Origin of the sequence: Vibrio campbellii CAIM 519 = NBRC 15631 = ATCC 25920 (assembly GCF_002163755.1) — a bacterium.
In the GTDB taxonomy this organism is placed as follows: Bacteria; Pseudomonadota; Gammaproteobacteria; order Enterobacterales; family Vibrionaceae; genus Vibrio; species Vibrio campbellii.
In genome coordinates this window covers 1,903,156-2,018,498 of record NZ_CP015863.1, presented here as the reverse complement: position 1 = coordinate 2,018,498, position 115,343 = coordinate 1,903,156, and the positions used below count along the sequence as shown (strand labels likewise).

At 43.3% G+C, this 115,343-nt stretch carries 116 protein-coding genes, 1 other RNA gene and 8 pseudogenes (1 of these 125 running past the window's edge); 89 read left to right on the top strand and 36 right to left on the bottom strand.

Annotated elements, in window-relative coordinates:
• Positions 1-114 precede the first annotated feature (114 nt).
• From A8140_RS09730 to A8140_RS09605, 16 genes are all read left to right on the top strand, one after another.
• Positions 115-639 carry a hypothetical protein gene (locus tag A8140_RS09730; RefSeq protein ID WP_005537164.1) on the top strand — a complete coding sequence of 175 codons (525 nt, stop codon included), beginning with the start codon at positions 115-117 and terminating at the stop codon, positions 637-639.
• 139 nt (positions 640-778) lie between these two features.
• Entirely contained in the window at positions 779-1,180 is a 402-nt protein-coding gene (locus A8140_RS09720) for an HIT family protein (RefSeq protein ID WP_005537025.1), read from the top strand.
• 163 nt (positions 1,181-1,343) lie between these two features.
• Positions 1,344-1,721 carry a nuclear transport factor 2 family protein gene (locus A8140_RS09710; protein ID WP_005537159.1) on the top strand — a complete coding sequence of 126 codons (378 nt, stop codon included), beginning with the start codon at positions 1,344-1,346 and terminating at the stop codon, positions 1,719-1,721.
• Positions 1,722-1,871: 150 nt separating this feature from the next.
• Positions 1,872-2,222 carry a hypothetical protein gene (locus A8140_RS09700; RefSeq protein WP_005537156.1) on the top strand — a complete coding sequence of 117 codons (351 nt, stop codon included), beginning with the start codon at positions 1,872-1,874 and terminating at the stop codon, positions 2,220-2,222.
• Between the two features lie 655 nt (positions 2,223-2,877).
• Positions 2,878-3,075 carry a hypothetical protein gene (locus A8140_RS09690; RefSeq protein WP_005537014.1) on the top strand — a complete coding sequence of 66 codons (198 nt, stop codon included), beginning with the start codon at positions 2,878-2,880 and terminating at the stop codon, positions 3,073-3,075.
• Positions 3,076-3,246: 171 nt separating this feature from the next.
• A complete protein-coding gene (locus A8140_RS09680) occupies positions 3,247-3,732 on the top strand; it encodes a hypothetical protein (RefSeq protein WP_005537015.1) in 486 nt (161 codons plus the stop codon).
• A 146-nt stretch (positions 3,733-3,878) separates the two neighbouring features.
• Positions 3,879-4,373, top strand: coding sequence for a GNAT family N-acetyltransferase (locus tag A8140_RS09670; protein ID WP_005537019.1), 495 nt, complete (start codon positions 3,879-3,881; stop codon positions 4,371-4,373).
• A gap of 149 nt (positions 4,374-4,522) precedes the next feature.
• The gene (locus A8140_RS09665; RefSeq protein ID WP_005537021.1) at positions 4,523-5,011 is read left to right on the top strand and encodes an HAD-IIIA family hydrolase; all 489 of its coding nucleotides are present in this window, start codon (positions 4,523-4,525) and stop codon (positions 5,009-5,011) included.
• A 139-nt stretch (positions 5,012-5,150) separates the two neighbouring features.
• Positions 5,151-5,552: an HIT family protein gene (locus tag A8140_RS09655; protein ID WP_005537025.1), complete on the top strand. Its 402-nt coding sequence runs from the start codon at positions 5,151-5,153 to the stop codon at positions 5,550-5,552.
• Positions 5,553-5,722: 170 nt separating this feature from the next.
• On the top strand, positions 5,723-6,511 hold the full coding sequence (locus A8140_RS09645; protein WP_087490653.1) for a phosphotransferase: 789 nt from the start codon (positions 5,723-5,725) through the stop codon (positions 6,509-6,511).
• Between the two features lie 136 nt (positions 6,512-6,647).
• Positions 6,648-6,881: a hypothetical protein gene (locus tag A8140_RS09640; protein WP_005377029.1), complete on the top strand. Its 234-nt coding sequence runs from the start codon at positions 6,648-6,650 to the stop codon at positions 6,879-6,881.
• A gap of 186 nt (positions 6,882-7,067) precedes the next feature.
• Entirely contained in the window at positions 7,068-7,565 is a 498-nt protein-coding gene (locus tag A8140_RS09635; protein WP_050566986.1) for a GNAT family N-acetyltransferase, read from the top strand.
• Positions 7,566-7,699: 134 nt separating this feature from the next.
• Entirely contained in the window at positions 7,700-8,173 is a 474-nt protein-coding gene (locus A8140_RS09630; RefSeq protein ID WP_038863942.1) for a GrpB family protein, read from the top strand.
• A gap of 152 nt (positions 8,174-8,325) precedes the next feature.
• A complete protein-coding gene (locus A8140_RS09625; protein ID WP_005537364.1) occupies positions 8,326-8,970 on the top strand; it encodes a glutathione S-transferase family protein in 645 nt (214 codons plus the stop codon).
• Between the two features lie 146 nt (positions 8,971-9,116).
• A complete protein-coding gene (locus A8140_RS09615; RefSeq protein ID WP_038864150.1) occupies positions 9,117-9,662 on the top strand; it encodes a GNAT family N-acetyltransferase in 546 nt (181 codons plus the stop codon).
• A gap of 136 nt (positions 9,663-9,798) precedes the next feature.
• On the top strand, positions 9,799-10,374 hold the full coding sequence (locus A8140_RS09605; RefSeq protein WP_005536223.1) for an NADPH-dependent FMN reductase: 576 nt from the start codon (positions 9,799-9,801) through the stop codon (positions 10,372-10,374).
• A 931-nt stretch (positions 10,375-11,305) separates the two neighbouring features.
• Here A8140_RS09605 and A8140_RS26105 read toward each other — a convergent pair.
• Together A8140_RS26105 and A8140_RS09595 are read right to left on the bottom strand one after the other, a co-directional pair.
• Positions 11,306-11,494, bottom strand: a complete 189-nt coding sequence (locus A8140_RS26105; RefSeq protein ID WP_472579705.1) for a hypothetical protein — start codon at positions 11,492-11,494, stop codon at positions 11,306-11,308.
• Positions 11,495-11,659: 165 nt separating this feature from the next.
• Positions 11,660-13,039: an MATE family efflux transporter gene (locus A8140_RS09595; RefSeq protein ID WP_005536218.1), complete on the bottom strand. Its 1,380-nt coding sequence runs from the start codon at positions 13,037-13,039 to the stop codon at positions 11,660-11,662.
• Positions 13,040-13,650: 611 nt separating this feature from the next.
• Here A8140_RS09595 and A8140_RS09585 point away from each other — a divergent pair.
• From A8140_RS09585 to A8140_RS09405, 23 genes are all read left to right on the top strand, one after another.
• Entirely contained in the window at positions 13,651-14,124 is a 474-nt protein-coding gene (locus tag A8140_RS09585; RefSeq protein WP_005536217.1) for a GrpB family protein, read from the top strand.
• A 134-nt stretch (positions 14,125-14,258) separates the two neighbouring features.
• Positions 14,259-14,858 (top strand): glutathione S-transferase family protein, encoded by a 600-nt coding sequence (locus A8140_RS09580; RefSeq protein WP_005536216.1) that lies wholly within the window; start codon positions 14,259-14,261, stop codon positions 14,856-14,858.
• A 135-nt stretch (positions 14,859-14,993) separates the two neighbouring features.
• Positions 14,994-15,425, top strand: coding sequence for a hypothetical protein (locus tag A8140_RS09575; RefSeq protein WP_005536215.1), 432 nt, complete (start codon positions 14,994-14,996; stop codon positions 15,423-15,425).
• A 147-nt stretch (positions 15,426-15,572) separates the two neighbouring features.
• Complete coding sequence (locus tag A8140_RS09570; RefSeq protein ID WP_005536213.1) at positions 15,573-16,091, top strand: GNAT family N-acetyltransferase; 519 nt, start codon at positions 15,573-15,575, stop codon at positions 16,089-16,091.
• Positions 16,092-16,234: 143 nt separating this feature from the next.
• The gene (locus A8140_RS09560) at positions 16,235-16,528 is read left to right on the top strand and encodes a hypothetical protein (protein WP_005536208.1); all 294 of its coding nucleotides are present in this window, start codon (positions 16,235-16,237) and stop codon (positions 16,526-16,528) included.
• 12 nt (positions 16,529-16,540) lie between these two features.
• On the top strand, positions 16,541-17,254 hold the full coding sequence (locus A8140_RS09555; protein WP_005536206.1) for a hypothetical protein: 714 nt from the start codon (positions 16,541-16,543) through the stop codon (positions 17,252-17,254).
• A 135-nt stretch (positions 17,255-17,389) separates the two neighbouring features.
• Complete coding sequence (locus tag A8140_RS09545) at positions 17,390-17,884, top strand: GNAT family N-acetyltransferase (protein ID WP_005536202.1); 495 nt, start codon at positions 17,390-17,392, stop codon at positions 17,882-17,884.
• A 132-nt stretch (positions 17,885-18,016) separates the two neighbouring features.
• Positions 18,017-18,763: a hypothetical protein gene (locus A8140_RS09535; RefSeq protein ID WP_005536198.1), complete on the top strand. Its 747-nt coding sequence runs from the start codon at positions 18,017-18,019 to the stop codon at positions 18,761-18,763.
• A gap of 767 nt (positions 18,764-19,530) precedes the next feature.
• Positions 19,531-19,812, top strand: coding sequence for a hypothetical protein (locus A8140_RS09515; protein WP_005536194.1), 282 nt, complete (start codon positions 19,531-19,533; stop codon positions 19,810-19,812).
• 165 nt (positions 19,813-19,977) lie between these two features.
• On the top strand, positions 19,978-20,448 hold the full coding sequence (locus tag A8140_RS09510) for a GNAT family N-acetyltransferase (protein WP_005536192.1): 471 nt from the start codon (positions 19,978-19,980) through the stop codon (positions 20,446-20,448).
• Positions 20,449-20,613: 165 nt separating this feature from the next.
• Entirely contained in the window at positions 20,614-21,402 is a 789-nt protein-coding gene (locus A8140_RS09500; RefSeq protein ID WP_087490652.1) for a phosphotransferase, read from the top strand.
• A gap of 104 nt (positions 21,403-21,506) precedes the next feature.
• Positions 21,507-21,938, top strand: a complete 432-nt coding sequence (locus A8140_RS09495; RefSeq protein WP_005537477.1) for a hypothetical protein — start codon at positions 21,507-21,509, stop codon at positions 21,936-21,938.
• A gap of 132 nt (positions 21,939-22,070) precedes the next feature.
• The gene (locus A8140_RS09485; protein WP_033000774.1) at positions 22,071-23,096 is read left to right on the top strand and encodes a S66 family peptidase; all 1,026 of its coding nucleotides are present in this window, start codon (positions 22,071-22,073) and stop codon (positions 23,094-23,096) included.
• Between the two features lie 176 nt (positions 23,097-23,272).
• The gene (locus A8140_RS09480) at positions 23,273-23,551 is read left to right on the top strand and encodes a hypothetical protein (RefSeq protein WP_005536995.1); all 279 of its coding nucleotides are present in this window, start codon (positions 23,273-23,275) and stop codon (positions 23,549-23,551) included.
• Positions 23,552-23,716: 165 nt separating this feature from the next.
• Positions 23,717-23,917 carry a hypothetical protein gene (locus A8140_RS09470; protein ID WP_005536997.1) on the top strand — a complete coding sequence of 67 codons (201 nt, stop codon included), beginning with the start codon at positions 23,717-23,719 and terminating at the stop codon, positions 23,915-23,917.
• On the top strand, positions 23,910-24,110 hold the full coding sequence (locus A8140_RS25135; RefSeq protein ID WP_005537000.1) for a hypothetical protein: 201 nt from the start codon (positions 23,910-23,912) through the stop codon (positions 24,108-24,110). Before A8140_RS09470 ends, A8140_RS25135 begins: the two co-directional genes overlap by 8 nt.
• A 179-nt stretch (positions 24,111-24,289) precedes the next feature.
• The gene (gene def / locus A8140_RS09460; protein ID WP_005537004.1) at positions 24,290-24,793 is read left to right on the top strand and encodes a peptide deformylase; all 504 of its coding nucleotides are present in this window, start codon (positions 24,290-24,292) and stop codon (positions 24,791-24,793) included.
• A gap of 243 nt (positions 24,794-25,036) precedes the next feature.
• A complete protein-coding gene (locus A8140_RS09455; RefSeq protein ID WP_231692829.1) occupies positions 25,037-25,846 on the top strand; it encodes a hypothetical protein in 810 nt (269 codons plus the stop codon).
• Between the two features lie 171 nt (positions 25,847-26,017).
• The gene (locus A8140_RS09450; RefSeq protein WP_005537466.1) at positions 26,018-26,623 is read left to right on the top strand and encodes a Rossmann-fold NAD(P)-binding domain-containing protein; all 606 of its coding nucleotides are present in this window, start codon (positions 26,018-26,020) and stop codon (positions 26,621-26,623) included.
• A 158-nt stretch (positions 26,624-26,781) separates the two neighbouring features.
• A complete protein-coding gene (locus A8140_RS09445) occupies positions 26,782-27,363 on the top strand; it encodes a DJ-1/PfpI family protein (RefSeq protein ID WP_033000846.1) in 582 nt (193 codons plus the stop codon).
• A gap of 630 nt (positions 27,364-27,993) precedes the next feature.
• The gene (locus A8140_RS09425) at positions 27,994-28,632 is read left to right on the top strand and encodes a class I SAM-dependent methyltransferase (RefSeq protein WP_087490651.1); all 639 of its coding nucleotides are present in this window, start codon (positions 27,994-27,996) and stop codon (positions 28,630-28,632) included.
• Between the two features lie 163 nt (positions 28,633-28,795).
• A complete protein-coding gene (locus A8140_RS09415) occupies positions 28,796-29,248 on the top strand; it encodes a GNAT family N-acetyltransferase (protein ID WP_057619446.1) in 453 nt (150 codons plus the stop codon).
• Positions 29,249-29,794: 546 nt separating this feature from the next.
• A complete protein-coding gene (locus A8140_RS09405) occupies positions 29,795-30,142 on the top strand; it encodes a zinc ribbon domain-containing protein (protein ID WP_005537313.1) in 348 nt (115 codons plus the stop codon).
• 136 nt (positions 30,143-30,278) lie between these two features.
• Here A8140_RS09405 and A8140_RS09395 read toward each other — a convergent pair whose 3' ends face one another.
• The gene (locus A8140_RS09395; protein ID WP_005377002.1) at positions 30,279-30,569 is read right to left on the bottom strand and encodes a type II toxin-antitoxin system RelE family toxin; all 291 of its coding nucleotides are present in this window, start codon (positions 30,567-30,569) and stop codon (positions 30,279-30,281) included.
• Positions 30,559-30,807: a type II toxin-antitoxin system Phd/YefM family antitoxin gene (locus tag A8140_RS09390; protein WP_005377003.1), complete on the bottom strand. Its 249-nt coding sequence runs from the start codon at positions 30,805-30,807 to the stop codon at positions 30,559-30,561. Before A8140_RS09390 ends, A8140_RS09395 begins: the two co-directional genes overlap by 11 nt.
• A gap of 357 nt (positions 30,808-31,164) precedes the next feature.
• On the opposite strand from A8140_RS09390, the gene A8140_RS25570 reads away from it, so the two are divergent.
• The 4 genes from A8140_RS25570 (at position 31,165) to A8140_RS09355 (ending at position 32,553) form a co-directional block, all read left to right on the top strand.
• On the top strand, positions 31,165-31,434 hold the full coding sequence (locus A8140_RS25570; protein ID WP_005536285.1) for a GNAT family N-acetyltransferase: 270 nt from the start codon (positions 31,165-31,167) through the stop codon (positions 31,432-31,434).
• Between the two features lie 243 nt (positions 31,435-31,677).
• An RNA gene (locus A8140_RS09370) (hammerhead ribozyme type II) lies at positions 31,678-31,738 on the top strand.
• 240 nt (positions 31,739-31,978) lie between these two features.
• Positions 31,979-32,170, top strand: a complete 192-nt coding sequence (locus A8140_RS09360; RefSeq protein WP_005536283.1) for a hypothetical protein — start codon at positions 31,979-31,981, stop codon at positions 32,168-32,170.
• On the top strand, positions 32,167-32,553 hold the full coding sequence (locus tag A8140_RS09355; protein ID WP_005536282.1) for an NUDIX hydrolase: 387 nt from the start codon (positions 32,167-32,169) through the stop codon (positions 32,551-32,553). Before A8140_RS09360 ends, A8140_RS09355 begins: the two co-directional genes overlap by 4 nt.
• Positions 32,554-32,578: 25 nt before the next feature.
• Here the strand turns inward: A8140_RS09355 and A8140_RS09350 are convergent.
• Positions 32,579-33,536 (bottom strand): annotated as a pseudogene (locus tag A8140_RS09350) (IS30 family transposase).
• Positions 33,537-33,741: 205 nt separating this feature from the next.
• On the opposite strand from A8140_RS09350, the pseudogene A8140_RS09345 reads away from it, so the two are divergent.
• Positions 33,742-34,089: pseudogene (locus A8140_RS09345) on the top strand (VOC family protein); the annotation flags it as partial.
• A gap of 208 nt (positions 34,090-34,297) precedes the next feature.
• Here A8140_RS09345 and A8140_RS09340 read toward each other — a convergent pair.
• Entirely contained in the window at positions 34,298-34,981 is a 684-nt protein-coding gene (locus tag A8140_RS09340; protein ID WP_033000644.1) for an SDR family NAD(P)-dependent oxidoreductase, read from the bottom strand.
• Positions 34,982-35,066: 85 nt separating this feature from the next.
• The gene (locus A8140_RS09335; protein ID WP_005536274.1) at positions 35,067-35,297 is read right to left on the bottom strand and encodes a PAS factor family protein; all 231 of its coding nucleotides are present in this window, start codon (positions 35,295-35,297) and stop codon (positions 35,067-35,069) included.
• 394 nt (positions 35,298-35,691) lie between these two features.
• On the opposite strand from A8140_RS09335, the gene A8140_RS25565 reads away from it, so the two are divergent.
• The 4 genes from A8140_RS25565 to A8140_RS09310 all read left to right on the top strand — a co-directional run bounded on the left by A8140_RS25565 (position 35,692) and on the right by A8140_RS09310 (position 37,941).
• A complete protein-coding gene (locus tag A8140_RS25565) occupies positions 35,692-35,856 on the top strand; it encodes a DUF1287 domain-containing protein (RefSeq protein ID WP_227740713.1) in 165 nt (54 codons plus the stop codon).
• Positions 35,857-35,924: 68 nt separating this feature from the next.
• On the top strand, positions 35,925-36,587 hold the full coding sequence (locus tag A8140_RS09325) for a Type 1 glutamine amidotransferase-like domain-containing protein (RefSeq protein ID WP_005536271.1): 663 nt from the start codon (positions 35,925-35,927) through the stop codon (positions 36,585-36,587).
• Between the two features lie 166 nt (positions 36,588-36,753).
• Complete coding sequence (locus tag A8140_RS25560; protein WP_005536269.1) at positions 36,754-37,086, top strand: tetratricopeptide repeat protein; 333 nt, start codon at positions 36,754-36,756, stop codon at positions 37,084-37,086.
• A 558-nt stretch (positions 37,087-37,644) separates the two neighbouring features.
• Positions 37,645-37,941, top strand: a complete 297-nt coding sequence (locus tag A8140_RS09310) for a hypothetical protein (protein ID WP_005536266.1) — start codon at positions 37,645-37,647, stop codon at positions 37,939-37,941.
• 149 nt (positions 37,942-38,090) lie between these two features.
• Here the strand turns inward: A8140_RS09310 and A8140_RS09305 are convergent.
• Positions 38,091-38,551, bottom strand: a pseudogene (locus tag A8140_RS09305) (DUF417 family protein).
• Between the two features lie 130 nt (positions 38,552-38,681).
• On the opposite strand from A8140_RS09305, the gene A8140_RS09300 reads away from it, so the two are divergent.
• The 3 genes from A8140_RS09300 to A8140_RS09290 all read left to right on the top strand — a co-directional run bounded on the left by A8140_RS09300 (position 38,682) and on the right by A8140_RS09290 (position 40,382).
• Entirely contained in the window at positions 38,682-39,158 is a 477-nt protein-coding gene (locus A8140_RS09300; protein WP_005536262.1) for a GNAT family N-acetyltransferase, read from the top strand.
• Positions 39,155-39,634, top strand: a complete 480-nt coding sequence (locus A8140_RS09295) for a GNAT family N-acetyltransferase (protein WP_005536261.1) — start codon at positions 39,155-39,157, stop codon at positions 39,632-39,634. The genes A8140_RS09300 and A8140_RS09295 overlap by 4 nt, the downstream gene beginning before the upstream one ends.
• Positions 39,635-39,908: 274 nt before the next feature.
• Positions 39,909-40,382: a response regulator gene (locus tag A8140_RS09290; RefSeq protein ID WP_033000643.1), complete on the top strand. Its 474-nt coding sequence runs from the start codon at positions 39,909-39,911 to the stop codon at positions 40,380-40,382.
• 89 nt (positions 40,383-40,471) lie between these two features.
• Here A8140_RS09290 and A8140_RS09285 read toward each other — a convergent pair whose 3' ends face one another.
• On the bottom strand, positions 40,472-42,178 hold the full coding sequence (locus A8140_RS09285; protein ID WP_005536258.1) for a putative bifunctional diguanylate cyclase/phosphodiesterase: 1,707 nt from the start codon (positions 42,176-42,178) through the stop codon (positions 40,472-40,474).
• A gap of 460 nt (positions 42,179-42,638) precedes the next feature.
• On the opposite strand from A8140_RS09285, the gene A8140_RS09280 reads away from it, so the two are divergent.
• The 4 genes and pseudogenes from A8140_RS09280 (at position 42,639) to A8140_RS09270 (ending at position 46,167) form a co-directional block, all read left to right on the top strand.
• Positions 42,639-43,850, top strand: a complete 1,212-nt coding sequence (locus tag A8140_RS09280; protein ID WP_033000383.1) for an HD-GYP domain-containing protein — start codon at positions 42,639-42,641, stop codon at positions 43,848-43,850.
• Between the two features lie 339 nt (positions 43,851-44,189).
• Entirely contained in the window at positions 44,190-44,816 is a 627-nt protein-coding gene (locus tag A8140_RS09275; RefSeq protein WP_005533883.1) for a LysE family translocator, read from the top strand.
• Positions 44,817-45,004: 188 nt separating this feature from the next.
• Positions 45,005-45,264, top strand: a pseudogene (locus A8140_RS25380) (hypothetical protein).
• A gap of 21 nt (positions 45,265-45,285) precedes the next feature.
• A pseudogene (locus A8140_RS09270) lies at positions 45,286-46,167 on the top strand (YjjW family glycine radical enzyme activase).
• A gap of 16 nt (positions 46,168-46,183) precedes the next feature.
• Here the strand turns inward: A8140_RS09270 and A8140_RS09265 are convergent.
• On the bottom strand, positions 46,184-47,140 hold the full coding sequence (locus A8140_RS09265; RefSeq protein ID WP_005434030.1) for a LysR family transcriptional regulator: 957 nt from the start codon (positions 47,138-47,140) through the stop codon (positions 46,184-46,186).
• A gap of 330 nt (positions 47,141-47,470) precedes the next feature.
• Here A8140_RS09265 and A8140_RS09260 point away from each other — a divergent pair, with 330 nt between their 5' ends.
• Together A8140_RS09260 and A8140_RS09255 are read left to right on the top strand one after the other, a co-directional pair.
• Complete coding sequence (locus A8140_RS09260; RefSeq protein ID WP_005533877.1) at positions 47,471-48,238, top strand: TerC family protein; 768 nt, start codon at positions 47,471-47,473, stop codon at positions 48,236-48,238.
• Between the two features lie 168 nt (positions 48,239-48,406).
• Positions 48,407-49,009 carry a 2OG-Fe(II) oxygenase gene (locus A8140_RS09255; RefSeq protein WP_005442095.1) on the top strand — a complete coding sequence of 201 codons (603 nt, stop codon included), beginning with the start codon at positions 48,407-48,409 and terminating at the stop codon, positions 49,007-49,009.
• An 80-nt stretch (positions 49,010-49,089) separates the two neighbouring features.
• Here the strand turns inward: A8140_RS09255 and A8140_RS09250 are convergent, their stop codons facing one another.
• Complete coding sequence (locus A8140_RS09250; protein ID WP_005533876.1) at positions 49,090-50,361, bottom strand: HD-GYP domain-containing protein; 1,272 nt, start codon at positions 50,359-50,361, stop codon at positions 49,090-49,092.
• A 293-nt stretch (positions 50,362-50,654) separates the two neighbouring features.
• On the opposite strand from A8140_RS09250, the gene A8140_RS09245 reads away from it, so the two are divergent.
• The 5 genes from A8140_RS09245 (at position 50,655) to A8140_RS09225 (ending at position 55,738) form a co-directional block, all read left to right on the top strand.
• Positions 50,655-51,287, top strand: a complete 633-nt coding sequence (locus A8140_RS09245) for an SDR family NAD(P)-dependent oxidoreductase (RefSeq protein ID WP_033000381.1) — start codon at positions 50,655-50,657, stop codon at positions 51,285-51,287.
• 180 nt (positions 51,288-51,467) lie between these two features.
• On the top strand, positions 51,468-52,661 hold the full coding sequence (locus A8140_RS09240; RefSeq protein WP_005533869.1) for an iron-containing alcohol dehydrogenase: 1,194 nt from the start codon (positions 51,468-51,470) through the stop codon (positions 52,659-52,661).
• Positions 52,662-52,834: 173 nt separating this feature from the next.
• A complete protein-coding gene (locus A8140_RS09235) occupies positions 52,835-54,040 on the top strand; it encodes an aromatic amino acid transport family protein (protein WP_005533867.1) in 1,206 nt (401 codons plus the stop codon).
• A 258-nt stretch (positions 54,041-54,298) separates the two neighbouring features.
• A complete protein-coding gene (locus tag A8140_RS09230; RefSeq protein ID WP_005533864.1) occupies positions 54,299-55,423 on the top strand; it encodes an HD-GYP domain-containing protein in 1,125 nt (374 codons plus the stop codon).
• Between the two features lie 99 nt (positions 55,424-55,522).
• Positions 55,523-55,738, top strand: a complete 216-nt coding sequence (locus tag A8140_RS09225; protein WP_005442113.1) for a hypothetical protein — start codon at positions 55,523-55,525, stop codon at positions 55,736-55,738.
• 184 nt (positions 55,739-55,922) lie between these two features.
• On the opposite strand, the gene A8140_RS09220 is transcribed toward A8140_RS09225, so the two are convergent.
• The 5 genes from A8140_RS09220 to A8140_RS09200 form a co-directional block, all read right to left on the bottom strand.
• Entirely contained in the window at positions 55,923-56,471 is a 549-nt protein-coding gene (locus tag A8140_RS09220; RefSeq protein WP_038863197.1) for an MSHA operon transcriptional regulator, read from the bottom strand.
• Between the two features lie 265 nt (positions 56,472-56,736).
• Positions 56,737-58,515, bottom strand: coding sequence for an ABC transporter transmembrane domain-containing protein (locus tag A8140_RS09215; RefSeq protein ID WP_005533858.1), 1,779 nt, complete (start codon positions 58,513-58,515; stop codon positions 56,737-56,739).
• Between the two features lie 2 nt (positions 58,516-58,517).
• Entirely contained in the window at positions 58,518-60,257 is a 1,740-nt protein-coding gene (locus A8140_RS09210) for an ABC transporter transmembrane domain-containing protein (protein WP_005533857.1), read from the bottom strand.
• A gap of 271 nt (positions 60,258-60,528) precedes the next feature.
• A complete protein-coding gene (locus A8140_RS09205) occupies positions 60,529-61,020 on the bottom strand; it encodes a type II secretion system protein (RefSeq protein WP_005533855.1) in 492 nt (163 codons plus the stop codon).
• A 332-nt stretch (positions 61,021-61,352) separates the two neighbouring features.
• Positions 61,353-62,228, bottom strand: a complete 876-nt coding sequence (locus A8140_RS09200; RefSeq protein WP_005533854.1) for a LysR family transcriptional regulator — start codon at positions 62,226-62,228, stop codon at positions 61,353-61,355.
• A 103-nt stretch (positions 62,229-62,331) separates the two neighbouring features.
• Between A8140_RS09200 and A8140_RS09195 the strand changes: the two genes are divergently transcribed.
• The gene (locus A8140_RS09195; protein ID WP_005533852.1) at positions 62,332-62,619 is read left to right on the top strand and encodes a putative quinol monooxygenase; all 288 of its coding nucleotides are present in this window, start codon (positions 62,332-62,334) and stop codon (positions 62,617-62,619) included.
• Between the two features lie 11 nt (positions 62,620-62,630).
• Entirely contained in the window at positions 62,631-63,608 is a 978-nt protein-coding gene (locus A8140_RS09190; protein ID WP_005533851.1) for a Gfo/Idh/MocA family protein, read from the top strand.
• Between the two features lie 91 nt (positions 63,609-63,699).
• Here the strand turns inward: A8140_RS09190 and A8140_RS09185 are convergent, their stop codons facing one another.
• Positions 63,700-64,386, bottom strand: coding sequence for a DNA-3-methyladenine glycosylase I (locus tag A8140_RS09185; RefSeq protein WP_005533850.1), 687 nt, complete (start codon positions 64,384-64,386; stop codon positions 63,700-63,702).
• Positions 64,387-64,472: 86 nt separating this feature from the next.
• Here A8140_RS09185 and A8140_RS09180 point away from each other — a divergent pair, with 86 nt between their 5' ends.
• Positions 64,473-64,667: a hypothetical protein gene (locus A8140_RS09180; RefSeq protein WP_005533849.1), complete on the top strand. Its 195-nt coding sequence runs from the start codon at positions 64,473-64,475 to the stop codon at positions 64,665-64,667.
• An 85-nt stretch (positions 64,668-64,752) separates the two neighbouring features.
• Here the strand turns inward: A8140_RS09180 and A8140_RS09175 are convergent, their stop codons facing one another.
• Genes A8140_RS09175 through A8140_RS09165 form a run of 3 tightly spaced genes read right to left on the bottom strand, consistent with a single transcriptional unit; the run spans position 64,753 to position 70,215 of the window.
• The gene (locus A8140_RS09175) at positions 64,753-67,563 is read right to left on the bottom strand and encodes an Hsp70 family protein (protein WP_005533848.1); all 2,811 of its coding nucleotides are present in this window, start codon (positions 67,561-67,563) and stop codon (positions 64,753-64,755) included.
• Positions 67,564-67,618: 55 nt separating this feature from the next.
• Positions 67,619-69,583, bottom strand: coding sequence for an Hsp70 family protein (locus A8140_RS09170; RefSeq protein ID WP_005533846.1), 1,965 nt, complete (start codon positions 69,581-69,583; stop codon positions 67,619-67,621).
• Positions 69,583-70,215, bottom strand: coding sequence for a DUF2760 domain-containing protein (locus A8140_RS09165; protein WP_005533845.1), 633 nt, complete (start codon positions 70,213-70,215; stop codon positions 69,583-69,585). Before A8140_RS09165 ends, A8140_RS09170 begins: the two co-directional genes overlap by 1 nt.
• A gap of 286 nt (positions 70,216-70,501) precedes the next feature.
• Between A8140_RS09165 and A8140_RS09160 the strand changes: the two genes are divergently transcribed.
• The gene (locus A8140_RS09160) at positions 70,502-72,043 is read left to right on the top strand and encodes a sensor domain-containing diguanylate cyclase (protein ID WP_033000385.1); all 1,542 of its coding nucleotides are present in this window, start codon (positions 70,502-70,504) and stop codon (positions 72,041-72,043) included.
• An 82-nt stretch (positions 72,044-72,125) separates the two neighbouring features.
• On the top strand, positions 72,126-72,656 hold the full coding sequence (locus A8140_RS09155) for a 3'-5' exonuclease (RefSeq protein ID WP_005533843.1): 531 nt from the start codon (positions 72,126-72,128) through the stop codon (positions 72,654-72,656).
• Between the two features lie 201 nt (positions 72,657-72,857).
• Here A8140_RS09155 and A8140_RS09150 read toward each other — a convergent pair whose 3' ends face one another.
• From A8140_RS09150 to A8140_RS09140, 3 genes are all read right to left on the bottom strand, one after another.
• Positions 72,858-73,298, bottom strand: a complete 441-nt coding sequence (locus A8140_RS09150; protein WP_038863200.1) for a tellurite resistance TerB family protein — start codon at positions 73,296-73,298, stop codon at positions 72,858-72,860.
• Between the two features lie 143 nt (positions 73,299-73,441).
• Positions 73,442-75,382: an alkaline phosphatase D family protein gene (locus A8140_RS09145; protein ID WP_005535754.1), complete on the bottom strand. Its 1,941-nt coding sequence runs from the start codon at positions 75,380-75,382 to the stop codon at positions 73,442-73,444.
• A gap of 22 nt (positions 75,383-75,404) precedes the next feature.
• Positions 75,405-75,755, bottom strand: a complete 351-nt coding sequence (locus A8140_RS09140) for a VC1380 family protein (RefSeq protein WP_005535753.1) — start codon at positions 75,753-75,755, stop codon at positions 75,405-75,407.
• A 334-nt stretch (positions 75,756-76,089) separates the two neighbouring features.
• Between A8140_RS09140 and A8140_RS09135 the strand changes: the two genes are divergently transcribed.
• Positions 76,090-77,901, top strand: a complete 1,812-nt coding sequence (locus A8140_RS09135; protein WP_005535751.1) for a ricin-type beta-trefoil lectin domain protein — start codon at positions 76,090-76,092, stop codon at positions 77,899-77,901.
• A 54-nt stretch (positions 77,902-77,955) separates the two neighbouring features.
• Here the strand turns inward: A8140_RS09135 and A8140_RS09130 are convergent, their stop codons facing one another.
• Entirely contained in the window at positions 77,956-79,977 is a 2,022-nt protein-coding gene (locus A8140_RS09130) for a M4 family metallopeptidase (RefSeq protein ID WP_005535749.1), read from the bottom strand.
• A gap of 273 nt (positions 79,978-80,250) precedes the next feature.
• Between A8140_RS09130 and A8140_RS09125 the strand changes: the two genes are divergently transcribed.
• The 4 genes from A8140_RS09125 (at position 80,251) to A8140_RS09105 (ending at position 84,376) form a co-directional block, all read left to right on the top strand.
• The gene (locus A8140_RS09125) at positions 80,251-81,564 is read left to right on the top strand and encodes a MipA/OmpV family protein (RefSeq protein ID WP_005535746.1); all 1,314 of its coding nucleotides are present in this window, start codon (positions 80,251-80,253) and stop codon (positions 81,562-81,564) included.
• A 702-nt stretch (positions 81,565-82,266) separates the two neighbouring features.
• Positions 82,267-82,800 (top strand): cysteine hydrolase family protein, encoded by a 534-nt coding sequence (locus A8140_RS09120; protein WP_005535745.1) that lies wholly within the window; start codon positions 82,267-82,269, stop codon positions 82,798-82,800.
• A 246-nt stretch (positions 82,801-83,046) separates the two neighbouring features.
• A complete protein-coding gene (locus tag A8140_RS09115; RefSeq protein WP_005535744.1) occupies positions 83,047-83,805 on the top strand; it encodes an isocitrate lyase/PEP mutase family protein in 759 nt (252 codons plus the stop codon).
• Between the two features lie 148 nt (positions 83,806-83,953).
• The gene (locus tag A8140_RS09105; protein ID WP_005535743.1) at positions 83,954-84,376 is read left to right on the top strand and encodes a GNAT family N-acetyltransferase; all 423 of its coding nucleotides are present in this window, start codon (positions 83,954-83,956) and stop codon (positions 84,374-84,376) included.
• A gap of 25 nt (positions 84,377-84,401) precedes the next feature.
• Here the strand turns inward: A8140_RS09105 and A8140_RS09100 are convergent.
• Together A8140_RS09100 and A8140_RS09095 are read right to left on the bottom strand one after the other, a co-directional pair.
• Positions 84,402-85,173, bottom strand: a pseudogene (locus tag A8140_RS09100) (IS30 family transposase).
• Between the two features lie 472 nt (positions 85,174-85,645).
• The gene (locus A8140_RS09095; protein ID WP_005535742.1) at positions 85,646-87,184 is read right to left on the bottom strand and encodes an amidase; all 1,539 of its coding nucleotides are present in this window, start codon (positions 87,182-87,184) and stop codon (positions 85,646-85,648) included.
• 203 nt (positions 87,185-87,387) lie between these two features.
• On the opposite strand from A8140_RS09095, the gene A8140_RS09090 reads away from it, so the two are divergent.
• The 6 genes from A8140_RS09090 (at position 87,388) to A8140_RS09065 (ending at position 95,906) form a co-directional block, all read left to right on the top strand.
• Positions 87,388-88,128, top strand: coding sequence for a helix-turn-helix domain-containing protein (locus A8140_RS09090; RefSeq protein ID WP_227740733.1), 741 nt, complete (start codon positions 87,388-87,390; stop codon positions 88,126-88,128).
• Between the two features lie 115 nt (positions 88,129-88,243).
• Positions 88,244-89,437, top strand: coding sequence for an MFS transporter (locus tag A8140_RS09085; RefSeq protein ID WP_038863664.1), 1,194 nt, complete (start codon positions 88,244-88,246; stop codon positions 89,435-89,437).
• Between the two features lie 493 nt (positions 89,438-89,930).
• The gene (locus A8140_RS09080) at positions 89,931-90,320 is read left to right on the top strand and encodes a hypothetical protein (RefSeq protein ID WP_005537230.1); all 390 of its coding nucleotides are present in this window, start codon (positions 89,931-89,933) and stop codon (positions 90,318-90,320) included.
• Positions 90,321-90,444: 124 nt separating this feature from the next.
• A complete protein-coding gene (gene hrpA, locus A8140_RS09075) occupies positions 90,445-94,482 on the top strand; it encodes an ATP-dependent RNA helicase HrpA (RefSeq protein WP_080639315.1) in 4,038 nt (1,345 codons plus the stop codon).
• A 213-nt stretch (positions 94,483-94,695) separates the two neighbouring features.
• A complete protein-coding gene (locus tag A8140_RS09070; protein ID WP_005534997.1) occupies positions 94,696-95,175 on the top strand; it encodes an outer membrane beta-barrel protein in 480 nt (159 codons plus the stop codon).
• 215 nt (positions 95,176-95,390) lie between these two features.
• Positions 95,391-95,906 carry a porin family protein gene (locus A8140_RS09065; protein WP_005433757.1) on the top strand — a complete coding sequence of 172 codons (516 nt, stop codon included), beginning with the start codon at positions 95,391-95,393 and terminating at the stop codon, positions 95,904-95,906.
• Between the two features lie 74 nt (positions 95,907-95,980).
• On the opposite strand, the gene A8140_RS09060 is transcribed toward A8140_RS09065, so the two are convergent.
• The 4 genes from A8140_RS09060 to metA form a co-directional block, all read right to left on the bottom strand.
• The gene (locus A8140_RS09060) at positions 95,981-96,385 is read right to left on the bottom strand and encodes a hypothetical protein (RefSeq protein ID WP_005534996.1); all 405 of its coding nucleotides are present in this window, start codon (positions 96,383-96,385) and stop codon (positions 95,981-95,983) included.
• Positions 96,369-97,967: a S41 family peptidase gene (locus A8140_RS09055; RefSeq protein ID WP_005534995.1), complete on the bottom strand. Its 1,599-nt coding sequence runs from the start codon at positions 97,965-97,967 to the stop codon at positions 96,369-96,371. Before A8140_RS09055 ends, A8140_RS09060 begins: the two co-directional genes overlap by 17 nt.
• Positions 97,968-98,302: 335 nt before the next feature.
• Entirely contained in the window at positions 98,303-99,031 is a 729-nt protein-coding gene (pilW, locus tag A8140_RS09050; protein ID WP_033000519.1) for a type IV pilus biogenesis/stability protein PilW, read from the bottom strand.
• A 149-nt stretch (positions 99,032-99,180) separates the two neighbouring features.
• A complete protein-coding gene (gene metA / locus A8140_RS09045) occupies positions 99,181-100,122 on the bottom strand; it encodes a homoserine O-acetyltransferase MetA (protein WP_005534992.1) in 942 nt (313 codons plus the stop codon).
• Between the two features lie 1,165 nt (positions 100,123-101,287).
• On the opposite strand from metA, the gene A8140_RS09040 reads away from it, so the two are divergent.
• The 4 genes from A8140_RS09040 to A8140_RS09025 all read left to right on the top strand — a co-directional run bounded on the left by A8140_RS09040 (position 101,288) and on the right by A8140_RS09025 (position 103,521).
• A complete protein-coding gene (locus A8140_RS09040) occupies positions 101,288-101,689 on the top strand; it encodes a hypothetical protein (RefSeq protein ID WP_005534990.1) in 402 nt (133 codons plus the stop codon).
• Positions 101,690-101,823: 134 nt separating this feature from the next.
• On the top strand, positions 101,824-102,168 hold the full coding sequence (locus A8140_RS09035) for a GNAT family N-acetyltransferase (protein WP_005534986.1): 345 nt from the start codon (positions 101,824-101,826) through the stop codon (positions 102,166-102,168).
• 186 nt (positions 102,169-102,354) lie between these two features.
• Positions 102,355-103,035 (top strand): hypothetical protein, encoded by a 681-nt coding sequence (locus A8140_RS09030; protein ID WP_005534984.1) that lies wholly within the window; start codon positions 102,355-102,357, stop codon positions 103,033-103,035.
• Between the two features lie 153 nt (positions 103,036-103,188).
• Positions 103,189-103,521 carry a DMT family transporter gene (locus A8140_RS09025; protein ID WP_005534982.1) on the top strand — a complete coding sequence of 111 codons (333 nt, stop codon included), beginning with the start codon at positions 103,189-103,191 and terminating at the stop codon, positions 103,519-103,521.
• A 70-nt stretch (positions 103,522-103,591) separates the two neighbouring features.
• On the opposite strand, the pseudogene A8140_RS09020 reads toward A8140_RS09025, so the two are convergent.
• Positions 103,592-103,942 (bottom strand): annotated as a pseudogene (locus tag A8140_RS09020) (amino acid permease); the annotation flags it as partial.
• Between the two features lie 295 nt (positions 103,943-104,237).
• Between A8140_RS09020 and A8140_RS25115 the strand changes: the two are divergent.
• Positions 104,238-104,375, top strand: a complete 138-nt coding sequence (locus tag A8140_RS25115; protein ID WP_155483759.1) for a hypothetical protein — start codon at positions 104,238-104,240, stop codon at positions 104,373-104,375.
• Between the two features lie 57 nt (positions 104,376-104,432).
• On the opposite strand, the gene A8140_RS09015 is transcribed toward A8140_RS25115, so the two are convergent.
• Positions 104,433-105,062 carry a LysE family translocator gene (locus A8140_RS09015; RefSeq protein ID WP_005534980.1) on the bottom strand — a complete coding sequence of 210 codons (630 nt, stop codon included), beginning with the start codon at positions 105,060-105,062 and terminating at the stop codon, positions 104,433-104,435.
• Positions 105,063-105,492: 430 nt separating this feature from the next.
• Here A8140_RS09015 and A8140_RS09010 point away from each other — a divergent pair.
• The 4 genes and pseudogenes from A8140_RS09010 (at position 105,493) to A8140_RS08995 (ending at position 108,102) form a co-directional block, all read left to right on the top strand.
• A pseudogene (locus A8140_RS09010) lies at positions 105,493-106,440 on the top strand (LpxL/LpxP family Kdo(2)-lipid IV(A) lauroyl/palmitoleoyl acyltransferase).
• Between the two features lie 101 nt (positions 106,441-106,541).
• Complete coding sequence (gene fos, locus A8140_RS09005) at positions 106,542-106,940, top strand: fosfomycin resistance glutathione transferase (RefSeq protein WP_005534978.1); 399 nt, start codon at positions 106,542-106,544, stop codon at positions 106,938-106,940.
• 10 nt (positions 106,941-106,950) lie between these two features.
• Positions 106,951-107,472, top strand: a complete 522-nt coding sequence (thpR, locus tag A8140_RS09000) for an RNA 2',3'-cyclic phosphodiesterase (RefSeq protein ID WP_005534976.1) — start codon at positions 106,951-106,953, stop codon at positions 107,470-107,472.
• Positions 107,473-107,529: 57 nt separating this feature from the next.
• Positions 107,530-108,102: a hypothetical protein gene (locus tag A8140_RS08995; RefSeq protein ID WP_005534973.1), complete on the top strand. Its 573-nt coding sequence runs from the start codon at positions 107,530-107,532 to the stop codon at positions 108,100-108,102.
• Between the two features lie 49 nt (positions 108,103-108,151).
• Here the strand turns inward: A8140_RS08995 and A8140_RS08990 are convergent, their stop codons facing one another.
• Entirely contained in the window at positions 108,152-109,624 is a 1,473-nt protein-coding gene (locus A8140_RS08990) for a carboxypeptidase M32 (protein WP_005534972.1), read from the bottom strand.
• 416 nt (positions 109,625-110,040) lie between these two features.
• On the opposite strand from A8140_RS08990, the gene A8140_RS08985 reads away from it, so the two are divergent.
• Together A8140_RS08985 and A8140_RS08980 are read left to right on the top strand one after the other, a co-directional pair.
• A complete protein-coding gene (locus A8140_RS08985) occupies positions 110,041-110,676 on the top strand; it encodes a LysE family translocator (protein WP_005534971.1) in 636 nt (211 codons plus the stop codon).
• Positions 110,676-111,242, top strand: coding sequence for a hypothetical protein (locus tag A8140_RS08980; protein WP_005534970.1), 567 nt, complete (start codon positions 110,676-110,678; stop codon positions 111,240-111,242). The genes A8140_RS08985 and A8140_RS08980 overlap by 1 nt, the downstream gene beginning before the upstream one ends.
• An 81-nt stretch (positions 111,243-111,323) precedes the next feature.
• Here A8140_RS08980 and A8140_RS08975 read toward each other — a convergent pair whose 3' ends face one another.
• From A8140_RS08975 to A8140_RS08960, 3 genes are all read right to left on the bottom strand, one after another.
• Positions 111,324-112,793, bottom strand: a complete 1,470-nt coding sequence (locus A8140_RS08975; protein ID WP_050566984.1) for an aerolysin family beta-barrel pore-forming toxin — start codon at positions 112,791-112,793, stop codon at positions 111,324-111,326.
• 501 nt (positions 112,794-113,294) lie between these two features.
• Positions 113,295-114,767 (bottom strand): aerolysin family beta-barrel pore-forming toxin, encoded by a 1,473-nt coding sequence (locus tag A8140_RS08965; RefSeq protein ID WP_005534714.1) that lies wholly within the window; start codon positions 114,765-114,767, stop codon positions 113,295-113,297.
• A gap of 476 nt (positions 114,768-115,243) precedes the next feature.
• A protein-coding gene (locus A8140_RS08960) for a hypothetical protein (RefSeq protein WP_005534716.1) crosses the window boundary here: on the bottom strand, positions 115,244-115,343 show its end. It continues 362 nt past the right edge of the window; 100 of the gene's 462 nt are visible here — the last part of the coding sequence; its start codon lies beyond the right edge, outside the window — the gene reads right to left on this strand; its stop codon occupies positions 115,244-115,246.

Here is a 115,343-nt window from a genome sequence, read left to right as displayed (position 1 = left end):
ACGCGTGGCATTTTCATCATGCGTTGGTTTTAGTGTTTAAGGCGGTATGCGGCGACTTCGGTATTGCGTTGCTCACCCCTTAACAGGGCGTTAGGCGCTAGAGGTAGAGGTGATATGAATCAATTAGATTGGATGAAGGCTAAATTGTTAATGCTTCCATTTGATGGTGGGGCAACTCAAGTCTATTTGCTTTCCTTATCTAAAGATGATCTTGCCCATGTTCTTAAAGTAATAGCGAAAAAAGTTTCTGAACCTAGGGTTAAAGTGATTTCAAGTGACCTGCTTGATAGAAGTATTGGACTCTCAGAGATTCTTCAAAACAAAGCGATGATACCTGAGATGGCAAAAGGTCAGTCAACTATCGCAACAAAGATGTTTAATGTAGCAGATGTTACATTTGATATATGGTCCGAGGAGAGAACAAAAACCTTTGATTTGGAAGTTTGGTTTTGGGCTGATCAGTTTTTTCTAGGTGAAGATGCTACTGACCTAAAACGGTTTAATGAGTTGCTGTCGATCCTGAGTAATATCGTTATGAAAAAACCGTACAAATGCATACTTACTCCTAACGAAGCCAGTGACCCTTTAGAAGATTTAAGAAAGGGTTACGGAATTGAGATCAAACTAGAAAGTGCCTAACAAACTGCTTAAGAGGGATTCGCAACGCGTGGCATTTTTGCTATGCGTTGATTTTAGTGCTTAAGGTGGTATGCGGCGGCTTTTGTATTGCGTTGCTCACCCCTTAGCAGGGCGTTAGCATACTTTGATAGGAGTTCAGATGGCTACGATAGTCGAACAAATTGTTAATCGAGAAATTGACTCGGTCATCGTGTACGAATCTGACCAAGTTATAGCTTTTGCAGACCATGATCCGATCAACTTTGGGCATATTTTAATTTGTCCTAAGACTCAATACCGTACTTTTATTGACCTGCCTGAGTCTGTATTTTTTGAGATCACCGACGTTGCAAGAGATTTATATAAACGTATAGAAGCTAAGTTCAATCCTGATGGTATCGGCTTTATGCAAAACAATGGAGAGGCTCCTCACTTCAACGAGCTCGATCACTACCATTTGCATATTTTCCCTAGGTTTCATGGCGACCAGTACGGTTGGGTTAGTAGTGAGCTTGGAATTCAAACTATGGATAAACTAAGAGAATCACTTAAAGATCTATAAGCATTGAAAAAGTATGCTAACAAATTGTTTAAGAGTGATTCGGCACGCGTGGCATTTTTACTATGCGTTAGGTTCAGTGGTTAAGGTGGTATGCGGTGGCTTGGGTATTGCGTGCCTCACACCTTAACAAGGCGTTATATGCCTTTGAAATTTTGGAGACCAAATGGATATTCTCATTGAGCAAGAGATCGAGTTGCATCAATACGAAATACGTCAAAGCAAAACGGATATTGAGCGTCTAATCCATCCTAGTTTTGTGGAAGTCGGTAAATCAGGTACGAGTTACGATTTCGACTCAATCATAGAGATGATGGAATGTGAAGAACCCTCAAGCACTCGCATACATTCACAGAGGTATGAATGTATTCAGCTAGAGCCTTCCGTTCAACTTCTGAGGTACGAGTCAGCTCTGGTAAGTGAATTTGGTGAAGTTAGCGATTTTGCTAAACGTTGTTCAATTTGGACATTTACTGGTACTTGCTGGCAACTCAAGTATCACCAAGGCACACCGTGCTCGCCTTTCGAGCTAGAACATAATTAAAGCTTAAGAAAACGGGCATATAACAAACTGTTCAAGAGGGATTCGCAACGCGTGGCATTTTTACTATGCGTTGGTTTTGGTGTTTAAGGTTGTATGCAGCGGCTTCGGTATTGCGTTGCTCACCCCTTAACAGGGCGTTAGGTATTCGGTATGAAATCAAGTATTACTTCAAAATTTGCGTGCCTTAATTGTAGGAAGGTGTTTAAAAAGCATAAGTATGACCAGTCCAAATCTGGTACTTGGACAGAGGTCACATATGAGGTAGTTTGTCCTCAATGTCATGGAAAAACGTACGAAACAGGTTCAGCGTTTAAAGCTCCAAAGCAGCATGATATTAAGGCATGGGAAAAGTTACGACCTCTATTCGAGAGTGGTTATATATTTACACCTGGACGGGGCAATCCGTTTGATGAAAAAGAAGTCACAACTAAACAAAAGTCTACCGCTGTACCAAAATCAGTGTTTCAAAAGCCAGCGCGAAAACGGGCAAAAAATACCTAACAAATTGCTTAAGAGTGATTCGCAACGCGTGGCATTTTTACTATGCGTTGGTTTATGTGATTAAGGTGATATGCGGGAGCTAAGGTATTGCGTTGCTCACACCTTAGCAAGGCGTTATTTCCGCAACGGATCTCTCAGGCTGAATGTACGTGGTTGTAGCCTAAGAGTGAAAGTGGCGGGGTAATAGGGTGGAAAAGCGGCGAAAAGGGCGAATATTGGTCATTTCCATGCTAGCCTTAAAGCGCTTTAAGCGCACCTTAATATGGCGCAGCAATTAAAGAGTGACGCTAAAGCGATTTAAGGTAGTGAGCTGCCAAATACTTCGGCTTCGATTTTTGCCTGCATGCCGAAAATTTCTCGTAATATCAAAAGATTAGGCGTAAACATAGCCGGCTTTGGTTGCGGAATAACAAGACGTTCAAGCCGATTCGAAACGCATTGGGGTTTTAGTGCCCAAATAGGCACGGATTTATCAGAGTTTATTTTAGGTTAGGGTGGATCTGCGTCTCTCACACCTTAACTGCGCGTTATGTGTAATTTTGGTTTCTACATCATAATTGAACGTAAGTTTATGTATTTGCTGAACTAACATTGCTTCTTCGCCTCTGTCATGGTTATCTAAAGGAATAAGACTATATAACCACAGGGATGTTTTATGAATTCTATATACGGTTCAGTGATGATATGGGCAGTTTTTATCGTCTGGTTAACTCCATTTGTATTAGTTTTAAAATCCAATAAAACCACAGGTCGAGAAAAGCTCGCTTGGGTACTTACCATACTCTTTGTTTCTTGGTTTGCTTGGGTTATCTATATGGTTATTGCACCTATCAAACCTAAAGTTGATGGTTAGCAAACTAATGGTGAGGGCGAGCAAAAATTTCACATAACAAACTGCTCAAGAGGGATTCGCAACGCGTGGCATTTTTACTATGCGTTGATTTTAGTGATTTAGGTGGTTTGCAGCGGCTTCGGTATTGCGTTGCTCACCCCTTAGCAGGGCGTTATAAATCACGGAGGTTTTGTGGAATTTATTGAAGAATTAGAAAAGCACCAAAAGCGCCGAGGTTATAAGTTTGGCAGCATAGAAAATTTTGAAGCATGGTGCGATGAAGTGCAGCCACTATTACACTTCAGCCAAAAGCACGAACGTGTATTTGAACAAGCTAAATCGGCTGCTTTAGTTACGTACAGGATAGGAAGCAAGCAAGACGCTGTTAACAACATTAATGAAGCGATAGGTATAGTTAATCAAGCTATTGTTTTTGGTAAAACAATGAAAACAGCGAGCGAACTTGAAGCAGGTGTACAGCAAGAGAGCAGTGGTGTTGCTTATCCCGAGAAGGTAACTTTATTCTGGTTGGTTAAACATGTGGAAGTGAAACACTGGCTAGGTGCAGCTGTTTTTATTATTGCGGTATTCACTGCTGGTATCAAAGTGGGAAATTCTGCTTTCTATCAAGATTACTTTCAAGCGTCATCAGCTGTAGTCGAAACCAAAACGAATTGATTTATAACAAACTGTTTAAGAGTGATTCCCAACGCGTGGCATTTTTACTATGCGTTGGTTTTAGTGTTTAAGGTAGTATGCAGTGGCTTCGGTATTGCGTTGCTCACACCTTAACAGGGCGTTATGTGCTGTAGAGGAAAATAGACATGGAAGTAGTAGAAGCTAGCCCTGATTTAGCTCCAATGTTAGCCAGTTATGCGAAAGAATGCTTCGATTCGGGTATCCCCAAATACGAAAATGTTGAGCTAAACCCTGAAGCCTATTTGTCAGGTTTGGTTGAGAGGTCTAAGGCAACCTCCGAATTACCAAATGGGTATTTGCCAAGTACAACGTACTACTGCATTTCAAACTCTGAAATCCTAGGTGCTATTCGAGTTCGCACTGGGACAAATGCGAACGTAGAGAATGTGATAGGGCATGTTGGTTACGAGACTAAACCATCAGTTCGCGGCAAAGGTGTCGCTTCATTTCTCCTGGCTTGGGTGCGCGACCATGTTGTAACTGACTCGGTTATTGTTACCTGTTCAATTGATAATCCAGCATCTCAAAAGGTTATAGAAAACTGCGGTGGTGAATATCTGGGTAACTATACAGATGACAATGAAGGCACAGTAAGGCGCTATCGTTTAGCACGCACATAACAAGCAATTTAAGAGGGATTCACAACGCTTGGCATTTTTGGTTCTACTTCAAATTTAGTGTTTATGGCACAATGCTTTAGGTTTGGGTGGAAGCGTTGTTCACCCCTTAATTGGGCGTTAGCTTTCTACAGAACTCAAAGAGGTATTCAATGGATTTGAATAGGTATGAATTGGTCATCTTTGATGCTGACGGTACACTACGGGAGTGCACTGTTGAAGGTCAGTTTTATCCGCTTGCACACGGGGAGTGGGTGTTAAAAGGTGATGTTTGTGATGTCCTCAGCGAATACGATTGGACATCCAAAAAATTTGGTATCGCGACAAATCAACCGGGTATATCTAGGGGGGAGTTTACAGAGGAGGCAAGTCTGCAACTCCTTAATGATATGGTCATAGGCGTTTTTGGTTTTCTTCCGGATAGAGAAGCCATTCAGTTTTGCCCGCATGCCATTGATGGTGAATGTGACTGTAGAAAGCCAGCAGGCGGAATGTTAAAGCGCATAATAGCGCATTTTGGTGTCGAGCCAGCATCGACGGTTTTCGTAGGTGATCGCCTTAAAGATAAAATTGCAGCGGAAAGCGCAAGTTGTGGTTTTATCTGGGTCCACGATCTTGTAAACGGAAGCTCCAAAAGCTAACAAACTGTTCAAGAGGGATTCGCAACGCGTGGCATTTTTACTATGCGTTGGTTTTAGTGATTAAGGTGGAATGCAGCGACATCGGTATTGCGTTGCTTACCCCTTAACAGGGCGTTAGCATACTTTGATAGGTGTTCAGATGGCTACGATAGTCGAACAAATTGTTAATCGTGAAATTGACTCGGTCATCGTGTACGAATCTGACCAAGTTATAGCTTTTGCAGACCATGATCCGATCAACTTTGGGCATATTTTAATTTGTCCTAAGACTCAATACCGTACATTCATTGACCTGCCTGAGTCTGTGTTTTTTGAGATCACCGACGTTGCAAGAGATTTGTATAAACGTATAGAAGCTAAGTTCAATCCCGATGGTATCGGCTTTATGCAAAACAATGGAGAGGCACCTCATTTCAACGAGCTCGATCACTACCATTTGCATATTTTCCCTAGGTTTCATGGAGACCAGTACGGTTGGGTTAGTAGTGAACTTGGAATTCAAACTATGGATAAACTAAGAGAATCACTTAAAGATCTATGAGCATTGAAAAAGTATGCTAACAAATTGTTCAAGAGTGATTCGGCACGCGTGGCATTTTTACTATGCGTTGGTTTTAGTGGTTAAGGTGGAATGCGGAGGCTTCGGTATTGCGTGCCTCACACCTTAACAAGGCGTTATAAGCACTTAACAAGTCATACATAAGGATATCAATGGAAGAACTTCAAGGTGGGCGAGAGGGGCAAATTTTTCGCTCTGAAAATCGCGTTTACCGACCTCGTGGCAAGTGGTCTGAAACAGTGCATTATTTACTCTCGTATATTGCCAAAAATGGATTTCATGCGGCTCCTAAGCCTTTCGGCTTTGATGATAAGGGTAACGAGGTCTTATCTTTTGTCGATGGTGAGGTCTTTAATTACCCGCTTAAAGGCAATATTGCTACAGAAGAAGCGCTGATTTCAGCAGCTAGTTTGCTTCGTTCATATCATGATGCGTCTAGTTCGTTCTTGTCACAACACTCAAATGACACATTAGAATGGATGCTCCCTGTTCGTGAGCCAATAGAAGTTATCTGTCACGGTGACTATGCACCATATAACGTGTCTCTGCACGGTTCAAAGGCGGTTGGTATTATTGACTTTGATACTGCACATCCAGCGCCTAGAGTTTGGGATGTTGCTTATGCTCTCTATTGTTGGGCTCCGTTTAAGACTCACAAGTACGATGCAATGGGTGATTTATCATCACAGTCATTGCGAGCGAAACAGTTCTGTGATGCCTACGGTTTACCCGAAATAGAGCGTCAGAGTATAGTGCAAACAATGATAGATAGGGTTCAGGCTTTAGTTGACCATATGCACAGCGAAGCACGTAATGGAAATCAAGCATTTATCTCTAATATCAATGATGGCCATCATCTCGCATATCTAGCAGATATCGAGTATATGCAAAGTAACTGTGAGTACATTACAGAGGCTTTGATGGGCAAAAAGTGCTTATAACAAAGCATTTAAGAGTGATTCAGCACGCTTGGCATTTTTGGTTTGGGTTAAGTTCAGTGTTTACGGTGGTAAAATTAGGAGTCGTGGTCGCGTGTTTCACACCTTAATGCGGCGTTAGTATTCAGGAGGGAAATTAGTGCTTCATCAGATAGACAAATATCAGTGTTCTGCTTGCAACATTAAATCCAAACATATTACCGTATTGATTAGGAACCCAAGTCCTTTTGCTGGTGTAAAACATCAAAAGCGTAAAGAGTTTATTGCTGGGTTAATCAAAGGCTGGGCAGTTGGTCCATTTTTAGCTTCTATGGATGAGTTTTCTCGACATACGATCTGTGAAAACTGTGGTATCAAGACGATAGAGAACTGACAAATAAGACTTCTTTTTAAGTTCGGTGTAACAGGTTGGGTCTGAATACTAACAAACTGTTCAAGAGAGATTCGCAACGCGTGGCATTTTTACTATGCGTTGGTTTAAGTGTTTAAGGTGGTATGCAGCGGCTTTGGTATTGCGTTGCTCACCCCTTAACAGGGCGTTATGCTTTTTGGAGAAAATATGGAAATTCGAAGAATCTGTTCTGATGACTTAGATGGATTTTGGGAACTTTGGCAAGGGGTGTATGACGAGGGTGCATATCTACGGAGCCCACCGCCACCAAAAGACAAAATTGAAGTTGTTCTAAATAGGATTACCAAACAACAAATTCCTCAATTTATAGCAATCGTTGATAATAAGGTTGTCGCTAGCATAGAAGCTTTTCCGGGAACTATGTGCGGCATGGGTACAGACGAAATAGGATTTGTAGGTGCTCAAGTACATGCTGATTTTAGAGGACAAGGAATTGCTAAAAGGTTACTGAAAACAGTATTGATGGATGGTCAGCGTTTTGGTTTCAAAGAGTTAAGATTAGATGTATATAAATCAAATGTCGTGGCGCAAAACTTGTATGAAAAGTTTGGCTTTAAATACACAGGACTAAACAACGAAGTGATTTTTGAATCAGGTCGAAAGGAAACTAGTCTGAATATGAGCTTGTCTTTGGCACAAGCATAACAAACGCTTTAAGACGGATTCGCAACGCGTGGCATTTGTGGTTTGCGGCAAATTCAGTGATTTAGGTGGTGTACGGAAACATCGCATTGCGTTGCTCACCACTTAAGAGGGCGTTATGCCTTTTGGGAGAAAATATGGAGTTTTACAAAGCAGATGAATATCAGACATCTTGCGAAAACCTGTATCGTAAGTACGAACTTGAGATAGCTGCTTTACTTCCAGATGCATCTATTGAGCATATTGGAGCTTCCTCAATCCCTAATGCTGTATCTAAAGGTGACCTAGACATACTTGTTGGTGTTAACGGCAAGGAACTTGAGAATGCAGTAAAGTTACTTTCTACTCTAGGTTTCAAAGAAAAATCCGATACGTTAAGAACTCCGGAGCTTTGCATGCTGGAAAATAGCTCAGGTGAGGATGTCGTTTTTCAAGTTGTAGCCAATGGTTCGGAATTTGACTTTTTTGTGGGGTTTAGAGACAAACTCCGTAGAAGTCCTGAGTTAGTTCAACGATACAATGAGCTGAAAATGTCTTGTACAGGTTGGTCTCACGAAGAGTATCGTCGGAAAAAATCAGCTTTTATTGAGCGTGTGTTAGGACAGGCATAACAAACTGTTCAAGAGTGATTCGCAACGTGTGGCATTTTCACTATGCGTTGTGTTGAGTGTTTAAGGTGGTATGCGGTAGCTTCGGCATTGCGTTGCTCACACCTTAACAGGGCGTTATGAGTACCCCCAGAATTACAGGCAAGGAGCCTAATTTGTTCAAGCTTTACTACTATCCAAACAGCGCGAGTTTGGCTCCACACTTTCTATTGCAGCATGTGAAAGCTGACTTTGAATTGTTGTTGGTAGACAAGAAGGCTCAATCCCACAAAAAGAAAGACTATCTCAGATTGAACCCTGCGGGTCGTATTCCAACTCTGATTGTCGATGGGCAGGCGGTTTTTGAAAGTGTTGCGATCTGTATTCATATTTGTGAATTACACCCTGAATCAGGGTTAATGCCAGCATTGGGTGATGCAAAGCGTCCTTTATTCTTTCAATGGCTAGCATTTCTTAACAATACGCTACAGTCAGAATTAATGATTCGCTATTACCCAAAGCGTCACACAACTAGTGAACTAGGGGCTTCAGATATAGTCTCGGCTCAAAACTCTCGCATTATGGAAGTTTTACCCATTCTTGATGAGCAACTTAAGCAACATGAATACTTAATCGGAAATGAGTTAACTGCATGCGATTACTTTCTGTTCATGTTGGCTGGGTGGCTACCAGAAGAGGCGCATGTGGAGAGTTATCAGCACTTATCGGATTATCTGAAACGTCTCTGTCGTAATCCAGTAATAAGAGCCGTTTGTGATTTTGAGGGGATTGATCTTACACCCTTTGAGTCATACTCATAACAAATTGTTCAAGAGTGATTCGGCACGCGTGGCATTTTTACTATGCGTTGGTTTTAGTGGTTAAGGTGTTATGCGTCAGCTTCGGTATTGCGTGCCTCACACCTTAACAAGGCGTTATGCGTAATTGATGGAGTACAGAATATTAGATGGAAGTTGTAGAAGCGGATAAATCGGATTTAGTTTCATTCTTTGCGTATCTTGAACATCAGCTGTCTGAAAATGGTAATGGCGAAGTTCCTCTTTTTCAGCCAATGTCCAGAGAGCAAAGTGAAGTTCCAGAAGCAACAAAAGAAAAGTTTATCCAAGGTTTTTCCCATGAGTTTGGCGATGTAGGTTGGAGAAAGCTGTGGGTTGTAAAAGACACGTATGGAAGTATCAAAGGTCATATTGATCTTCGCCACTACAATGATGAAAGCCGTTCTCATCGAGTTCTACTCGGTATGGGTGTACATGTTTCTTGTAGGAAGCAAGGTATTGGTCAAAGACTCATTGATGCTGTGATAAGTTTCTGCCAAGAAAAAGCTGAAATTGACTGGCTGGATCTTTGTGTATTATCAGAGAATTTTCCAGCAAAGAACCTCTACTTAAAATCAGGGTTCAATGTTGTTGGAGAGTTCAACGATCAATATCGAATCGATGGTTTGTCAGTCTCGGAAACAGCAATGACAAAGTGCGTCAAAAATTACGCATAACAAACTGTTCAAGAGTGATTCGCAACGCATGGCATTTTCACTATGCGTTGGTTTTAGTGTTTAAGGTGGTATGCGGCGGCTTTGGTATTGCGTTGCTCACACCTTAACAGGGCGTTAGCATTCGACAGGAGATAACATGTACATTTTGGTAGTAAGTTCGAGCTTGGATCCAAATAGTCGAAGTCGTCAAATCGCTAAGCTATGTATTGACGAACTACAATCGTTGGATAGACAAGTTAAATTTGTTGATTTGGCGGAACTTGATGTGCCAAATTTTGACAACGACAAAATATATCATACGGAACAATATAAGGCGTTACATAAGTTGACGTCTGAGGCGAGTGGTATTGTTTTATGCAGCCCAATTTATAACTGGGGATGTTGTTCTGAATTAAAGAAATACATTGAATATGTTGGGTCTACACCTCCTGATGGTAGCTTAACTGGCGCACTCTTCGATAAAGTGGTGACGTTTGTAACCTCAGCGGGGCTACCTCATAGTTACATGGCTGATTCTGCGCTCTCGACGTCACTAAGCATTGATTTCAAGTGTGTTATCAATCCTTACAACTTGTATGTTCATAATCGTCACTGGGTCAATGATACCCTTTCGGATGAAAGGCTACCCAGGCTTGAAAAATCTATGAAAGTAATGGATGAGCTCTGTAGTTTATTGAGTGCTAGAACATATAAGTCTGGGTGGGAACTGTAATGCTAACAAGGCATTTAAGAGTGATTCGAAACGCTTGGCATTTTCGCTTCGCTCAAATATAGCCAAGCGCAGCTCACACCTTAATGCGGCGTTAGGTATAAGCTATATGGTTAAACACAGTGGAGTGTGAAGGTTGAAAATGAGGAGTTCGATTATTAAGATGAACGAGAAAGCTTACAGCCACTTCAGTTGGTTCAAACTGATGTTCTTAATTATAGCTTTAGTTCTGATATTATTGAATAGTATAATTGTATTCACAAAGATTGATTCGGAAGGATTTTTTAATCGATTTCTATTTTATTTTTCGGCTCTTGATCTTGTGATAATCGCATGTGTTGTGTTTAAAGTCCGAGCTGCAGTTGAGGCCTTGTGTATTAGTACGACAACTCAAATTGTTTTATATATTTTTTGCTTATCTACTAAGATACTCTTTGAGGTTTTAAATATAACAGTGCCAATGGTTGTAACGCACATAATGTCGTTGTTACATAATTGGTTTGATATACTTGTTGTAGCGCTGTTGGCTTTTGAATATGATAAAATTTCAATTTTCTATCAGTCACTAGTGAATTCCTTTCCAAGTGGGGAATTTTCTATAAATAGTACTGATAACTTTCCCCCTGAAATAAATGTGCTAAAGAGTTGTTTAATTTTAGTTGCTGATCTTAGTATTATGTTTTTCCTAAAAAATAGGTCTTACAAAGGTCAATATACCTAACAAGAGACTGTGGTTTCAAGATACTTTTTCTAATTTGAACGAAATGGTTTAGATCAGCACGTCTAAAACATTTCTGTCCAAAGACGTGTTGACGCCGTTCTCGGCAAACACGTCTTTTGCCCTGTTTCCGTTTAGAGAAAAAACGGACTCACATTCTTTTAATGTGTCACTTCCCTATTATTCCAGAGATCGGCGCTGTGATCTTGGCATGTCCTAAGTTAACTTTTGCACCTTGCACAAGACCTGAGTACTCTTTAATACCAGCAACAGATGTAAGATATCCCCTTTGTGAGCAACACTACCCTCTTCAAAGTATCTCTTCCTAATAATACCATCAACTTGAGAGCGGACATCCACTTTACGATGTGAAAAAGTGCGTCCTGAAACTTCGTCATATAACATTAATGGCCTTGTCTGAACAATAACCGTATCAACCGAAGCCACTTTTTTAACCTCTAAAGCAAGAGCTGGGAAATTTATTAGTGTCGATAAAATTAATACATAAGAAAATGAAAAAAATTCTTTTTAGATATAGAAAAATACATAGTTAGATATTATTTAGATAAATTAAGTTAGGAGTAAATTCTTCTGCCGAAAAGACGACTGAGCTGATGCCTCTTTTATTATATTTTTGACATCTTTGTCATGCATCACAAGCAAATAGATTGACGCTAGCATAGTGATAAGCTCTGTTGTGGGCGCGATTAACCAAACGCCATCCATACCAAATAGTGACGGTAACACAATAACACAAGGCATTAAGACAACAAGGCTTCTCAATGATGCGATGAAAGACGACTGTTTGGCTTTGCCGCTGGCAGTAAAGTAACTGGTGCTTGTCATATTGAATCCGAGAAACAGAAAAGCTAATGCACAAATGGGTAAACCTTTTGAAATCAGCGCATTCACATCACTATTATCGACAAAAAATTGCCCGTAATCTTGATGAAATATGGATAACAACAGCCACAGGGCAGCGCCAAGCATCACTACATACAGTATGGTGGTATTACGAAGCTTCTTAGCCAGTTCGAAACGTTTTGCGCCCACATAGAAGCCAATTAAAGGTCCAACACCTTGATTAAATCCACTCACTATCATGGAGAAAATCATCGAGGTGTAGCTGACCACCGTCATGGCTGCAACGCCTGTCACCCCGCTTACTTTAATGATGGCGGCATTCAGTGCTGCGATGGTAAAGCAAAGAGATATTTGAGCGATAAACTCAGAGCTACCATTTTTGAGCATATTGGCGCAAAAGACACGCTGTAAATCAAAGCGAGCGAAGCCGAAATGCTTTGATTTAAACTTAAAGTAGGCGAGGCCAAAACACTGACAAAGCAGCACTGCAATGATGGAGGCAATAGCAATACCGGCTATCCCAGCGTTAAACACCGCAACAAACAAATAGTTTAAAATAACATTGAGTAGCAGAGATAAAAGCGAGAGTTTGAAGGCTAAAATGGGTTTGCCTTCTGCTCGCGCAAAAATGCCATAAATGACATTAAGAATTGAAAAGGGATAGGCAAAAACCATCCAAAAATAGTAGTTAAGGAATTCAGTTTTGACGGTGTTATCGACGTCGAACAAATGGCTAAGCGGCTCTAGAAAAAAAGAAAAACACAAACTTAATCCTGCTAATGAGATAAGAACACTCGCAAGGGTTTGATTAAAGCCGTTGTTTGCCTGTTCAAATTCTTGACTGCCAAGGGCACGAATACTTTGGATGGCACCGCCCACTCCCGTCATTAAGCCAACACCAAGAAAAATATACAGAATAGGTAAACCTAAATTAACCGCTGCAAGTGCGGATTTACCGAGATAACTACCGATAAAAAAGCCGTCTACGATACTGACCATGGACATAATAATCATGGCCGCAATGGCAGGAATGGCTGACTTTAAAATGGAAGAAGGTATCCGTTTTTCGATAATGTCCAAGTTCATATTTACAGCCCTAATTTTTGAACGTTTTTTATTTCATTAAGCATATAATGCAGTATGTTATGCGACCAGCTTTTGGCGCATAGTTGAGTTACCTTAGATATGCTTTTTCTCTTTGATTTCGATTGTCGATATATTAATAAGAGCGAAACAAAAATACCTAACCGATATTGCTGTTTTCTTCCACAGAAGAAACCAATTAAACCCCATGAGATATCGTCGACAAGGCATTGCTTTAACAATAAGGGGTAACCTGAAAGGGTATAGTTCCTAATGGTTTTATAATTCAGAAGAATCGATAACAAGCTTTTGTCCAAAACCTCCACAGGTTGAATTTTTACCCATGGCATTTTCTAACTCGAAAATGCCTCATTCCTTCTCAGCGCTAAAGTCTAACCACAATCTGAAATTGTAAGTTTGCCTTATCTATAGTCATCAGAAAGAGTGGCGACGTAAGCTTTTTAAAAATTATGCGTCATCTTGCAATCTAATGTTCAACACACCTCACTAACCTATTGATTTTAAATTGAACTGCGTTTACAAAGATTGCATGATAGGAGTATGAAAAACGGCTGAAAGCCGTATAGAAAGCGTTATGCCTTTTGGGAGCAAATATGCAGTTTTACAAAGCAGATGAATATCAGGCATCTTGTGAAAGCCTATATCGTAAGTATGCACTTGAGATAGCTGCTTTACTTCCAGATGCATCTATTGAGCACATTGGATCTTCCTCTATCCCTAATGCCGTATCTAAGTGTGACCTAGACATACTTGTTGGCGTCAACGGCAAGGAACTAGAGAACGCAGTAAAGTTACTTTCTACTCTAGGCTTCAACGAAAAATCCGATACGTTAAGAACTCCAGAGCTTTGCATGCTGGAAAATAGTTCAGGTGAGGATGTCGCTTTTCAAGTTGTAGCTACTGGTTCGGAGTTTGAGTTTTTTGTGGGGTTTAGAGACAAACTCCGTAAAAGTCCTGAGTTAGTTCAACGATACAATGAGCTGAAAATGTCTTGTACAGGTTGGTCTCAAGAAGAGTATCGTAGGGAGAAATCAGCTTTTATTGAGCACGTGTTAGGACAGGCATAACAAACTGTTTAAGAGTGATTCGCAACGCGTGGCATTTTCAACATGCGTCGCGTTTAGTGTTTAAGGTAGTATGCGGCAGCATGGTATTGCATTGCTCACACCTTAACAGGGCGTTATGCTTTTCGGGAGGGTATATGGAAGTATCGCTGTACAGCGCAAAGGGATCGAATAGCGCTGAAAGGGTGGAGTGGGTCCTCAATTTTAAGGGGATAGATTACGAAAGAATTGAGATTAGCTCTGACGAACTAGCGACGACATACCTAGATATAAATCCGTTTGGCTATGTCCCATCTCTTCGCGTCGATGGTTCGATATTTTCTGAATCAATGGCAATTGTTGAGTATTTGGAAGAACGCTTTCCTTATCCAGGCTTGTTTGGCAAAAGCCTTAATGAAAAAACACTCATCCGTAGAGTTTGTGAATACGTAAACTCTAGTATTCACTCTCCCCAAAACAGGACTGTATTAAGGTTCATGCGCCCAGAGCTAGATGAGACGTCAAAGCGTGAACTTCGTGGAGTTTGGATTATGCGGTGCCTAGAAAAGTTAAGTGCGTCGATCTGTCGAGAGTCAGGGTTTGCAGTAGGCAAGGACTTCAGCGTAGCCGACATATTTGTGGCTTCAATCTACAAAAAAGCGTTGCAACATGGTTGTACTAGAAACAGCTTTTACGACAAGCATTTGATGTACATAAGGGCAAATGACCGTGTCGTGGTTTCAGAACCACAAGCATAACAAACAATTTAAGAGTGATTCTGCACGCGTGGCATTTTCACCATGCGTTGGTTTAAGCGATTAAGGTGGTATGCGGTGGCATTGGTATTGCGTGCCTCACACCTTAATTGGGCGTTATATGTTTGAGGATATCTTATGTTCTGGAATAAAAGAAAGTCTCGTCTTGAAGGTTTAGTTATAAAGAGATCGTCTGATGTAGACCTAGTTGAGCAACTCGAAAAGGATATTGAGCTGTATGTTTCAGAAACCAACGACTCAACAGAGCAAGCACTGGAACGCATCTATTCAATTATGTTTTATCAAGACCTCAGTTACGAAGAAGCCGTAAAAACTCGTGAAGGCAGAGAAGTGATGTACCAATTGCTTCTACATCGCCAATGGATTGGATTTCAGCTTGAATTATTAAGAACTGAAAAGGCTAGATCTCTTGGTGTTGCTAAAGCAGGGTATAAGGATTCCAACGATAACGTTGTTATGAACCGCCAAATGAGCCTTTTATTAGATCAGTTTGTTAGCGAAACCTCAGAGTTTTTTAAAGCCGAGCTGAAAGAGTTCGACGCAGAATAAACATATAACAAAGCGTTTAAGGCAGATTCACAACGCATGGCATTTGCAGTTTAAATTAGCTTTTGTGTTTACGGCACAATGGGTTAGGTTGGGTGGTAGCGTTGCTCACTACTTAACGCGGCGTTATACCTTATCGGAGGAAATTACATGGAGTTAGTTGTACCATCGCAAGAGTTTAAGTCTGCGTTTGAACGGTTCTATGAGGACTTTGCTCAAAACGATGTTGAAAATGCAGAGTATTACCTTGAAGGTAAAGTTGATTTTTCCAAATATGTTCAGCGCTTGGGTGACGAAGCTACGGGTATAAACTTACGTGACGGTTATGTACCATGTAGTCATTTCTGGCTGATAGATAGTACAAGGTCTATTCTCGGAGCTATTCGGGTTCGCCATAATATCGACAATGATTTCCTCTCTTTAGAAGGTGGGCATATTGGTTACGATATAGCCCCCTCATATCGTAGGAAGGGTAACGGTAAGTTAATGCTGAAGTTGGCGCTTTCGAAAGCTTCCGCTCTTGGCATCGAGCGAGCACTGCTGACTGCTGATGAAGATAACTTTGCATCGCGTGGTGTTATCGAAGCTAACGGTGGTGAGTTTGAAAAAATCGTTATAGGTAAGGTGTTTCCAAATCCTTTGGCTAGGTATTGGGTCAGCTGTAAGTAACGGTATAACAATCTGTTTAAGAGTGATTCGCAACGCGTGGCATTTTTACTATGCGTTGCGTATGGTGTTTAAGGTGGTATGCGGCAACATCGGTATTGCGTTGCTCACACCTTAACAGGGCGTTAGGAATATTAGGAGACTACGTGGAATTAAATGGTTTTTTGACGTGTAACTTTAGACCTAGAGATTATAGCGGGAATGACTCTGATATTTGTGATTTAGATATTTATGCTATAACTCAGATCTCAAACCTATATTCGAACAATCTAGTTCATGGTTCTGATAAGTACTATAAAATTGACATCGATTGGAATAAATTGGTTGATGCAGTTTCAAAAAGTTATGATCTTAATAGTGAGTATTACGCAATTATAGAAGGGCAAAGGCATAAAATCCTTGCTCAATTTAGCATTGATACTAATGAAGCCAGTGCTTAGGGTAAAGTTGAGTTGCCAGTCACTTTACATTTGTCTGACATTAATGAGCTTAGTGATGCTTTTGAAGCTTCAAAAAAATTACTAATGGACATTTTTTTGGTGGCTAACATCAGCATGCCGGGTGTGCTTGATTTATATAATTCTACATTGGCAATAGAACATGCTGAGTATAGATTTAATTTGTCACATTTCTACTTCTCCCAATCTCTTAACTCAACAGTTGAAGGGCCTATAGCACTGTCAACAACGTTGGAAGTCGCAACAGTAAAGAGTTGGTTTGATAATTTGAATATCGGCTCAAAGCTAGAATCTGAACATTCAATTGAAAGAGCTATTTTCTCCTTGTTGCATATATGCCACCTTGATGCTGATGTAAGTATGGTATCGTGGGTTTTTCATGCTTTAGAAGCTATTTACGGAACTAAATCTGGTCGGGGGTTCAACGATATCGCATCTAAGGCAATATTTTTGCTAGATATTCCTGTAAATAAGCAAAAGCGTTTTAAAGCTGATTTACGTAAGCTCAATGACCTACGAAGCTCATTTATACATGGAGGATACAAGGTAGTTCATCCATTAAACAAAGAATATGATTTAGCGGTCCATGAATTGCTGGAATTTGGTGTACTTATCATTATCAATAGTATCCAGATATTAGCTTATAAAAAGTGGGTTGAGCTTAGCGTACAGGAAGTGTTTGTTGGTGTTCCTCAAACATATTCCTAACAAACTGTTTAAGAGTGATTCGCAACGCGTGGCATTTTTACTATGCGTTGCGCTTAGTGTTTAAGGTGGTATGCGGATGCTTTGGTATTGCGTTGCTCACACCTTAACAGGGCGTTATATGCATGGAGGCATCCAGTGATTAAAACGGAACGTTTGGAGCTTAGAAAGTTTGCTCAGCAAGACCGTAGTGAAGTAATAAAATTACTAGGAAATGCTGATTTTATGGCGTTTTCTCCAACTGGCGCAATGACACATGACCAAGCAGATACGCGTTTTGAAGAGCTTGTTAGTGCATTTCAAAACAAAGGTATCGGAAAGTTTTGTGTTGTGGAACGTACGACTGGCGAGCTAGTAGGTTATTGTGGAATAGAATCATTTAACTATAAAGGCGAAAGCGTAGTCGAACTTGGATATCGGCTAAAGGTTTCAGCTCGAGGTAAAGGGTACGCATTCGAAGCAAGTTCTGCTGTCCTCTCTTTTGCCCGTCAAATGGGTTATACGAAAGTTCTTGCTTTAACTGAACCTGAAAACATACCTTCTCAGCACATACTTCTTAAACTTGGGTTCAAGGAGTGTGGTGAAGGTTACTATCAAAATATGCCAGTTCAGTACTTCGAAAAATGCATATAACAAACTGTTCAAGAGGGATTCGCAACGCGTGGCATTTTCACTATGCGTTGGTTTTAGTGTTTAAGGTGGTATACGGCAGCATCGGTATTGCGTTGCTCACCCCTTAACAGGGCGTTAGCCCTAAGGATAAAAATGCATAAAATTTACGAAAATATTTACATAGGGAAGTTTATATTCTTATTAGGGGTTGTGTCTGAAAGACAACGCTTGAGCTCATCTGAAGAATCTAATATTTCCATAGACCTATATCAGCAGACCCCAGCAGATCCGAAAATTGGGGATTTCTTTTCATCCTTAAATGGTCGAAATTTGATTATCGAATTCAAGAAGGATGATCAGAGCCTCGATAGTAAAGAGCTAGAAAAACAAAGTTCACTCCTAGATGCTTTAACCAAGAAAGGTGATATTGAGCTTCAAAAAATATCATATTACTCTCATTTTTTAGGCGTCGGGGTTAATGATGGCGGCAACAATGCAGATATCGAATTTCAGTCTTATTTGCCATATCAGGATTTTGAACATACATCATTTTCAATGAAGGGATTTATTGATAGTTATTGCAAAGGTGAAAACGTCAACTTTTTAACAAAAGAAAATAGAGCTATACAATCAAGAATTGGCAGTGATAGTAAGCGCTTCGGAGAGTATCTAGAACTTCTTGCATCGTTATATAAAGGTGGTCGTTCTTCAAGCACAGGTGGGCTAATCGTTAATATATCGGAAAACGGTAGAATAAATTGTCTTTCGGTTCCTGATGTGCAAAACCTTATTATAAAACTTAGTGAGCTAAATAGGAACATTGAGCGTGCTAGTCCTGCTCCAACATTAACTCCTAAAAACGAAATGACCAGTGTATTTAAACCTCGAGGAATGGGCTAACAAGCTGTTTAAGAGCGATTCGCAACGCTTGGCATTTTTGCTATGCGTTGCGTTTAGTGTTTAAGGTAGTATGCGGGAGCTTTGGTATTGCGTTACTCACACCTTAACAGGGCGTTAGTCGCCAGAAAAAGCTAGCAATCAAAATCATGTTTCTAAGCTCAAAATTTGGCTGCTGATTGTTCGGTTCACAGGTTCATCGTCGTTGGTCAAAACTAAGTTTCAACTGTTTCAAGTCCAAAGTTTTGTAACTGTCCTAGCTGTTGTTACGTTCTCTGATGCTGACAGAGCAGGGCAATCGAAAGTCTGTTTTCGGTTGCAACTCAGCTCTTTGAGTTTATTGGGTACAAAAGCAGATTTACTCGCTGAAATGACTTTTTCTCTGATGTGGTAAGTTCCACGTGGTTTCAGTGGCTTTGTTGAAAGTTCGCACTGTGAGATTGGTTTTCCAAAAGCGCTTTTTGGTGTTGTCAGTCCGTTTTCTGCGGCGTTGTTTGTTCTAAGTGGTTTCATTGACTAGCCGCTTTGAGACTACGCCTGACTTAAATGCATCAAAGCACATAAAGTTTGTTGTTCGCAAAGTTTAGTTCGGCTTAAAATTGTCGCTCGGTGCCTCGCGACTAACAAACTGCTCAAGAGGGATTCGCAACGCGTGGCACTTTTACTATGCGTTGAATTTAGTGATTAAGGTGGTATGCAGCGGCTTAGGTATTGCGTTGCTCACCCCTTAGCAGGGCGTTATACGCAATGAGGAAATAAGGAATATTCCTGTGAAAGCTGAAGAAAGAAAACTGTTCAAAGAAATCGCTTCTATATTATGGAATGACTGGGACCCAATCGGTGTAAACGACGGAGAGAACGAGTGGGATGATGAGTACGACAGTTATGTGCCTCATATATTTCGATTAACGTTAGAGGGTAACGACGCATCGAGGATCGCTCAATCTCTTTCATCTTCTATTGAACAAAATATGGGCTTATCTGCATTAGTACAGCATGACTTGAAAGTCGCACGAAAAATAGTGGAAGCAAAAGTGCGCATATTTGGCTAGCGTATAACAAAGCGTTCAAGACGGATTCACAACGCTCGGCAATTTTGGTTTGATTCGGCGTTAGTGGTTACGGCACAATGGTTTAGGCGTGTTGGTCTGCGTTGCTCACCACTTAACGCGGCGTTATGTAGCCGCGAGAGGGCGGTAAGTTAAAAGGATTTATATATGTTAAATATTCGCCATGCTTGCATTGAAGATATCAGTGTTATCAAGAAACTACAGTTTCAGCTTTATGAGTATCATCAAGCAAATTTACCTGACGACTTTTTATCACCGGAAGAAATTGAACAAAAAATAGACCTACACAAGATAATAGAAAGTGAAAGCTCAATTTTTCTAGTAGCCGAAATCAATGGTCAGTTAGTAGGTTTGGTTTTTGGTGAGCTATGGGTCCGTAAGTCTTGGACACTCAAACAGCGAAAAATCGCAAGCATTGAACAAATAGTAGTGGATTCATGTTTTAGAGACCAAGGCGTTGGACTGGCGCTAATAGAGGCATTTGAGGAAAGGGCTATTTCTAACGGCGGGGAAGAGCTGTGGTTAGAAGTATACTCTTTCAATGAATCAGCTCTAGCTTTGTATCGCAAAGTTGGTATTGCGCCCAAAATCCAACTGGGACAGAAAGCGCTAGCCTGAAAGTCGGCTACATAACAAATTGTTCAAGAGTGATTCAGCACGCGTGGCATTTTTACTATGCGTTAGTTTTAGTGGTTAAGGTGCTATGCGGAGGCTTCGGTATTGCGTGCCTCACACCTTAACAAGGCGTTATAAGCACTTAGCAAGTCATACATAAGGATATCAATGGAAGAACTTCAAGGAGGGCGAGAGGGGCAAATTTTTCGCTCTGAAAATCGCGTTTACCGACCTCGTGGCAAGTGGTCTGAAACAGTGCATTGTTTACTCTCGTATATTGCCAAAAATGGATTTCATGCGGCTCCTAAGCCTTTCGGCTTTGATGATAAGGGCAACGAGGTCTTATCTTTTGTCGATGGTGAGGTCTTTAATTACCCGCTTAAAGGCAATATTGCTACAGAAGAAGCGCTGACTTCAGCAGCTAGTTTGCTTCGTTCATATCATGATGCGTCTAGTTCGTTCTTGTCACAACACTCAAATGACACATTAGAATGGATGCTCCCCGTTCGTGAGCCAATAGAAGTTATCTGTCACGGTGACTATGCACCATATAACGTGTCTCTGCACGGTTCAAAGGCGGTTGGTATTATTGACTTTGATACTGCACATCCAGCGCCTAGAGTTTGGGATGTTGCTTATGCTCTCTATTGTTGGGCTCCGTTTAAGACTCACAAGTACGATGCAATGGGTGATTTATCATCACAGTCATTACGAGCGAAACAGTTCTGTGATGCTTACGGTTTACCCGAAATAGAGCGTCAGAGTATAGTGCAAACAATGATAGATAGAGTTCAGGCTTTAGTTGACCATATGCACAGTGAAGCTCGTAATGGAAATCAAGCATTTATCTCTAATATCAATGATGGCCATCATCTCGCATATCTAGCAGATATCGAGTATCTGCAAAGTAACGGGCGGTACATCACAGAAGCTTTAATGGGCAAAAAGTGCTTATAACAAAGCATTTAAGAGTGATTCGCAACGCTTGGCAGTTTCGCTTCGCTCAAGTATAGCCAAACGTCGCTCACACCTTAATGCGGCGTTAGCAGTACAGGAGTAACATGGCTAAGCAAATATGGGAAATAACTCCCCAAGATATACAAGATCATGCTGTATGGCAGTTTCCCTCATGGAAAGATGATAGTCATGATGAGACTGTCATTTGTCAAGCTAGCCAAGATGATGCACTAGATCCCAACTCTAACATCATTGTCAGGGCGAAATTCTTCGATGCGAATGGTAATGAGTTTATTGGTTTTATTCATTACGGATTAGCTGAAGTCGAATATTCTCAACCCAATATGTTCGTAAATGGCAAAACCGTAGGCTTTTGGTTTGGCATTACGAAGCCCAATCATAACGACATGATAAGACTAAACTTCCCTATAGTGATAACGTCAGAGTCAGTTTTTGGTTTAGAGCAGATTACAGTCACTGTCGAAGGTTATAGTTATGTCAATGAAGCATCGGCTACTTGCGTAATGTCCTGCTAACAAATTGTTTAAGAGTGATTCGGCACGCGTGGCATTTTTACCATGCTTCAGGTTTAGTGGTTAAGGTGGTATGCGGAAGCTTCGGTATTGCGTGCCTCACACCTTAACAAGGCGTTAGTTGTAGGAAGAAGTATGAAGTATCCAGTTCCATTAGGTAAAGGTAGTAGAGTTGCTGTTACAGCATTCTCCTCAGGTGTTCCAAGCTCGCTTCACAAGCGTTTGAACATTGTAATCGAAAACCTAAAAAAACAAGATTTTGAAGTAATTGAAGGCGAATGCTTACGTGAAAATACGAAACATGTGAGTGCTTGTGCTAAGCATCGGGCAGCGGAATTTATGCGATTTCTGTGTGATGATAGCATTAATGCGGTTGTACCTCCTTGGGGAGGTGAGTTTGCAATGGATATACTCCCGCTACTTGACTACGAGAAATTGCAAATCGTTAAGCCCAAATGGATTTTGGGGTATTCAGATGTAAGTACGGTTTCTACGGCTTTAATGACAAAACTCGGTTGGGTAACGGTTCATTGCTCGAACCTAATGGATCTCCATCCTAATGAGCCTGATTGGCTCACATCTAGTACCTTGAATTGGTTAACAAAGGATGAAGGTTCATCTTTTGAACAGCATTCATCGAAGTACTATCAAATAGATGGTACTTCATTTTCAGATGATCCTAACTTTACTTTAAATACAACAGAGCCGACAGTCTGGAAGGTATCGGGAAATAAAGAGATTGTATTCAGTGGTCGCCTTGTTGGGGGCTGTTTTGACACCATGATGCACTTAATTGGCACTGAATATTTTGATATTCATCTTTTGCACAAAAGATTCAAAAACGATGGTCTCATCCTCTATTTAGAAAACGTAGAAATGTCTCCAACAGTTTTTAAGCGAGCACTTCAAAGCTTAAAATATAAAGGTGTATTTGAACTCTGCAATGGACTACTCATTGGCAGGAGTTCGGTACTAGATAAATGCGGCAAAGACATTACCATTGAAGAAGCGTTAACTGAAGTAACTAAGGACTTGGAGATTCCTGTTGTCTATGATGTTGATATTGGTCATTTACCGCCAAATATGACAATACTAAATGGCTCATATGCTGAGGTCGTTGTGAATGGTAACGCAGGTAAAATACGTCAAACGCTGAAATAAATAACTAACAAAGCATTTAAGAGTGATTCGCAACGCTTGGCAGTTTCGCTTCGCTCAAGTATAGCCAAGCGTCGCTCACACCTTAATGCGGCGTTAGGCGACATGAGATAAACGTTAGAGTAGTGATAGTATCTTGGCGTGAATCTAGCTTCAGTTTATAGAAAAGGAGTGGATTAATGAATGATAAAGCATTTGATAATTGGCAAAAATCTCGAAAGAAAGGGTGTTTAAATTGGCTTTTCAGAACAACTTTCGTCACAGCCATTTTGTACATGATTTTTAATGTTATTTTCCTTTATCCAACTTCTGATGCGGCAAGCATTACGATTTTCTTATCGGATAATGCTCTTAATTATTCAATTTACACGATCTGGATGTTTTTCGCATTTTGGGCTATCTGGCTATACAACGAATCTTCGTATGAGAAAGAAGTTAAACGTAGAAATGTCGCCTAACAAACTGTTCAAGAGGGATTCGCAACGCGTGGCATTTTCACTATGCGTTGGTGTCAGTGTTTAAGGTGGTATGCGGCGGCTTTTGTATTGCGTTGCTCACCCCTTAACAGGGCGTTATATCCTCACGCATTCAATTTTAAAGTAGATAGATGATAGAGAGAGCAAATGACGTTAATAAGTTTTGCTGACATGGAAGATAAGTTCAAAAAAGAAGTTTTAGAGCAGGAAGCTTCTTGGCACCCAGATGCAGAGTTAAGTACTTTTTCAATGGCTGCTGGGTATGCGATGGGACATGGTTATAAGCAAGGTAAGGCTTATATGTTTGCTATGGATTTAATGGACAAAGGTTTGGTATTCGATGACTAAAGAACAAGATTTGGTAAGTAAAGAGAAGTTTTTAGCATTAAAGAAGTCGTTTGTTGAAAATGTAGAAAGCAAAAGTGGTGGATTTGAGCCTCATGACAATTATTGCTGGAGGTCGGTGATAACAGGTTACGCACTAGCGAATGGTTTTTCACATGATGAGGCGTATCAATTTGCGCGCGAAATGTCTCTCTAAAAAAGGTTCTGGAAGCCAATTAAGAACGGATATAACAAATTGTTCAAGAGGGATTCGCAACGCGTGGCATTTTTACTATGCGTTGGTGTTAGTGATTAGGGTGGTATGCGGCAACTTCGGTATTGCGTTGCTCACCCCTTAACAAGGCGTTATGAGCTTCCAAGAATTAGAAGGAAAATATGGCAGTTTTAGAAATCCTAACGGCACCAGATCCAAGGCTTAAGGTCAAAGCGGAAAAGGTGCGAGATATTACGACGGTACAAACATTAATAGACGATATGTTGGAAACGCTGTATGCGACTGACAATGGTATCGGTTTGGCGTCGACTCAAGTTGGTCGTAAAGAGGCTGTTGTTATTATCGACCTTTCAGAAAGTCGAGATGAACCGCTAATTTTAGTTAACCCAGAAGTGATTAGTGGCTCGGATAAAGCATTGGGTCAAGAGGGTTGTTTATCAGTTCCTGATTACTATGCAGACGTAGAGCGTTTTACTTCAGTTGTTGTATCTGCTTTAGATCGCGAAGGTAAGCCAATTACCATCGAAAGTGATGAGTTTCTAGCCATCGTAATGCAGCACGAAATAGATCATTTGTCGGGTAATCTGTTTATTGATTATCTTTCGCCACTTAAGCGTCAAATGGCTATGAAAAAGGTTAAAAAGTACGTTAATGCGCACTCTTAACCCCGCTCATAACAAGCAATTTAAGAGGGATTCACAACGCTTGGCATTTTTGGTTCTACTTCAAATTTAGTGTTTATGGCACAATGCTTTAGGTTTGGGTGGAAGCGTTGTTCACCCCTTAATTGGGCGTTATAAGCAAATGGAGAGTATATGAATCGAAGTGAGTTCTGGGTTCGTGAGTATAGAACAAATCGATATATGGAACACTTATCAATTGAGCTCCTATCTGACAGGTTGCGGTACTTGATCGAAAACCTAACAACGTTAGAAACCAATGGGAAAGTTGGACTAGGGAATGTATCTATCGAACCTTGGAAAAGTCTAATTGTTAAATTTACTCATGCTCAAGAAGAATTCAACTTGCGTAGGCTGTCGCCTCCAACTGACTTTCTTAAAGGTTGTGCCGTGCCAAATGCTATGGTCGACAAGTCGCAACGCCTAACTGATATTCATCGCATGGCACTACAAAAGAAACCTCACTTAATCAAGTTTGGTAAAAAGGAGTACTTGGGCAAAAATAGTATAAAAGTTTCATTAGCAAGTTCATTTATGGATCCGTCACTGAACGTAGCGCAAATGGATGACGAAATGAAAGCTATATTTCATGCTAACCCTAAAGGAATGACGATTACTACGGAATCTGGCGAGAAGGTTAAGCCAATCGGTACCGTCAACATTACTTATGAAACTAGCCGAGATTATTACGTATTTTGTAGTAGCGGAGCCTTTGACGTTCGAATGTTTAGTAACTTTGAAGCCGACAGTTGCTTATTTATTTACGACTCTCAACGTTTTGCCGATGAATTGGTTTCGAAGCTTCACGAGCATATTGAGTTTGATGATTATGCCTATCAAATGGTTGAATATGTAGATCCAGTAAAACCTGAAGGCAAGGGGAAAGATCCAATTATTGAATTTCATAAACACTTGAGATACCAGTATCAACAAGAGTACCGTCATGTGTTTGTTCCTAAAGAAGACTCTCGAACCCCAAAGGATATATTTTTATCAATGGATTCGGTAGCAGAGTATTCGGAGCTAATTTGCTTATAACAAAGCATTTAAGAGTGATTCCCAACGCTTGGCATTTTTCATTCCATCGTTGGGTTTTGTGTTTACGGTGGTATGGTTGAGTTTCGTGGTAGCGTTGCTCACACCTTAATGCGGCGTTATGTGCTAAGCGCTGAACTTGGATTAATACATATAAAAATCAAGGAGTAGTTGATGAAAATTCTCATTGTTGGTGGCAGTAAAGGTCTTGGTAAGTATCTAGCTTCGAACATTCATAATGCTGAAATATATATGATCGCCAGGACAGAGCAAAATGATGAACGAATTTCTAGCTTCAGTATTGATGTTAACCCAGAGAAAAAGCCAGACTACTCGTGCCTTAAGAGTGTTAAGTTCGACATAGTTGTGTACCTAGTTTCTATGTGGGGGGAATCATCGAATCTTACAACTGTAGAGTTAGCTGATTTTATGAACGTTGGCCCACTAGGCTATCTCAACTTAGTTAATGAGCTTCATTCACAAGAGTCACTAAGCGAGAAGTGCAGTATTGTCTCAATTGGTTCAACGGCAGAGCTATCTGATAGTACACAGTATCCAGCATTTACATTGAGCAAAAAGCTACTAAAAGATGTTTCAGGTCAGCTCCAAAATATACATCATTGTTATCGTTTTACTCATTTCACGATAGGTGGTATTGGTCAAGGCGAAGAGGAGCGCATAGAATATTTTAGCGTTTTGGAAATCATAAATACGTTAGTTAAAATGGATTCAAACACCTATATTTCAAGTATGCTCATAAAATCAAAGCTTGGCATGTAAAGTACGCACATAACAAAGCATTTAAGAGTGATTCCCAACGCTTGGCATTTTTCATTCCATCGTTGGGTTTTGTGTTTACGGTGGTATGGTTAGGTTTAGTGGTAGCGTTGCTCACACCTTAATGCGGCGTTATGTGTTCCGAACGGAGAGAGGAAATAATGACAAAGAGAACACTGGTTTTACTCTATCCGGGGGCTATTTCCTATGAAGTAATGTACGCGATTGAGTGTTTAGGAGCGTATGGGAAAGTTGATATCACCACCCCAGAGAATCATAATCATACCGATTCCTCAGGTCTAAGAATTTGCCCCACCGTTAACTTTGAGGACGTATGTATTACGGACTATCAAGCTCTTCTGATCCCTGGAGGAAATCCCGATTCAATAATGGGAAGCGACCAAATTGCTAGTTTCATCCAGAAAGCCCATGAATCATCACTAGTTATTGGTGGCATATGTGCGGGAGTATTAGTCTTAGCAAGAGCTGGCATTCTAAAGGGTGTCAAAATTACCCATAATTATACGGAAAAATACGCCCCAGAATCTTCGGTACAGCTCACTCGACCATATTGGGAGGGAGCGATCTATGAAGAGTCTTTAGTTCAAGTCGACAAGCGCATAGTGACAGCGATGCCCAATGGGTACGTTGATTTTGGGCTAGCGGTGGCTGAAGCACTAGAGTTGCTAGATCGTAAGCAAAAACAGTTTATTCTGAGCTATCACAAGCAAGGTGCTCATTAAACACATAACAAATTGTTCAAGAGTGATTCGGCACGCGTGGCATTTTTACTATGCGTTGGTTTTAGTGGTTAAGGTGGTATGCGGAGGCTTCGGTATTGCGTGCCTCACACCTTAACAAGGCGTTATAGTTCATCGAAAAATCTACTTGTGTATCAGTATTATAGGTGCGCCCAAAGCAAAATTTTTCTGTTAGCATGTGGTTGTTAATCATTGAAATATACGACATGTCTCGCGGAGGATTACGTATGAATTGTTATCAACGTTTAGGATGGGCTCGCCCTTACACCACTAGTTTTGATCAGGGACTTCAGTTTAAGGAATTGGAGTTGATACTCGTACAATTAGAGTCGGAACCGACATCAGTAAAAGACCCAAGTAGAGAAGCAATTCAAGCTATGTTGGCTTTGCGCAGTAACTGGACTCAAGAAACTAAACGAAAGTATGGAAGTTATATATAGATTTGAAAGCGATGCTACGGGAGCACTAAGTGAGCTGAGCTATAACAAATTGTTCAAGAGTGATTCGGCACGCGTGGCATTTTTACTATGCGTTAGGTTTGGTGGTTAAGGTGTTATGCGGAAGCTTAGGTATTGCGAGCCTCACACCTTAACAAGGCGTTAGCAGTCAAGGATGAATATGAAACAAAACTACCAAGTTCATGAAGACATGTATGTTGAAGCTCGCCAAGCTGGCTGGAAAGGTTGGGGTGGCAACGAGCGAATGTCTAAAGCAGTTTTAGTGGAGCGTTTTCTCGAGCTATTTAAACGACCTGTGCAAGGTAAACTGCTCGAATTAGGTTGCGGTGAAGGACATCATTGCAGAGCCTTCCAGAAGTTGGGCTTTGAGGTGACAGGTATAGATATTTCACCAACCGCAATCGAATGGGCAAAGGAAAAAGCCAGAGCAACAGGAGTCGAGGGTAATTATTATTTAGCGGACCTAACGGTAGCGTCTCTTGAACTTCCAGAACGTTATGATGTTGTTATTGACGGTAATTGCTTGCATTGCATTATCGGTGCAGATCGAGTCATATTCTTGAGTCATGTTTATCGTTCACTGTCTGAAAACGGGGTGTTTTTTGTCAGTAGCTTTTGCTCTAAAAATGAAATTAGCTATGAAACTTATAGAGATGGCAGTCCATATCGTCATGTTACCTCTGAAAATGATCTAGTTGTTGAACTAGAGAAAGCAGGGTTCCAAGTGCTTCATGTCAGTGTTTATGAGCGTGAAAGTTCAAACCACATAACGGTGTATGCGATAAAAGCATAATTTTGAGCAGAAAAAACTGCTAACAAATTGTTCAAGAGTGATTCGGCACGCGTGGCATTTTTACTATGCGTTGGTTTTAGTGGTTAAGGTGGTATGCGGAGGCTTCGGTATTGCGTGCCTCACACCTTAACAAGGCGTTATGTTTTAGGAGGGAATTGTCAGTATGAGCATAGAGCTAAGAAAAATTAACCATGATAATTTCTATGAAATCTGCCAGTTGAAAGTTGCTAAAAGTCAATTAAATCATGTTGATAGCAATGCTGTTTCATTGGCTGAAGCGAACTTTATGGATTTTCCTTGGTTTCGTGGCATCTATGCTGATGATAAGCCAATAGGTTTCATCTTGGTAAACGCAGACATTTCCGCAGATAAACTTTTCCTTTGGCGTTTCATGCTAGATCAGGCACAACAGTCAAAAGGTTATGGTCGTAGAGCTATCGAGTTGTTAAGTTCAGAGTTGCTTAACGAGTTTGGAGCATCGGCTCTTTATACAAGTGTTGTAGATGGCACTGGTGGTCCAAAAGGTTTCTACTTAAATTGTGGTTTTATTCCTACTGGAAACTTAGTCGCAGGTAGGGAAATAGAGTTGAGCAGAACTCTTGAGCCCCAAACATAACAAACTGTTCAAGAGGGATTCGCAACGCGTGGCATTTTCATTATGCGTTGGTTTTAGTGTTTAAGGCGGTATGCGGCGGCTCTTGTATTGCGTTGCTCACCCCTTAACAGGGCGTTATTTCCGCAACGGATCTCTCAGGCTGAATGTACGTGGTTGTAGCCTAAGAGTGAAAGTGGCGGGGTAATAGGGTTGAAAAGCGGCGAAAAGGGCGAATATTGGTCATTTCCATGCTAACCTTAAAGCGCTTTAAGCGCACCTTAATATGGCGCAGCAATTAAAGAGTGACGCTAAAGCGATTTAAGGTAGTGAGCTGCCAAATACTTCGGCTTCGATTTTTGCCTGCATACCGAAAATTTCTCGTCATATCAAAAGATTAGGCGTAAACATAGCCGACTTTAGTTGCGGAATAACAAGACGTTCAAGCCGATTCGAAACGCATTGGGGTTTTAGTGCCCAAATAGGCACGGATTTATCAGAGTTTATTTTAGGTTAGGGAGATCTGCGTCTCTCACACCTTAACTGCGCGTTATGCCTATAAGAGGGAATATGGATAGTAAATGGGAGTGCTTTGGGTGCGGGCATAGCAATGAACACTCATCATTAAAGTGTGAACAGTGCGGGTCTTTAGGCAAAGAGCTTGCAAACAAGCAGATGGCAAACCACCTGTTAGGGAATGACAAAGTGAAATCGAAGTTTGAATACTGCTGTGATAAATGTGGTTCAGAGTCATATGAGGTTGGTGAGTTAAGAGCCAGTGGTGGATTTTGGAGTACATTTTTCAATTACAACAAACACCGTTTTTATTTCTTATCATGCAGTAGCTGCGGTCACACTGAGTTTTACAAACGAGGTCTAGGTACTGGACAAAAAATACTAGATTTTCTAGGTGGTTAGCATAGGCATAACAAACTGTTTAAGAGTGATTCGCAACGCGTGGCATTTTTACTATGCTTTGGTTTTAGTGTTTAAGGTGGTATGCGGCAGCTTCGGTATTGCGTTGCTCACACCTTAACAGGGCGTTATACCGCAATCAATCATCTAACCTTTTCATGGCTTTACGGTAAACATCGCTACGTTCTCGTTTTCCGACTGCTAAGACGGTTACAATGATGACATCGTCTTCGACTTTGTAGACGAGACGGTAGCCCGACTGACGCAACTTAATTTTATACATGTTGTCAGCTCCAGAAAGTTTTGACGCTGGAACATGTGGATTATCTAAGCGCTCGATTAGCTTTTTCTTAAATTGTTGTTGCAGAGTAGAGCCAAGCTTTTTCCACTCTTTGAGTGCGCTCTTTTTAAAGTCGAGTTTATAGGTCATCAATATTTACCGAAATGCTCTCTTCAGATTCACGCTCTTTAGCGATAGCTAGTAGTTCAAGATCTTCGAGTCTGTCCATCATCATTTCGTACGCTTCGGCAGGTACGCAATAAAATGCTGGCTCATTTCGGTTTAATACAGCAACAGGTTCGCCATAAGCACTAGTTGCAACTTTCATAGGGTTAGCTTTCAACTCGGTAATGCTTGCAGCAACATCAGCTAAAATTCTAGTGGTCATATAATCGGTCTCTTAAGTGGTCTTTATGTTGGTCATTTTAGCCTCGACAAAGCGGTATAACAAGTTGCTTAAGAGTGATTCGCAACGCGTGGCATTTTTACTATGCGTCGGTTTATGTGTTTAAGGTATTATGCGGAGGCTAAGGTATTGCGTTGCTCACACCTTAGCAAGGCGTTATATGCTCTAGAGGAAATGGATAATTCGATGATCGAGACTGAAAGACTAATACTTAGCCCTGTAACCCCAGAAGATCTTGATATTTATAAGAAGCTTTTGACTTGCGCTGAAACAACAAGATATTTACCGGGTGGAAAGCCTTTTAGCTTGTAGTATATTCAGAATTACGTACCAAGCAAAGTGGCTCACTGTTCGAAAGGCTATGGCACTTTCATTGTTGCGCTAAAAAGTAAGCCATCTCAAAAAATCGGTTATGCTGGCGTCGAGTTAGTTCCTGACTCGAATTTTTCAGATATTAGGTATGCATTACTACCTCAATATCAAGGTAAAGGGTACGCGTTTGAAGCTTCGAAGGCTGTGTTAAATTTCACCTTGGAATCGAGTTTGGTGTCTGAGGTTTATGGTGTAGCGGTAAAAGAAAAATTTGGCATCAGAAAAACTACTCCGTAAGCTTGGTATGCAAGAATCCGCAGAGCGTTTATACGATAGTGATGACTTGGTTACTCTCTCGACTCAAACACGCATATAACAAACTGTTCAAGAGGGATTCGCAACGCGTGGCATTTTCACTATGCGTTGCGTTTAGTGTTTAAGGTGGTATGCGGCAGCTTCGGTATTGCGTTGCTCACCCCTTAACAGGGCGTTATATTTCTTTTTAGTTCAGTACGTTATAATGTTAAAACTCAAGTCGAAAGCCGAAACGTGAATACGTCTCTCAGTGGTGGTCTCCTGAGACTGATGATGGCAGCCTCGATTTACTTTGCGTCAAATCCACCTGTTTTTGTGGTGCAGTTTCTCTTAGCGGAAATTGTGGGGTTTTTAACTAGTCAGACTAAGGAGGGAGAGCTTATGGGTATGAAAATTATCAACAAAATTAGTAGTAAATTTAAGCAACTTTCAAAATGTGTTGCCATGTTTTGGGAGAACCACCGCTCTTTTAAGTTTAGCTTACTGATGATCTGGTGAAACTCCGTTGAAAAGAGCAAATTAGTAGGTGCGCATAGCCCAAATCACCTATAGCGCACTGAAATATAACAAACAATTTAAGAGTGATTCAGCACGCATGGCATTTTTGGTTTGGGGTGAATTTAGTGTTTACGGTGGTCTAGTTAAGTGTCGTGGTCGCGTGCTTCACACCTTAATTGGGCGTTATGTGTATTTAGAAGAACAAGGAAAGTTCACATGAAGAATATTGCGATGGGCGTGGTCGTAAGAGATGGAAAGGTTCTTATCCAAAAGCGCTTCAGACGAGGGCAAGGAATGGTATTTGAATTCCCAGGCGGTTCTATTGACCCTGGTGAGTCAGGTAATCAAGCAGCAGTTAGAGAGCTGTGGGAAGAAACGGGACTGCAAGGTTTAAAGCGACTCGGTAGTCATCAAGCTAAAAATGATTTTGGTGGTGAAATTCATTATGTTGTTTTACGTGCGGGTAATGATACTGAGCCTCAGATGATTGATGAAGTTAGGCAGCAAACTTTCTTTTGGCTTGAGCCAAGTGCTATTCCACTTGGTGATTTTTATCGAGCTGATATCGAATTTATAGAGAATCACTTAAACCAATACACTTAGTATCAAGTTTGAAGTGCGACACTTTCTACAGATGCGCATGAATATACTCCGTTGGTGTCCTATACCCAAGTCTTTTGCGTGGGCGCGTATTTAATTTGTGTGCAATTTCATTGCAGAGCTTCTGTGTCACGTGTGACATAGAAGTTCGTTTTGGTAAGTATTGTCGTATTAAGCCATTAGTGTTCTCATTAGTGCCTCGTTCCCATGAGTGGTATGGGTTTGCAAAATAAAACATACAGTTATGATGTTTTTCTAGTTGTGCATAACCATGAAATTCAGTGCCGTTATCCGCAGTTATCGTCTTAAAAGGTAAGTCAGAGTGGGTCATGATTTTGCTCATTCTTACGTTGAGCGACTCGCTTGTTCTATCGTCCATTTGCCCAATAAAAGTGTAGCCAGTCATTCTGTCGACTAAAGTCACGATACAGTGCTTGGTTCCGCGGCCAACGACAGTATCAATTTCCCAATGGCCGGGCTCTTTTCTATGCTCAGCTTTTGCAGGTCTTTCAGTAATATGACGCTTTGCTGCCAGGCGACCTCGGCTGTCTTTTGAGTTATACCTTTTACGCCTTTTCTTAGTGGATTGGCGTAGGTGTTTCCATAGGGTTCCACCGAGAGTTTTATCGTTCCAAATATGCTGATAAATGAGCTCGTGGCTCATTGTTGGATAGCCTCTTACCCTTAGGTATCCAACGATTTGGTCAGGACTCCAATCCAGTCGTAACAAGGCCTCAGGCAACCTAAAGTCGATTTCGCTGTAGCGCTTATTTCTGCGCGACCGGCGCAGCCATCTGTTGGGCTCTCCATGCTTGATAGGAGTACCTTTTAAAATGTCTGTTGTATCGGGAATTACGTTCAATTTCTCGATAGATAGTGGCTTTGTGACGCCCCAGTTGTTTAGCTATTTTAGCGGTACTAATTCCTTGCTTTCTGAGCGCAGAAATCATATACCTTTCGTTCTCAGTGAGGTGTGTGTATTTCATGTTTTTTACTTCTTGGCGGGAGCAAACTTCATGATTATCGCATCTCACTGTTTTTATGTTCAGAGGTGTCGCACTTCGTACTTGAATCCAAGCGCCACGCTTGGCGCTTTCACTTCAAGCCAGTTTAGTTTATGGCACAATGGTTTAGCTTAGGTGTTAGCGTTGTTCACACCTTAATTTGGCGTTATGTTGTTGGAGAAAAATTATAAATCCATCAGCGGTTCTTGTTCATGTCCCAGATGTAGCGAAAGGGCTTGAATGGTACAAGAAAGCTTTCCCCGAAGCTGTTCCGGTTTACCATCCTGACTTTGACTTCACAGCGCTTGATCTAAATGGTTTCTCACTAGAAATAGTCCAAGCAGACAAAAAGGTTGGTGCTGGTAAAAGTGGTACGGTTGTTTACTGGTCAGTAGATAATTTACGTGTTGCTCTTTCTCACTTTGAAGAACTCGGTGCGTGTCTTTATCGAGGACAAATGGAAATTGAAGATGGGCTTTCAATGTGCCAAGTTGGGGACCCATTTGGAAACTTAATGGGCTGCGTGGGAAAAACACTTAGTAACAAGTTGGAAAATACGCCACTTTCTACACATGCGCATGAATATACTCTGTTGGTGGCTTGTGTGAACACATGGAGATAACTAAACCCCAGAGTAGGTACTCAGCATGTATTTACGTAAGCCTTGCTGAGTACAAAAGAATGCCGTTGGTTTTCGTTAACTTTTGTCGGCCGTAGTTCTTACCTTCTTTTACAGCAACCAATTACTCTAGGTCAATGACACTGCAGCGCCTGGAGATAGGCTTCGAAAAAAAACTGAGTGCTTTTGCAAGATCTTGGGTTTCAATTTTCAACTTATTATCAATACGTCCATCGTTAGTCATATCGGTATATACGACACTAGAGCATAAGCAGCATACCTTAACTCCAAACGGAAGCAGCTCCTGATAAAGCGATTGGCTGTAACTTACCATCGCAGCTTTTGTCGCAGAATATGCAGCAATCTTAGGGACTGGAACTAAACCAGCCGTAGAGCCAAGGTTATATATTTCTCCATACCCTTGCTGCTTCATCTTTTCAGCAATTAAATTGCAAGCCGTGATTGTCGACAGTAGGTTGACGTTTACTAACTCAGAGAGCGTAGCTAGCGAGATGTCCGTATTGCCGGCGGCCAAGACACCTGCGCTGTTCACCAAAACGTCGATGTTTTCATGCATTTCGAGAATGGACTTGATAGCTGATTCAACATCAGAAGGGTTATTGAAGTCGACAGACGCCGTCTCAACTAGACATGAGGGATACTTTACCTTCAGCTCAGTTTGAGCCTGTTCAAGGTTTTTTGTATTTAAGGCAAGTAACACCAAAGTGTATCCTTCCTTGGCAAAGTAATGAGAAATGGTTTTTCCAATCCCGCGGCTAGCGCCGGTGATGATGGCAACTTTAGACAGAATGTGTCCCTAAGTGATGTGATAAGAGGATGTAAAAATTAAAACGGCTCATAGGGGAGTTGAGCCGTTGGTAATGCGAAACTAATTAACGTTCAGGCGTCGTCAATAATCTAATCGCACTGTCTACCGCATTGTCGATACCTTGACGGCTTTCTAATTTACCAGAGCTGGCTGGGCCAAGTGCGCATGAGTAAAGAGCAAGCTGCTTATCAAATGGTAAATCCAACTGTTCATAAAGGTTTTGGCGGATTTTTGCGTGGTGTTCAGGTTCTTGGTTAGCAAGGTTGACAAGCGTGTCATAAATAAGCGTTTTCATATAATTCCTTTTTTATTGCACGGGGTGCATATGTATTGTATTCGATTGCAGTTAGAAGTTAACAAGCACCAATCACAGAAAAACGGTCTGATATAAATTCGCAATGCGAAGTAACTCAATTCGAGATAAACATAAAATACCATTATAACCATTAAGATAGAGGGTGTTGATATTTTCAGTTTGCTATCTGGCAGGAATGCCGAACTGTCCGTTTATCCGTTCGGGTAACCATATTTAGTGGCTTTAAGTTATGATGATTCTAGAGCAGAGTGTGGTGCCGTGAGCGTTCCGTCCATTCACGGTTATCTCAGGCTTTGCAACTTCATCACATGCATTCAGTTTGAGGTGTGTCTGAAATCAGACAAAAAGAGATTTGGCGCATTTGACTCTGAAGGTGAGTTTACACAGTTTAAAAAGCAATAATTTTAAGCCTGGTGACATTGTCACGTGGATGCTGCCCGGGAACCTTCCTCATATTGGTATCGTTACCGATGATTTATCGACAGACAAACGACGACCTTTGATTGTTCACAACATAGGAGGAGGTGTCGTATTGTAGGATATGTTGTTTGATTACCCTATAACCGGTCATTATCGGTTTGAGCCAAAATAGAAGGAACTCATCTTTTGCAAAAACATTTCGTTGTTCTTGGCGGAGGCGGTTGGATGATGGGAGAGATCCCAAGCCAACTCGACCAGTACATCTTGTCTTTAACGGGTAAGAAGAACCCAAAAATCTGTTATCTCTCAACTGCTACTGGCGATGCGGAAGAAGTTATCACCCGTTTCCACAATGCTAAGTTGAGTGAAAACCTCTCGCACTTTCCTCTGTTCAAGTTAGAGAAAGGCTGGCGAACCAAGTTGTTCGAGCAAGATGTGATTTACGTTGGTGGTGGCAATACCCGTTCTATGTTGGCTCTCTGGAAAGAGTGGGGCATCGATGACATTCTCAAAGAGTGTTACCACCGCGGCATCATACTTTGCGGGATGAGTGCTGGCGCTATTTGTTGGTTCGATTATGGGATTACTGATAGTGATCCAGAGGCTTACTCCATCATCAAAGGGCTCGGTCTTTTGAAAGGTTTAGCATCTGCTCATTTTGTTGAGAACGACGAGAAACATGACCTGTTTGAGCGCTTCTCTCGTAGTCATCTTGATGTAATCTGCTACGGCCTCAGCGATTATGCTGCGCTGCACTTTGTCGATGGTAATCCAAGCAAAGCCATATATAGCGATGAGAATGCTCAAATCACAATCCGAAACGGCAATGATGAGATTTCAAAGAGATAAGCCCAACTTTGATGCGCTTAAACGACTATGCAAAAGCGGGAGTAGATGTCTTCTCTTTTGGCTTCGAAGGCAGCCAGAGGCGTTACAATGGCAATAGATTTTGTTATCTGACAGCTTAAGAGTGCTAGGCAACTACCAAACTTCAATAAACATCGGAGAGCGTGTCGTGAAACGCGCTTTGAGTAACAAGCATCAGTTTTGGGTTTTGCACGTTGTGGCAACATCAAAACAGTACATGGGCGAATATGATGAAGCGATAAGCTTGTTCATACAAAGTCAGGCGTCTGCTACTGAGCTGTATTTGAGCTTTAGTTATCAGCATTTGGGCAAGTTGTATGTAGAGCAGGGGCGATTGAAAGAGGCAGAAGCGCTGTTTAATGAAGCACTTAACATCAGACGAAAATACGATAAGCCGCTTCTGGAGTCATCAACGTTAAAAGCGCTCCAAGGATTGGAAGAGTTAAGGAAGAACAGTACAAGGAACTTATATGAACCGTAAGATTTGGCTTTTCATTGCCATTGTATTGCTAAGTGGTCCTTCCATGTTACCTATTAGCCTAGAAGCATTCTTTCTCGTTGAGCTCATTGGCTTTCTAGGAATATGGTCAATTTGTTCCAGCTATGTGTATGCTATCTGTGTTCACCCTTATACACGACGCTTTTGGCTATGTTTTACAAGTCCGGAGCAGCATTGGCTTACTCACTTTCCAATGATGGAACTGAAACGTCATCCGTCGCTCCTCATTCATATGTTGCCATATCGAAGCGTTGTAGCTTGGTCCAGCCCTATGCTAGTTAGTGTTCAGCTTATGGCAGGTTTTCGCTTTTAGTACAGATTTGCGACCGGTTAGAAAGAGGTGATGTAATTGAACTAAATATCAGTCCGTTTCTAATTGCTAGTCTCTCAAAACTCTTTATGTTCTCCTTTGACTAACTTATCGCTGGTGGTTTGATAGGAGCTATAAGCAACTCAAGGGGAGAGTAATGGAAGCACATTGGAAAGTAATAGAAGCCTTAGCGAACGGCACGAATCCGATAACCGGAGAGGAACTGCCAAGTGAATCATCTTTACAATGATCCTATCGTTATTCGAGCAATGTTTGCTGTTCTGCAAGATTTGAAGCAATCATCAAAAGTGAAAAAAACCAAAAGAACCATTGAGCAAAGACAGCGAGAAAATGAATCGAATGGTTTACCAACGAACGCAGGATTGCCTTGGACACCTGAGCAGCGCGAGCGTTTATCTGAGCAGTTTCCCTCTGGTACAACAATAGCATCGCTCGCAGAAGAGCATGGTAGAACTCGTAATGCCATAACCGCGGAGCTAAAAAAGCAAGGGTTGATAGAAGCTTAACGTTTCAATAAACAGTTTCGCAAATAAAGAAAGCCCCGTAAATATTGCGGGGCTTTGCAGCGACAACCATGCGTTAAGAAGGGTCGATACCTTTGATGCTTTCGACTTTCTCTTTTCTATCTATGTCTCTCTTGATACTTTCTCTAATACTACGCAATTGCCGGCGTCAGACTTGGTTTGTTTCGCTCTACCACGCTGATTGAAATCGCAAGGAACAGAATATCTTTCACAAGAAAAAGTTCGCAATCAAAACACCGTCGGAAACTTTCCACGTATTTGGTGTCGTAACTAGGAAGCTCAATGTCGCAAGGAAGATAACACTTGCAGCGATACCAGAGTAGTAAGCAACCGTTGGTTTCTTCAATCCAACTAATAGGCCAATGGCGACGATGATTTCTGTCAGGCCAATGATATTAGACACGGCTTGAACTGAAATAACGTTATAGAGCCAAGACATACCAGGGTGATTTACCACCAAATGTTCAATGAGTTTGGCTTCAGTTGGGGTGAATTTATAAATACCCAGCCAAATAAGAACAAGGGCAACGCCAAATACGCCAAGGTAATAGCCAAATTGAGTCGGTTTTTGGGAAACAGATGATGTATGCATAATAACATCTCCTATAAAAGCATGTTTTTAAATGACCGACGGTTGAATAATAAAATTCTTATATTTATGGTTATATAAAATAACGAATGCCTATATAGCAAAAAGGCAAATAACAAATAGGTTGGCTCAAATGGAATTTGTTCCTGTAGATTTATCACGTCATTTGGATTTGTGTATCGCGTTTCGAAAAGACGCTTATGAGGTCAGTTTTGGCCATCAGGATGGGTTTGATACCCAAGAAATCACCTCTTGGTTTACGTCGATTGCGGAAGATCCCCAAGCAGGGTTCTTTCATGTCATCAAAGACAATCAAATCGTTGGGCAGTTGGAGTGTCGATATCCAGTTTTAGACGAGGAAGGACGTAAATTCGGTTACATCAATTTGTTCTATTTACTGCCCGAATTCCGTAATCAAGGGCTCGGTAGGCAACTGCAAGATTTTCTCCTTAAGCTTTTTGCCAATCACGGCTGCGGGTATGCGAGACTGAGGTATATTCCCGGAAATGACGCAGGTGAACGTTTCTATTACAAAAATGGTTGGCGTCCGGTGGGAGATCCTGGTGACCGTGGGCAATTAATGCAGATCGATTTATTGGAGTACATATGATCACAATTCGTGAATTTCAAGAAGAAGATGCCCCGACGCTCTGGGCTCTTTTCTTTAACACAGTGCGAAACGTTAATCGCAGAGATTACACCGAGCAACAAGTGAAGGCTTGGGCGCAGGAGGGGTTTGACTCTCAGCTTTGGTTAAAGAAGATGATATCTATCCAGCCGTTTGTCGCCGAGTTAGATGGTGTCATCGTTGGTTATAGCGATGTACAGCCAAGTGGGTTAGTCGATCACTTTTTCTGCCATCATGAATACCAAGGTCAAGGTGTAGGACGTGCATTGATGACTCATGTAATCAAGCAAGCAGAAGCAAAAGGGCTGGACCGGATCTATTCAGAGGTGAGTATTACCGCTCGTCCTTTCTATGAGCACATGGGTTTTACTGTTGTGAACGAGCAGCAAATCGAAGTCCGTGGTGCAACGTTAACCAACTATGTAATGGAAAGGTATCTAGACGAAAAGGATATGTGATCAATAAATAATCCTCGCTCAATTAGTGAGCTTGAACACAGATACCGCATGTTTTCTGCGGTGAATAAGAGTTCATTGATCTAACACCAGAATTCCTCCTCAAAAGCGCGCGCATAATTTCTCTTCGGAGTGGCGAAAGGAAGCCAGTTAAAACAGCTCCTTACGTCAGTTATCTCACGACAAAACATCTCAGGAAGAGAAGTAGTACTATGCGCCCTTATCTCAAATACATCATCCCAACGGTGATCCCTCTGCTCATTTTGCTGATGCCACTATCAGCGTTTTTAATTTAACTTGCGTTGATGACCAGCGAGAGGTGTTAAGTGCGGTTCTGCAAGACTTACAGTCGTTAAGCCGGTGGCTCAACATTGAAGATTGCGAGTCTGCCGATGAAGTACTTGAATTAATGGATGAGTTAGACGCAGAAGGCGAGATGATTGCGTTGATCATTTCGGACCACGTGATGCCGGGTAAAACAGGTGTTGAGCTACTAACGGAGATTTCCAAAGATAGTCGATTTATTCGTACGCGCAAAGTCCTGCTTACTGGGCAGGCGACGCATACGGACGCCATCAATGCGATCAACTCTGCGGGTATCGACCGTTATTTCGAGAAGCCTTGGCAGGCAGAGCAGTTGGTAGAGTGTGTGAGAAATTTAGTCACCAAGTACATCTTCGATATGGGTTTAGACTACACCCAGTACCACGAGCACTTAGATCAGAATGTTGTGTTTGACCGCCTGAGATAACCGCTGAAAACGATAAAAACTGAGCTAGAACAATCGCTAGCTCAGTTAGATTTTGTCGTAGTTTACGAAGCTATTGGCTTAAAAAGAAACTATTGGCTTAACGTGTATCGGCTTGCGCTTGCCACTGACAGGGGCTTTGAGAACCAATAACCTTGCAGATAATCCACGCCCATTTCAGCAAAGAAATCACACATCTTCGCGTCTTCAATGCCTTCAATCACCACTTCGATATTTTGTTCACGACACATGGTGATTAAGAACTTCAAATACTCACGCGAAGAACGGTTGGTCAGGGTTTTCCACGCCATCGATTTATCGATCTTAATTTGCGTCATCGGCAAATCGAAGAAGCAGTTTAATGAGCTGTAGCCTGCACCAAAATCATCCATAGACAGTGAAAAACCAAGCTCTCGTAGTGTGTTCAAAGGTGCAATGGCTGCTTGGTTGTTATCCAGAATAAAGGTCTCGGTAAGCTCAAGTACAATGGCTTGAGGCTCGATGCCTACTTGGTCCGCCATTGCTTTTATTTTGCTTGGAAACTCACTGTTTAACAGCTGCAATACGGACACGTTCACATTCACGCGAACTTGATTTTGATAGCGTTCTCGATAGCTCTTAATGAACTGACATGCCTTCTCAAACACTTGGTAGCCAAGCTCGACAATCAAGCCTTTGTTTTCTGCTACAGGGATAAACTCATCCGGGTAGATTTCGCCAAATTCTTTGCTGCGCCACCGTACCAGAGATTCAAAACTCACCACCTGCAAATCGGATGCACTGACGATTGGCTGAAATTTTACGCTCAGCGTTCTTTCTTCCAGAGCGTTTTTCAAACCTTGCTCGATAAAGAAATAACGATCCACAGCATACTGGGTTTTCTGACTGTACACCGCGATGCGGTCTTTGTTTTTCTCGTTCGCGTATTGGCAAGTGCGTGCTGCTTTGCGAACGATTTCTTCGGCGGAATGTTCAGGGTCAATGCAAGGGTATAGGCCAATGCTGATATTGCTGCCTAAGTATTGACCTTTTTCAACCACCGCATCGTGATAATTCCGCTTGATGGTTTTTGCGTAAACTTGCAAATCTTCAAGCGGCACTTCATCAAGCACTAAAATCGCAAAGTCATCGTCGTGGACTCGATAGACGGTACAGTTTGGAGAAGGTAGGTGGCTTAAGGTTTGCAGCAGCTTCTCGACCAAGCCGTCGACAAGCTCACTGCCATATTGGTTAAGGTAAGATTTGATTTCTTCAATCTGAATATAAAAAATCGACGCATGCGTGCTCTTGGATTCGATTAACTCATTAATATTCAAAAGCAAGTGTGCACGGTTTGCCATGCCAGATGCATTATCATGAAATGCCACTTGGTGAATATAGCTTTCCATTAACTTTCGTTCAGAAATATCTCTATGGCTGCCGACCATGTAGTGACCGTGCTCGGTTTCTTTGGTCATTGCGACACCTTCAATCCAAACATATTGACCGTTTGGTTTGCGAAGACGATAGGTGGTTGTCACACGTTCGTTGTTGGTATTGATGTGGGCGTCAACGCGTTTCGATAAGCGCTCTCTGTCTAACGGATGTACCAACTCTAGCCATTGGTCGAGGTTGACGCGTCCTGCGTTGATACCGAACTGCTCATAAAAGCATTGGTTGTAAAAAACCATACTACCGAACTCGTCCATGTAGAAGAGCCCTTCATTAAACACATCGAAGATATGAATGAAGCGTTGCTCAACGATCTGCAGAAACTCACGATCGTGCTCTGAAATGATTTGATCAACCTTGTTGGTCAAGATACTGCCTCCGCAATCCAATTTGCTGGGGAGATGAGTAAATAAATCGGGCTACAAGCAAATGACATATTTTTGAAGTTTGTCCTTCTACACTGCAAATGAAACAAGTTGAACCAGATGGAAAGTCTGTTTTGTTAACGAGCCTAAAAGCTTCTGTGCAAGAGAATAATTATTAGAGTATTGCGACTAATAATCGGCATTTATAAAACTTAGTCAACAGTAAATACTATTTGTATTAAGAAGTTATTGATTCATCACCCAAAATGCCTAAATAGTCTTCATCTGTGTTGATTGTTTGAACTATCTCCATAAGTTAAATATGGTCTATTGCACTTTTGATGTCTCTTTTATTGACCTAAGACTCATTAATTTTAAATGATAGTGAATTCTTATAACAGTGAATGGTCAGATCTCTTATAATGCGTTTGCTAAATAATAAATGTTAACAAAGTTTCATGATATGCAGTACAAACCAGAAGACTCAATTAAGATAGCAATCGCGGATGTCGGTGTCGGTATGTTCGTCACTGCCATTGAGCAGAACAAACGCGTCAATCTTGCGAATGCTGGCCGGGTTTCTAGCAAGCAGGGCATCAAAAAGTTACATGCGAGCGGTGTGAAGTACGTTTGGGTCGATCAGAAACTTTCAGCACAACAGTGCGTCTTCAAGCTAGTCGAAGAAGAACACGATGTTACCTTGTCTGCCTCAGAAATCACGACGTCACCCAAAATCCAACGTGCTTTTCGTTCTCGTGAAGCACAGCATAAGCGTGCGAAAAAGTTGATCGCAGAAGCGAAAGGGTTAGCTCAGAAGCTCCTAAACCAAACGTTTGAAGGTAAACTCATCGAGGTCAACGAGATTGAATCGTGGGCCGATGACATGATCGAGAGCGTTTTCATCGACTCTGATGCGCTTCAATGTGTCTCTGCATTACGCCAAAAAGACAGCTACTTGCTTGAGCATTCTGTAAACGTGGCATGCTTGTTGGTTTCTTTCGGTAAGCATTTGGGCTTAGATAAAGACACGCTCAAGCAATTGGCGATCGGCGGTATCATTCATGATGTAGGTAAAATCAAAGTCGATGACGAGATCTTACATAAGCCTGCGCGTTTAACGCCTGAAGAGTTTGAACACATGAAACTTCACCAAGTATTTGCTGGTGAAATCATCTTGGGTGTAAAGGGGTTGAGTGATGTCAGTCGAGACGTATGTTTGATGCATCACGAAAAACTGGATGGTACGGGTTATCCACGTGGCTTATCTGGTGAACAAATCCCCATGCACGGTCGCATGAGCTGTATTGTCGATATTTACGATGCATTGACCGCAGATCGTGTTTACAAAAAGGGCATGAGTTCAGCGGAGGCGTTTAAAATCCTATTGAGTTTGACCCCGTTCCACCTTGATCCCGATTTGGTGTACAAGTTCATCAACTGCATTGGCGTATACCCTGTCGGTTCGATTGTCCAATTGAGCGACGGACGAGTCGGCATTGTGTGGACATCCAACGATTCTCAGCCGCTGAAGCCAATCGTAAAGTGTTTCTACTCACGTAAATACAAGCGTTACATCGATGTCGCGATGGTGGATTTAAAAAGCAGTTCGTATTCGGTTGAGAAAGCGATAGCGCCGTCATCGTTAGAAGTGGATCCAAAACCTTTCTACGACTAACACAGGATAACTTCCCATTTAGTCGTGTTTGTGAGCAACTTTGTTGAATAAGTAATCACTTTACACGATTGTATATTCCCAGTATGTTGATTGCATAACTAGACGGTTCAAAGTGACCTAGTTGAGAGATAAACGAAGGCGTGCTTTCTACTTTGTCTTTTTGCTGAGACTCTTTACTCCGATTGCTTTGTTGAAGGGCTTGTTTGGCTGTTAATCTGTTCAGTTATGAACCGAATGATGTGGTACTTTTCTATAAAACGTTTCATGGATTGAAACGCAGATTGAAGTCGTTATTCCACGTAATTCACCCATTCATCCGTACATTGGAAAGGAGCGCCAATGCAACTCGATACTTGGATCTACTATACCCTCGCGATACTTGTTCTGACCGCCTCTCCAGGCCCTAGCTCGTTACTTTGCTTGAGCAAAGGCGTCAGCAGCGGCTTTCGCCAAGCGTTTGTGACTGCGCTTGGCAGTTTAACCGCGATTACCATCATTCTTACTCTGTCTTTCACCGGCCTTGGTGTTGTGATTGCTTCTTCAGAGTTCGTATTTAACATCATCAAATGGTGTGGTGCGGCGTATCTTATTTGGCTTGGCATCCAGGCGTTACGCTCAAAACAAACCGACTTTTCGCAAGCCAAACCGGAACAAGCGTCTTCTGATTATTTTAGTGCGTTTAGCAGTGGGTTTATAGTTGGAGCAAGTAACCCTAAAGCGATTGTTTTCTTCACCGCGCTGTTTCCCCAGTTTATTGACCCTTCTGCATCGCTATTCACTCAATACATGATTTTTGCTAGCACCTTTGTTGTGTTTGAACTGAGTTGGTTAACTTTTTACGGCTTACTGGGAGTGAAGACATCGAATTGGCTATTTGCCAAGGGAAGAGTTAAGTTGTTTAACCGTCTGACTGGCAGCGTATTCATCAGTGCGGGTTTAGCTTTATCGACCGCGCACAGAAGTTAAAAACGTGGACCGACCTAAACTATTAAATAGTAAGCTAAATTAGAAAAATCTTATTTCCAAAATGGAAATTGACGGTTTTGTTTTTTTCATTAGTGGCAAAGAGTCCTGAGGCGTAGAATTCAACCTACCCTTTAGAGGTATAAGCTCGAAAGGGTGTACCCGTTGTATTTTCTTCAGGAACATCTTAGATGAATCAAAGTCTTTCTGGTCTTCAGCAGCGCTTCCTTGCTATCGCGACAGATAGCAATTTGTCTCCAAAACAGAAATCGAACTTTCTTGCTTTGGAAGTGGAAGCCACTATTCCATATATGACTATCACTAAGTATGGTGCGGAAGGTTCACGTACAATACTACATTCCTAGGCGCAGAAGCGGCGAAGAACACCGGTATTTTAGGGCGTTCACCACGCGTGGTGAGCCACGAAATGTCACCAACTTACGTTAAGTAACGAGTGACAAACAAGAATAAGATGACTAGACGATCGGTAAACCTCTTGGCTAAGGTCACTCGAATCCTTCCGTTCTCTTGTGTTGATGGACCGGGAAGCCGTCTAGTCATCTTTCTACAGGGTTGTAACTATCAGTGCATCAACTGTCACAATCCGCACACCATCAATCACTGTAATCATTGTGGTGATTGTGTGAGCGAGTGTCCGGTTGGCGCGCTGAAGTTCGACTAAAGCAACAACGTTGTTTGGCTTAAAGAGGAGTGCACCCACTGCGATCGTTGTACAGAGATATGTCAGCACCAATCTAATCCAAAAATTACTGACTACTCTGTGGAGGCAATGCTCGATTTGATACGCAAACAGCGCTTTTTTATTAGCGGTGTTACTGTATCCGGTGGGGAATCTACCTTACAGCTTCCTTTCATTATTGCGCTGTTTAAAGGTATTAAGCAGGACCCTGAATTACAGCATCTCACTTGTTTCATCGATAGCAATGGGTCTTTATCAACCTCGGGGTGGGAAAGAGTGCTGCCGTACATGGATGGGGCGATAATCGACCTCAAATCTTGGCAAAGTGAAACGCATCATTGGTTGGTCGGACGTGACAATCATCGTGTGTTTCAAACCATTCAATACCTGGCGCAAGTAGACAAGCTTTATGAAGTGCGATTACTGCATATTCCCGGAAAAAGTGATTTAGATACTGAGGTCATGATGGTGGGGCATTATCTGCAAGCGCTGCCAGAATCAGTCAACATTCGCCTGAACGCATTTCAACAACACGGCGTGGTTGGTGAGGCGCAGGAATGGGAGAAATGCTCTAAGGGTGAAATGGAACGCTTTCACGCTCGATTAAGTCAGTTTGTCAGCAGACCAATGAACATGCCATCGGTCTACGTGTAGCGCCGCAGAGATAACTTTAGAGTTTGTTTACTCTCGGTTTGCTGCATCCTCCCAAGGTTTCACACGCCTTAAGCACCTGTTGTTGTAGCCATCTTAAAGCGGGATCGTTAAGACTCGCTTTATTCCACACCAAGCTGTACGCCACTTGCCCGTACTCGAATGGCAAAGGTCTTTCTACCAAGCCATTCGCCTGCAGTGCCATTTGCGCCCAAAGTTTTGAACAAGTGAACAGATAATCGGAGTGATGACACATTACTGCGGCTGAACCAAAGTCCGCCACGTGCATCGCGACACTGCGCTTGGCGTAGCGCTGAGTTAAGTTCTGTTCAAAGTAGGGTTGAGATAAGTCTTTATCGTGAATGCCGATGTGTCTTGCGCACAAATAGTTTTCTACCGAGAGTTCTTCTTTTGCCAATGGGTTGTTACCGCCCATCAGGCAGATCATTTCATCCTCTAGAATCGTCTGCCATACCAAGTCTTTGTTGTGGGTTGGTGGCTGGCTGATGTCATGCGGCAGAATCAAAAAGTCGACTTGCCCGCGGATCAGAGAATCGAAGCTCATTTGCTCTTTCGCATATACGTTCAATTGCGCTCTACTGCCCATCTGTTGAGACAGGTTTTGCAGCATAGGGGCGAAGATCTCAAAGGTGCTTTCACGCATTGCTAATGAGAACCGGCCTTCGTAATACGCGGGATTAAATGAGCCTTGGTAAAGCAAACCATTCATGCTGGAAAGAATGCCGTGCACTGAAGGACCGATGTTCAATGCAAACGGAGTTGGGACTAAACGAGTGCCATCACGATAAAAAAGGTCATCTTTCAGAATGTCCCGCAATTGGCTGAGCGTTTTACTCACGCTGGAAGGGGTCACGCAAAGTTGTTCCGCTGCCTGAGTAACGCTGTGTGTCGTGAGCAGCATGTGCAATACAGTAAGGTGTTTAAGGCTAATGCGTGAGAGTGTTATGTAATCCATTCGCAAGACTAATTCGTGTGATTTTGTCCAGTATATCAGTATGAAACAATTTTTTACTATTGTAGAAACATGGAAAATCAGGCGTTTCTTTTCGTGTTCTATATAAACATTTGGCTCAACTCGGCACCTGATGGGTTGAACGAAGGTAATAACCTTTAGAGTACGAAAGGTGGCTGACATAAGCCTGACAAAATAAGGGATTGCGAAGGAATTGGAGAGGTGATTTACTCAGCTTTCCTAAGTAACAGAGGTTTAAATAAATTTAATGGACGACCCCTTTAGTCGACTGAACAATTCATCGTATGGCTTCCAATCACCGGAGGCGTACTCATGTTAGAACTTTTCATGCAACCAGAAGCGTGGGCTATCTTCGCTACCTTGTTTGCTCTTGAAGTTGTCTTAGGCGTTGATAACGTCGTATTCATCTCCGTTCTGTGTGAACGATTACCGCAACACCAGCGTAAACTTGCCCGAAATCTAGGTATTGGCCTAGCGGTGATGGCGCGTATTGTTTTGGTGTTCTCGATCTCTTGGATCATGCAGCTTACCCAGCCATTAATCAGCTTTAGCGACTACGCGTTTACTGGTCGTGATTTGATTATGATTGCGGGTGGTGCATTCCTACTAGCGAAAAGCTTGAAAGAGTTGTGGAGTTGGTTAACGCACACTGAACACGCTCACTCGACTCATGTTCGTACTGGCCTAGCTGTGGTTCTGCTTCAGATCGTTGCGGTTGATGCTGTGTTCTCGATGGACTCGGTGATTACTGCGGTTGGTCTAACGAGTGAAGTACCAATCATGGTGGCGGCGATCATTTCGTCAGCGATTGTGATGGTGTTGACGGCGGAGAAAATCAACAACCTAGTGACGCGTTACCCGGGCTTTAAGACCCTTGCACTGCTGTTCCTAGTATTGCTAGGTGGTCTGTTGATGGCAGAAGGTTTTGCTATTCACATCAACAAAGGTTACGTGTACTTCGCGATGGCGTTTGGTCTAGTGTTGGAAATGTGTCATATCCAGCTTAAGAAAAAACAACGCCCAGTGATTCAACGTATTCGTCCTATTCGACCTCGTTCTATTGCGCTTCAAACTCGATAATTGAAACGCAACCATTGAACCAATTTAAGCCGCTCATGAGAGCGGCTTTTTTACGTCTGCATTCCACGGTTTATGTGGATTTGTCGTGTCGATAGAAAATGGAATTTGTTGTTGTAGCACGAATTTCTTATATAGACCGCCCAAACCCACACGAGTAAACAAAATAGAATGAACAAACTGATCGACGCGTTATCGACGCACGGATACTACATCTGGGATGATTTTATTTCTCAAGAGGAAGTGGCTGAGCTGCGTGACTGTATTCCTGATGATTGGAAGAAAGCACGTATTGGTCGTAACGACGACGTGACTCGTATTGAAACCATTCGTAGTGACAAGATCCAATGGTTGAAGCGTGACATGGGCGCGCCAGTGGCGTCTTTCTTAGACAAGATGGAAGAGATCCGTTTGGAAGCAAACCGCTATTTCTTCCTTGGTTTGTTTGAGTACGAAGCGCACTTCGCGAAATACGAGAAAGGTGATTTCTACCAAAAACACCTCGATTGCTTCAAAGGCAATGAAAACCGTCGTCTAACTACGGTGTTTTACATGAACGAATCATGGAGCGAAGAAGACGCTGGTGAGTTGGTGGTATACGATTTGAATGATAATGAGATCGCGAAGATTCCACCGCGTTCAGGTCGTCTGTTCGTGTTCCTATCTGAGCAATTCCCACACGAAGTGTTGCCGACAAACGCGGAGCGATTCAGTATCGCGGGTTGGTTCCGTATTAACGGAGTAAAAGACAACCAACTTGATATTGCACACTAACTCGCGCCTTTATCTGGACAGTTTTAATAACAAGGGGACACCAATGCGGTGTCCCTTCGTTTATCTTCTGACTCGCAATCTTAACCGTAAAGTCCAGTCGAAAGCTCATAGCACGCTTGCATGTCTGAACATAACACTTGATAGATAGCTGAGCACAGCTTTCCTGATTCAACTTGTTCATCCATGATGATGGCAATTTCTTGTTGCGTCATGCGTCCGCGGTAGGGGCGGTCTTGAGAAAGCGCTTGGAAGACATCGGCAACGGCAATGATACGTGAAGGGACGTCCAAGTCTTCTCCGGTTTTATGATAAGGATAACCTGTACCGTCTAAGCGCTCATGATGATTGGAAGCCCACTCGGCAATTTTGGCGTTAGGAAAGACTTTGTGTAGGGCAAGTTCAGTATCAATCGTATGACGTTTGATGCGTGTGTACTCTCGCTCGTTTAATGGACCTTCTTTGTGAAGGATCTCATCAGGCGTTTTGAGTTTGCCAATATCGTGAACGAGCCCTGCAATAAAGATCATCTCTTGTTTATGCTCATCCAATCCCACTTTCTTTGCTAAGTAACGCGATAGCTCCGCCACTTTCTGTGAATGTTGGTAAGTGAATGGGCTTTTGGCATCCACAATGCGTGCTAAGAACAAGCCCAAGCTGTTCATGTCCTCAATGGTTAACTGTTTTTGTAACCAGTCGATGTTCTCAAATTGAAGCCCTATCGTTTCGATGTGCTCAGACTCCATTGCAAACCAAAACGCATCGGTCATGACCAGCTTAACCATGGCGTCGCACATATGCGGGTTAAACAACGTACCTGTGTTAGCCATGACGCACTCGGCAATCAATTCTTCATGCAAGGTGACAAGATCGCTGTGGCAGTTGGAAACGTAGCGAGCGCGCATAAAATCGAGACGATCAGAGAGATAAAGCAGAGCTGCGACGTCTTTTTCAAATGCCGGAATATCGATGTGTTCGAGCTCTTTCCAGTGCGTATGATGATAAAGAATTGGGGTGGCGAATTGAGAGAGTAGTCGACATTGCTTGAGGGTATGGTAGCCGCGAATGCAGTGGGCTTTTGCATCTTGGGGGACGAGCTGTTCAAGTAGCATGGTATGTTCACGTGTTTCGGAAACTCCGCAGTCGTGAACCATACCGGCAAAGTAACAGAACTCTGCTTTATTCTCGGCCCAACCGAGCTCCAGCGCGCATTGGTAGGCAATATAGGCGACGCGATGGCTATGGTGTGTATCGTCAACGCCTACGTAATCTAACGCACGCGCCACCCAGATAAGGGCTTGTTTTAGGTCGACTTCAAATCCCGAAGAAGAATCGGAGTAGGAAGGTTGCTTCATTGTAATTACCGACGTTTTTACTCGCCTGTGCTGATTTTATTTTGATGTTTTTAGGGGAATGCGACAGCGAATTAATACCTAAAAAGGGTGCACATGGCTTCGTTATAGTTATATCGGGAATAATACCGCTTGTCGCACGTAAAATTCATCTCAAGCTCGCCACTCTTAGTCATTTCTTTGAACTACTTATTGATTTCGAAAGATTTCTTTTGGTTTGATTGACTTCCTTTGAAAACCACATAAATAGTGATGTAAAGTATTCTCATTATCATGTGGTGTCCTAAAGGTAAGTTATGAAAAGAGTCATAGTGTGGGGTGCAAGTAGCGGCCTTGGTTTGGCAGTTGCTAAGTATTTTGCAGAAAAAGGTGCAGAAGTTGTCGGTGTGGCGAGAAATCCAGACAAAAGCCCGGAACTGAAGGTGATTTGTCAGTCAACGTTTGCATGTGATGCCACGGTTTCTGAAGAGGTTGACCGCGTTGTTGAGCAGCTCGATCAAGAAGATATCATCATCAGCACGATGGGTAGCTACCGTGCAGACATTCCGGTAGATTACCTTGGCCACCGTCACCTTATTGATGCTGCCTGTAAAGCATCGCTCAAGCGTTTTGTACTAGTGACGTCACTTGGTTGCGGTGATAGCTGGAAATACCTCTCTGACCGTTCTAAAGCGGGGTTTGGCGGTGTAGTGCGAGAGAAATCGTTGGCGGAAGCATGGCTACAAACCAGCGACTTGGATTACACCATCATTCGTCCCGGTGGCTTGCAAGATGGTGAAGTAACAGGCAATGGTGTGTTGGTTGAACCTAAAGAGGTGCATGGTTTGGTATATCGCCAAGAAGTGGCTCGTTTGATTTTTGAGATGCTTGAAAAAGGTGAGGGAAGTGGGGAGATCTTCCATTGTGTCGATCCTGAATTGACGTACTAAGTCCGTAATTGAATCATTCCTAAAACAGGGACAGTGTTTCGGCATTGTCCTTGTTTGCGTTTAGGTTTTTCGCGTTTCTACGATCAAGTACTTTGATTGAAAGGTGATTCTGTGACCTTACCAGTTCGAGTTGGTTAAAAAAACATCTAGAATGAATGCTCAAAAACAAAAGGACTGTGTATGTTGAAACATCTGCTTTATCGCGGTTACACCAATGGATTGAAGGTAGCAGCCTACGTTCTCCCTTTTCCTAAACCGACCTTGTTCTCGGGTCCTGATTGCCTTCATGAATTGACAGAAGCGATTGTTGACCTTGGATTCAAAAAGCTACTCCTCGTCACCGATGAAGGGTTAGTAAAAATAGGAATAGCAGGACAAGTTATTGAAAGCGTAAAAGCCAGAGGTTTAGACGTTGCATTGTTTTCTGAGGTAAAACCAGACCCCACATACGATCAAGTTGAGAATGGTTTAGCGATGTATCTCGATTCGGGGTGTGACGCCATTTTAGCGCTTGGCGGAGGATCGGCCATGGATTCTGCCAAAGTCATTGCAGCTAGAGTCACCAACAAGAAATCCATTAAGAAACTCGCTGGTCTCTTTCGAGTGTGGAGAACGCCTGCTCCTTTATTCGTGATTCCGACGACATCGGGTACTGGGTCGGAAGTGACGATTGCTGCGGTGGTCTCTGAACCAGATACACACCACAAAACGCCATTAATGGATCCGAAGTTAGTGCCTTTGATGGCGGCATTAGATTCGAATTTGCTGGTTGGTTTGCCTGCAAAGGTAACGGCTGACACCGGTATAGATGCTCTGACTCATGCGATTGAAGCCTACATATCCCGCAACGCGACGACGGAAACCAAAGCGTATTCAGTTGCTGCTATTAAACTCATATTCCAATATCTCCCTCGTGCCGTAGAAGAGGGCAGCGATATTCAAGCTAGGCAAAAAATGGCGATGGCGTCTTACTATGCAGGCCTTGCCTTTACCAAAGCGAGTCTTGGTTATGTACACGCGTTCGCGCATAACTTGGGTGCTAAGTATGGCTTGCCTCATGGCATGGCAAATGGTCTTGCTTTATTGCCTGTCCTTCGATTTTCTTTCTCTGAGATTGAGCCACAACTGACCGAGCTAAGCGAAGCCCTGATAGGAACGCAAAGTGGACATGTGCCTAGTGCCCAAGACTTCTTAGATAGACTGGAGGGGTTGTATACCGAGACTGGCATCGAGCAAACCTCGTCACTGTTGCAAGCGTCTGACACCAACGAGTTAGTGACTTTGATTTTCAAAGAAGCGCATTGGAACTACCCAGTGCCTAAGTTTATGAATGAAGAAGAGTGCGCCCAATTGCTCGCAGAAATCAGAGCTTAGATACAGGTGTGCAAAATAATTTACACTTGTGGATTTTTATCCTTACACTTTACTTGATCTTATTAGAAAGATCCTACAGAATCGTCATCATTCCAAATATGGTGTTGGGTTTGGTGCGCCGTTGCCCGATCTGATGCTGATAAATCTTATTAAGCTGTAAAGATAAATATACAATGAGTCGATCTAAAGTGTTTGGTAGCACCCTGATTATTGCAGGGACTACGATTGGTGCTGGTATGCTGGCGCTTCCTCTTGCGTCTGCAGGTATTGGTTTCTCAACCTCTCTTATTATCATGTTGGGATTGTGGGCATTAATGGCGTTTACGGCGCTATTGATGCTTGAGCTTCACCAATATGCGGACAGCAGTGCAACCCTTCATACTTTGGCGAAGCAAATCCTTGGTCAGAAGGGCAAGTGGGTTGCGAGCTTTGCGATGCTGTTCTTGTTCTACTCATTGTGTGCCGCTTACATTGCTGGTGGCGGTGCTCAGTTTGGTGACCGTCTAACAGAGTGGTTTGGACTGGATATTTCAGGTTCGACTTCTACCATCATCTTTACTCTTATTGTCACTATGGTTGTGACGGTTGGTACCGGAACGGTAGACAAGGTTAACCGCGTACTTTTTGGCCTAAAGATGGTGACGATGATTGCAGTATTGTCATTCCTAGCGCCAAACGTGACGGAATCTTACTTACTGAGCATGCCAATTGAACAAGGCCTTATCGTTGCAGCAATTCCAGTCATCTTCACCTCTTTTGGTTTTCACGGCAGTATTCCTGCGATTGTGAACTACCTAGATGGCGACACCTCGTCCCTACGTAAAGCCATCATCGTTGGTTCTACGATTCCACTCGTGATCTACATTTTCTGGCAAATCGTAACCCTAGGTGTTGTAAGCCAAGATACCTTGATTGAAAACGGCGGTTTGAGCGCGCTGATTGGTCAATTGTCTCAAACTGTTCACCAGTCAAACCTTGGTAGTGTGGTAGGCTTATTTGCTGACCTTGCGCTTCTGACGTCTTTCCTTGGTGTGAGCTTGGGTCTGTTTGAATTCTTGGGCGACACCATTAAAGGCGATAGTGAAAAACCAAACCGTCTGGTTGCTGCTGTAATTACTTTCACACCGCCATTAGGTTTTGCATTGTTCTACCCACAAGGTTTCATCATGGCTCTGGGTTACGCAGCGATTGCTTTGGCTATTCTTGCTATCTTCTTACCATTGGTGATGGTGGTGAAAGTGCGTCGCTCCGATGAGTTTACAGGAGGATACCGCGTGTCAGGTGGTCAGGGAGCACTATTAGTAACGGGCATTGCAGGTACAGGTATTGTGATGGCGCAGTTACTTATTACTCTGGGCGTGCTTCCTACGCTGGGTTAATCACCAAGCTGATAGATAACGAACAACTCATCATGTATTGAAAAGCCAGTGTACGAAAGTGCGCTGGTTTTTTTGATCTGGATTAAATTACCGTAGAATATTCGGTGAAAAGATTGGCGAAAATTTGTTTTTATTTCGTACACTTAAGTTGTGGTATGTCGATAATTTAGGTGGAGAAAAGCCGCTCTAATCACATCAAATACGCTGACTTTCATGAGCCTTTTCTTATGGTTTCTCTACTTGGTGTGGAGGTGAAGTATGGCGCACAGGAGCTTTTACCCGTTTGCAAAACCGCTCAACGAGCAAATGCAAACACTGAAGAATAGGATGCAGGCACATTTACCGTGTGTCGATAGGGTGTCTTTTGCAAAATACCACCCAAAACAAGGCATGCTAAAATCCTTTGCTGAGAGTGAGTTCGACACTTGGTGTTTGGCTCATCATGAAGCGCCACTTCGTAAACTTCATAACTTAAGCATTGCTGCCGACAATGCCATTCCTCGTCTTGTTAACGATCTCTACGACATCAACCACTGTCCGCGCATTCAAACCTTATTGAAAGAAGGTTATCACTCATCTGTTGCGATCCCTTGTTACGACCAGCAAACCTTTACTGGCTTCGTCTTTCTCAATTCGATTCAGCCCAATGCGTTCAGTGCAGAAGCTTTGAATGGGTTAAAGCCTTACTTTGAAATGGTTCAGTTCGCAGTGGAGTCTGAAGACCATGTCTTTAACGCTATCGAGCTGTTAGCGGAAAGAATGCAGTGCTTGATGCCAGGTTATTCACCAGAGGTTTACTCGCACAGCAAACGAATGGGCATGTACGCTCAATTGATTGCCACCCAACTTGCTGATACATACCAATTCAGTGATGAGGTTGTGGAGCAAATTGGCATGTTCACTCGTTATAATGCTCTAAGCGACATTGAGCTTCCGGCAGATATCGTGTGCAATCGTCGTTGTGTGAATGCAGAACAAGAAGCGTTGTTAAAGGAGCACATTGAGCAATGTGTGGAATCAGCAGATAACATTGTGGCAAGAATCGGCAATCCGGTTCATCCGAGTGTCACTTTGTTCCAACAAATCATTTCTTACCAACATGAAAACCTAGATGGCTCTGGTTATCCGCACGGGCTTGAGCATTCAGGTATTCCAATCGCTGCGCAAATAGCAGCCGTCACCAATGTGTTTGATGTCATGACCACTCATCATCCATATCGTCAAGTGTGGTCAATTCCGTATGCCTTGTTAGAACTAGAGAAACGTGTTTATCAAGGCGTGTTATCCCGAGAGTGCGTGAATGCCTTGCGCGAACATCAAGGCTATCTAAAACAAATCATTCATAAGTACCCAGAGCACTACGCTGGTATGGGTTTAATGTGAGAGTAGAGGAGCAAACCGTGAAGGGAATCAAAATATTGACTAGGAGGTCAGAATAAATGATACTGTATATGTATACAGTAGCTCGTTTGGAGGTGAAGTATGTTGTGGGAAACCCTAGAAAGAGTAAACCGCTTACGCCAACAAGCACTTGCGAATGCTGAATTCGTAGAGTCTGCAAAGGAACATGAAGAAGCTTTGCAAGACCAAGAGTATCATTACCAACCAAGAAAGCGTTCAGCCAAAGACAAACAAGGTAAGAAGTCGCTGGCCGATATCTATAAAGAAGTAGAGTTTGGCGCTGACGCTCGTCATTAACTGGTTCAACAACGCTGCGACTCTCATCCGACTTTTCTCACCGTCGCAGCTCGTCCGTCAGCGAGCGCTGTACAATTGCAACGCTCGCTGCGCTAATAACAATCCTGATTTAATTTCTTCGTGACAATGTCACTATTAACGTATCGAAAGCATAAAAAAATCCCCCGAACAGTCGGGGGATTTTTTAGAAATCTGCTTTACGTACAAAATGGGGGTTCTTGTACTTTTTCTCAGGGCCAAAAATAGACACTACCAATTTATTCCACAGTGTTTTGTCAAACTCGCCTTTAGGGATAGAAGGATAAAGTGTCTCTTCCTCTTCTCTCGCAAAGTTCATGTACTGCTTTTTCTTGATTTGGTTGTACTTTTTAGCGACCTGATTGTGCTTTCTCACCCATTCAAGCTTGTAATCATGCAGGACTTTTTCACCTTTCTCTGCCTCCATTCGTGACAAGAAAAGGCGTTTATATGAGACCTTTCTGTCTATCATGGTGCGCATTACGGTTTGAATGTATTTACCGTGATGAGTAATGGTGATGTCATTCTCATCGATAGGAGAAATACACCAGCTCTTGGGTAAAAAGCTTGGCTTCTTGAATTGCTTATTACGTTCCATTAGCACCTGATGAAGAACTAAATCAGATGTGCCGCGGAAAGTTTTTTGCCATTTAGCGATTCGTATTTGTAGCGAACCTGGCAAGCGATAGATGTTAGTAAACTTATCTTGGTCCATGGACTTCCGTCATGAAATTAATATGCAATATGGAAATAGGCAGACGCGAGCAACCAAGCTAAGCGCAAAACGCGTTACTTGAGGTTAGCCGTGTCGGTTAATAATGCGATTTTACAACGACCTCACAGATAATAGCGAGGGGTTATGTCAATAATAGGTAAGAAATAAAGAAATTGTTTAGATTATTAACGGAACTTTAGCATAAAGAAAGCCCGCAGCATGGCTAACGGGCTTAAAGTCAGCATTGGCTTGTCGTGTAGGCTGTTTAAACAGCTTCCTCGAATTGCTTGTCGTCTTCCTCTTCGATTTGCTGAATATGACGATTCGCTTGTTGAAGTTGGTACATTTGCGCGTAACGACCATTTTGTTTTAACAGCGCTCTATGCGTGCCGCTCTCTACTAAATCTCCATGATGAAGAACGATGATTTGGTCGGCATCCAAAATCGTCGATAGGCGGTGAGCGATTACAACAAGCGTCATATCTTGACGAAGCACTTCAAGGCTTTTTTGTATCAACGCTTCTGTACCTGAGTCAATGTTTGCCGTCGCCTCATCCAAAATCAAAATTTTAGGCTTAGCGACAAGTACACGAGCGAGTGCAAGCAATTGTTTTTGACCTGCCGATAGGTTTGTTTCACCTTGGCCAAGCTGAGTATCCAATCCATTCGGATAACGACGAATCTGTTCAGCTAATCCCACTTTTTCAAGTGCATCCCAAATCTGCACATCTTCTATCGTTCTTCCCAAAGAGACGTTTTCACGCACGCTGGCAGGGAGAATATGTGGGTCTTGCTGCACCATGGCAACGTCTTTGCGCAGTACGTCTTTGCCTAAAGACTTCAACGGACGCCCATCAATCAGCAGTTCACCGATTTCGGTTGGGTAGAATCCCATGAGCAAAGAAGCGAGAGTGCTCTTACCGCTACCGGTGTGGCCAACAAGCGCAATAAAGTCTTGATGCGATGCTTTCAGCGAAATGTCTTTCAAGACGTCTTGTTTGCCATCGTAGCTGAAAGTTAGGTTGTTAAGCTCAATCTCGCCAGTTTGCAGTGGCTTATGGTCATCGCCGTAAGTTTGCTCTTTCGCATCGATCAACTCGAATACACGCTCACTCGATACCAATGCTTGCTGAAGCAATGCCAACTGCTGTGTCATCTCGATCAAAGGCTCGGTTACGCGCGCCAGGTAACTGATGAAAGCGTACAGGACACCCACACCAATCAGTTCGACACCATTAAAGCCAAAAATAGCCACAAGAGAGAGTAGGGCAAGGCCTGCAAGTAAATCCATCAGGGGGCGTAAGAGGTAGCCATTCAAGCGAATCACTTTTTTAGAGGCAACCAGATGGTCGTCGGTTAGGCCGTTAAACTGTTTGTTGAAACGTTCTTCTTGCAGCATTAACTGCACCACACTCATGCCTTGAATGGATTCACTCAAATTGGCGTTAATGTCGGTCAGCAGATCACGCATGTTTCGATAGCTTTCTGTGCTGAGCTTTTTGAACAAGTACATAAAGCCGATCACGATTGGTAGCAGTACCAACACGACGATGGTCAACTTCCAACTCATGTAAAACATCACGCCCAACATCACCAAGATCATCACTGCGTTTTTCACCACGGTGGCGATAAGTAACTCATAAAACTGTTGCAGCGATTCTGTATCGTTGGTGATTCGAGACACCAACTTACCCGCAGGAGTGTAGTCAAATGCAGATAAAGGCTGCTTTATCACACCAGAGAAAACCTGCTTGCGAATCGTTTTGATCGTGTTAGTTGCCACAATACTGAATTGCAATGATTGGAAGTATTGAAACACCGCCGAGATAAGTTGTAAGGCAATGTAGCCTGCTGCGAGTGATATTAAAATGTCGCGCGAGTAATCCCCTTTAGCGATGTGTTCATCAATAAAGTATTGAACAAGCCATGGCCCACCAGCGCTGGCTAACGCCGCGATAAACAGTAGTGCCAAGCCTTTTAGCATGGGTTTTGGCTGCGACAATGGGTAAGACATTAACCGTTTAAACGTTGTCGATTGCTTCATGATTAGTCCTCCATTGCCTGTTCTAGTTTTTGGTACTGGTACATTTCCGCATACCACCCCTGACGTTCCAGAAGTGTCCCATGCTGGCCGCGCTCGGCAATGTGTCCGTGATTGAGTACTACAATCTCTTCTGCCGCTTCCAGAGCAGTGAGGCGGTGGGCAATGACAATCAATGACTGCTCACGATAGTAAGTTTCTAAGTTCTTTAGAATCTGGTGCTCGGTACGACCATCGACAGCAGACAGGGCATCATCCAATACCAATACTTGGGCATTGAGCAGCATGGCGCGTGCAATAGCGATACGTTGTTTCTGACCACCGGAGAGGGTGATGCCTTTTTCCCCCACTTCTGTTTGATAGCCTTCAGGAAACTTCTCAATATCGTCGTGAATACAAGCCAGTTTGGCTGCTCGATAAACGTCTTCTTTTGATGCGCTAGGGTTGCCCAGAGCGATATTGTCGAAGATAGATTTTGAGAACAAGAACGGGCTTTGGTTAACCACTGCAAAACGGTCTCGCCACTCTGGCAGGACTGCGTCCTTGATTTTGACATCACCAAATTGAATCGTACCGTTATCCATATCATGTTGGCGAAGCAGTAAGGTTAGTAACGTGGATTTACCACTACCGATAGGTCCCGCAATGCCGAGCATTTTTCCTGGCTCAAGGGTGATGTGAACATCAGTTAGTGCTGGTGGCAGTTCTTTAGACCAGTGGAATTCGTCAATCTTGATCTGCAAAGGTAAAGGTTGAGTGCCTAATGGCGTTTCACCACCGACGATCTCTGGCTTCTCGTCGAAGATTTCTTGCAGACGGTTCCACGCAGCAGAGCCTCTTTCCAAGATATTAAATAGGAATGCGAATGCCAGCATCGGCCAGATCATAAGGCCCAAATACATAGTAAAGGCGGTCAAATCCCCGAGTGTGATATCACCTTGGTCAACTAAGTAGGCACCAGAAGCAACACTCAAAAAGAAAGACATGCCGATGGTCAGCTGAATCGCTGGGTCGAAGCGTGCATCGACACGAGCAACGGCGATGTTCTTCTCACCCGTATCATCGACAACCTCTTCAAAACGTTGTTGCTCTTGGTTTTCTAACCCGAAAGCACGCAACATACGCACGCCATTTAGTGACTCTTGAGTCATGTCTGACATCGTAGAGAAGGCTTCTTGTGCGATTTTGAATCGTTTATGCAGAATACGTACGATGAAGAAGATAATGATGGCAAGAAACGGCATCGGCAATAGTGCCATTGCGGTTAGCTTCCAACTGATTTGCGTCACCATGATGATCAGTACTGCGATACCAGTGATCAGAGAGTCGGCTGCGGTCAAAACGCCTTCACCAGCAGTCATGACAATGTTGCGAACATCGTTCGTACCACGAGCCATTAGGTCGCCGGTTTTGTATCGTTCAAAGAATCGAGGAGGCTGAGTAGAGACATGCCGATAGAGGCGATTACGCAAAATAGTGCCTAATTCCCAACTCGCGCCAAATAACCATATACGCCATAGAATTCGACAGCCATATATCGCAAAAAATAGCACGATAAGGCCTAATAACCACATCACTAAGGTACTGGTTTCGAGGGTATTATCGACCACGCCATCAACAATAATTCCGACCGCTTTGGGAGGGACAAGCTGAAGGGCGGAAATGACGGCAAATAGTAGGATTGACCCCACATACTGCTTCCACTTTAGTTGGAAATACCAACGTAGCTGCCAGAATATTTTCATTTCGCCTCCTGCTTAAATTATTGAATTTATTATGGAACTATTATTGAGTGAATGGATGAATTTACAAGCATAATTTTTGAGCGAAATGAAAAACAACACAATGTGTCGATTTTATAGAGGCTCTATGAATCGCAACCTTATGTATTGCTGAAAGGCGAGGATGTAACAAGATATTGTGAAATTATTGTTAAATGCTATTTTTAAGGAGTTCTGTCCCTAAGAAGGGTAAAAGCTCCAAAAGTATCACTCTAGAAGCTGGTTTTTATCGGTTTTAGCAGTCTCTGGTTTGAATTCCGTATTTTATTTGACCACCTGCGGTTTTCGGATAATACACCTCTACGTAGCAAAGATGAAAAATGTCGACAGGCTTGTTTGGGAAGCCGATAAGAAAGTAGGGCTCCTCTTCGTCTTCGACGCCATACCATCGATTGATGGTTAACTGAGGATCAAATCCCGCCAAATCGTAAGCCGGAATGACATTCTTTATATAGCCGTAATAGCCAATCAAATCGTTAACGCCGTCGTTGTCCAAGTCAATGTTCATCAGCTCTCCAGAATCTACGTTTTCTTGCGACTGGATCACGGCTTTTGCGTAGACCTGATTGTTGGCGGTCATCAGTGCCTCACGGGCACCATACAAGACAGCGATGCGAGCATCCTTCTGGATACCAAGAAATTTTGGGAGCGCAACGACACTTACCACGCCAAGAATGACGATACAAACCACCAATTCTATCAGTGTAAAACCTTTGGTATTACGCACAAACAACCTCCGAATATGTGTTTTTATAGTCTGCTATTCTGGAACAAAATTATGGTTGTAAAGGTATTGAAAAAGAATGAAGTTATGCGATGAATGGTTCGGTCCTAATATATAAAACAAGTTGCTTAAAATTGCAGGAGAAACTCATTCATTCTCACACAAAAAGTATGCCTTCTCTTAATAAGAAGAGATGAAATACGCGTTGGAATAAAGCGTGGAACATGATGCCCTCAATCGTGAATTCCCTTTGATGAATGTGGCATTTGTATCACTAACGCACTGGAGAAGTTTGTCATGGTAAATGAAATCGGCTTTTGGCGACGAGAGATGGGTTAGTTCATCTCAGAAAGAACAAATTCGACGAAAGTGCGGTTTTTAAGGGAAAGCTGTTTTGAACGGTAAAGCAGGTGGATCGGCTTTGGCTTGGGAGTATGTTGCTGGAGAATTTCCACCAAGGCGCCAGATTGGATTTCTTGTTCAACTAAGATCTTTGGTTGCAGCAGAACGCCAGAGCCTTTTAACGCGGCAAACTTCAGCACATCACCGTTATTAGACGTTAATCGGGTGTTGCTGTTTCCAAAGGTATTAGAAGGCATGTTGATCACTTGTTGGCTTTCCCCTTGGTGATACTGAAATCCCAAACAATGATGATGCTTCAGATCTTCAAGTGATTGGATAGGCTCATGCTGCTCAAGATAAGAGGGTGAGGCGCAGTAAGTCATGTGGTATTCACCCAGTTTTCTCGCGACTAACGACGAATCGACTAACTCTCCGATTCGAATAATCACGTCTGCTTCGCTTCGATATGGGTCAATCAAATTGTTATCCAATATAAGCTCTACATTCAAATCGGGAAATTCTGTTAAGAAGTCAGCCACGATGTGTGCAATGACCTTTTTGCCATAAGTGACAGGGCAGTTAACTTTTACCGTTCCGGTTGGACGGTTAATCAGTGTCTGGATCAGGTTTTCTGCGTTGGTGATGTCTTCAATAATGCGGTGGCACTCGTGATAGTAAAGCCTGCCAGCTTCGGTCAGGGACTGTTTGCGCGTGGTGCGATGAATCAGTTGTGTGCCTAAGCTTTGCTCAAGAAAGCTCACGTGCTTGCCAACCATGGTTGGTGAAAGATCAAAGTTGTGTGCGGCGTTACGAAAGCTACCATGTTCGACCACGTAAGCGAAAACTTTCATGCTTGTTAATTTATCCATTGCACACCCAGAGTTGATAAAGAAATAACTAATGCAGAGTTTATCAATCATATGAGGTTAATTACAGTTGCGGAATGATAAAGAATGGAGAAAGAGAGCCATCATGAGTGAGACGATTTTTGTTACCGCCGAACTGAAAATGAATGCCGATAAGCCAAGACAACAAGTGGTTGAAGCCATTGAACAATTTTGCCTTGATATGCAAAATGAAGCGGGATGTTTACAAGCGAATACGACCTACGATCCGAAAGATCCACAACATGTGATTCTTTGGGAGCGATATGAAAACCGTGCCGCGATTGAAGCGCATTTTGCTATGCCGCACACCCAAGCGTTCATTGCAGCTGAAATGGAAGGGTTAGTCCAAGCATTCGAAACCCAAGCGCAATAGGAGGCGTGAACATGAAATGGGGCATTTTAGGCACAAGCTTTATCTCGGGTGTCATGGCTGAAGCAATCCAATGCGATGACAAGAGTGAGTTGTACGCGGTGGCAGGGCGTTCGGAACAGAACTTGAAGGTATTCGCTGAGCAATATGGCATCGAAAACACGTTCAACGATTACGATGCGTTGATTGCCGATGAGCAAGTCGACATCATTTATATCGCATTGCCAAATCACCTTCATCATGACTTTATTGTCAAAGCGGCGGAGCAGGGCAAAGCGATCCTGTGTGAAAAGTCACTGTCGGTAGATATGGAAAAAACCGAGTTGGCACTAAAAGCAGTTGAAACGCACAAGGTATTCTTTGCTGAAGGTTTGATGTATTTACATCACCCGTTGATCAGCGAGTTGGTTTCGGTGCTTAAATCGGGAGAGATTGGTGAACTTCGCTCAATCCATACTTCTTATATCGCGTCGATTGCACAGTTTGTGAACCCAGACAGCAAAGGTGCTTTATATAACTTGGGCTGTTACCCAATGTCATTGGTGCACTTGGTGGTGAAAACCATTTTGGGTGAGCAAGCTTTTGAGAACCGCTCTGTGACAGCAATTGGCCGACGAGGTAGCGATGGGAACATCTGCGAGTCGAGCTTGATGATGCAATTCGGAGAGCAGCAAACGGCGAGCGTACACACTGCCGAAGATCATGGATTAAAACACCAATTCACCATCCTGGGTAGTAAAGGCTGCATTACGTTAGACTCGAATCCATGGCTACCAACGCAAGATAACCAGTTTAGTGTGGAAATTTACGAGACGTCGAAGCGTGAAGTGTCTGTTCCGGCAGCAGGGGATGCTTTTTACTATCAAGTGCGCAATATCCGCCAGGCGGTTGAAGCGGGGCGTACATCGTTAGAGAACCCTTGTGGAACATGGGAAGACTCTCACCGTATCATGCAGCTACTGACGGAGTGGGAATCACTGGCTTCAAAGTAAGCTTGTGTTTAGGTGAAATAGACCAATGAAAATAAAAACGGCGCACTAAATACAATATTTAGTGCGCCGTTTCTATTTGTGTTCAGCTGGCTTAAATGCGGTTATCGCCAGTGCTGAATGCAATGACTTGACTGATTTCAGTCAGACTTCTTCCGCTTTCTTGCTGCCATTGAACAAAGGCTTTGTTGGTTGCGTCGAGCGATTTCTTAGTATCTTTTCCGCCTTCAATGATCTTGCAATTACGCAGATAAGCTTCAACGTCGCTAGACAGTATAAAGGTATCGACGCCCATTTGACGCAGTGTGTAAGGACCGGTATTTCCACCTAGGCGATTGCCGCGTTTCTTCAAATACGCCCATAGGTCGGTAATTTTCTCTTGCGGCCAATCGGCAACCATTTTGCCAAACGAGCCGTATTCGATTTTTGCTTCGTGGATCATACGAGCATTGGCAGGGATCGACATGACTTTAGTGAGGTGGCGAATAATGCGTTTATCCGTTGCTTTGGTTTCCCATTGCTCATCAGACAGCATCAATAGCGGCTCAATTTTAAAACCGAAGAATACTTCTTCGAAGTTCGGCCATTTATTGCGAACCACACTCCAAGAAATGCCACTTTGGAACACCTTCATCGAAAATGCCGCTAGCCAACGGTCATCAGGAATTGCGGCCAGTTCTTCTTTGCTTAGTGGGTGAGACAAAAGCGCTTCAAGTTGATCTTCACCACCTTTACGCTCGGCTGCACGCTGATAAATCGCGTCAAATTTTTCGATACTCATAAAAGAAGTTAGTCCTAGTTTATGTCGATATTTGCGAAACATACTACGCTTAAGTGGCTGAATCGTAAATTGATGGAGTGTCACAAATGAAGAAGGTCACATTAACGTTTGTCGGGGAAGGTTCGGATCGTATTGCAGAAAAATTCTATGCGTGGATGACGGACGGTGGGTTAGAAGACAGCATGATTGAGAATTTATCTGACCGTGAAACCTCAGTGGTCGGCATCAGTGATATGGATAATGAAACACGTGATGTGGTGATCAATACGGAAATGAACTAACGAGTCGACTTTCGTCAGCAAGTAGAATCAGATAAAACAAAGCCCTTCACGAGAAGGGCTTTGTTGCGTTTATAAGCGTGAGAGCCTAGTTATTTACCAGAGCCAGACCGCTTGGTAGTGCATCACCGAAGATACGCTTCGATTCGCTCTCAGATAGCTCTTTGACTTCTTCAACCAGTGATACCCAAGATTCAGGTACCTTGCTTTGCTTGAGCTTAGTGAGAACTTGTTCACGGTAGTCGTCAGAGATATCAAATAGGCGGTCGCCCGTCTTACGACAAATCATTACGGCCGCGAAAGCGATCATTGGCTCTTTCTGCCAGTTCTGTTCCAACAGCTTAGGTAACCACTGTTCCGCTTGTTCGCGAGGAATGACATTGTGCTGACTGCCATACAAAGGGGTACGTGATGCCAAGCGACCCATTGCCCACCAGTGCGCTTGTTCGAACTGATTATGGTTGATGGCTTTACTCAAGAACCACGTTGCTAATAGAACTTTGTCTTCGACTTCTAGGTGTTCAAGCGATGCCGCCAATCGAACCATGGATTCATAACCCATGTCTTGTGCCGCTTTGGCTGATTGTGGGTTTTTCATCGCGCCCGGGTGTAGGAATTTCGCGATATCCGCCAAGATGTTCTCTTGTTGCTCTTGGCTTAATCCACCTGCGATACGGCGCCAGAACACCCACCAGTCAGTCCAACCTTGATGGTTCTTAAACTGAATGTTTTGTTGGTAGAGACCCCAAACTTGTTCAATGCGCCATGGGTCGGTTGGAGCGCCAAAGCCCGGACGCAGTGCAAACCCTGCTAAACGAAGCCAGTTTTTCTCGTGCTGTTCAGAGCGACGGCGACGTTTACGACCTTGTGCAAAGGTATCGAACAGTTGACGTAGGGTCGTGAAATCCCACTCGTCGCGCTTGCCAAGTTTCTTCTCAAGATCTTTGGCTAAGGTTTTGATCTCTTTGTTTTCCGCGCTTTTCTTGTTACCGCTGTAAAGGCGAGCGATCAGCTCCTTACATTCGTGCAGTTTAGGGTGAAGCTTAACTTGCTCGCTATCATCGGTTTGCTTGTTGCGAACTTCGAATTCCAGCTCCCAACGTTTGTTGTCGTCTTCTGCGCTGACACATTCCATCTTAAGTGTGCCGACTTCGGTCAACTGACACGCCAGTTGCACTTCTACGCGCTCTTTTTGGTTGGCTTGCAGTTCGGCACCTTCACCTTTAAGGGTGGTGATATAAGGCGGCAGAGGAGCAAACAAGTCAGGATCAACGTCCACCATCACGCCGTTTTGAATGGCAGTGTTATTGGTTAAGTTGTCGTGGGTAGAAGTCAGCAGGTTAAAGCGAACGGGTTCACCCAAGGTAAGCGAGAAGCGACGACCACTTAAGCGGATCTCGTGTCCTTCTTCTGTACCTTTTGCAAGCAAACAGAGTGCTTTGCCCATCTTGTTCTTTTCTTGAAGGTGTAAGAAGTAAGAACGCGCTGCGCCACCACCAATTTTGAGTTGTGCGCCACGACGTGCTTTACCAAACGCAACGGCACCCAGCGCAACAGACCAATCTGGATGTGGGTTATCTAATACCGTAACTGGTGCGCCGCGCCAATCGGAAAGTAGGGTAGTGACACGCTCAGTCACAAGCTCACTGTTGAACACACCACCGTTGAGTAGCAAACCGACTGGAATGGCATTTTGTTTGTCGTCTTCGATACCAAGAGCGGCACGAGATACTTGCTGATGCGTCGTTAAGAACTCGGCAACGTGTTTGCTCACTGCTGGGTCGGCAACGTATGGAAGACCAAACTCGACAACGGCGCTGCGGCGTTTGTCTGGTTCTTCACTGAAATCAGAAAGTGGGAAGAAGCCATCTAAAGCGATTTGGTGCACTTCTTGTTTTCTAAGCCCAATACTCTTTGTTCCGCCAAGAAGTTTAGAGCCGCTGCCTAGCATGGTGATTTTCACTTCTTCAGGTGCACTCGCTGAAAGTAGGTTTTCTTTCGCCTTGCGAGTTTGCTGAATCAGCTTAGTCAGGCTTGCTGCAGTGAGCTTCTTGCTTTGGTTGAAGCGGCTCTCTGCAAGGTGCGCTAATGCTAAGTCGAGGTTGTCACCACCAAGCATCAAGTGTTCGCCAACGCCAATACGATCAAGGGCTAGCTCATTTTGTGAAGAGAAACTTGCTTCAATCAAGCTTAAGTCGGTGGTACCACCACCCACATCGCACACCAGAATCAGTGGCAGCTCTTTGAGCTCATCGGCTGCGGTTTGCTGGTGGCGTGCATACCAGTCGTAACATACCGCTTGTGGCTCTTCGAGCAGCACGATTTTCTTTAAACCCGCCAGCTCAGCCGCTTCAAGCGTGAGCTTACGAGCGGTTTCATCGAACGACGCTGGAACAGTCACAACCACATCTTGGTCTTCTAGCTTATTGCTAGGGTGACGGTAGTTCCAAGATTGGCGAATGTGGTTGAGGTAACTTGCGCTGGCAATGACAGGTGAGACTTTATCTACGTCTTGCGCGCCAGCCCAAGGAAGAATGTCTGAGCTACGATCAACTGCTTGGTGCGATAGCCAGCTTTTAGCACTGGATACCTGGCGTCCTTCCACCTTTGCGCCTAATTCACGAGCCCATTCACCCACGATCACATTACTAATGTCGCCAGATACAGGTTCGTTTTCCCAAGGAAGTGTCAGGTCAGAAGGGGATATTTGACCAATCGCAGGGTGGTAGCGGAAAGAGGGCAGCAGTGGCTTACGAACCACTTCACCCGGACCAATCAATTGGTCGATGTCGAATAGGGATACTTCGGATTGTTCAAGGTTGATGGTAATTTCACAGTACGCCACCACAGTGTTTGTGGTGCCAAGGTCAATACCAACAAGAAAACGAGGAGATGCCATACAAACCTTCGTGTATTTAAAAACGGCACCCGATTGGATGCCGTTTGATTTCTATTTATTCTTCTTCGTTTGAGTTGCTTTTCGCGTCTTCGCGCACATCGAACTCAACATGCCATTTTTGACCGTTATCAGCGGCAATGGCTTCTAAGTAAAGCGTACCAAGCTCTGTCACGCGAGAGGCTAGGGTTACCGGAACCACTTCACCTTCACGACGACCTTCAGATACTGGCAGCGTTACTTGGATTTCTGGAAGCTCTTCAAGCTCTTCTGGTACCCAGTAGTCTAGGTGAGTACCTGCTAGGTCATCACGACGAACCGTTGAGCCGAAGAATTGGAAGTTAACTGGCTGACCGATGATCAAACCAAACTCTTGGCTTGGTACGTCAACGCTTGAGCCTTCTTCCATACCAAATGGTGCAACACAAAGTGCTTCCATTGGAGGCGCCATGCCCGGAATCGCAGGCATCGCACTTTCGATACCCACGTAGTAAGCCGAAGCAATACCACCACGGATACGAACGCCTTGCCCACGACGCACAGAGCCGTAGTAAGCGGCACCGCTAGCAACCGCAAGGTCTAGATCCACACCTGTCAGGCGCTTCGCCATTTCTGCATCTGTTTCAATTAGCCATTCGTTGATCGTGTCCTCTAGGCGAGTTGCTAGAAGTTTCGATTTCAGAACACCACCGTTGAATAGGATTGCTGTCGGCTTGATGAAGTCAGCCGATTGCGTCGCATCCGCACCTGGCATACCAGGCATGTTAGCGAATGGGTTGAAATCTTGGGCTGCTGCTTCTGCGCCATTTCCTGAAGCAGAAAGAGCATTGGCTTGTTTAGACAAGAACGCAGCAATGTGACGAGTAATGCCTGCATCTTGTGCGTAAGGCAGACCCATTTGCGTTAGTGCACCACGGTTACGTTGAACAGGGTGATCAGTAATCGCAACTTGAGGGAAGAAGCCGTCAACCAGTGTTTGTTGTACTTCTTCTTGAGTCAGTTCTGTTTTCAGGGTTGCGCCAAGCAGTTTAGAACCACGGCTTGGTACTACAATTGGCACTGACTGAAGTTCGCTGTCGTTCAATAGCGCTTCTTTCGCGTCACGACATGCGTGTGTCATTGCCTGAACTTGCCATGGCTGTAGCTCTTTGCCTTCTTGCGCTAGCTTCATCTTTAAGCGGTACGCAAGTGCAAGGTCCATGTTGTCACCGCCAAGTAGGATGTGTTCACCTACCGCGATACGGTTCAGAGTTAGGTTGCCGTCGTCTTCAGTTACTTCAACCAAAGAAAGGTCAGTCGTACCACCACCGATATCGACCACAAGCACGATGTCGCCAACTTCAACTTCGTCGCGCCATTTGTCGTTGCTGTTATCGATCCAGTTGTAAAGCGCAGCTTGTGGCTCTTCTAGAAGCGTTAGGTGCACAAAGCCAACGTTGCGTGCTGCTTCTGCAGTTAGTTCGCGAGCAGCAGGATCAAAAGAAGCAGGAACTGTAATAGTTACGTCTTGATCGGCAAGGTTGTGATTTGGGTTCGTGTGATTCCAAGCGTCTTTTAGGTGCTCTAGGTAAAGCTCTGTCGCACGAAGAGGGGATACTTTTTCCACTTCTTCTGGGCTACCTGCTGGTAGGAAGGCATCACGACGATTCACACCAGCGTGGCAAAGCCAAGATTTCGCACTTGCAACAAGGCGAATTGGCGTTTTCGAACCTAGGTTACGTGCAATTGCACCAACCAGAGCTTTTGGCTCGCTCGACCACGGAAGAACGCGTGATTGCGGGTTCATTTCGTGCTCGTGCGGCTGGTATAGGAAAGATCCTAATTGGCTGCGAGTCTCTACCGTGCCCGGCGCAGTCAACTGCGGGATAGGCATCACTTCAACGCGAGCGTCCTCGTTGTGTGTATCAACAAAAGACATGACACAGTGTGTTGTACCTAAGTCGATACCAACACTGAATTTAGGCGTCTGTTGAGTTTCAACAGACGCTTCTTGAGAATGGTTTTCTTGGTTCATGTGTTCCATTACAGCTCAACCTCAGCTGGAGCGATCACAGATGCATCGTAGTTCTCAGCCAGTTTAGGCAACGTCATTGATGTTGCTTTCCAACCTTTGTGAACTAGCGTGCCGTTGAATGGCGCGCTGCCTGTTACGTTGCCAGTTAGGCGGATTTCTTGTGGGTTGAAGCCTTCTTCAACCGTAATGCGAGTTTCTTCGTCTTCGTTACGAACGTGCGCTAGCGTCACGTAGTCGTTCAGTACTTTCTGACCGCCAGTGTGGATTACGCGAGCAGCTGCGCCTACTTCTTCATCAGAGAATGACGTTAGGTCTTCTTTTAGGAAGTCAATCAGACGAGCTTCTTGTTGCATGATAGAAAGCAGTTGCATTGCAGAGTCCGTTGATGCTGTTGCAAGTTTTGATTCAACTTCTACAACACGCTCTACGACTTTCTCTACTTCCACTACTTTTTCTACTTCAACGATCTTCTCAACTGGCTTCTCAACCTCGACGATTTTCTCGACCGGTTTTTCTACCACTTTCTCGACCACTTTTGATTTGCGCGATGCCGCGATCAGAAGAAGCAAAACACTCGAAGCTGCCAAACCAGCATGCAGCATATCGAACGTTTGAGGAATTAGGTTCAAATCAATGTTCATGACGTTTTTTCTCTTTCTATTGATTTATTGGTGCTCAGTGTTGGCTCATGTGTTTACTAAAAGGATCGTCTTTGCGACCTGCACCAAGTTTAGACATTAAAATGATGGTGGATGGTAGCATATTCAAGGCTTAAGACTGTAATAATTCGTGAATATACCGCATGATTAGCATGAAAAATCAACGATTAGACGGAGCGGCAAACGTTGTTGCTTGATGTTTACCCACATGTGGCGCAGTATTTCCATCATTATCGAAGCATTGCACGCAAAAAACGTGGAACACGAAATGACATATAGCACGGCTCAACAGAGCATTTTCAAACGATATTCTGCTTCTATTGTAGCCTTTATTACGGTCATTATTGTTGCCGCAGGCATGGTGGGTGTTGCCTACAAAATCCAACAGCGTTACACCATGACCATCTTTGATACCTTGGCTGACCGCCAAGCGGAATCTCTCAAACTTGCCGTAGAAAACGATCTTGAGTTCATTGGTGCTGGTGCCAACTTCTTTCATTCCGTCGACAAGTCTTACTGGACGCAATTTCCTTACTACGCGAAACACGTGGTAGAAGGTTCACAGAGCTTAATTGGTTTGCAGTGGATGGAGCGTGTGGCGCCAAATGAGCTTGATGCTTACTTAAAAAAGACCCGAAAAACCTTTCCTACTTTTGAGATTTTTACTGTACCAAAAGACGGCCCAAGAACTCAGGGTTATATCCTTGAAAACAGCGCGCCAGCCTTTATTGCAACAGACATCTACCCAAGAACCGAAACCAATTTATCATTACTGGGCTTTTACTCATCACGTTTGCGATTTGAATTGATTCTTGATGACATTATTAAGAATAATCGCCCAAACATTTCTGACAAAGTTCGCCTGCTACAAGATGGATACGATCAATCTTTAGAAAAGTCAGGCTTGCTGGTTTATCACCCAGTTTTTAGCTACGACAAACACGAGCTGCTTGGTGTGGTCATTGGTGTGGTACGAAGCACCGTGTACTTTGACCAATTGATTACTAAAACTGCCACAGAGCTAGATATGTCGGTCAAAGTTGAGGACATGGGCTTTGATGCTTACGACGATCCTGTGCTGTTCAAAAGCGCCGATTGGGATGGGTTGAATAGCAAAATTATCAGTCGGACCATTCCGCTGCCAAATCGTGAATGGCAAGTTGAGTTCAAATTGTCAGAATCGGTTTCTGCTTGGGAGCGTTCAGTGCTTTACGGCACCGGCATCGCAGGCTTAGTCATCGCTCTGTTGATCAGTTATATCGTCAACCTTCAATCTCGTGAGAAAGAACGCCTAGCGGTCATGCTTGATAGTAAAACCGTGGAGCTGAAGCGTATGGCGGAATTAGACCCATTGACCCAATTGCTCAACCGACGCGTATTTAACGATAACTTGCTGCACTACATTAATGGTGACGTTAAGTTCTCTTTGGTTGGCTTCGATATCGACCGCTTCAAACTGATTAATGATAAATATGGCCATTTGGCTGGTGATGAAGCGTTATTGCATGTGACGAAACTGGTGAATGCGAATCTACTTGATGGTGACCGTTTTTACCGAGCAGGTGGTGATGAGTTCTGTATCTTATCGCAGGTAACGGATAAAGAAGAGCTTGCCACCTATCTAGACAAGTTGCGTGGCATCGTGGCGAGTTCACCATTTGACTACGAAAGCACGCCTATCATTTGCTCCTTGAGTATCGGTGCCGCGGTGCACAAAGGTGAAGATCCTGAGAGTTTGTTCCATAAAATGGACGTGCAGCTCTACCAAAGTAAGAAAAATGGTCGAAACTCTGTATCGATCGGCGATTAATTCAGCGAGCAAATTCGAGTTTTGAGATTGGTTACGGTAGAATCTCACGCTTTCAAATTTACGTTAGGAATCAAGACAAACTATGAACCATAACCGTATCGTCTGCTTCGATTTAGAAATGTGCTGCTGGAATGAAAACGGCGTGGGTAGCACGGGCGAGATCATTGAAGTTGGTTTGGCTGAAATAGATTTGTCGAAAGGTGAAATCGTAAAACGCGCGCAATACTACGTGAAACCAGAGCATGATGAAGTCTCTCTGTTCTGTGCTGAGCTAACCGGTATCACGCCTCGTAAGGTTGAAAAACAAGGTCGACCACTAGAAGAGGTGCTCAAGTCGATGCTAAAGAACTTCGGCGGTCGCAACAAGATTTACGCCTCTTGGGGACGTGATGATCTTATTCTGCTAGAAGAGTGTCAACAAAAGAGCATTGATGCCCCATTTACCGAGTTTATTAACTTAGCGACGTTGTACCGAATCCAAAACCGTCTTAAAGACAAACGTATTGGGCATAAAGCGGCGCAAGAAGCGAAAGGTATTGAGTGGGAAGGCCGCCAGCATTCGGGCTACGTGGATGCGTACAACTTAGCGAAACTTGCACTGACCATGCTGTAAACCTAGGCTTTCATCAATCTTTCATTGGAATTCAGTCTTCTCGTCATAAGCCAGTACTAAATTAGTTATTAATAGATAACAACAATGTTGGCTTGGCTCTGGAAGGAAGGCGATTTGTTTAGGCTGAATCCAAGATAGAGACCCAAAAAACGCGCTCATGTAGCGCGTTTTTTATTGGTTATTACTTATCCTGAGGCTGCTTTACTGAGATTGCAGCTTCGCTCGAATAAAGTCACTGTGGTCAACATAGAGCAGTTCGGCCGTTTTACGGATGACGGCATCTTCTAACGGATCAACTTCTCCATCAGCGTACGCTACTTCCCACATACTCTTGATGAGCTTATAGCGGGTTTCTTGAGAAAGCTCACGCAGCTGAGATGTAAAGTCATAAAGGGAAGTCGACTCACTCGATTTGCTTTGAGCTTGAGCGAGGAGAGTGTTGGTCTCTTCTTCCGTCAATGAGAGCAATTTCATGATCAGAGAACGTTTAGTTGCTTGCTCTCTTTCATCGATTTGATGGTCTGCACCCGCCACTTCACAAAGCAAGCATGCTATCGCCATATTGGGTGACAGTGTGTTGGATTGGCTAAGGTCTGAGCCTTCAATAAGTTGTTTAAATAATGAAGTAAGCGAATTAAACATGTTAAACACCAAGCTGTTATCTATTTATTTAAGATGGTAATGGTTCGAGAAAATCTCAAGGTCTTGAAGCAATTTGATCAAGAACTCATACGATTGAGAAGGTGATTTTGCTCAATACTCTGTTTGACCGCAAAAGCGCTGATTTATTCCTCAACTTGTGTTGGAGGGAAATATATTGAGTCACCTTCACCTGTTAAAATACTGATATTAGTTGGCTTTCCATCTTCATCTAGTCTCAGCTCGCCAATCGCACTTTGGTTCACTAATCGGTAGAAATTGTGATTGCTTGGGGCGCGTTTAAAAATCTTCAAACGCTTGCGCTTTGTGAACAAGTTCAATGGTGAGCGAGGGCTATACAACATGCGATCCATAGCATCACATGCGCTCAGCAGTTGTGCAGGAAATTGGTTCTTAATCCCACTGCAAGTGATCTGATAGATGTTTGGACTATTGCGGCGAAAGCGCAACTTGATGTCATAAGCGAAAGAGTAGTGCACGTCACCAGAGAGAATCACGAAGTTAGTTGGTGTCTTGGTGTGAGTGAAAATACTGATTAAGGTATTCGCACTGCCGGGGTGCGCCATCCAGTTTTCTGCGTCAATCAGCAATGGCTGACCAAAGCCCGTCATGATGCGTTGCAGCGTTTCAATAAACTTCACACCAAACATGGGCGCGGCAGAGACAATGATCACTTTGTCTTGATGCATCAACTCTTGTTGGAATTCAATCAAGGCTTCCCAATCCATCAAACCCGATGGTTTATTCATACGAGACTCTGAGCGCCAGCGACGAGTACGCGTATCCAGCACCACCACTTTTGGTGAGGTGTGAATCGTGTAGTGCCAATCTTCAAAACGATACAGGTACTTAATGAACTCGTCTTGGGATTCTAAAGTTAGCTGTTCAAAGTAGCGACGCGCATGCTCCATAAATGGAGCGTTGAATTTTTCTGGCGCGTTTCCCCAACCTTGGCACAGCCAGTAAGCGATCAGACTGTTACCAATGATGCGATGCGAGAAGAGGTTCTCATTGGCTGCTTTTTCCCAGCCAACTGTGAGATTCCAATCGTCGGTCACGTCATGATCATCAAAGATCATGTAAGTAGGAACATGAGCGAGCAAACGCTGGACTTTATCCAAACCTTCAACAAAAGCATCGATGTGAACTTTTTCGTCACGCCAATGCTGCTGCCATTTTGGCTCTAGTGTTTTTCCGCCCGTAGTGAATTTTCTATCCAATAAACGTTCGCGATTGACTAACGTCCAAGGCACTGGAGACCAAACGAGTAGGTACATCGCAAACAGTTCGGCAAAACTAATGAGATGGTTTTCACATTCGCGCGAGCTGAAGATGGGCGTGCCATGATGAGGTAAGAACTTGCTCAGTAAGCTGCCATCGTCAACGTAGTGGGGCAGAATGTTATCTCGGCCATAAAAGCAATCTGGGCTTTGATACAGCTCTTGCGTGTTTTTAATCGGCGCTTGTTCGAACTCTTCGTAAGGTAAGCCCAATAACTCAACCAACTGTTCGATGGCGTCCAGCATTGGCCCCGCCACATGATCGGCATAGATTTGATCGCCGCTCATGATCAGCATATCTGGGCGGTCTTCTATCTGCTGGCTAGCAACTTTTGCGTCTGCTTGGACGAGTGTGTCCTTACTGAAATGATGTGGGTTACGACAAGAACCGTGCAATACATAATCAGCTTTCTCGCTGATCAAGAATTCCACACCTTGTGCTGTTTGCTTATGTTCGTCATAGATAAGATGGGGCATCAACTCGGTTAACAAACCGGATTGAGTATGGAGCTGATAACGCAGTGCACGGTGGGTAGGAAATTCGCCTTGCAGCGTCAGCATGCAAACCCAAGCACGTTTACCGACTTGTAATAGATACTCTTTTGAAACAGGCTGAGAATAGTATTGTTCACCCGTGCCAGCATCGCTGATTTCAACCAAGCCTTCGAGAGGTTGCGTTGTCACCAACCAAATGTTCACTTCCGTTGCGGTGACTTTTCTTAAAATCGGACCGGCAATAATTAGGGGAAGAGAGTGGTGTTCGTTGGTATTGAGCGATGTTGGCAAAGCGGTTTCCTATTATTTTAAATCAGTGTTCTGAATCTTCTTCGAGTATTTCGATAACTTGTGAGCTGCTAAGTTCATGTCCCATCAGAAACAAACCTAACATGGCATCGGCTTTTGACGCACTGTCGCTATCTTCATCAAGGATTTGTTTTAGGCGAGTACGAATCAAGTCAATTTCATGGTCAACAAAACCACGACCTTCTTCTTCGCCTTGGCTATCTTCTGGTGCGTTATCGAAGTGCATGAACAGCATGTCACCATCGAGTGTGGTGCTTTCCAAGCGTTCAGGTAGCCATTCTTCTCCCATGACGATATCGGGGTTACTACCTTCAGGCAAGTTGTTGATTATGGTGATGAGTTCAGATGCTTTCACGGTTCACTGCGGCTTTGATCATTGGTTTTCTATTGTATCGGCGAAATGGGAAAAAACTAAGCCATTTAATCATTGTGGACTCTTAATTGCTTGCATTGTCATCACATCTTTAGCCCCAGCAAATGCGCAATTATCAATAAGTTTCGCTTTAAATAAATTTGGTGATAAATACAACAAATCTTCGCAGGTGGAATCACGAATTGCATGATTGGTCCGATGAGTTGATTGATTTTAGAGCGCGAACTAAGCACTCTACGTCACCACTCGATAATGAGAATGATTATCGATAATGAATTTAACTGACGTATAATAGAGTTCCGAAATGAAACGAATAATGACCTTACTTTGTCTTTCCCCCACATTTGGGGTGATGGCTGCTGACAATAACATTGAAGTTTTCATGAGTGCTTTTCATGAAAACCCAATTGAAGTGATGAACGAGTTACCCGAAAAGGAGGGCGACACGTATCCCATCATTAATATTGAAGAGTCGGAATCCATTCGAGCATCCGTGCGTGATGCCATTATGAAGAGAGCGACATCAGAATTTCCTCACTCATTTTCTGCGAATCTTAATAATGATAATCCAGCCCGTTTGGTTGATCTAGGAAATGGCCTGATTCGCAATCTCGATGAGTTACACCGTCAGACACCAAACTTTAAACGACTTGATGTACAACCTTGGTCCGATAGCTACTGGCCTCTGTATTCCGGTGCTGCTGCTTGGCGTTATGGCGATAGGGAGCTCAGTGCGAGTAATTGGCAAGAGTATTTTGACTTTTCGCACATTCAAAAACCGGTAGTCTCGGTTCAAGGGCAGGATCGAGAGGATTTATCTCCGGCTGAAAAATACGATTTGCTGGTGGGGGATACTCAATTTACGCTATCAAAACGTTCGTGGGATTCTGGCAAAGGGTACTACGAATCGAATGGCAGTGTAGAACGCTGGATGGGACTGTGTCATGGCTGGGCTGCGGCTGCGTATATGCTTCCTAGACCGACGCAATCTGTCACTGTGCCAGACGCTAACGGTGAACCTTTAAAATTTTACCCTTCAGATATTAAAGCACTTGGGACATTATTGTGGGCAGAAGCGCCGTTTGAAACTCGTTTTATTGGTGGGAGATGCAACATAAAGAACCCAGCAAAAGATGAAAATGGGCGAGTGATTGAACCGGACTGTACTGATACTAACCCAGCCAGTTGGCACTTAGCGGTGTTAAACCAGTTGGGGTTATCTGGCCGTAGCTTGATCATGGATGCTACTTACGATTATCAAGTTTGGAACCAGCCTGTTTTAGGCTACAACTTGCAATATTTTAATCCACAAACGTACCGCTCGGCTTCCGACCCTGCAGAAGTCATGATCAGCTTGGAATCTTACGACAAAGATCGTTTCTCTACATATCGCTCACGTCGCGCAGCTTCCATTGTTGGTGTTCAAATGCAAGTTGAATACATGGTTGAAACTAACCCTACACATCGTTCGACTGACATGCCTCGTTATGATGGCGTATCACGAGTGACGTATTACTACGACCTTGAAATCGATGCAAATGGACAAGTGATTGGAGGGGAGTGGTATCAAAATCGTCACCCAGATTTCCTCTGGACACCAACACCAATGGCGGTGGCAAAATCATACTACGATGGCTACGGCGAGTGGGATATGTCATTGCCGATTCCCCAGAACTGGCAGTACCAAGCCCCACGTGCTTCTCGTTACACGCAGCCAATGACGGCAGTTGTCGAAGCTCTGTTTGCCGCTTCGTCAGGTGAGCAAGATGGCCAAGGTGGATGGAAAAAAATAAAAACCAACACGGAGAGTGGCGCGCAGTGTCTTGATGTGGAGTACAGCGCATCAGGAGAGGGTTCAAGAGTGTTTGGTTGGCGTTGTCATGGTGGAGATAATCAAGAGTGGAAGTTAACGTCTGCAGGAAAGCTTATGAGTCAGAGCGCTCCTGAGTTGTGCCTCGATCAGAAAGGAATCAATATCACTCTTGAGCGTTGCGGTGATTTGCCTACCCAGCAATGGCGATGGGAAGGCGGGCAGATAAAGAACCGCCTTGATAATGCTTTGAAGTGGAATGACCGTACTTGGCTTGTTGAAGCAGATGTACAAGGCAGTGAGTGGTATTTGGAGTAGTTGCAACAAACACAGAGCCCGCTATCGGAGCGGGCTCTCTTTTATCATTGCTTATTAGTCGTTACAGCTGCCTTCAAATGTCCAGAACCAGTAGTTCTGAAAAGGGTCTGCTCCCCAGTTGTCTTGTGTCGCAACAAAGCGGTTGCCCCAATACTTCACTGAAGAACCAGCAGGGTAGTAGTTGTAAGGTGACCACTCTTGCAGAGACGCGCACTGGTCTTGTGGCTCTGGGTTTGGCTGTGGCGTTCCGTATGTCTCACTGACGGCAAGGTAGGCGTCAGAGGCGCTCTGCGTATTTGTTACAGTGACATAAATGTCTGAACCTTGAATACCACCAAAACCACACGCTTCTTCATTACCCATATTGGTCGATGAGCAGTCGTAATCTGAAGGTGTTGCTGGGCGATCAATCGCTACATAAAGTTCCACATTACCAAAGCCATTGTAAGTTTGCACCCAAACATCATCGCTAGAGGTTCTGCGCAGAACGAACTGTTGCTCGCCAGCCGCGTTGCTTTGGATCGCAACAGGCATGTTGAGAGAAAGCTCGTTCATGCCTGTATCCGGCCCAGGGTTTGGATTTGGATTAGGTTGACCGCTTTCACAGTTCATCACCTGAACACCCACTTGAGAGAACGCAGACGTGACAGCAGAGCTTTCATATCCCAGCTTTTGCGCTGCCTTGCATACGCCTTCTGCACCTTGCTGGAAGGTTGAGTTTGGCGTCCAGTACAACTGGTTCGCCGTTGCGTAAGCCATGAATGCTTTTTTGATGCTCCAGCCTGAGCTTGTCGCAAGGTGGTAAAAGGCTTTGTTGAAAATACCAGAGCTGTGGTGAACATCGATGCCACGGTAGTATTGATTCACGTGACCAATTGAAGCACCATCGTGACTTGGGTTGATGAAGTAACGCATTGCTGGCGAGTATTTCATCACGTGTTCACCCATTTTCCAGTTGAAGCTACCATGCACGTATTGGCTAAGTGCAGCAGCAGCGACGTCAGAAAATGATTCGTTCATTCCGCCAGACATGCCGCGATATTCCAACCCTGAATTTTGCTCCGTGAAACCGTGGCTGACTTCATGTGCGATAACATCCCAAGTCGCAAGAGGGTACATAGAGCTGTTGCCATCACCAAAGGTCATCTGACGGCCATCCCAAAACGCGTTGCCATAGTTTGAGCCGTAGTGAACGCGCATGGTGAGTTTTTGTTGAATAGGACGTGCGCCAAGCCACTCACGGTACATGTCAAACACACGTTGGCCGAAGTAGTGTGCGTCATTCATTGGCGCGTATGCCCCGTTGATTTCTCGGTAGTTATTCACGTTGCAGTTGAAGCGATGAACTTGACCACCCCATTGTTGGTTGTTCATGTTGATCGTTTCGACGTTATCACTGTTCATCTGACAGTATTGGTCGACTTGAAATCCACCAAACTTAGTATTTGGGCCAAAGTAATAACGACCACTTTTTTGGTTGCCGCCAGGGCCTTCTGCCTCAAGAAATGCAAGACCTTCCCATTGGTCCATGATCTCGCCTGATTTTGCATCAACCAGCGTGATAGGACGAGAAGGACGCAGATTCACAATCTTAACCGCATCGACTTTGTAGATAAGGTGCGCGGTATTTTGTTCGTCGAGCCAAACCATTAGTTCCGCACGAGCATCATTCTCTGGAGACTCGTTGGATGCAAAACCTTGCTCAGTACCCGTTGCGATCTCAATCGCTTGGTTAGCACTGATCATCGGTAGCGTTGAGTCCAAGTCGTTATCGATTCCAACCACGACATTGCCGTCAATCGATTGAGCAAAGCCTTTTGCGGAAAGATCTGCGACGACAGAATGGCCGTAAACAGGTACGCCGTAATGCAACTGCTGTTTACGAACAAGCGTTTGTTGGCCAATTTCTACTCGGTTGATGTTTTGATAGCTCAGCTCGGTACTTGCTGGCATGTAGGATGATTTACCAGCAATATTGAGTGCTTCAGAGATGTCAGTTTGAGAGTGTTCCACAATTTGTGCTGCCTGCGAGGCGAACGCGAAAGGGACAAGCGATAATAAAGTGACGTTTCGCATAATTAACCTTTTATTATGGTTGTGTATTTTCTTATGTGTGTATATTCGTAGCAAAAATGCAATTGCAGATTAAAGATAAAACTCGTGAATGTATAAGTGCAATCGATTGAATATTTGAGGTTGATTCAAAACAAATTTATAAATCGCCTAAAATATGTGCGGTTATAGTAAAGCTACTTAGTCCTTAAGGAATTTTTAACCGATAGGCGGGTAAAGTCAGATATACTCGTCGTGATTAAATACTGTCCCTAATTACAGCAACATAGGAGAGTTATGAAACACCTACTAGGAACATCACTAGTATGCTCGGGCTTATTGCTAAGCGGAGCCGCATTTGCTGAGTCGAAGCATGCAGAACAAGAGTGGGGTATTGCAGCGATGTACCGCACTGCTGCGATTCCTTTTTATACAGCTAACGATGACTCGACAGTAAGCACGTTTGTACCAATGATGTTCTTTGAGAATGAACACCTTTACATTGATGGTCTTGAAGGTGGCGTGTTCTTGTTTGATGAGGACGACTCCGACTGGCGTGCGAGTGCGATCATGCGCTTGCGCTTTGTTGATATTCCTAAATCAGTTCAAAACGCTTTTGAGGGCGACCGCGTCGATTTCGGTGGCCAAATTCGTTACAACTTTGACGAGAACTGGCGCGCTGAATTCGAAGTTATGACGGATGACGAATTTCAATTTCATTCTAACTACCGTATCGCGGCAAACTACGAGTTTGGCGACTGGGAGTTGGAACCTTCCTTTACCATTCGTTATAAAGACGCCGACTTCAACAGCACTTATTACTCTTTTGATGAAGTAACGGGCGAGAAAATTGGAGCTGGGATTGATGCTAACTTAGGCATCAAGGCGCGTTACCATGTTATCTCGAACCTGTATTTACTTGGCGAAACCAGCATCACGCGTTTAGACAATAATGCGTATATTGGCCAAATTGTTGAAGACCGCTATCAAGGTGAAGTCTTTGTTGGCTTTGGTTTCTTTAATGACAAAGGGAAGGCTCGCAAATCAGAGTTGAGCAACCGTCCGTATCTGCGTGTAGCTCACGGTTGGGCAACGCCTTCTAATATCGGCGATATTTTCAAATTTAATGCCGAGAAGGATGAATACAACAACCAGCTAACGTCATTATTCTACGGACACCCTTTGACGGATGAAATCTTCGGCTTCCCAATTGATATTTACCTAACACCGGGTCTGGTCCACCATTGGTCATCGGAGGTTCAATCGTCCAGTACTGAGTATGTGATGGCGATTAAGGCGTACTACACCTTTAATTGGCCGACCAAATGGCGTTTTGGTGTTGCAGAGGGTATGTCTTACATCGATAACGTAACCTACATAGAAGGTACCGAGATGGAAGAGAAGGGCTACACCGCAAGTAATTTGCTGAACTATCTCGACTTCTCATTTGATGTGAATGTAGGCGATCTGTTTAACCAGAAAGATTGGGAAAACATGTGGGTTGGTTATTCGTTGCATCACCGTAGTGCGATTTTCGAGAGTGCTTCTCAGTTTGGTCGCATCAAAGGTGGTAGTAACTACAATACCATCTACTTCCAGTATGATTTTTAAGCTCATCCGAATGTAAATATCCAAAGCCTCATATAGCTATGGGGCTTTTTATCTAACCGAGCTTTAATCATGGGGGTACGGCATTTTTAGCGGATAAACTTAAAGTCGTTAACATTTAGAAAACTGCTCAATGGGTGCAGGCACTTATCTTACGAATTGCGCTTTTGGTGTGAAGAGAGCAAAGCGGTTTGTGTTACATCTGGTGAATTGGCCTAGAAGTTTCCGCATAAGGGGGCGGAACTAACGCCCTGCTTTTGCAAATTACACGGAATTGTGAAGGTGCCATTAGGAGTTGCTTCAGTATTGATGAAAGCATAGTCGACTGGTTCGAAAAGTTAGCTTAAGTAAACTCGCAAGTCGGTAAAGTGGTGGCGCGTTGAATGTTGTGCTTACCGGGAACAGTGACAAGATTCTGACAAATGGGAATCAAAAAAGGCGTCATCGTAACGATTCCTGTAAATTCCTTCTCAACATGAAAGTCTACTCAAAATCTGTAATTTTGCATTTGCCTTACCTGTAGTTATTCAATTAAGTGCTGAGTTTTGCTTTTTTTAATTATGCGTCATTTGGCGGTCCAAAACTCAGCACTATTCATTAACCTACTGATTATTAATTGAACTGCAACCAGATAGGCTGCATTATAAGACGATAAAAGGCGGCTAAAAGCCGTATAAAAAGCGTTAGCCCTATCAGAGGAAAACAATGAAATCTGCAGTATTAGTTATTGATGTTCAGTCGATTCTGTTCGACCCGGAACCTCAACCATTTGAGTCACAAATCGTACTCACCAAAATTAATGAAGTTACGAAATTGGCGCGTGCTAAGTCTGTCCCAGTTATCTTTGTTCAGCACGAGCAACCTAAATCTGTTATTGAATACGAAAGCGCTGGTTGGGCATTGCAGTCGAGCTTAATTACACAAACTGGTGACCATTTCGTTCGCAAAACAACACCAGACTCTTTCTTGAATACTAATCTTCAAAGTGTTTTGAATGAACTCGATGTAGATAGCTTAATTGTGTGTGGCTACGCCTCAGAGTTTTGCGTTGATACCACCATTCGCAGAGCTGCAGGTTTAGGCTACCCCGTAACTTTGGTTTCGGATGCTCACACAACTCATGATAAGGAGCACGCCAGTGGGGCTCAAATTCGAGAGCACCACAATGCCACGTTACCAAGCATTTCTAGTTTCGGTGTTAAAATCGAAGCGGTAGAGGCGTGCAACCTTTGGGCATAGGGCTAACAAGCAATTTAAGAGTGATTCAGCACGCTTGGCATTTTTAGTTTGGTTTAAGTTTGGTGATTACGGTGGCTAAATTGAGTGTCGTGGTTGCGCGCTTCACACCTTAATTGGGCGTTATGTGACCGCGACTTATGGACCAATATTTATCATTCAGTTCCGGAATTGGCGAGCTTTATGATATGGCCATCGCTAGCATCTGTCTGAAAGTATTAGTTCCAAACATATATGGGAGTATCAGACATGTTTAAAAGTATGCATAGAGCGGAAGAACCACTAGTTATTTGTAATGTTTGGGATGTACCGAGTGCGAAGATCGCAGAGGAAGTTGGGTTTTTAGCTATCGGTACTTCCAGTGCTGCTATTGCGAGTAATCTTGGAAAAGATGATGGAGAGAATATTAAGTTCAATGATTTGTTGTCAATTGTTAAAGCAATCGGTGGATCAACCAATCTGCCTTTGACAGTTGATATTGAATCAGGTTTTGGAGATACACCTGAACTCATAGCAAAGAACATTATCGAATTGGTGAAAGTCGGCGTCGTTGGCATAAACATAGAAGATAGTGTTGTAGTAAAAGGTCACAGGCAGCTGTGTGATGTTGCACAATTTGAGAAAACGCTTAAGCAAGTTAGGTTGTTACTCGCTGAAGCAGATACTGAAGTTTTCATTAATGTTCGGAGCGATGCATTCTTGCTCAATGTTAGTGAACCTCTAGTTGAGAGTATTGAAAGAATTAATAGGTATCAACAATCTGGCGCCGATGGAATTTTTCTACCATGTATTAGAGACGTTAATGATATTGAAACTGTTGTAGCAAGTACGTCGCTACCAATAAATGTAATGTGTATCCCTGAATTACCTAGTTTTCAAGAACTGAAAACTCTAGGTGTCAAACGTATAAGCATGGGTAACTTCGTGTATGAGGCAATGCTTGCCTCGCTGTCCTCTAGCTTAATGTCCATCAAAAGAGAACGGTCGTTTGAAACTCTATTTTTATAGTATCGTGGGTGTTATAACTATCACATAACTGTTTAAGAGTGATTCGCAACGCGTGGCATTTTTACTATGCGTTGCGTTTAGTGTTTAAGATGGCAAGCAGGGGGTCGGTATTGCGTTACTCACACCTTACAGGGCGTTAGGAGATTCAATGGTTTCGTATCAACAAACAAAAGATTTATCAGCGTCGGATAAGATTACTTACGTAAATATGCGTTTATACTACGAGCATTATTCTGTTGATTGGGATTGCTCAAAAATCGAAGAGCAAATTCAAGATTTAGCCAATTTCGATATCCTCTTAAATGATGAGGTCGTTGGGGCAATTCGTTTGGCATTTGATAATGATGGTTGTTATGTTCGTGACTTGCAAGTCGGTGAGGAATACCGAAATAAAGGCATTGGTGCGTTAGCACTTTCAGAATGTGAAAGGTTAGCCATTGAATCAGGCGCTAATCGACTTAAGTTACGTGTATTTAAAATCAGCCCAGCTTTTCATTTGTATGAAAGAGTTGGTTTTGTGGTTGATAACGCTGATGATAGGTTTTACAGCATGTCGAAAACAATCTCTTAGTATCAAGTTTGAAGTGCGACACTTTTTACAGATGCGCATGAATGTACTCCGTTGGTGTCCTATACCCAAGTCTTTTGCGCGGGCGCGTATGTAATTTGTATGCAATTTCATTGTAGATCTTCTGTGTTACGTGTGACATAGAAGTTCGTTTTGGTAAGTATTGTAATATCAAGCCGTTGGTGTTTTCATTTTTACTTCGTTCCCATGAATGGTAAGGCTTTACAAGTTAAAACAGACAGTTATGATGTTTCTCTAGTTGTGCATAACCATGAAATTCAGTGCTGTTATCCACAGTTGTCGTTTTAAAGGGTAAGTCAGAGCGGGTGATGATTTTGCTCATTCTTACGTTGAGCGACTCGCTTGTTCTATCGTCCATTTGCCCAATAAAAGTGTAGCCAGTCATTCTGTCGACTAACGTCACTATACAGTGCTTGGTTCCGCGGCTAACGACGGTATCCATTTCCCAATGACAGGGCTCTTTTCTATGCTCAGCTTTTGCTGGCCTATCGGTAATATGGCGCTTTGCGTCAGCCGACGTCGGCTGTCTTTTGAGTTATACCTCTTACGCCTTTTCTTAGTGGACCGGCGTAGGTGCTTCCATAGGGTCCCACCGAGAGTTTTTTCGTTCCAAATATGCTGATAAATGAGCTCTTGGCTCCTTAGATATCCGACGATTTGGTCAGGGCTCCAATCCTGTCGTAGCAAGGCTTCAAGTAATCTGAAGTCGATTTGTGACGATCAAGTTGTTTAGCTATTTTAACGGTACTAATTCCTCGCTTTCTGAGTGCAGAAATCATGTGCGTTTCGTTCTTAGTAAGGTGCGTTTATCTCATGTTTTTTACTTCTTAGCGGGAGTTAACTTCATGATTTTCGCATTTCGCTGTTTTTATGTTCAGAGGTGTCGCACTCCGTTCTTGAATCCAAGAATGATACTCTGAGCGAGTAAGGTAATTCTAATATAGTAGATAATTATCTGTCGAGGAGATAGTTATTAGACTCTAGTTGCTATTTAACACGAAGAGTTAATAAAGGCTTACTAAAGAATTATATAGATGGCAGTTAAGATGAAAAACGGGTACGACTAGAGCCTATAGCCAATCTGATATGCCCAAAGGCTTACTAATATTGATTACCTGATAAAAGCTATGCGCGAAGTGTCGTCAAGTCCAGAATTGGCAGCTTCACGCATAGGCCGGACATATGGAAGCGACCGGCCTCTTTTATAGGCATAGATATCTTGTCAATGGGGGGAAGACCATCTAGGTATAATCAATTTTCTACCGAAAAATGGGCCAGTTTTTCAAATGCGTGACCGAGCTGGATCATTTCTACATCTTGAGCAAAGCCACCTAAAAAAGATAAGCTGACCGGGATATTACTTTGTGTGACTCCAGCTGGGATTGAGATTTCAGGATACCCTAGTAGAGAAGCAATATAACCAGCCTCCAGTAGATCTTGTGACCGACATTGGTAGCTATCATCAATAATGCTTGGCAGTGGTGCTGCCGGGCAGGGCCTAGTCGCAAATACAAAGCCATCTAATCGATACTGTTTTTTTATAGAATCCAGTTTAGCTCTCATTAATGGTAAATGTTGGTTGAGTAAGCTTATGTAACGAGAACTGTTGGTATCATGATTGAGCATATTCTGTTCTAAAGCAGCCAATCGCTTGGGATTGATAGGGTGAGGGTTCTCTTTATCGGCTTTAAGTTTTTTAATTATTTCAGACAAATTTAGCGTTGTATTATTGGTGCGCAAGTGTGTTTCCAATTGTGGTTTAAACTCTGCTGCAATAATAAAAGATGAAACAGTTGCGCCAATGGATGCCATCTCTTCAGGTAATGATAATTCGATGACCTCAGCCCCTTGGCCTTTCATTTTTATTAGTGACTGATCAATAATCACATCCACCTCATCGTTCGCACCCGAATAGTTATTTATATATCCCAACCTCTTATTCTCAAGCGTTGCTTCATTCAACGATCGAGTAAAATTTGGGGCTGATTGTGTCGAATAATAAAACACACTTGCCTGATCTTTTGTATCTTCCACTGCTATGATGTCCATGATGATAACAAGATCTTCCACGGAGGATACAAGCGGTCCTATTGTGTCAAAAGTCAGAGAAAGTGGCACAACGCCTGTACGACTGGTTAACCCCATTGACGGTCGATATCCTATCAAACCAGTGACTGAAGCAGGACCACGAATCGATCCTGTGGTGTCTGTACCCAATGCAAAAGGAGCTAAATGGGCAGCAACTGCAGACGCTGAACCGCTGCTTGAACCGGAGGGATCCCGCTGTAAGTTAAGTGGGTTAAGAGTTTGCCCGGCGAGCGAACTGTAACCGAACCGCCCGTAAGAGGCTGCGAGTTCTGACATATTCGTCCGGCCCAGCACAATTGCCCCCTGTTGTTTTAGCAACTCTACCACCTTAGCATCATATTTTGCGATATTATCTTGGAGTGCAATCGAGCCTGCAGTATTAGGTTGATCTACTACGTTGTAATTATCTTTTACTAGAAATGGAATTCCCCCAAGTATCGAGTTTTTATCGCCCGATTTATCCCATTTTTTCGCATTTTTCAAAGCGGTGTCATCAATGCTTACAACCGCGTTCAGAGCCTTATTTTTCTCAATTCTCTCTAAATAAGATTCTACTAATTGCTCTGATGTTATCTTTTTATTTTTTAACGCAATGTGGATTTCATTGAGTGTCGCATTATCTAGATCAATTGCAGCTACCGAATAATTGATAACGAATGAAATGATGAATATTATGTACTTTTTTATTGAATTATTTAACAAAATCTACTCCTTAAGATTTATACCTGAATCACCTCAACAAACGGTAGTATGGTGCCCAGCATGAGACATGAAAAATATCATTAGCTCGTGTGTGAGCTTCTTCGCTTAAAGTTACTGCCGTATTGATGGTTTAACCTCTAAACAGATTGAGCTTAAAAAATATGTTATGGTTAAAGTCTCATTTAAATAAAGATGACTTACTAATGACCATAGAGAAGGATGACCATCAGGTCATAACAACCGTTTATGACAGTCACTTTTCTTGCGACTTTCATCAACATGATTTTGCGCACTTTATCTATGTCCATCAAGGGTGCCATATTCTCTACACCGATGAGCAAAGTATCCTATCCACACCCGGCAATCTTATTTATGTGCCTTCCCATACACCTCACAGAGCTGAGGTGTTAACGCATTCACGACTTAGCTTTTTATGTACAACAGTCCAACTTCAGTCAGAGAGTGATAAAATTAATTTATTCTCGGTTTCCCCTATCGTCGCTCAGCTCTTTCAACTTTGGGAATATGATCAACCCAAAGAGTGTTTAGAGAAGCATTATATTCAAGTTCTGGTCGATCAAACGCTTCAATGCGAAACATCCTCGGCCAGTCTTGTGGCACGAGGTAGTCTTGATAGAAGATTACTTAGCGTTATTGATACCCTTTCGAATCAACCCAACATCAAAATATCAATTTCAGACCTGGCGGCGACTACAGGTGCTTCAGTACGGACATTAAATCGACTTTTTCTCACCTATTTCGATTCTTCTTTTAAAGATATTCGCAACAAAGTGGTAATGGATAGAGCGGAACAGCTAATGAACCAAGGGATGACCGCGACTGACATCGCCTACGAGTTACAATATTCAAGTTTGTCGGCTTTTTCGAGCGCATTTAAAGAACATAAGAAAAAAAACAATCTCAACGCAGTGTTACCAAAGTAGTTTGTGCATTGGATTAATTTGGCGTGTTTTGAAAACACCTTGTCGCTAAGTCGGAAGCTGGAAAAACCTAAGCTGGTTAAAATCCTCCTGTTTCCTAAATCTTATGGTGTCATCTATGTCAAAAATCCCCATTATTCTAATTAGCTTTATCATGGCGCTAAGCTATTTTTTTGCATCAAGTATGTACGCGCCAAGCTTGCCAGACATTGAAAGTAGCTTGCACACTACTGACTCTCTTGCCCAGCAGTCATTAAGCTTTTTCTTTATTGCTCTTGCATTCAGTCAATTAAGCTGTGGACCTTTATCTGAACGTTATGGCCGTAAGCCCGTCGCACTCGTCTCTGCTATTATTTTTTTAGCTGGCTCTATCGTTTGTTTGTCATCGATAAACATACACACTTTGCTATTGGGTCGTGTTATTCAAGGACTAGGAGTGGGTGGACTGTATCTTCTCTGCAGGACGGTGTTACAAGATTCCTTCAATAAAAGTGAGTTGATGGGCATACTGGCTTGGTATGGTGTGCTTTTTATGGGATTGCCCGGTTTGACACCTGTGATAGGTGGTTATATTGCGGGGCATTATGGGTGGCAAGGCAACTTTTTTTTCATGGCTGTTTTAGCGGTACTCATACTGCTGGTGGTGATCTTTAAACAAAAAGAAACTATAGCGAAGAAGAACCCACATGCTATAAAACCCAAACAAATGCTTAAAGATTACGCGTTGATAATTTCTCATCCGATATTTTTGAGTTATTTAGCCATGATGATCAGTGGAACAAGTTGTATTCTCCTTTTCCAAGTGACAGGTTCATTTGTTGCCCAGAATCAATATGGCTTATCTGTTGAGCAATTCAGTCATGGTATGCTCGTACTCATGGCCGCCAGCGTTTCATCTCGCCTCTTCTGGAACTCGTTTCTCAAAACTAGGATCAGTGAGATCATGACTTTAGCACTAGGAGTGTTAATCCAGATTGCTGGTGGGGTTGTAGCTCTCTATAGTGTTTCCATACAAAGCTACTTCATTTTAGTTACCGCCTTTGCACTTTTTGCGTTTGGCTCAACTTTCCTTACTACGGTGGCTAGCGTTTCTGCTCTTTACTTATTTCCTAACCATCGTGGTCAAGTTGGTGCTATTTATGGAGCATTGCAAATGTTAGGTGCATTTGGTTTTACTTTAGGTTTATCAGCTTTACCGACCGACCAAATTAATATGGTTATCGCTAGTTGGCTGTTAATAGCGTTGAGTACTGTCGCTTTATTAAAGATCACTTTCACATTAAAGCAGGACAAAGAGGAGACAGCGCCTTAAATAAAGCGTCTTTAGCTTGTGATCTTTATGAGCGTGAACCTAATCCAATACTCATTCACGTTTATAGAAAACCTATCACTCCAAAAATAGCGTGATAAAAATTACAAAAACCGTTAACGTTTAAATTCACAAGCAATTGAACTCGAGGAGATGTTTAAATCCACGCTCAAAATCCTGTTAATAAGTATAAATAACTTAAAAGTTAATGTATTTTCGAGTCCTTGTTTCTAGTGCCTCTACGTGTATAGCGATCAAGTAAGATTTACATATTAGAACTTTATTTTTATCTTGATTCGTTTTAACTGATTCATCGCTTTAAATATATTTTTTCCTGTAACCTTTGGAGTTGTGCTTTGTTCTTAGTCGTTATAAACATTTTCCTATTGAAAGTGCACTTTTTCATTAGGTGATTCGACATTTAGAAAACATGTATGTACTTAGCAGGCAAGAATAATGTTACTGTGTTTTTTATTTTTAGCGGTAGTATACATAAATGCGTTATCAATCCTCGCCTTGTGATTCCAGCGAACAAAGACAAGAGACCACCAGAGAACGTGCAGAGCGACAACGTTTAGAGCGAAAAGCTGGATTGACATATAACACTGGTGATGAAAAGCGTTGGGCGCAAAATCGCGAGAGAGTACTCCGTGAAAGTAGGGTATCTGAGCCTCACAAAGCTATTACACCAAATCAGCCTCTCACTGATAGCTCTGTTAGTCTGAAGGCTCTATGGGAAATGATCGAAGAGACAAATAAGCAAGTTGCGAATGCGATTTCAGGTACAAGTAAAGAGAATCATGATGCAAAGAAAGCGCTAATAGATGCTCAGAGAGATTCTCAAATAAACCGGCTTAAGGAACGCGAGAGTCAAATCACAAAGTAAGATACTCGTCGACTCAAAATACGATGGATTTGCTTGAGTTGTTCGAAAAATGAATGATTGCTGGATGCCGCTTTCCGTTATCTTGTTCTGGCCCTTATGTGCTACAATCCGCGCAGTTTTTGTAATGAAAAGAATAGGAAACGCTTTGACTTCGTCACAGCCCCCAAAAAAGAATCCCGCTGAAGATCAAGCGACACCGTCAAATGGTGCGCAAAATGCCAAAGCGAAGAAGGCTAATGCATCTCAAGCACAAGCTTCTCAGAATGCTGCGCCTCAGGCTCAAGTAAATAACGCGGCGTCAATGCGCAAGGCACTTAACCAGTGCATGATGCGTGACCGCTTCCGCTTGAGTAAACGAATCTCTGGTGCAAGTAAAATCAAAAAAGACGCAGCACGTAACGCTGTGTTTGATGAAATCGCATTAGACATCGCCAAATCCATGATGGTTGTGGAGCAACGTAGTAGCTACAAACCAACGATTGAATACCCTGAAATCCTGCCTGTCAGCCAAAAACGCGACGACATTGCGAAAGCGATCGAAGAAAACCAAGTGGTTATCGTTGCGGGTGAGACCGGTTCAGGTAAAACCACTCAGCTGCCAAAAATCTGTGCTGAGCTTGGTCGCGGTAAGTTCGGTCTGATTGGTCATACTCAGCCTCGTCGTCTTGCGGCGCGTTCGGTTGCAAACCGTATTGCTGAAGAGATGGAAACCAAGCTTGGTGAGTTTGTTGGTTACAAGGTTCGATTCAACGATCAGATCTCTGAAAATACCCAAATCAAATTGATGACGGACGGTATCTTGCTGGCTGAAATTCAGCATGATCGTTTCTTGAATCAATACGACACCATCATTATCGATGAAGCGCACGAGCGCAGCCTGAACATCGATTTCATCTTGGGTTACTTGAAAGAGTTACTACCACGTCGTCCTGATCTAAAAGTGATCATCACGTCGGCAACCATCGACCCTGAGCGTTTTTCAAAGCACTTCAACAACGCACCAATCATTGAAGTGTCAGGTCGTACTTACCCAGTAGAAACCCGTTACCGCCCACTAAGTGGTGATGACGATAATGATCGTGACCAACTTGAAGGTATCTTCGAAGCGGTAGACGAACTGTGCGATGAAGGTTTAGGTGACATCCTGATCTTCATGAACGGTGAGCGTGAAATCCGTGATACCGCTGATGCACTGTCTAAACGTAATCTGAAGAGCACGGAAATTGTGCCGCTTTACGCGCGTTTGTCGGCGGGTGAACAGAACAAGATCTTCCAACCTCATACTGGTCGCCGCATTGTACTGGCAACCAACGTAGCAGAAACCTCGTTGACGGTCCCGGGCATCAAGTACGTTATTGATCCGGGTACAGCGCGTATCAGTCGATACAGTTACCGTACTAAGGTTCAGCGTCTTCCAATCGAGCCAGTTTCTCAGGCGAGTGCGAACCAGCGTAAAGGTCGTTGTGGTCGTGTGGAAGAGGGTATCTGTATCCGTCTGTACTCAGAGGAAGATTTTGAGTCACGTACAGAGTTTACCGATCCTGAGATCCTGCGTACCAACCTAGCGTCGGTTATCTTACAGATGACGGCACTTGGTTTGGGTGACATTCAAGCCTTCCCATTTGTGGAAGCGCCTGACAAACGTAACATCCAAGATGGTGTTCGTTTGTTGGAAGAGCTTGGGGCAATTAACGCCGAAGCGAAGGACGCGAAAAAACGCCTAACTAGCATTGGTCGTCAACTTGCGCGCCTTCCAATCGACCCACGTTTAGCACGTATGGTATTGGAATCACCAAAGCAAGGTGCGTTGAAAGAAGTGATGATCATCGCGGCGGCATTGTCGATTCAAGACCCGCGTGAGCGTCCAAGTGATAAGCAGCAATCATCAGATGACAAGCACAAACGCTTCTTCCATGAAGACTCAGATTTTCTGACGTTTGTGAACTTGTGGGACTACATCCAGAAGCAGCAAAAGGCGCTGACGGGTAACCAGTTCCGCAAGCAATGTAAACAAGATTACTTGAACTACTTACGCGTGCGTGAGTGGCAAGATGTGTACTTCCAAATTCACCAGTCGATGCGTGAAATGGAATTCAAACTTAACGATGAGCCTGCGTCTTACCACGGTGTACACAGCTCAATCCTTGTTGGTTTGTTGTCGCACATCGGTATGAAAGACCAAGAGAAGAATGAATACCAAGGCGCGCGCAACGCTCGTTTCCATATCTTCCCTGCATCGGGTCTATTCAAGAAACAACCTAAGTGGATCATGTCTGCTGAATTGGTGGAAACCTCAAAACTTTGGGGCCGCATCATCGCGAAGATTCAACCAGAGTGGATTGAACCGTTAGCGAAGCACCTAATTAAGCGCAGCTACAGCGAGCCGCATTGGTCGAAGAAACGTGCAGCAGTCTTGGCACACGAGAAAGTGATGCTTTACGGAGTGCCAATTGTACCGAAGCGTTTGGTGAACTACGGCAGTATCGATCCTACCGTCAGTCGTGAGTTATTCATTCGTAGCGCGCTGGTGGAAGGCGAGTGGGAAACCAAACACGCGTTCTTCAAGCAAAACCGTAAGCTTCTTCAAGAAGTGGAAGAACTTGAACATAAATCTCGTCGCCGTGACATCTTGGTGGATGACGATGAGCTGTTTGATTTCTACGACCAACGCGTTGGCACTGAAGTGGTCTCTGGCAAACACTTCGATACGTGGTGGAAGAAAGCATCAAAAGACAACAAAGAACTGCTGAACTTTGAAAAAGAGATGCTGTTCAAGGGCGATGCAAGCCACGTTACCGACTTGGATTACCCGAACTTCTGGTACCAAAACAACCTCAAACTCAAGTTGAGCTACCAGTTTGAACCGGGCGATGGTAGTGACGGCGTAACGGTGCATTTGCCGCTGCCGATCTTGAACCAAGTTGAGCCTGCGGGTTTTGACTGGCAGATCCCAGGTTTACGCCATGAGCTTGTGGTGAGCTTGATTAAATCGCTGCCGAAGACAGTGCGTAAGAACTTTGTTCCTGCACCAAACTACGCCGATGCTTTCTTAGCTCGTGCAACGCCGATGGAACCGCCACTGCTTGACTCATTAGAGAAAGAGCTGCGTCGAATGACGGGTGTGGAAGTTCTGCGCGAAGATTGGAATATGGATCAAATTCCGGAGCACTTGAAGGTGACTTTCCGCGCGGTTGACCATAGAAATCGCAAGTTGAAGGAAAATAAAGACCTTCATGAATTGAAAGAGAGCTTGAAAGATAAAGTTCAAGAAACCCTTTCAAAAGTAGCGGATGACGACATTGAGCAACAAGGTCTGCACACGTGGAGCTTTGGTGAGCTGCCGAAGGTATACCAACAAAAACGTGGCGGTTACGACGTTAAAGCGTACCCAGCGATTGTGGATTCTAAAGACAGTGTTGAAATCAAACTATACGAGACCGAATACGAGCAGGTCACGGCAATGCAAGCGGGTCAGCGTCGTCTTATCTTGCTGAACGTGCCTTCGCCAATCAAATACCTGCACTCTAACTTGCCGAACAAGTCGAAGTTGGGGCTGTACTTTAACCCTTACGGCAAGGTGCTGGATCTGATTGATGACTGTATCGCGTGTGGTGTCGATAAGCTTATCGAAGAGCAGGGCGGTTTGGTTTGGGAGCCAGAGAAGTTTGATGCACTGAAAGAACACGTTCGTGCTGAGCTTGGTGACACGGTGGTGGACATTGCGCAGCAAGTGGAAACCATTCTGACGACCGCTTTCAACATCAATAAGAAGTTGAAAGGCAAGATCGACTTCACCATGGCGTTTGCGCTATCGGACATCAAAGCACAAGTCGAAGGGTTGATCTTCAAGGGCTTCGCGACAGAATGTGGTTGGAAACGTCTGCCTGATATTCTGCGTTACATGCGTGCGATTGAGCGTCGTATGGAGAAGCTGCCGATCGATCCAAACAAAGACCGTTTACACATGCTGAAAGTGGAATCAGTGACGAGCGACTACAAAGAGCTGCTCAACAAAATTCCGAAAGGCATGGTGATTCCAGAGAACGTGAAAGAGATTCGTTGGATGATCGAAGAGCTTCGCGTGAGCTTTTTTGCTCAACAATTGGGCACTCCGTACCCAGTTTCTGATAAACGTGTCAAAAATGCGATTGATGCTTGCTAATCGTTCAGTAAAATAGCGGCAGTTTTTTCTTGTGGGGATTGCTGAGTAATCAATGGCTTGTTCAGTGACAGGCGTGATTGGTACAGTAATTGCAGCTATTTACCCACAAGTGATTTTAAGTCATAAGGGAGGCAATGGTTCGCCTCCCTTGTGTTTGCAGTACCGACCTCTGCGGGTGCAGATGTGGGCGATAATAAAGAGTAAAGGTTGATGATGAAGAAAACTCTATTGGCAGTGGCACTTCTAAGTGCTTCTTCTGCAGCAATGGCAGATTCATGGATTTATGGTGGTGCTTCTGTAGGTCAGTCTGACTACAAAGGCGAAACAGACACGTCTTACTCTGTACACGTAGGTACAGGTATTCTGCCAATCATCGGTATCGAAGCGGGTGTTACTCAACACGGTGAATTCAAGATCGCTGGTCAAGAAACTAAACTGACTTCTTACTACGCTGCGCTTAAACCAAGCATCGACTTCGGTCCTTTGCATGTTTACGCGAAAGGCGGTATCCACCAGTGGGATAAGAAAGTTTCTGGCGGCAAAGACGACGATGATGTTGATCTAATGTACGGTGTAGGTGCGGAATACATCATTTTCGGCCCTATGTCTGTTGGCGCAAGCTACATGAACTACACAGCGGGTAAAGACGACATCGGTACGTTCTCTGTAAACGCGACGTTGCACTTCCTATAATTATCGAGCCTCTCGAAGATTTATTTGATAAACACCGGCAACGCGCCGGTGTTTTTTTGTCTGTAAATCACACAAATAGACATTGAACAGAACTTATTCATTTCTTGCTCTTAAAACCAGCCACTTTTTGAATATAGTATTTACCTAGATACACAAGGAACGCGATGTAATTCGCGTGATGTTCCGTTCATGAATCGAACAGGAAAGGTATAACTATGAAAACAAAACTCTCGTTATTGGCTTTAGCGCTTTGCTCAACGTCTGCGATGGCTGATTCTTGGCTTTATGCTGGTGGTCAAATCGGTCAATCTGACATCGACAGTGAAAGTGATACGACTTACGGTATCCATGTAGGTACGGGGATCTTACCGCTGATCGGCATTGAGGTTGGCTACTTTAATCATGGTCAAGTAGATTTAAATCTTGGTGGTAACAAAGGCGATGTGGATTTCTCTTCATTCTATCTAGCGGCGAAACCAAGTATCGATTTTGGTCCTCTGCACGTTTACGCGAAGGGCGGTATCAACGCGTTTAACGTCGAATACAATGGTAATTTGAGTAGCTTGGACAAAGACGATGGTGTGTCTTACATGTACGGTGTTGGTGCGGAATACTTCCTGTTAGATAACATTTCTCTCGGTGCAAGTTATCAAGCATTTGGTGTAGATATTGATGGTGATAGTGATACCGTTAGTAGCATCACTGGTAACGTGACGTTCCATTTCTTATAAATAGAAGTGGGTCAGTGAACAGATAATAAACAAACGCGCCGTTATTTTGGATAAAGTAACGGCGCGCTTTTTGATTAATCCTGAATTGGATTCGGTCGACATTGTATGTTGGTTAGAGGAATAAACTTGTCGTCTTTCTCGTAATAAACGCCACATTCCTCATCTCTGAGCTGCAAGGTGTATTGATCGGGCAACTCTGTCTCTGCACCGTTCAATGGCATGTTGTAACTCTCCATCAATTGTCCAGAAACGATCAACAAGTGAGAGCTCGTTTCAAACGTATTGGAAGCAATTTTCGGTGGTACTTGGTTGCCTTGAATCGTCGTAATCGCTCGTTGAATTTCCGTAACGGTGTCGCTAGATGTCTTAATGCTGAGTGCATTGACGGCGTCGCTGTTACTTGACGATGCACACCCCGTCAGCATCAGGCTCATCGTTGCTCCGGTGATCAATGCTTTTGTTCTAGTTAATTTTGACATGAATAGCCTCTTGTCGCAGTGGATCAAGCTGTTGATTTAGTGGAGTGCCACCCAGCATAGGCATAAGGCGAGGTGCTTTTGCTACGGCTGGTGCCGGTGGACAAGTTCCTGTGGTCATGTAGTTTAATGCTGCAGACAACATGCCTTCAGAACTATTACCCAATGGTTTGGTTAAATCATCCGCAACAACGCAGCCTTCCACTTTGTCATCTATACCAATATTAGACGATACTAGACTTTTTGCTGTAGGTGTAAAGCCATCGGCAAAATCACCAAAGCCCTTAGCGTTCGAGGACTTAAATTGAATCGTGTAATACATGTTGCCACAGTTTTGTTGAGGGGAGAAACCGTAAGGCTTACCCGTTGTCGTCGTACCAATTTGAACGACTTCGACATCAATACCGCGAAGACCGTTGATAAGCAGTTCACTAGATGACGCGGTGTTATCTGTAGTTAAAACGTAAACGCGTTTCGCACTTAATGTCGGTAGAGCATTGTCAGTCAAGATACCTTTACCCCAATCAATTTCGGTATCGACAAAGTTATAAACGTTATTTTCTACCTCGCCGGAGTTCATGATCCTGTCGTTGTAAATCAGTTCAGCAAACGTGGAGGTGGAATGTGTACCAGCTAGCATGTAGCCAACTTGTGCAGACTGCCAAACTAAGCCACCACCGTTGTAACGGAGATCCATAATAATTTCGTCAACGTTTGCCGCTGATAGTTGGTTAAAGGCATTAATAAGCGGTTGTTGTGCGGTGACTTCAAACGCGTTGTACTGCATGTAACCGACTTTTGTCCCATCGTTGTCGATGATTTTTACATTACGAACTGGGCTTGTCGCTACGTCTGCAGAGGTGAGCGTAACTATTTTTGGCGCACCATCTACCGTTTCGAATGTGAACGTGAAGTTTTTGCCTAGTTCAGGGGAGAAAAGTGTCTTGTTGATGAAGTCAATCTCTGCACGAGAGGATGTGTTTACAACATCAATATCATTAATTTTTAGTAGCTTATCACCACGTGCAACACCGTTTGAAGATGCTGGAGAATGGTCTTCGGTGTAAGAGATGATAACTTCTCGTGGCTCAGTATTTTGCACAAACTTCCAGTTAAAACCAAAGCCAGCCACGAGTCCCGCCTGTTGCGATTTCATATAATCTTCGTATGAACGAGTGAAGTGGAATCGGTCTTTATTTTGACCCGAAGCCGTTTTGTCAGATGTCACAAGAGAATTGAAGTAAGTGAGAACAGATGGATATTTACTTGGATTGTTATCCGGGATTTCGTCATACCAAAGGTAGGTGTCATTGCTGAATGCACGAAGGAACATTTTCTCGTGCAACGTTGAACCAGCTTCATCTGGGTACTTTTTTCCTGTGTAAGGATCAATCCCCGTTCTTGCGATACTACATTTGTTAGCAAAACTGCTAGCAGGGACAGAAAAATCTCTAAATTTCCATGTGATAATATCTGTTGGTGCAGTACTCGTTGGGGTATCGCTGGAGCTACCTCCACCTCCACAGCCTTGCAACAATACGATAGGCAGGGTTGCAACCAACGCTAAGTTTCTATGCTTCAACATAATTTTCCTTTTATCTGTGATGTTTATATATTTAGTTGTTTTTGATTAAATTTTTATAAGCCACTCGAATGTATAAATTTTAATGATGCTTGTGCAAACAGTGAGCATTGTTGTGTGATTGTTATCATACAAATTAGAGTAAAAGTTCAGTTGTTAGTTTGGTGGAAATTTACACATCTCTAATAAATGTTAGGTTATGTAGTATGCAGTGGCTCAAAAATAGCAGTGGCACAATTATGACGTTAGATGACTTGCCAGGAAGTAAGAAAGGGCACTGACTTTTTTCGTTGGAAAAGAGCCGATTTGATCTTTTCGGCACTTACATCGCGATGGCATTAAGAAATTTGGTCGAGCTGATATTGGTACTTTTTCTCGAGAGCCTCATTACCCGCCGCGCGTTCGAGCTCAACCATGAGGCGTAAAGAGGGCTTTTTCACGCCGTACATTTGATTAAAACGCATAAGTCGAATACGAGCATCAGTGTAATTTCCACTGTCGATTTCGAGCTTAGCAAGCTGAAGGATCGATTTAGGTCGATGAGGGTCGTGGTCTATAGCGCGAGTGAAGTAGTATTTCGCTTTATCTTTATGGTTTGATTTCAGGGCGCAGAATCCGGCATTTTCGTAGCTGGCAGGGATCAGGTAATAGTATGGTTGCTCAATCGCTCGATTAAACATCTTGTCAGCTTGTTTGTACTCGCCTTGCTTGCATAAGAAGGTGCCGTAGTTATTGAGCACGTTACCGTTCTTTGAATTCTGTCTTATAGAACGCTTATACATGTCTTCCGCTTTAGCATCTTCTCCAACGGTTTCGTAATAGTGGGCCATTGAGAGCTGAGCTCGGTAATAGTTTGGGGCGTGGGTGAGGGCTTGCTGGAGATTGTCGTGCGCTCTGATCATGCTACCGCTTTCCAAGTAACCTAGGCCTAGAGCGATTCGAGACTCTGCCATTGAGACAGGATCTGCTTTGACGACAGGGCTGTTGCCTTCTTCATTAACGGTTACACACCCCACCAAGCCTAATTGACTTGCTAATACCAACGTACTGAGTTTTCCAAACTTCATATCCATGCCCCACATCCCTGATTCACAAAGCATGATATGAATTCCGATGCAAAAGCCTAACGAGGATAAAACACTATGCGATCAGGTTGGCAAACTGACGTAAAAAAGCCGCCAGTTGGCGGCTTAGTTCACACTCTAAAATCAGGGAGTTAGTCGTCCTTTGTGAACGCATCCTCGCTGAAATGATCCAGATCATACGGCGTTTGTTGGTAAACACAGTAGTTAAGCCAGTTAGAAAACAGCAGGTGTCCATGACTTCGCCAACTTGCGCATGGTGGGTTATCCGGATTGTTATTTGGGTAATAGTTGATTGGAATTGCTGGCTCCATACCTTCACCTAGGTCACGAATATACTCGTTGTGTAATGTGTGTGAGTCGTATTCCGGGTGACCAGTAACAAACACATTCCTTTTGTCTTTTGTTGTTGCCAGGTAGGTACCAGCAACATCAGAAGTCGCGAGGATATCAAGGTCAGTGTGTTCTTCTAAAAACTCAGGCGAAAAATCAGCGTAACGTGAGTGTGGTGCTAGGAAGGTATCATCAAAGCCACGCAAAAGAGGGTGGTATTGATGATGGATCTTGTGATGGTAGACCCCCGATAGCTTCTCTTTACGTGTTTTCTTTGGCAAGTTATACAGCAGCTTCAACCCAGCTTGTGCCGCCCAGCACACGTACAGTGTTGAAGTGACGTGATGTTTTGCCCACTCCATAATGGTTTTTAAGTGGTCCCAATAAATCACATCTTCAAACTGAACCAAACCTAATGGCGCACCTGTAATAATGAGTCCATCGAAGTTTTTACCTTTCACCATCTCAAACTGACGATAAAACGTATCTAAGTGTTCGGTTGGCGTACTCTTACTTGGTCGGTTATCAATTCTTAGCAGCTCCACATTCACTTGAAGAGGGCTGTTAGAAAGTAGGCGCAGAAACTGAGTTTCTGTCTCAATCTTCTTTGGCATCAAATTGAGAATAAGCACTCGCAATGGACGGATTTCCTGACTTGCCGCTCGACTTTCGCTCATCACAAAGATGTTCTCTGTCCTTAATACATCGCTAGCGGGTAACTGATCTGGAATTCTAATTGGCACGGCTTTCTCTCCCTAAGCTTTATTTTTTAGACGTCTATACATCTAAAACTACCCCAATTGCCTACGGATGTCGATACGAAATGTGACTTTGAACTCGATTTCTTTCCAAATGGCTAGAACATCTAAAGCTTTAATATTTTGAACATGTAGCCAGTCAATAAAATATAACACTCATATATATTTTATTGGCCTCATCTCTTTTATTAGGAAATCATGAAAATAGCGCTGGTTTTTAATAATTATAAATATATTTTTTATCTTCGTAATTGTAGTTATATTCCAAGAGTTAACCTGATGTTTTTCATTGTAAAGATTTGTTACAGTTTTATTTCACTTTTATAGAGTGCCATGTTTTTTAAAACATATTTAATTGAGTTAATTAACTGAGTTCTATTGAAATAATAAGTTTTATAAATTAGAGTTCATGCACCATTAAACGAGGGTGGTGGTTTCGTTGTGCTTTCAAGTGGAAGTCCGAGGTGAGCGCTTCTTCGTTTGTGGTTAAGGTATTGTTTTAATTTTGGTTTGTATGGATTTGTATGATGTTGTCTTTAGAGTATTACAGCATGTTGTTTTATTGGGCCTGTAATCTTTAAATCATATCAGAAAATTATATTAACCTTATTAAAATTAAGATTTATGAGAGTTTCATAAGTCATGTATATTTCCGAACCGTTTGAATAATTAATATTAGAATAAAGTTATATTAAGTACCGTATGCATCATTCATTAACTCGTCAGTTGTTAGTGGTAAGGTTTATTAAAGATGGTGGCAAGGATATTAAAAATAATATAACCAACTATCCTTGTTGATGCAGTTAAAAATCATCTTGTTGACGTGGACCTAAAAAAGCCCAGCATTATGCTGGGCTTTTTTTATGTGTGTAATTACCCGAGCGAGCAGTTACCGAAGTGAATGGTCCAGTTAACAACACGGCAGCGTGAGCCGGTACTTTTCGGTTGCATGGAAAACCCAATCAGCAGGATGTGATTACGGCAAGATTTCTGAGTACATTTTTGTGTAACGGATACGGTAGCGTTTGAAGACGATTATGAGATCGAGTTAGTATAAATTTTGAGCCCAAATACTAATAAAGAGACTCATCGGCTCGCCAGCACGTCTGTTAGTGCGTTGTTTGGCTCATCACCGTCAGTGGAGGACATTATGTTTGGCATGTTTAAAAGAAAAGCTATCATTCAGAGCATCGCACATCAGGTGCCTATCGTGTTACTTAGAGAGTTTGGTGATAAGGACGTTTACCTACCGGATGAAGTAGACAAAGCGTTGACTGAACTTGGTCACGATAAATTGAAAGACATGGCGCGTTATCAATACGCTTACGGCATGTTTACGAGCTTGGCGAGTTATGAGCAGTTAGGTTTAACCGAAGCGTTAGGCAATCACGGCTATTTCCAGAGGGAGGTAGGTAAAATGCTGCTTAACACTCCAGAGCCTATCGATATGCACATCTACTTCGAGCTTGCGCAGCAACATCGTTTTAGTAAGCCTAGTTCTGATGTAGCAGGTGAGGTCGGTGTTGTTGATAGCGCGGATGGGGGCTACTAGTGACAGAGCAAACCTTCCAAATTCATTTTCTTGCAGATTTTCCAGATGAGTCTTACATTATCGCACGCTGGTACTTTGACGAGTGAGCTTATACCGTCCCTGGTGTTACGCCCGCTCAAGTTCATGAAAAAGTCTTGCTTAAGGCTAACAGCCGACACGAATTTCCACTCGCATTTGTTGTTCATGATGAAAACAACAAGCTTGTCGCGACCGCAGAACTTAAGATCAGAGAGAACATTGACTTTCCAGAATACGAACATTGGTTAGGTGGTGTATATGTAGAGGATTCAGCTCGGGGTAAAGACTATGCTGCGGCGCTCGTGGCTCGTGCTCAAAACCATGTTTCTCAGCTTGGTTTTAACAAACTGTTCCTACAATGCGAACAACATAATGAAGCTTTATATTGGAAATATGGCTTTCGACCTCTACATTACGCTCTACATAACGACATTCAAACTACCATTATGGTTTGGCAGTAATCTCAGTTAGATCTTTAAATCATCGTTTCTCTCTTTTAGCGCAACTTAAACACCACATAAGCATCTGTATGTACATGTTGACGTTGATCAAAAAATGCCACTTTTTGTCTCGCCTTTATTCAACTTGTTCAATAATCTTTTAAAGTTCCAGTGTCGAGTTTTGGAATCAAGATCATGGAGAGCGATATGCGAAAGTGTCTCAGCGCGATCACGCTTTTAGGGTTTGTCGCGTGCAGCCTGTCAGATGATATTTACATGGAAGGTAGAACACTTTACTTCAATGGAGAGATAAGTACAGAAAAGGTTAGAGAAGCCATAGAGCTTGCTAATGTTCAGCCGGACGGTGTTGTTGCACTGATGATAGACAGTGATTCTGGCGAATACCGACCAGCCATGGAGCTTGGTCGATGGCTTTACAATAATCAAGTTCATCTCATTGTTAATGGCACGTGTGCGTCTGCTTGTGCTAATTATGTGCTTACTGCTGCGCCAAGTACTTTGGTGATGAAAGGTTCAGAAGTGTTGTGGTTCGGCGGTGCGATGAAAGATGAATGGGACACTGATGGCTTCGACCAAGAAGAACTTGAACAATGGCAGCAGTCACTGACCTTATGGCGACAACATGAAGATGCGTTTTTTGCCTTGGTCGCTGTGAATCCAAAGATCACCATGTTTGGGCACCTAAATAAGCGCGAGAAGTTGCAAAAGGCTGGATGCGATACGAGCAAAGCGGCTTGGATGTACCGCATTGATGACATGCAAAAGTTGGGGCTGAATAATATCGTTTATGCAGATCCAGAATCTTTGTTAGCAGCTCGAATGGATACGTCTGCCTGTGTAATTAACTTGGAAGAGACTGACTTTTAATCACGATTATTACGCTGGCGTAAATGTGAGTTGCATCACTTTTTATAGCGCGCTAGCGGATTTTGATTATAATGCGGCGCTCAGAGATTCGATATGTCATCGAGTTCAGGTTAATTGAGCGTTGATTGCCTTATGTTCAAAATGCTTGTTTCTATGCCTCCACTGGTTGCTTTATCTATAGCTATCGTGTGTGAGGTGATTGCGACTTCTTCTATTCCTAAGACAGAACAGTTTACCAAAATGATGCCAAGTACAGTGGTTATCATTGGTTATGGTATCGCTTTCTTCCTACTGTCTGTAACAGTAAAAAGCATGCCTGTTGGTATTGTTTATGCGATTTGGAGTGGGGCGGGGATTGTACTTGTCGCTGCTGTCGGTTACTTCCTGTACGGACAAAAGCTCGACCTTGCTGCGCTTGTTGGTATTGGCTTCATCCTCACTGGTGTGATGATTGTTAACTTGCTGTCTAAGACGGTTGGTCACTAACCTAGAAATTCCAAACACAAAAAAGCCGCGATTCGTTCGCGGCTTTTTGCTATCTGATGAGGGGGATGAACTAATTCACCATCACCTCAATCAACTGACCTTGTCGGCGACGTTTGCGGTTTCGGTACATCACGGCCCCAATCGCTGGCAAACTAAAGGCAATGAAACCAAGAATCAATACATAAGCACCTGTCTGAGCGCTTATACCTGCCGGTACATCGAATGAAACGAAGATGGTTACCAGACAGCTCATCAAACCTAAAGCAGCCACCAACATCATGCCAAACTTGCCGCCAGGCACACGAAATGGACGTTCAATGTCCGTATGTTTAGGACGTGAAACCAAGAAGCTGACGAAGATACAGATGTACATCACCATGTAGAGCTGAGTCATTAGAATGTTCAATAGCCACATGCCTCGGGTGGAGAGCATGCGTTCTACAAGTAAGACGGGCGTATTGCAGGGTTGTGAGAATCTGTGGGTATATAGCCAAAAACGGTATGTATTTACCCAAAAATGAAGCGAAATGCCAATGGTTTATTCGTAATCAATTTAAACGTTTGCTCTGGTTAAAAAACGCAAATCGATTTAAAAAATGCATATTAAAAACGTGTTTATAGCGAATTATTTATTACCGGAACTCGAGAAATTGATGGGAAGCTAGCCAAAGTTTGACTCTGACCTTGGGGGAAGGTCTAGATTAAGAGCAGTTAGCGTGATTCAGAAAGTGGAGAAAACCATGGGATGTTGTAATCAAGCGCCAAAGGGCGGCACTGGCAAGCTCTCGTATTTGTTGGGGTTAGTCGCTGTGTTGTTTGTTGGGATCTTGGTGTTAGCCGCTGTTTTTGGCTAAGTCAGAGACAATAAAAAACACGCTCGTGGGCGTGTTTTTCGTATCTTTAGTCTGGCTTTAAAAACGGGTATTAGCTAAACCGATGCCGAAGAAAACAAACAACCCCCCACTTACGTAGTTCAGCCACTTGCTTGTTTTCGAAGAAGTGAGCATGGCCTTAACCTTAGTGGCAAAGAAAATCACAAACAAAAACCAACTAGCAACAATGCTTGCCTGAAGAGCACCCAACATGATGCTTTGCTCGAGAATATGTTCAGGTTGCACAAACTGAGGGAAAATAGAGAGGTAGAACAACACGATTTTTGGATTAAGCAGGTTAGTCAATAGTCCCTTCACAAAGGCTTGCTTGAGAGTCTGTTCCTCGATTTTACGGTCAAGTTTTAACTTTTGGTCTGCCAGTTTAAGTCCACTTCTTAGGTTATTGATGCCCAACCAAATTAAGTACGCAACACCCATCCACTTTAATATGTTGAACGCCAGCGCTGATTGTGAAAGCAACAAGCTCAACCCTTTTGCGGAGACAAAAGCGTGGATCAGAAAGCCAAGTGCCACACCTAAAATATTGGCAATAGCAAAGCGACGACTCTGCGTAAGTGCGGTAAATAAAATGAGTAATGCGTTAGGGCCGGGAATAATGGCTAAAAAGAAGACGATTCCGCCGAAAGCCAGCAAGGTGTCGAAGTTCATGGAGGTTCCAATTACAGCAAAGGATTGGCATCAATGATTAGTTAGCGAGACTGTACACTTCTGAGTGCAGAAAAACAAACGTTTACATCGAGTAGTGTTAACAGAAAAATAAGGGCCATATCATCGAGGATGCAAACCTGCCCCCAAAAGAAGCCAAGTGCACTTTTCTCCCTATGACTTGATTCTTCCTATTCTCTTCTTTTAGCAAAATAGTTAGCACTTTGTTTCAATTCGACGAATATCACGCCCTTTTTGTTTAACTTGATAGTGTCCACCGCAATCTCAGAAAGTTCTTATTGTGTAACGTATTAAAGCGCCATAGCATCCGCGCGCTTTAGTTTTTGTAATAAGTACAGTCAATGGTAATTGCTATTCGCATTTAGCGTTGTTTTTAAGGATTAATAAGACGATTTCGTCTGATGATACATTCATGAATAAGCACACGGCATCAAAATTCAAGGTAGAATTTTTGGCACCTCGCTACTGGGGCACATTGATCATTATTAGCATCATGTACCTTCTTAGCCTCCTCCCATTTCGTGTATAACTCGCGCTAGGAAGCGGAATTGGTCGTATTGCGATGTGATTAATGAAAAAACGACAAGTCACGATCAAACGTAATTTAGAGCTGTGTTTTCCAGACATGAGCCAACAAGAGCGTGAGGCGATTTTAAAAGACAATATCGATAACACGGGCATCGCCTTGTTTGAGACCGCCATGGCGTGGCTTTGGTCAGACAGACGTGTGAGTAAGCACGTAACGATTGAAGGAATGGAACACATTGAAGCGCTAGAAAAACAAGGTGAGGGCGTTTTAATGTTAGCGGTTCACTCGATGAACCTAGAGCTAGGCGCTCGTGCGTTTGGTATCAAAAAATCAGGCTCTGGGGTTTACCGACCAAACAACAACCCATGTTTTGATTACTTTCAATACAAAGGACGTTCTCGTTCGAATCGAACTTTAATCGATCGTAAAAACGTTAAAGGGATGCTTGAAGCGCTCAAAACGGGGCATCGTGTATGGTACGCACCAGACCATGATTACGGTACTCGTCGTTCTACGTTTGCGCCCTTGTTTGCAGTAAAGCGCGCTTGTTCCACGACGGGAACCAGCTTGCTGGTGGATGCGACGGATTGTGCGATTGTGCCGTTTACCATGGTTCGTGAGAGCAATGGTCAATACAAGTTAACCATCAGTGCTCCAGTTGAGGGGTTCCCGAAAAACGACCCAGACCAAGCGGCCGTGTTCGTGAATAAGATTGTCGAGCAGTCCATTATGGCGAGTCCGAGTCAATACATGTGGCTACATCGCCGTTTTAAAACACGACCGGATGGCGAATGCTGTTTGTATAAACCTAGACTTGCTCCGGCAATGTAAATACCAAGCCCAGACATTGTTCTGGGCTTTCTTTTATCTGTCGATTCAATTCTGCATAGTTGTTTGCCACAATAGCGATGATGAATTACCAAGGACGAGTCATGCTGACAGGATTGAACCACATTACGATAGCGGTGAGTGATTTAGAACGGTCGCTAGCGTTCTATATTAAAGCGCTCGGTTTTAAAGGGCATGTAAAGTGGAAGCGCGGTGCGTATCTCTCATTGGGTGACCTATGGCTTTGTTTATCGGTCGACAAGCCCGACGAAAAACATGATTACACCCACATTGCTTTTACTGTTTCACAGCAAAATTTTACCGACTTTACCAACACAATTATCGAGTTGGGTATTCGCCAATGGAAAGAGAATAAAAGTGAAGGGGAGTCGTTATACATCCTTGATCCTGATGGCCACAAGTTAGAAATCCACACTGGCGATTTATACTCTCGATTAGAGAGCATAAAGCATCAACCTTATGAAGGGTTAGAGTGGCTTTAGGAGCGTGCAGATGAGATTATTTTTCGCGCTTACCTTTGATAAAACTAGCAAGTCAAAGCTCAAGCAAATTCAAGAAAAGTTAAAACAGCATGAGATAGTAGGGAGATACACTCGCAAAGAAAACTTCCATATTACTTTAGCTTTTATTGGTGAATCGACACATGAGGAGTCTCAGCAACTAACGAAGATTCTTCACAATCTGAAGTCTTCTTGCAAACATATTACTGTTGATCATCTAGGTTCGTTTTACCAAAGTGGCAGACAACTAGCGTGGTTGGGTATTGAAGACAATCATGCTGTTACCAATCTGCAAAATGAACTGATAGAAGCACTGGAACAGGATGGCTTCGCGACGGAGTCACGACACTACGTTCCGCACATTACATTAGCTCGTCATATCGATAAGCAAGCGCCACTGGATGATATAAAGATCTTACCACTGCCGTTACCGATTGATGCTATCGCACTAATGGAAAGTAAAACGGTAGAGGGTAAATTGATTTATCGAGCAATTGCAGAAGTTGCTTGTTAGTCGTCAGGATAAAATTTACGTTATTGATCGTGTTAGCCAGATCTAGGGAGGTAGAGAATGGAAACTCTGAATTATCAGATGGATGGTGAATCAGTGCAGGCGCTGCGATCCATCATAGGACTAGAATGTAAAGTGATGATGAGCAGTGAGGGCTCTGGCTTTGAATCGAATACAGGGACGAGCCTGTCTCCTCTATTTTTCCAGATACCTGCCGGTTTTATTGAGTTAAGCAACGATTGGTATACCAGCCCTCAAGGGCATGACTTTCATTTGCCCATTGCAAGATTTATTCATGAATTGAATCCAAAAGACGTTAAGGCAGGGCAACTGGAGGGCGTAAAGCTTTTCGAAGCATCTAAGGCAATAGAATTTATAGAAGTCCTTAGCTTACGCAGTCGTAAAGCAGTAAAAGAAAACTTTACTGATAAAGTCTTTGTTCCTTCTTCAGAGGTTGTCATTTATGACTTTGGCTTCAACATTGTATTTGTTGATGGCGATTGTATCTCGATCAAAACGGAAGACGATTCTATCTTAGGTGCATGGCTTATTTCTGATGCACCGATAGAGCCATATCATGTTGAAGATATTTACGAGGAAACGTTAGAAGCTCGAATCAGGATAACAAGCTAATAAAATGAGCAGCACTGGGCTGCTCATTCTACTTTTGCTTTCGCTACTATTATAGGTAACGGTTTTCTAAGTGCGTTTTAAAGTGTTTTGCGTTTAGCACTTCACCCGTTGCTTGTGTTACCAAATCATCGGTCGAGAACAAGCTAGCTTTACTCCAGATGTTGTCTGATAGCCAAGTGAAGATTGGTGATAGGTCACCGGAGAGAATTGCGCCGTCTACGTCAACCGTTTGCTTCATCGCTGCCATAAACTGCGCTGCATACATCGCACCTAAGGTGTATGACGGGAAGTAACCGAAGGCACCATCTGTCCAGTGGATATCCTGCATACAACCATTTTTGAAGTTACCTTCAGTTGAAAGACCCAAGTACGCTTTCATCTTTTCGTTCCACAACTCTGGAACGTCAGTGTGATTGATCACGCCGTTCATTAGGTCGCGTTCAATCTCGTAACGTAGGATAACGTGAGCAGGGTAGGTCAGTTCGTCAGCGTCTACACGGATAAAGCCTTTCTCTACGTGAGTGTAAATTTTCGACAAATTGTCTTGTGCAAACTCTGGGCCTTCAAAGTGGTTAGATGCCAGGCGTGCTAAGTGCTCTACAAATGCTTGGCTACGACCAACTTGCATTTCGAAGAACAAAGATTGAGATTCATGAATGCCCATTGAACGAGCTTGACCAGCCATTGTACCAGCCAGCGATTTTGGCAAACCCTGCTCGTAACGAGCGTGCCCCGTTTCATGCACGATACCCATCAAAGATTGCACGAACTCTTTTTCATCGTAGCGAGTGGTAATACGGACATCTGTTGGTACGCCGCCACAGAATGGGTGGACACTTTCATCGAGGCGACCGTGTTCAAAGTCGAATTGAAGCAGCTTCATGACTTCCAGGCCCAACGCTTTTTGCTTCTCAGCAGGGTAATGGCCGTTTGGCAGCAGAATGTTATTGCCTTTTTGCTTCTCAATGGCGTCATCAATCATGGATGGGAGCCACGTCTTTACATCTGCGAATAGGGCATCTAGAGATGCCGATGTTGTGCCCGGTTCGTACAGTTCTAGCATTGCATCATATGGCGATGTACCAGCCGCTTCTGCACGAATTTGCGCTTCTTCCTGAGACAGCTTTACCACTTCAGCCCAGTTTTTTTCGAAGCCTGCCCAGTCGTCATTACCACGTTGGGTGCGCCACGTGTGTTCACATTTAGAACCTGCTAGCGATTGCGCTTGTACCAAAGATTCAGGAAGCAGGTTCGCTTGCTGCCAATCGCGCTTCATTTCACGCAGCACGGCTTGATCTTGGCTTGATAGTGACTCTTCTTCTGCTTGTGCAAATAGATCGCCCAAATGAGGCTGAGTCATAAGAGAGTGAATGTGAACCTCTAGTTCTGCCATGGCGTTTGAACGTGCTTCTGCTCCGCCAGATGGCATCACAGAGGCTTGGTCCCAACCTACAATTGCAGATAGGTGGCCAAAGTTAGAGACTTTTTTTGAATGTTCGACGAGTTTTTGAAATGCGCTCATGTGACTACTCTTAATTATGTTCTTTCCTTAAACGCCCCAAACGGGGTCCTTGAACTTGACGTTCGTATCTCTCGACACCGATGCAGAGAAAAAGGCAGTATCAAGGCAATGTCGATAGAGAAGTGAGTCTAATTTACTATTTATTAACAAATAATGCAGGTCTATTGTGCACAAATTCAGGCACTTGTATAGATAAGCCAGACGAACTTAGCGGTGTGATGAATTGGTAAAGACGCTCAATGTGCTTGAGTTCATCGCTTTAACATGACAGATCTTTTGTCCAAACTCTCTACGGTTTGAGCGAGCCCTCGTCTCGACACAGTGTGACTTTCAACGACTTAGATCACAAAAGTTGCTTGCACATTAAATGTTTTGACGGTATTGATGTGGAATGCTTAACCACATTTCACAAAAATATGGATATTTTGAATTTTGAGGCATTTCTGATTGCCATTACGATCTTGACGCTCACGCCGGGATTGGACACCGCATTGGTAATTCGTAATACAAGCCGTTCAGGCCTTAAGGACGGCTGTACAACTAGTCTGGGAATTTGCTTTGGTCTATTTGTTCATGCACTGTTTTCAGCGATCGGGATTTCTGCCGTTCTGGCGCAATCTGCTGAGTTGTTTCAGATGGTCAAAATTGTAGGCGCCGCTTACTTGATTTGGCTGGGGCTAATCAGCTTGCGCGCATTGATGAAGTCAAGTGGTGGTATTGCGGTCTCTGAGCAAGCGCACCAAGCATACAGTGGTAAACGTGCATTCCGTGAAGGCTTCCTTTCTAACGTTTTAAACCCGAAAACGGCAGTATTTTATCTCGCATTTTTGCCCCAGTTTGTAAATCCTGAAGGCTCTCCACTGCTGCAATCTATGCTGATGGCATCGATTCATTTCATCATTGCGATGGTGTGGCAATGTGGATTAGCTGGCGCTTTGAACTCAGCAAAAACACTGCTGAAAAACGCAAGTTTCATGAAGTGGATGGAGGGGGCTACGGGGGCTGTACTCGTGGCGCTTGGTATTAAACTACTTGTGGAAAAACCAGTCTAATGCGTGTTCTTATCCGAATTGTCATTGCCTTATTTATCTTTATCGCTCTTATGCTTGGCGTTGTTGCTTGGAAGACGGTACCTCAGCTGAACTTTGCTGAAAAAGGAATGAGATGGGACTGGCATTGGTCTTATTTTGAGCCGTTTTCAAATGGCATTCAAGCCACGCGAACGCAGGACACAAAACAGCTGTTGCTACGACGAGTTTATTTGCAAGAGTTAACGGCGGTGTTTGTCGGTACCACGCTAGACAATAAGTTTGAGATTGATGTCGTTAACCAAGAACTGTGTGAACCAGAAAGCAGTAAATGGGTTTCGGTCTCTGTCAACGGTCAGCCTATGTCTCATGTCCCTATGGTGTGTGAAGGTTCGGGAGAGAGCTACATTTATCGCTTCGTAGGCACAAAGCTGAGAAGTTTAGAGTTTGGCATTGATAACCATTTTATTAGAGAGGACTTCAGCCAATGGCCGATTTCGGAAATCAAGGCTGATCAGTTTAAGCAACAACATTCTGCATTCTTTAATAAGCAAGGTGAGGGTGAAGAGCATCAATGGCTAAGAGATTAAACTATAGATGCTGAGCTTCAATCTGGCGGTGTATACAAACAAAAGAGACAAGCTACTTGGCCTGTCTCTTTTTCATGTGCTTTAGTCTAGAGGTTGAATGAGTAGGCGAGCGGAATGGAAACCAAGTTGCTCTAAAGATCTAGCGTCGAAGTCTGTTAAAACAGTAACATTGCCTACTTGAATTTGCTGCGGGGTTGAACCTTCAGCCCAGTGCAGAGGGGCATCGACGGTTAATTCTTGGCCGACGTCTATCATCCCGGCATATTGTGATTCAGCCTCGAAAGCGCCAGAGACGTGGGAATGGTATGGGCGTAAGCTCTCTCCAGCCGCATATTGCATCAAGGCTAGGCCATGGGTACGAATTGCCCAACTCCAATCCCACCATTTGGTCTCCCCAGGAATGTATCGGTGATCCCACTGATAACGGATGTTTTCGCTGAGTTCGCTTGCTCTTCCCATGGTGAACATATGAGAAGTGGTCGGTCTATTTTCTGGATGAGTGTGCCAAGCATTGCCACTATGACGTAAAAAACCATCGAACCTTACGCGATAACTGATATCTGTACGAATACGAAATGGGTACGAAATGTGAGAGCGATACAACTCGATTTGAATTGGCAAAATTGAGTGAGCGGGAATCGTAAGGTTCGCTTCTCGATTCGCTGAACTGGTGCTTGTGCTACTGTTTAAGTCCGAGAATAACTGATTGGCATCGACCGATACATTTGGGTGAGTATTCCCAATTTTTGGCCATCGGAATGCATCACTAATGTAAACGCTTTGGGCAAATACGGAATGGTCAGTCTTATGCCAACTTGTTGATTGGTCGACATCAAACTGAACGTTAATGTGTTTAGGCCTGTCCTGCGTATTGATTGCGTACGCGGTGATCGTTGTGAGCTTTTCCTTGGTTGACTCAGAGACATCACCATGTGAAAAATGTTTTGGATTGAGTTGGTAAGCGAAGTCTTGAATGGTAATTTTGGTTTTTTCATCGCATCTCACACCATTGCATGAGTCGTCACTGTTCCCTTGTATTTCCCAGCGACCATTCACGCGGTTAACGACCATGTCATCACCGACAAACTTTCCTTGGTTCCCGCTAAGCCATGCGTAGCCAAGGGTGTGAGCGAGATAACTGATGGGACGAACAAAGTGCTCATCATTTGTAACAAGGTTGCGTTCAATTTCAGTGGTACTTCCTTCGGTGATGGGCATTGAGAAGTTACGAGGGAGTCCCGCATTTGGATGGATAGGGTGGCACCATGCTTTATCACTCGCTTGTTCAGACTTGATCTCTCCATGATAGCCCTTGCCCATGATTGCCCAGCCATTTTGTAGCCCGATGATGTCCCATGTTTGCATCCGAGGCAAAATAGAATCTCTGTGCTCGAGTGCTTCGTAATGCGTGATCAAGCGGTAACCTGCGCGACATTGGTTATTTTCCAATTTGTCGATAACAAGTTGATCAGAAAAGATTTTACCGTGAGCAATCGTCGATAAGAAAGAAAGTGCAAGCGTCATACTGAGCCGCGTACTGACGTTAGGCATATATACAATGTCCCTTATTTTTAATGATTGAGTTAGTGCTTTATGATTCTTTGACCTAAAAGCGGGCGTACTCTTTCATATAAAACAAGTCGAAAAACACTGAAAAAAATTGAAAAATAATTCCTATTACTGTCAGAGGGTTAGCCTGATGAGAGTGTCACTTTAGCTGGAATGATTGATGTTTATGAGGAACAAGCGTAGGAGTGGTGACCATAAGCAAAGCATTAAATTCTCAAGGTAGAGTATTTCAATACTATGCCGACACTGTTTCGTCGGGCTAAAGACTAAATCCGTTGAGATGCGTACCTTCAACGTGACAGCAATTTTTGAGAGGCAGCGAAGGGAAAGGTGATAGCTTTGATTATGTAATGTATCAATACCTTCAGCCCAGCGGTCAGTAGATTGTTGCTTATTTCAGTAATGGTTTGGGCGCACAAAAAAGCCCGTGAAGGGGGAGTCACGGGCAAGCATTGGGGGGATTTATTATTATCGTTATTTGACTTAGTCTGCTGCTTGTATGCTCATCTGGGCACCTTCAAAACCAAGAGCACTTAGCTTGCTAGCATCAAAGTTTGTGGTGACTTCGACATCGCCAACGCGTTGTGTTGCCCCTCCAGAAAGGGTATCAGTAGAGCGAGCACGTAAACCAAGTGGACTTGGCTGACCAATTTCTATCGTACCTGCGTACTGTGATTCCGCGTAGAAATCACCAGATACATAAGAGTGGAATGGACGTAAGCTTGCGCCCGTCGCATATTGCATGCTTCCTAATCCTGCTTCACGGATTGCCCAGCTCCAATCCCACCATTTTACTTCGCCCGGAATGTAGCGGTGATCCCACTGATAACGGATATCCGCAGATTGTTCGCTGCCTCTGCCCATTGTGAACGTGTGGCTTCTGTATGGGCGATTGTCAGGGTGGGTATGCCAAGCATTACCACTCCAGCGCAAGAAACCATTAAAGTTTACGTCGTAACTAATGTCTGCGTTGAATCGGTAAGGGTAGGAAATGGTTGAACGATACAGTTCAATGCGCACTGGCAGTTCAGAGTTTGCAGGCACCATAGGTCGAGCTTGTAAGGTCACGTCTTTGCTGGTGGATGCACCGTTGGAGTTAGAAAAGCTCTGGTTAGCATCGAAGGTGATGCTTAACTTGGTTTTACCAACCAAAGGCCACTTAAATTCGTTCTCGGTTTTGACCTGTTGAGCAAAGCCATAGCTATTGGTTTTTGACCAGTTTGTTGATTCTGTAAGTTTTAAGTCGACAACAATTTGTTGCGGGGTATTACTGTAGTTTCTCGCTGTCGCCCAAACGGTATCGACCAGTTCGCGCTCAGACTCAATCACTTCGCCATGCCAAAAATTCTTATCGTTTAGGGTATAGGCGAAGTTATTCACAGTGATTTTTGTTTTTTCGCCACAACGGTAGCCACTACAAGAGCCGCTGTTGTTGCCTTGAATGACCCAACCGTCACCGACGCGTTCGATCTTCATGTCTTCACCCACGTATTGGCTATTGTTACCACCAACCCATGCGTAGCCAAGATAGTGGGCTAGGTAGCTGAGTGGACGAACGAAGTATGAACGGTCTGTCACCAATTCGTATTGGACATCGATCTCGCCCCCTTCTGGAACGGCAATGGCAGAATAATTTGGGATTTCAGACTGCGTTTCATCAGGGTAACAAAAGGTCTTACCGTTCGGTAAGTCACGCTTAATCAAACCATTGTAACCCGGTCCCATGATCACCCAATCACCTTTTAGGCCGGTAATTTGCCACTGTCCCATGCGGTCGAGAAGTGCACTTTTTTGTTCTTCCGCTTCATATCGGTCAAGTGGACGGTAGCCTGAACGGCAGACATCTTCGCCGAGCTGATCAAGAACGATTTGGTCGGGGTAAGTTTTCGCCTGTGCGCCAGTTGCGAATGTAGATAGGATAGCTGCTGACAAAAGGCTAATGTTGATGTGTTGCATGAACGTTCCCTCATGATTGCATTTTTATATTGTTTTATAAGCCGCACTTTTTGCGGTCATAATTACCTTTTCATACTGATAGGTTTGATAGTAATGAAAATAGTTGAAATCTTATTACATTTTTATTCAGTCACTTATATTGTCACCATTGTTATTAGATAACTATTGAAACCGAATGCTTTTTAGCTAGTAAGAAGATAGTATCCTTACCAATTGGGTTTAGGACGATTTTAATTACGAAAATAACGATATAAAGGAAGTCTATATATTTTTACGGAGTAATCTTTAATTTTTATATCAGTAATATCTAAACCGTATTGGTTTGATAAAGTATAGACACATAATGAGTGGGGGCAATAAATATTAGTAAGTGCTTTTTTAAAGTGAAAAGTTAGATAAAAAGCAGAAAGAAATGATAATCAGACATACCTCATCCATGAGGGTTTGTGGTCATAAAGAAAAGTTCAGGTAGCCATTTATCTTTTAGCAAGAAGTTTTGTTCGTCCAGTTTGTTTATCTTTAATGAGCGAAAAAACCTCGTTCTGTTGAATTATCTCGAAGTTGAAGTGGATGGGG

Bases quoted from the DNA above. Each gene is read 5' to 3' on its own strand.
- A8140_RS09730 (WP_005537164.1), top strand. From the start codon at position 115: ATGAATCAATTAGATTGGATGAAGGCTAAATTGTTAATGCTTCCATTT.
- A8140_RS09720 (WP_005537025.1), top strand. From the start codon at position 779: ATGGCTACGATAGTCGAACAAATTGTTAATCGAGAAATTGACTCGGTC.
- A8140_RS09710 (WP_005537159.1), top strand. From the start codon at position 1,344: ATGGATATTCTCATTGAGCAAGAGATCGAGTTGCATCAATACGAAATA.
- A8140_RS09700 (WP_005537156.1), top strand. From the start codon at position 1,872: ATGAAATCAAGTATTACTTCAAAATTTGCGTGCCTTAATTGTAGGAAG.
- A8140_RS09690 (WP_005537014.1), top strand. From the start codon at position 2,878: ATGAATTCTATATACGGTTCAGTGATGATATGGGCAGTTTTTATCGTC.
- A8140_RS09670 (WP_005537019.1), top strand. From the start codon at position 3,879: ATGGAAGTAGTAGAAGCTAGCCCTGATTTAGCTCCAATGTTAGCCAGT.
- A8140_RS09665 (WP_005537021.1), top strand. From the start codon at position 4,523: ATGGATTTGAATAGGTATGAATTGGTCATCTTTGATGCTGACGGTACA.
- A8140_RS09655 (WP_005537025.1), top strand. From the start codon at position 5,151: ATGGCTACGATAGTCGAACAAATTGTTAATCGTGAAATTGACTCGGTC.
- A8140_RS09645 (WP_087490653.1), top strand. From the start codon at position 5,723: ATGGAAGAACTTCAAGGTGGGCGAGAGGGGCAAATTTTTCGCTCTGAA.
- A8140_RS09635 (WP_050566986.1), top strand. From the start codon at position 7,068: ATGGAAATTCGAAGAATCTGTTCTGATGACTTAGATGGATTTTGGGAA.
- A8140_RS09630 (WP_038863942.1), top strand. From the start codon at position 7,700: ATGGAGTTTTACAAAGCAGATGAATATCAGACATCTTGCGAAAACCTG.
- A8140_RS09615 (WP_038864150.1), top strand. From the start codon at position 9,117: ATGGAAGTTGTAGAAGCGGATAAATCGGATTTAGTTTCATTCTTTGCG.
- A8140_RS09605 (WP_005536223.1), top strand. From the start codon at position 9,799: ATGTACATTTTGGTAGTAAGTTCGAGCTTGGATCCAAATAGTCGAAGT.
- A8140_RS26105 (WP_472579705.1), bottom strand. From the start codon at position 11,494: ATGTTATATGACGAAGTTTCAGGACGCACTTTTTCACATCGTAAAGTG.
- A8140_RS09595 (WP_005536218.1), bottom strand. From the start codon at position 13,039: ATGAACTTGGACATTATCGAAAAACGGATACCTTCTTCCATTTTAAAG.
- A8140_RS09585 (WP_005536217.1), top strand. From the start codon at position 13,651: ATGCAGTTTTACAAAGCAGATGAATATCAGGCATCTTGTGAAAGCCTA.
- A8140_RS09580 (WP_005536216.1), top strand. From the start codon at position 14,259: ATGGAAGTATCGCTGTACAGCGCAAAGGGATCGAATAGCGCTGAAAGG.
- A8140_RS09575 (WP_005536215.1), top strand. From the start codon at position 14,994: ATGTTCTGGAATAAAAGAAAGTCTCGTCTTGAAGGTTTAGTTATAAAG.
- A8140_RS09570 (WP_005536213.1), top strand. From the start codon at position 15,573: ATGGAGTTAGTTGTACCATCGCAAGAGTTTAAGTCTGCGTTTGAACGG.
- A8140_RS09535 (WP_005536198.1), top strand. From the start codon at position 18,017: ATGCATAAAATTTACGAAAATATTTACATAGGGAAGTTTATATTCTTA.
- A8140_RS09510 (WP_005536192.1), top strand. From the start codon at position 19,978: ATGTTAAATATTCGCCATGCTTGCATTGAAGATATCAGTGTTATCAAG.
- A8140_RS09500 (WP_087490652.1), top strand. From the start codon at position 20,614: ATGGAAGAACTTCAAGGAGGGCGAGAGGGGCAAATTTTTCGCTCTGAA.
- A8140_RS09495 (WP_005537477.1), top strand. From the start codon at position 21,507: ATGGCTAAGCAAATATGGGAAATAACTCCCCAAGATATACAAGATCAT.
- A8140_RS09485 (WP_033000774.1), top strand. From the start codon at position 22,071: ATGAAGTATCCAGTTCCATTAGGTAAAGGTAGTAGAGTTGCTGTTACA.
- A8140_RS09480 (WP_005536995.1), top strand. From the start codon at position 23,273: ATGAATGATAAAGCATTTGATAATTGGCAAAAATCTCGAAAGAAAGGG.
- A8140_RS09470 (WP_005536997.1), top strand. From the start codon at position 23,717: ATGACGTTAATAAGTTTTGCTGACATGGAAGATAAGTTCAAAAAAGAA.
- A8140_RS25135 (WP_005537000.1), top strand. From the start codon at position 23,910: ATGACTAAAGAACAAGATTTGGTAAGTAAAGAGAAGTTTTTAGCATTA.
- def (WP_005537004.1), top strand. From the start codon at position 24,290: ATGGCAGTTTTAGAAATCCTAACGGCACCAGATCCAAGGCTTAAGGTC.
- A8140_RS09450 (WP_005537466.1), top strand. From the start codon at position 26,018: ATGAAAATTCTCATTGTTGGTGGCAGTAAAGGTCTTGGTAAGTATCTA.
- A8140_RS09445 (WP_033000846.1), top strand. From the start codon at position 26,782: ATGACAAAGAGAACACTGGTTTTACTCTATCCGGGGGCTATTTCCTAT.
- A8140_RS09425 (WP_087490651.1), top strand. From the start codon at position 27,994: ATGAATATGAAACAAAACTACCAAGTTCATGAAGACATGTATGTTGAA.
- A8140_RS09415 (WP_057619446.1), top strand. From the start codon at position 28,796: ATGAGCATAGAGCTAAGAAAAATTAACCATGATAATTTCTATGAAATC.
- A8140_RS09405 (WP_005537313.1), top strand. From the start codon at position 29,795: ATGGATAGTAAATGGGAGTGCTTTGGGTGCGGGCATAGCAATGAACAC.
- A8140_RS09395 (WP_005377002.1), bottom strand. From the start codon at position 30,569: ATGACCTATAAACTCGACTTTAAAAAGAGCGCACTCAAAGAGTGGAAA.
- A8140_RS09390 (WP_005377003.1), bottom strand. From the start codon at position 30,807: ATGACCACTAGAATTTTAGCTGATGTTGCTGCAAGCATTACCGAGTTG.
- A8140_RS09355 (WP_005536282.1), top strand. From the start codon at position 32,167: ATGAAGAATATTGCGATGGGCGTGGTCGTAAGAGATGGAAAGGTTCTT.
- A8140_RS09335 (WP_005536274.1), bottom strand. From the start codon at position 35,297: ATGAAAACGCTTATTTATGACACGCTTGTCAACCTTGCTAACCAAGAA.
- A8140_RS09300 (WP_005536262.1), top strand. From the start codon at position 38,682: ATGGAATTTGTTCCTGTAGATTTATCACGTCATTTGGATTTGTGTATC.
- A8140_RS09295 (WP_005536261.1), top strand. From the start codon at position 39,155: ATGATCACAATTCGTGAATTTCAAGAAGAAGATGCCCCGACGCTCTGG.
- A8140_RS09280 (WP_033000383.1), top strand. From the start codon at position 42,639: ATGCAGTACAAACCAGAAGACTCAATTAAGATAGCAATCGCGGATGTC.
- A8140_RS09275 (WP_005533883.1), top strand. From the start codon at position 44,190: ATGCAACTCGATACTTGGATCTACTATACCCTCGCGATACTTGTTCTG.
- A8140_RS09265 (WP_005434030.1), bottom strand. From the start codon at position 47,140: ATGGATTACATAACACTCTCACGCATTAGCCTTAAACACCTTACTGTA.
- A8140_RS09260 (WP_005533877.1), top strand. From the start codon at position 47,471: ATGTTAGAACTTTTCATGCAACCAGAAGCGTGGGCTATCTTCGCTACC.
- A8140_RS09255 (WP_005442095.1), top strand. From the start codon at position 48,407: ATGAACAAACTGATCGACGCGTTATCGACGCACGGATACTACATCTGG.
- A8140_RS09250 (WP_005533876.1), bottom strand. From the start codon at position 50,361: ATGAAGCAACCTTCCTACTCCGATTCTTCTTCGGGATTTGAAGTCGAC.
- A8140_RS09245 (WP_033000381.1), top strand. From the start codon at position 50,655: ATGAAAAGAGTCATAGTGTGGGGTGCAAGTAGCGGCCTTGGTTTGGCA.
- A8140_RS09240 (WP_005533869.1), top strand. From the start codon at position 51,468: ATGTTGAAACATCTGCTTTATCGCGGTTACACCAATGGATTGAAGGTA.
- A8140_RS09235 (WP_005533867.1), top strand. From the start codon at position 52,835: ATGAGTCGATCTAAAGTGTTTGGTAGCACCCTGATTATTGCAGGGACT.
- A8140_RS09230 (WP_005533864.1), top strand. From the start codon at position 54,299: ATGGCGCACAGGAGCTTTTACCCGTTTGCAAAACCGCTCAACGAGCAA.
- A8140_RS09225 (WP_005442113.1), top strand. From the start codon at position 55,523: ATGTTGTGGGAAACCCTAGAAAGAGTAAACCGCTTACGCCAACAAGCA.
- A8140_RS09220 (WP_038863197.1), bottom strand. From the start codon at position 56,471: ATGGACCAAGATAAGTTTACTAACATCTATCGCTTGCCAGGTTCGCTA.
- A8140_RS09215 (WP_005533858.1), bottom strand. From the start codon at position 58,515: ATGAAGCAATCGACAACGTTTAAACGGTTAATGTCTTACCCATTGTCG.
- A8140_RS09210 (WP_005533857.1), bottom strand. From the start codon at position 60,257: ATGAAAATATTCTGGCAGCTACGTTGGTATTTCCAACTAAAGTGGAAG.
- A8140_RS09200 (WP_005533854.1), bottom strand. From the start codon at position 62,228: ATGGATAAATTAACAAGCATGAAAGTTTTCGCTTACGTGGTCGAACAT.
- A8140_RS09195 (WP_005533852.1), top strand. From the start codon at position 62,332: ATGAGTGAGACGATTTTTGTTACCGCCGAACTGAAAATGAATGCCGAT.
- A8140_RS09190 (WP_005533851.1), top strand. From the start codon at position 62,631: ATGAAATGGGGCATTTTAGGCACAAGCTTTATCTCGGGTGTCATGGCT.
- A8140_RS09185 (WP_005533850.1), bottom strand. From the start codon at position 64,386: ATGAGTATCGAAAAATTTGACGCGATTTATCAGCGTGCAGCCGAGCGT.
- A8140_RS09180 (WP_005533849.1), top strand. From the start codon at position 64,473: ATGAAGAAGGTCACATTAACGTTTGTCGGGGAAGGTTCGGATCGTATT.
- A8140_RS09175 (WP_005533848.1), bottom strand. From the start codon at position 67,563: ATGGCATCTCCTCGTTTTCTTGTTGGTATTGACCTTGGCACCACAAAC.
- A8140_RS09170 (WP_005533846.1), bottom strand. From the start codon at position 69,583: ATGGAACACATGAACCAAGAAAACCATTCTCAAGAAGCGTCTGTTGAA.
- A8140_RS09165 (WP_005533845.1), bottom strand. From the start codon at position 70,215: ATGAACATTGATTTGAACCTAATTCCTCAAACGTTCGATATGCTGCAT.
- A8140_RS09160 (WP_033000385.1), top strand. From the start codon at position 70,502: ATGACATATAGCACGGCTCAACAGAGCATTTTCAAACGATATTCTGCT.
- A8140_RS09155 (WP_005533843.1), top strand. From the start codon at position 72,126: ATGAACCATAACCGTATCGTCTGCTTCGATTTAGAAATGTGCTGCTGG.
- A8140_RS09150 (WP_038863200.1), bottom strand. From the start codon at position 73,298: ATGTTTAATTCGCTTACTTCATTATTTAAACAACTTATTGAAGGCTCA.
- A8140_RS09135 (WP_005535751.1), top strand. From the start codon at position 76,090: ATGACCTTACTTTGTCTTTCCCCCACATTTGGGGTGATGGCTGCTGAC.
- A8140_RS09130 (WP_005535749.1), bottom strand. From the start codon at position 79,977: ATGCGAAACGTCACTTTATTATCGCTTGTCCCTTTCGCGTTCGCCTCG.
- A8140_RS09125 (WP_005535746.1), top strand. From the start codon at position 80,251: ATGAAACACCTACTAGGAACATCACTAGTATGCTCGGGCTTATTGCTA.
- A8140_RS09120 (WP_005535745.1), top strand. From the start codon at position 82,267: ATGAAATCTGCAGTATTAGTTATTGATGTTCAGTCGATTCTGTTCGAC.
- A8140_RS09115 (WP_005535744.1), top strand. From the start codon at position 83,047: ATGTTTAAAAGTATGCATAGAGCGGAAGAACCACTAGTTATTTGTAAT.
- A8140_RS09105 (WP_005535743.1), top strand. From the start codon at position 83,954: ATGGTTTCGTATCAACAAACAAAAGATTTATCAGCGTCGGATAAGATT.
- A8140_RS09090 (WP_227740733.1), top strand. From the start codon at position 87,388: ATGACCATAGAGAAGGATGACCATCAGGTCATAACAACCGTTTATGAC.
- A8140_RS09085 (WP_038863664.1), top strand. From the start codon at position 88,244: ATGTCAAAAATCCCCATTATTCTAATTAGCTTTATCATGGCGCTAAGC.
- A8140_RS09080 (WP_005537230.1), top strand. From the start codon at position 89,931: ATGCGTTATCAATCCTCGCCTTGTGATTCCAGCGAACAAAGACAAGAG.
- hrpA (WP_080639315.1), top strand. From the start codon at position 90,445: ATGAAAAGAATAGGAAACGCTTTGACTTCGTCACAGCCCCCAAAAAAG.
- A8140_RS09070 (WP_005534997.1), top strand. From the start codon at position 94,696: ATGAAGAAAACTCTATTGGCAGTGGCACTTCTAAGTGCTTCTTCTGCA.
- A8140_RS09065 (WP_005433757.1), top strand. From the start codon at position 95,391: ATGAAAACAAAACTCTCGTTATTGGCTTTAGCGCTTTGCTCAACGTCT.
- A8140_RS09060 (WP_005534996.1), bottom strand. From the start codon at position 96,385: ATGTCAAAATTAACTAGAACAAAAGCATTGATCACCGGAGCAACGATG.
- A8140_RS09055 (WP_005534995.1), bottom strand. From the start codon at position 97,967: ATGTTGAAGCATAGAAACTTAGCGTTGGTTGCAACCCTGCCTATCGTA.
- pilW (WP_033000519.1), bottom strand. From the start codon at position 99,031: ATGAAGTTTGGAAAACTCAGTACGTTGGTATTAGCAAGTCAATTAGGC.
- A8140_RS09040 (WP_005534990.1), top strand. From the start codon at position 101,288: ATGTTTGGCATGTTTAAAAGAAAAGCTATCATTCAGAGCATCGCACAT.
- A8140_RS09030 (WP_005534984.1), top strand. From the start codon at position 102,355: ATGCGAAAGTGTCTCAGCGCGATCACGCTTTTAGGGTTTGTCGCGTGC.
- A8140_RS09025 (WP_005534982.1), top strand. From the start codon at position 103,189: ATGCCTCCACTGGTTGCTTTATCTATAGCTATCGTGTGTGAGGTGATT.
- A8140_RS09015 (WP_005534980.1), bottom strand. From the start codon at position 105,062: ATGAACTTCGACACCTTGCTGGCTTTCGGCGGAATCGTCTTCTTTTTA.
- fos (WP_005534978.1), top strand. From the start codon at position 106,542: ATGCTGACAGGATTGAACCACATTACGATAGCGGTGAGTGATTTAGAA.
- thpR (WP_005534976.1), top strand. From the start codon at position 106,951: ATGAGATTATTTTTCGCGCTTACCTTTGATAAAACTAGCAAGTCAAAG.
- A8140_RS08995 (WP_005534973.1), top strand. From the start codon at position 107,530: ATGGAAACTCTGAATTATCAGATGGATGGTGAATCAGTGCAGGCGCTG.
- A8140_RS08990 (WP_005534972.1), bottom strand. From the start codon at position 109,624: ATGAGCGCATTTCAAAAACTCGTCGAACATTCAAAAAAAGTCTCTAAC.
- A8140_RS08985 (WP_005534971.1), top strand. From the start codon at position 110,041: ATGGATATTTTGAATTTTGAGGCATTTCTGATTGCCATTACGATCTTG.
- A8140_RS08980 (WP_005534970.1), top strand. From the start codon at position 110,676: ATGCGTGTTCTTATCCGAATTGTCATTGCCTTATTTATCTTTATCGCT.
- A8140_RS08975 (WP_050566984.1), bottom strand. From the start codon at position 112,793: ATGCCTAACGTCAGTACGCGGCTCAGTATGACGCTTGCACTTTCTTTC.
- A8140_RS08965 (WP_005534714.1), bottom strand. From the start codon at position 114,767: ATGCAACACATCAACATTAGCCTTTTGTCAGCAGCTATCCTATCTACA.